This window comes from Staphylococcus auricularis (assembly GCF_001500315.1).
In the GTDB taxonomy this organism is placed as follows: Bacteria; Bacillota; Bacilli; order Staphylococcales; family Staphylococcaceae; genus Staphylococcus; species Staphylococcus auricularis.
In genome coordinates, this window is record NZ_LLER01000010.1 from 1 (window position 1) to 115,343 (window position 115,343).

The 115,343-nt window shown below is 38.0% G+C and carries 116 protein-coding genes, 1 pseudogene and 1 other annotated feature (1 of these 118 running past the window's edge); of the genes and pseudogenes, 93 read left to right on the forward strand and 24 right to left on the reverse strand.

Annotated features, from left to right (window positions below):
* Positions 1-444 precede the first annotated feature (444 nt).
* A complete protein-coding gene (locus tag APS80_RS05780) occupies positions 445-1,242 on the forward strand; it encodes an alpha/beta fold hydrolase (protein WP_059107333.1) in 798 nt (265 codons plus the stop codon).
* Between the two features lie 101 nt (positions 1,243-1,343).
* Here the strand turns inward: APS80_RS05780 and pdxR are convergent, their stop codons facing one another.
* Entirely contained in the window at positions 1,344-2,726 is a 1,383-nt protein-coding gene (pdxR, locus tag APS80_RS05785; protein WP_059107334.1) for a MocR-like pyridoxine biosynthesis transcription factor PdxR, read from the reverse strand.
* Between the two features lie 98 nt (positions 2,727-2,824).
* On the opposite strand from pdxR, the gene pdxS reads away from it, so the two are divergent.
* Both pdxS and pdxT read left to right on the forward strand, forming a co-directional pair.
* Positions 2,825-3,712: a pyridoxal 5'-phosphate synthase lyase subunit PdxS gene (gene pdxS / locus APS80_RS05790; RefSeq protein WP_059107335.1), complete on the forward strand. Its 888-nt coding sequence runs from the start codon at positions 2,825-2,827 to the stop codon at positions 3,710-3,712.
* 1 nt (position 3,713) lies between these two features.
* The gene (gene pdxT / locus APS80_RS05795) at positions 3,714-4,283 is read left to right on the forward strand and encodes a pyridoxal 5'-phosphate synthase glutaminase subunit PdxT (RefSeq protein ID WP_059107336.1); all 570 of its coding nucleotides are present in this window, start codon (positions 3,714-3,716) and stop codon (positions 4,281-4,283) included.
* 147 nt (positions 4,284-4,430) lie between these two features.
* Here the strand turns inward: pdxT and APS80_RS05800 are convergent, their stop codons facing one another.
* Positions 4,431-5,642: a NupC/NupG family nucleoside CNT transporter gene (locus APS80_RS05800; RefSeq protein WP_059107337.1), complete on the reverse strand. Its 1,212-nt coding sequence runs from the start codon at positions 5,640-5,642 to the stop codon at positions 4,431-4,433.
* Between the two features lie 157 nt (positions 5,643-5,799).
* Here APS80_RS05800 and APS80_RS05805 point away from each other — a divergent pair, with 157 nt between their 5' ends.
* The 29 genes from APS80_RS05805 (at position 5,800) to tuf (ending at position 37,213) form a co-directional block, all read left to right on the forward strand.
* Entirely contained in the window at positions 5,800-6,261 is a 462-nt protein-coding gene (locus APS80_RS05805; RefSeq protein ID WP_059107338.1) for a CtsR family transcriptional regulator, read from the forward strand.
* 17 nt (positions 6,262-6,278) lie between these two features.
* A complete protein-coding gene (locus tag APS80_RS05810; RefSeq protein WP_059107339.1) occupies positions 6,279-6,833 on the forward strand; it encodes a UvrB/UvrC motif-containing protein in 555 nt (184 codons plus the stop codon).
* Positions 6,823-7,833, forward strand: a complete 1,011-nt coding sequence (locus APS80_RS05815; RefSeq protein WP_059107340.1) for a protein arginine kinase — start codon at positions 6,823-6,825, stop codon at positions 7,831-7,833. Before APS80_RS05810 ends, APS80_RS05815 begins: the two co-directional genes overlap by 11 nt.
* Positions 7,834-7,844: 11 nt before the next feature.
* Positions 7,845-10,307, forward strand: coding sequence for an ATP-dependent Clp protease ATP-binding subunit (locus APS80_RS05820; protein ID WP_059107341.1), 2,463 nt, complete (start codon positions 7,845-7,847; stop codon positions 10,305-10,307).
* 433 nt (positions 10,308-10,740) lie between these two features.
* A complete protein-coding gene (gene radA / locus APS80_RS05825; protein WP_059107342.1) occupies positions 10,741-12,117 on the forward strand; it encodes a DNA repair protein RadA in 1,377 nt (458 codons plus the stop codon).
* A 228-nt stretch (positions 12,118-12,345) separates the two neighbouring features.
* Complete coding sequence (locus tag APS80_RS05830; protein ID WP_059107343.1) at positions 12,346-13,401, forward strand: PIN/TRAM domain-containing protein; 1,056 nt, start codon at positions 12,346-12,348, stop codon at positions 13,399-13,401.
* Between the two features lie 263 nt (positions 13,402-13,664).
* A complete protein-coding gene (gene gltX / locus APS80_RS05835) occupies positions 13,665-15,119 on the forward strand; it encodes a glutamate--tRNA ligase (RefSeq protein WP_059107344.1) in 1,455 nt (484 codons plus the stop codon).
* Between the two features lie 307 nt (positions 15,120-15,426).
* Positions 15,427-16,077, forward strand: coding sequence for a serine O-acetyltransferase (gene cysE / locus APS80_RS05840; protein ID WP_083498179.1), 651 nt, complete (start codon positions 15,427-15,429; stop codon positions 16,075-16,077).
* Positions 16,061-17,464 carry a cysteine--tRNA ligase gene (gene cysS, locus APS80_RS05845; RefSeq protein ID WP_059107345.1) on the forward strand — a complete coding sequence of 468 codons (1,404 nt, stop codon included), beginning with the start codon at positions 16,061-16,063 and terminating at the stop codon, positions 17,462-17,464. Before cysE ends, cysS begins: the two co-directional genes overlap by 17 nt.
* Positions 17,464-17,850 (forward strand): Mini-ribonuclease 3, encoded by a 387-nt coding sequence (locus APS80_RS05850; RefSeq protein ID WP_059107346.1) that lies wholly within the window; start codon positions 17,464-17,466, stop codon positions 17,848-17,850. Before cysS ends, APS80_RS05850 begins: the two co-directional genes overlap by 1 nt.
* 8 nt (positions 17,851-17,858) lie before the next feature.
* Positions 17,859-18,605: a 23S rRNA (guanosine(2251)-2'-O)-methyltransferase RlmB gene (gene rlmB, locus APS80_RS05855; RefSeq protein ID WP_059107347.1), complete on the forward strand. Its 747-nt coding sequence runs from the start codon at positions 17,859-17,861 to the stop codon at positions 18,603-18,605.
* On the forward strand, positions 18,605-19,132 hold the full coding sequence (locus tag APS80_RS05860; protein ID WP_059107348.1) for an NYN domain-containing protein: 528 nt from the start codon (positions 18,605-18,607) through the stop codon (positions 19,130-19,132). Before rlmB ends, APS80_RS05860 begins: the two co-directional genes overlap by 1 nt.
* A gap of 75 nt (positions 19,133-19,207) precedes the next feature.
* Positions 19,208-19,495 carry a sigma factor gene (locus tag APS80_RS05865; RefSeq protein ID WP_059107349.1) on the forward strand — a complete coding sequence of 96 codons (288 nt, stop codon included), beginning with the start codon at positions 19,208-19,210 and terminating at the stop codon, positions 19,493-19,495.
* 60 nt (positions 19,496-19,555) lie between these two features.
* Positions 19,556-19,792 (forward strand): sigma factor-like helix-turn-helix DNA-binding protein, encoded by a 237-nt coding sequence (locus APS80_RS05870; RefSeq protein ID WP_059107350.1) that lies wholly within the window; start codon positions 19,556-19,558, stop codon positions 19,790-19,792.
* Between the two features lie 100 nt (positions 19,793-19,892).
* Entirely contained in the window at positions 19,893-20,054 is a 162-nt protein-coding gene (gene rpmG, locus APS80_RS10610; RefSeq protein ID WP_083498180.1) for a 50S ribosomal protein L33, read from the forward strand.
* Positions 20,055-20,321: 267 nt separating this feature from the next.
* Positions 20,322-20,501, forward strand: coding sequence for a preprotein translocase subunit SecE (gene secE / locus APS80_RS05875; protein WP_059107351.1), 180 nt, complete (start codon positions 20,322-20,324; stop codon positions 20,499-20,501).
* 14 nt (positions 20,502-20,515) lie between these two features.
* Positions 20,516-21,064, forward strand: a complete 549-nt coding sequence (nusG, locus tag APS80_RS05880; RefSeq protein ID WP_059107352.1) for a transcription termination/antitermination protein NusG — start codon at positions 20,516-20,518, stop codon at positions 21,062-21,064.
* Between the two features lie 171 nt (positions 21,065-21,235).
* Positions 21,236-21,658 carry a 50S ribosomal protein L11 gene (gene rplK, locus APS80_RS05885; protein ID WP_059107353.1) on the forward strand — a complete coding sequence of 141 codons (423 nt, stop codon included), beginning with the start codon at positions 21,236-21,238 and terminating at the stop codon, positions 21,656-21,658.
* A 201-nt stretch (positions 21,659-21,859) separates the two neighbouring features.
* Positions 21,860-22,555 (forward strand): 50S ribosomal protein L1, encoded by a 696-nt coding sequence (gene rplA, locus APS80_RS05890; RefSeq protein WP_059107354.1) that lies wholly within the window; start codon positions 21,860-21,862, stop codon positions 22,553-22,555.
* 87 nt (positions 22,556-22,642) lie between these two features.
* Positions 22,643-22,789, forward strand: a sequence feature (ribosomal protein L10 leader region).
* A 47-nt stretch (positions 22,790-22,836) separates the two neighbouring features.
* Complete coding sequence (rplJ, locus tag APS80_RS05895; RefSeq protein WP_059107355.1) at positions 22,837-23,340, forward strand: 50S ribosomal protein L10; 504 nt, start codon at positions 22,837-22,839, stop codon at positions 23,338-23,340.
* 40 nt (positions 23,341-23,380) lie between these two features.
* Entirely contained in the window at positions 23,381-23,746 is a 366-nt protein-coding gene (gene rplL, locus APS80_RS05900; protein ID WP_059107356.1) for a 50S ribosomal protein L7/L12, read from the forward strand.
* Positions 23,747-23,917: 171 nt separating this feature from the next.
* Positions 23,918-24,526 (forward strand): class I SAM-dependent methyltransferase, encoded by a 609-nt coding sequence (locus APS80_RS05905; RefSeq protein WP_059107357.1) that lies wholly within the window; start codon positions 23,918-23,920, stop codon positions 24,524-24,526.
* A gap of 205 nt (positions 24,527-24,731) precedes the next feature.
* Positions 24,732-28,277: a DNA-directed RNA polymerase subunit beta gene (gene rpoB, locus APS80_RS05910; RefSeq protein ID WP_059107358.1), complete on the forward strand. Its 3,546-nt coding sequence runs from the start codon at positions 24,732-24,734 to the stop codon at positions 28,275-28,277.
* A 174-nt stretch (positions 28,278-28,451) separates the two neighbouring features.
* Positions 28,452-32,048 (forward strand): DNA-directed RNA polymerase subunit beta', encoded by a 3,597-nt coding sequence (gene rpoC / locus APS80_RS05915; RefSeq protein WP_169791258.1) that lies wholly within the window; start codon positions 28,452-28,454, stop codon positions 32,046-32,048.
* Positions 32,049-32,293: 245 nt separating this feature from the next.
* Positions 32,294-32,548: a ribosomal L7Ae/L30e/S12e/Gadd45 family protein gene (locus tag APS80_RS05920; RefSeq protein WP_059107360.1), complete on the forward strand. Its 255-nt coding sequence runs from the start codon at positions 32,294-32,296 to the stop codon at positions 32,546-32,548.
* Positions 32,549-32,643: 95 nt separating this feature from the next.
* Positions 32,644-33,057, forward strand: a complete 414-nt coding sequence (gene rpsL, locus APS80_RS05925; protein ID WP_059107361.1) for a 30S ribosomal protein S12 — start codon at positions 32,644-32,646, stop codon at positions 33,055-33,057.
* Positions 33,058-33,127: 70 nt separating this feature from the next.
* A complete protein-coding gene (rpsG, locus tag APS80_RS05930) occupies positions 33,128-33,598 on the forward strand; it encodes a 30S ribosomal protein S7 (protein ID WP_059107362.1) in 471 nt (156 codons plus the stop codon).
* A 121-nt stretch (positions 33,599-33,719) separates the two neighbouring features.
* The gene (fusA, locus tag APS80_RS05935; protein WP_059107363.1) at positions 33,720-35,810 is read left to right on the forward strand and encodes an elongation factor G; all 2,091 of its coding nucleotides are present in this window, start codon (positions 33,720-33,722) and stop codon (positions 35,808-35,810) included.
* 215 nt (positions 35,811-36,025) lie between these two features.
* The gene (gene tuf / locus APS80_RS05940; protein WP_059107364.1) at positions 36,026-37,213 is read left to right on the forward strand and encodes an elongation factor Tu; all 1,188 of its coding nucleotides are present in this window, start codon (positions 36,026-36,028) and stop codon (positions 37,211-37,213) included.
* Positions 37,214-37,431: 218 nt separating this feature from the next.
* Here tuf and APS80_RS05945 read toward each other — a convergent pair whose 3' ends face one another.
* On the reverse strand, positions 37,432-38,604 hold the full coding sequence (locus APS80_RS05945; RefSeq protein WP_059107365.1) for a M20 family metallopeptidase: 1,173 nt from the start codon (positions 38,602-38,604) through the stop codon (positions 37,432-37,434).
* Positions 38,605-38,787: 183 nt separating this feature from the next.
* Here APS80_RS05945 and APS80_RS05950 point away from each other — a divergent pair, with 183 nt between their 5' ends.
* From APS80_RS05950 to APS80_RS05960, 3 genes are all read left to right on the forward strand, one after another.
* The gene (locus APS80_RS05950) at positions 38,788-39,975 is read left to right on the forward strand and encodes a glycine C-acetyltransferase (RefSeq protein WP_059107366.1); all 1,188 of its coding nucleotides are present in this window, start codon (positions 38,788-38,790) and stop codon (positions 39,973-39,975) included.
* A gap of 383 nt (positions 39,976-40,358) precedes the next feature.
* Complete coding sequence (locus APS80_RS05955; RefSeq protein WP_059107367.1) at positions 40,359-40,865, forward strand: GNAT family N-acetyltransferase; 507 nt, start codon at positions 40,359-40,361, stop codon at positions 40,863-40,865.
* Between the two features lie 220 nt (positions 40,866-41,085).
* The gene (locus APS80_RS05960; protein ID WP_059107368.1) at positions 41,086-42,036 is read left to right on the forward strand and encodes an ornithine cyclodeaminase family protein; all 951 of its coding nucleotides are present in this window, start codon (positions 41,086-41,088) and stop codon (positions 42,034-42,036) included.
* A gap of 78 nt (positions 42,037-42,114) precedes the next feature.
* On the opposite strand, the gene APS80_RS05965 is transcribed toward APS80_RS05960, so the two are convergent.
* The gene (locus APS80_RS05965; protein ID WP_083498181.1) at positions 42,115-42,747 is read right to left on the reverse strand and encodes a YIP1 family protein; all 633 of its coding nucleotides are present in this window, start codon (positions 42,745-42,747) and stop codon (positions 42,115-42,117) included.
* A 70-nt stretch (positions 42,748-42,817) separates the two neighbouring features.
* Entirely contained in the window at positions 42,818-43,756 is a 939-nt protein-coding gene (locus tag APS80_RS05970) for a lactate/malate family dehydrogenase (RefSeq protein WP_059107370.1), read from the reverse strand.
* 373 nt (positions 43,757-44,129) lie between these two features.
* On the opposite strand from APS80_RS05970, the gene APS80_RS05975 reads away from it, so the two are divergent.
* The 6 genes from APS80_RS05975 (at position 44,130) to APS80_RS11110 (ending at position 49,047) form a co-directional block, all read left to right on the forward strand.
* Positions 44,130-45,080, forward strand: a complete 951-nt coding sequence (locus tag APS80_RS05975; protein WP_059107371.1) for an L-lactate dehydrogenase — start codon at positions 44,130-44,132, stop codon at positions 45,078-45,080.
* A gap of 299 nt (positions 45,081-45,379) precedes the next feature.
* On the forward strand, positions 45,380-46,342 hold the full coding sequence (locus tag APS80_RS05980) for an NAD-dependent epimerase/dehydratase family protein (RefSeq protein ID WP_059107372.1): 963 nt from the start codon (positions 45,380-45,382) through the stop codon (positions 46,340-46,342).
* 274 nt (positions 46,343-46,616) lie between these two features.
* Entirely contained in the window at positions 46,617-47,696 is a 1,080-nt protein-coding gene (locus tag APS80_RS05985) for a branched-chain amino acid aminotransferase (RefSeq protein ID WP_059107373.1), read from the forward strand.
* A 223-nt stretch (positions 47,697-47,919) separates the two neighbouring features.
* Positions 47,920-48,618, forward strand: a complete 699-nt coding sequence (locus APS80_RS05990; RefSeq protein ID WP_059107620.1) for an HAD family hydrolase — start codon at positions 47,920-47,922, stop codon at positions 48,616-48,618.
* A gap of 36 nt (positions 48,619-48,654) precedes the next feature.
* Positions 48,655-48,897 (forward strand): hypothetical protein, encoded by a 243-nt coding sequence (locus tag APS80_RS05995; protein WP_059107374.1) that lies wholly within the window; start codon positions 48,655-48,657, stop codon positions 48,895-48,897.
* A gap of 21 nt (positions 48,898-48,918) precedes the next feature.
* Complete coding sequence (locus tag APS80_RS11110) at positions 48,919-49,047, forward strand: hypothetical protein (protein WP_258026020.1); 129 nt, start codon at positions 48,919-48,921, stop codon at positions 49,045-49,047.
* A gap of 128 nt (positions 49,048-49,175) precedes the next feature.
* Here the strand turns inward: APS80_RS11110 and APS80_RS06000 are convergent, their stop codons facing one another.
* Both APS80_RS06000 and APS80_RS06005 read right to left on the reverse strand, forming a co-directional pair.
* Positions 49,176-49,838 carry a deoxynucleoside kinase gene (locus APS80_RS06000; protein WP_059107375.1) on the reverse strand — a complete coding sequence of 221 codons (663 nt, stop codon included), beginning with the start codon at positions 49,836-49,838 and terminating at the stop codon, positions 49,176-49,178.
* Entirely contained in the window at positions 49,831-50,448 is a 618-nt protein-coding gene (locus APS80_RS06005; RefSeq protein ID WP_059107376.1) for a deoxynucleoside kinase, read from the reverse strand. The genes APS80_RS06000 and APS80_RS06005 overlap by 8 nt, the downstream gene beginning before the upstream one ends.
* A gap of 61 nt (positions 50,449-50,509) precedes the next feature.
* Here APS80_RS06005 and tadA point away from each other — a divergent pair, with 61 nt between their 5' ends.
* The 3 genes from tadA to APS80_RS06020 all read left to right on the forward strand — a co-directional run bounded on the left by tadA (position 50,510) and on the right by APS80_RS06020 (position 52,545).
* Positions 50,510-51,001 (forward strand): tRNA adenosine(34) deaminase TadA, encoded by a 492-nt coding sequence (gene tadA / locus APS80_RS06010; protein WP_059107377.1) that lies wholly within the window; start codon positions 50,510-50,512, stop codon positions 50,999-51,001.
* An 87-nt stretch (positions 51,002-51,088) separates the two neighbouring features.
* A complete protein-coding gene (locus tag APS80_RS06015) occupies positions 51,089-51,964 on the forward strand; it encodes a Cof-type HAD-IIB family hydrolase (protein ID WP_059107378.1) in 876 nt (291 codons plus the stop codon).
* Between the two features lie 14 nt (positions 51,965-51,978).
* On the forward strand, positions 51,979-52,545 hold the full coding sequence (locus tag APS80_RS06020; RefSeq protein WP_059107379.1) for an NADPH-dependent FMN reductase: 567 nt from the start codon (positions 51,979-51,981) through the stop codon (positions 52,543-52,545).
* Positions 52,546-52,640: 95 nt separating this feature from the next.
* Here APS80_RS06020 and APS80_RS06025 read toward each other — a convergent pair whose 3' ends face one another.
* From APS80_RS06025 to APS80_RS06045, 5 genes are all read right to left on the reverse strand, one after another.
* Positions 52,641-52,979, reverse strand: a complete 339-nt coding sequence (locus APS80_RS06025) for a transcriptional regulator, SarA/Rot family (protein WP_306417692.1) — start codon at positions 52,977-52,979, stop codon at positions 52,641-52,643.
* Positions 52,980-53,019: 40 nt separating this feature from the next.
* Positions 53,020-53,853 (reverse strand): helix-turn-helix domain-containing protein, encoded by an 834-nt coding sequence (locus APS80_RS06030; protein ID WP_059107381.1) that lies wholly within the window; start codon positions 53,851-53,853, stop codon positions 53,020-53,022.
* Between the two features lie 430 nt (positions 53,854-54,283).
* Entirely contained in the window at positions 54,284-55,165 is an 882-nt protein-coding gene (gene folE2 / locus APS80_RS06035) for a GTP cyclohydrolase FolE2 (RefSeq protein WP_059107382.1), read from the reverse strand.
* A 14-nt stretch (positions 55,166-55,179) separates the two neighbouring features.
* Complete coding sequence (gene bshB2 / locus APS80_RS06040) at positions 55,180-55,845, reverse strand: bacillithiol biosynthesis deacetylase BshB2 (protein ID WP_059107383.1); 666 nt, start codon at positions 55,843-55,845, stop codon at positions 55,180-55,182.
* Between the two features lie 13 nt (positions 55,846-55,858).
* Positions 55,859-56,218: a YojF family protein gene (locus APS80_RS06045; protein ID WP_059107384.1), complete on the reverse strand. Its 360-nt coding sequence runs from the start codon at positions 56,216-56,218 to the stop codon at positions 55,859-55,861.
* Between the two features lie 1,304 nt (positions 56,219-57,522).
* Here APS80_RS06045 and nagB point away from each other — a divergent pair.
* The 9 genes from nagB to APS80_RS06090 all read left to right on the forward strand — a co-directional run bounded on the left by nagB (position 57,523) and on the right by APS80_RS06090 (position 63,817).
* A complete protein-coding gene (gene nagB / locus APS80_RS06050) occupies positions 57,523-58,248 on the forward strand; it encodes a glucosamine-6-phosphate deaminase (RefSeq protein WP_059107385.1) in 726 nt (241 codons plus the stop codon).
* A 163-nt stretch (positions 58,249-58,411) separates the two neighbouring features.
* Entirely contained in the window at positions 58,412-59,044 is a 633-nt protein-coding gene (gene hxlA, locus APS80_RS06055; protein ID WP_059107386.1) for a 3-hexulose-6-phosphate synthase, read from the forward strand.
* Between the two features lies 1 nt (position 59,045).
* Positions 59,046-59,594: a 6-phospho-3-hexuloisomerase gene (gene hxlB / locus APS80_RS06060; protein ID WP_059107387.1), complete on the forward strand. Its 549-nt coding sequence runs from the start codon at positions 59,046-59,048 to the stop codon at positions 59,592-59,594.
* Between the two features lie 192 nt (positions 59,595-59,786).
* Positions 59,787-60,287: an AAA family ATPase gene (locus APS80_RS06065; RefSeq protein WP_059107388.1), complete on the forward strand. Its 501-nt coding sequence runs from the start codon at positions 59,787-59,789 to the stop codon at positions 60,285-60,287.
* A 111-nt stretch (positions 60,288-60,398) separates the two neighbouring features.
* A complete protein-coding gene (locus APS80_RS06070; RefSeq protein ID WP_059107389.1) occupies positions 60,399-60,599 on the forward strand; it encodes a hypothetical protein in 201 nt (66 codons plus the stop codon).
* 391 nt (positions 60,600-60,990) lie between these two features.
* Positions 60,991-62,091, forward strand: a complete 1,101-nt coding sequence (locus APS80_RS06075) for an AMP-binding protein (protein WP_248843158.1) — start codon at positions 60,991-60,993, stop codon at positions 62,089-62,091.
* Positions 62,084-63,223 carry an acetyl-CoA C-acyltransferase gene (locus APS80_RS06080; protein ID WP_059107390.1) on the forward strand — a complete coding sequence of 380 codons (1,140 nt, stop codon included), beginning with the start codon at positions 62,084-62,086 and terminating at the stop codon, positions 63,221-63,223. The genes APS80_RS06075 and APS80_RS06080 overlap by 8 nt, the downstream gene beginning before the upstream one ends.
* On the forward strand, positions 63,195-63,566 hold the full coding sequence (locus tag APS80_RS06085; protein ID WP_059107391.1) for a hypothetical protein: 372 nt from the start codon (positions 63,195-63,197) through the stop codon (positions 63,564-63,566). The genes APS80_RS06080 and APS80_RS06085 overlap by 29 nt, the downstream gene beginning before the upstream one ends.
* Positions 63,566-63,817 carry a hypothetical protein gene (locus tag APS80_RS06090; protein WP_059107392.1) on the forward strand — a complete coding sequence of 84 codons (252 nt, stop codon included), beginning with the start codon at positions 63,566-63,568 and terminating at the stop codon, positions 63,815-63,817. Before APS80_RS06085 ends, APS80_RS06090 begins: the two co-directional genes overlap by 1 nt.
* Positions 63,818-64,483: 666 nt before the next feature.
* Here the strand turns inward: APS80_RS06090 and thiD are convergent.
* A complete protein-coding gene (gene thiD, locus APS80_RS06095) occupies positions 64,484-65,314 on the reverse strand; it encodes a bifunctional hydroxymethylpyrimidine kinase/phosphomethylpyrimidine kinase (protein WP_059107393.1) in 831 nt (276 codons plus the stop codon).
* A gap of 243 nt (positions 65,315-65,557) precedes the next feature.
* Between thiD and APS80_RS06100 the strand changes: the two genes are divergently transcribed.
* The 4 genes from APS80_RS06100 to APS80_RS06115 are packed head-to-tail and all read left to right on the forward strand — an operon-like array spanning position 65,558 to position 68,531.
* On the forward strand, positions 65,558-66,226 hold the full coding sequence (locus APS80_RS06100; protein WP_059107394.1) for a uracil-DNA glycosylase: 669 nt from the start codon (positions 65,558-65,560) through the stop codon (positions 66,224-66,226).
* Positions 66,219-66,593, forward strand: coding sequence for a DUF5327 family protein (locus tag APS80_RS06105; protein ID WP_059107395.1), 375 nt, complete (start codon positions 66,219-66,221; stop codon positions 66,591-66,593). The genes APS80_RS06100 and APS80_RS06105 overlap by 8 nt, the downstream gene beginning before the upstream one ends.
* Before the next feature lie 27 nt (positions 66,594-66,620).
* The gene (locus APS80_RS06110; RefSeq protein WP_059107621.1) at positions 66,621-66,983 is read left to right on the forward strand and encodes a DUF423 domain-containing protein; all 363 of its coding nucleotides are present in this window, start codon (positions 66,621-66,623) and stop codon (positions 66,981-66,983) included.
* A gap of 57 nt (positions 66,984-67,040) precedes the next feature.
* Entirely contained in the window at positions 67,041-68,531 is a 1,491-nt protein-coding gene (locus APS80_RS06115; RefSeq protein WP_059107396.1) for an APC family permease, read from the forward strand.
* Positions 68,532-68,613: 82 nt separating this feature from the next.
* Here APS80_RS06115 and APS80_RS06120 read toward each other — a convergent pair whose 3' ends face one another.
* The 3 genes from APS80_RS06120 to hemQ all read right to left on the reverse strand — a co-directional run bounded on the left by APS80_RS06120 (position 68,614) and on the right by hemQ (position 71,367).
* A complete protein-coding gene (locus APS80_RS06120; RefSeq protein WP_059107397.1) occupies positions 68,614-69,069 on the reverse strand; it encodes a threonine/serine exporter family protein in 456 nt (151 codons plus the stop codon).
* Positions 69,070-69,084: 15 nt separating this feature from the next.
* Complete coding sequence (locus tag APS80_RS06125) at positions 69,085-69,858, reverse strand: threonine/serine exporter family protein (protein WP_059107398.1); 774 nt, start codon at positions 69,856-69,858, stop codon at positions 69,085-69,087.
* A gap of 759 nt (positions 69,859-70,617) precedes the next feature.
* On the reverse strand, positions 70,618-71,367 hold the full coding sequence (gene hemQ / locus APS80_RS06130; RefSeq protein WP_059107399.1) for a hydrogen peroxide-dependent heme synthase: 750 nt from the start codon (positions 71,365-71,367) through the stop codon (positions 70,618-70,620).
* A gap of 166 nt (positions 71,368-71,533) precedes the next feature.
* On the opposite strand from hemQ, the gene pta reads away from it, so the two are divergent.
* The 20 genes and pseudogenes from pta (at position 71,534) to APS80_RS06230 (ending at position 89,162) form a co-directional block, all read left to right on the forward strand.
* Positions 71,534-72,520 carry a phosphate acetyltransferase gene (gene pta / locus APS80_RS06135; RefSeq protein ID WP_059107400.1) on the forward strand — a complete coding sequence of 329 codons (987 nt, stop codon included), beginning with the start codon at positions 71,534-71,536 and terminating at the stop codon, positions 72,518-72,520.
* A complete protein-coding gene (locus tag APS80_RS06140) occupies positions 72,520-73,365 on the forward strand; it encodes a lipoate--protein ligase family protein (RefSeq protein ID WP_059107401.1) in 846 nt (281 codons plus the stop codon). Before pta ends, APS80_RS06140 begins: the two co-directional genes overlap by 1 nt.
* A 546-nt stretch (positions 73,366-73,911) precedes the next feature.
* A complete protein-coding gene (gene mvk, locus APS80_RS06145) occupies positions 73,912-74,832 on the forward strand; it encodes a mevalonate kinase (protein ID WP_059107402.1) in 921 nt (306 codons plus the stop codon).
* Positions 74,833-74,837: 5 nt separating this feature from the next.
* Positions 74,838-75,821, forward strand: coding sequence for a diphosphomevalonate decarboxylase (mvaD, locus tag APS80_RS06150; protein WP_103170782.1), 984 nt, complete (start codon positions 74,838-74,840; stop codon positions 75,819-75,821).
* 12 nt (positions 75,822-75,833) lie between these two features.
* Entirely contained in the window at positions 75,834-76,910 is a 1,077-nt protein-coding gene (locus APS80_RS06155) for a phosphomevalonate kinase (protein ID WP_059107403.1), read from the forward strand.
* 181 nt (positions 76,911-77,091) lie between these two features.
* Positions 77,092-77,430 carry a YuzB family protein gene (locus APS80_RS06160; RefSeq protein WP_059107404.1) on the forward strand — a complete coding sequence of 113 codons (339 nt, stop codon included), beginning with the start codon at positions 77,092-77,094 and terminating at the stop codon, positions 77,428-77,430.
* Between the two features lie 19 nt (positions 77,431-77,449).
* A pseudogene (locus APS80_RS06165) lies at positions 77,450-77,623 on the forward strand (hypothetical protein); the annotation flags it as partial.
* Between the two features lie 201 nt (positions 77,624-77,824).
* Entirely contained in the window at positions 77,825-78,367 is a 543-nt protein-coding gene (locus tag APS80_RS06170; protein WP_059107406.1) for a flavodoxin family protein, read from the forward strand.
* 238 nt (positions 78,368-78,605) lie between these two features.
* A complete protein-coding gene (locus tag APS80_RS06175; RefSeq protein WP_059107407.1) occupies positions 78,606-79,085 on the forward strand; it encodes a GNAT family N-acetyltransferase in 480 nt (159 codons plus the stop codon).
* 30 nt (positions 79,086-79,115) lie between these two features.
* Complete coding sequence (locus APS80_RS06180) at positions 79,116-80,414, forward strand: HD domain-containing protein (protein WP_059107408.1); 1,299 nt, start codon at positions 79,116-79,118, stop codon at positions 80,412-80,414.
* Between the two features lie 26 nt (positions 80,415-80,440).
* Complete coding sequence (locus APS80_RS06185) at positions 80,441-80,950, forward strand: YwhD family protein (RefSeq protein WP_059107409.1); 510 nt, start codon at positions 80,441-80,443, stop codon at positions 80,948-80,950.
* Between the two features lie 160 nt (positions 80,951-81,110).
* On the forward strand, positions 81,111-81,524 hold the full coding sequence (locus APS80_RS06190; protein ID WP_059107410.1) for a YwiB family protein: 414 nt from the start codon (positions 81,111-81,113) through the stop codon (positions 81,522-81,524).
* Entirely contained in the window at positions 81,525-83,186 is a 1,662-nt protein-coding gene (argS, locus tag APS80_RS06195; RefSeq protein WP_059107411.1) for an arginine--tRNA ligase, read from the forward strand.
* 104 nt (positions 83,187-83,290) lie between these two features.
* A complete protein-coding gene (locus APS80_RS06200; protein ID WP_059107412.1) occupies positions 83,291-83,926 on the forward strand; it encodes an endonuclease III domain-containing protein in 636 nt (211 codons plus the stop codon).
* A gap of 94 nt (positions 83,927-84,020) precedes the next feature.
* Complete coding sequence (locus APS80_RS06205) at positions 84,021-84,902, forward strand: ABC transporter substrate-binding protein (RefSeq protein WP_059107413.1); 882 nt, start codon at positions 84,021-84,023, stop codon at positions 84,900-84,902.
* Positions 84,903-85,058: 156 nt separating this feature from the next.
* On the forward strand, positions 85,059-86,006 hold the full coding sequence (locus tag APS80_RS06210; protein WP_059107414.1) for a FecCD family ABC transporter permease: 948 nt from the start codon (positions 85,059-85,061) through the stop codon (positions 86,004-86,006).
* 38 nt (positions 86,007-86,044) lie between these two features.
* Positions 86,045-86,746, forward strand: a complete 702-nt coding sequence (locus APS80_RS06215) for an HAD family hydrolase (protein WP_059107415.1) — start codon at positions 86,045-86,047, stop codon at positions 86,744-86,746.
* Positions 86,743-87,567 (forward strand): alpha/beta fold hydrolase, encoded by an 825-nt coding sequence (locus tag APS80_RS06220; protein WP_180991903.1) that lies wholly within the window; start codon positions 86,743-86,745, stop codon positions 87,565-87,567. The genes APS80_RS06215 and APS80_RS06220 overlap by 4 nt, the downstream gene beginning before the upstream one ends.
* A 174-nt stretch (positions 87,568-87,741) precedes the next feature.
* Complete coding sequence (locus APS80_RS06225; protein WP_059107417.1) at positions 87,742-88,245, forward strand: SA0570 family protein; 504 nt, start codon at positions 87,742-87,744, stop codon at positions 88,243-88,245.
* A 206-nt stretch (positions 88,246-88,451) separates the two neighbouring features.
* Entirely contained in the window at positions 88,452-89,162 is a 711-nt protein-coding gene (locus tag APS80_RS06230) for a hypothetical protein (RefSeq protein WP_059107418.1), read from the forward strand.
* Between the two features lie 157 nt (positions 89,163-89,319).
* On the opposite strand, the gene sarA is transcribed toward APS80_RS06230, so the two are convergent.
* Positions 89,320-89,697, reverse strand: coding sequence for a global transcriptional regulator SarA (sarA, locus tag APS80_RS06235; RefSeq protein ID WP_059107419.1), 378 nt, complete (start codon positions 89,695-89,697; stop codon positions 89,320-89,322).
* A 657-nt stretch (positions 89,698-90,354) separates the two neighbouring features.
* On the opposite strand from sarA, the gene APS80_RS10740 reads away from it, so the two are divergent.
* The 7 genes from APS80_RS10740 to APS80_RS06270 all read left to right on the forward strand — a co-directional run bounded on the left by APS80_RS10740 (position 90,355) and on the right by APS80_RS06270 (position 96,627).
* Entirely contained in the window at positions 90,355-90,534 is a 180-nt protein-coding gene (locus APS80_RS10740; protein WP_059107420.1) for a hypothetical protein, read from the forward strand.
* A 22-nt stretch (positions 90,535-90,556) separates the two neighbouring features.
* Entirely contained in the window at positions 90,557-91,321 is a 765-nt protein-coding gene (locus tag APS80_RS06245) for a bile acid:sodium symporter (RefSeq protein ID WP_059107421.1), read from the forward strand.
* Between the two features lie 176 nt (positions 91,322-91,497).
* Positions 91,498-92,235, forward strand: a complete 738-nt coding sequence (locus tag APS80_RS06250; protein WP_059107422.1) for a MerR family transcriptional regulator — start codon at positions 91,498-91,500, stop codon at positions 92,233-92,235.
* A gap of 200 nt (positions 92,236-92,435) precedes the next feature.
* Entirely contained in the window at positions 92,436-93,113 is a 678-nt protein-coding gene (locus APS80_RS06255) for a GntR family transcriptional regulator (RefSeq protein ID WP_059107423.1), read from the forward strand.
* Between the two features lie 43 nt (positions 93,114-93,156).
* Positions 93,157-94,710: a gluconokinase gene (gene gntK / locus APS80_RS06260; RefSeq protein WP_059107424.1), complete on the forward strand. Its 1,554-nt coding sequence runs from the start codon at positions 93,157-93,159 to the stop codon at positions 94,708-94,710.
* Positions 94,711-94,863: 153 nt separating this feature from the next.
* Positions 94,864-96,222: a gluconate:H+ symporter gene (locus APS80_RS06265; RefSeq protein ID WP_059107425.1), complete on the forward strand. Its 1,359-nt coding sequence runs from the start codon at positions 94,864-94,866 to the stop codon at positions 96,220-96,222.
* A 216-nt stretch (positions 96,223-96,438) separates the two neighbouring features.
* Positions 96,439-96,627 (forward strand): hypothetical protein, encoded by a 189-nt coding sequence (locus tag APS80_RS06270; protein ID WP_059107426.1) that lies wholly within the window; start codon positions 96,439-96,441, stop codon positions 96,625-96,627.
* Positions 96,628-96,863: 236 nt separating this feature from the next.
* Here APS80_RS06270 and APS80_RS06275 read toward each other — a convergent pair whose 3' ends face one another.
* Complete coding sequence (locus tag APS80_RS06275; RefSeq protein ID WP_059107427.1) at positions 96,864-97,139, reverse strand: DUF1413 domain-containing protein; 276 nt, start codon at positions 97,137-97,139, stop codon at positions 96,864-96,866.
* 182 nt (positions 97,140-97,321) lie between these two features.
* On the opposite strand from APS80_RS06275, the gene APS80_RS06280 reads away from it, so the two are divergent.
* Complete coding sequence (locus tag APS80_RS06280) at positions 97,322-98,137, forward strand: hypothetical protein (protein ID WP_059107428.1); 816 nt, start codon at positions 97,322-97,324, stop codon at positions 98,135-98,137.
* A gap of 51 nt (positions 98,138-98,188) precedes the next feature.
* On the opposite strand, the gene APS80_RS06285 is transcribed toward APS80_RS06280, so the two are convergent.
* From APS80_RS06285 to APS80_RS06295, 3 genes are all read right to left on the reverse strand, one after another.
* Complete coding sequence (locus APS80_RS06285) at positions 98,189-100,354, reverse strand: RNA degradosome polyphosphate kinase (RefSeq protein ID WP_059107429.1); 2,166 nt, start codon at positions 100,352-100,354, stop codon at positions 98,189-98,191.
* A gap of 68 nt (positions 100,355-100,422) precedes the next feature.
* Positions 100,423-101,952: an exopolyphosphatase gene (ppx, locus tag APS80_RS06290; protein WP_059107430.1), complete on the reverse strand. Its 1,530-nt coding sequence runs from the start codon at positions 101,950-101,952 to the stop codon at positions 100,423-100,425.
* Between the two features lie 437 nt (positions 101,953-102,389).
* Positions 102,390-103,466, reverse strand: coding sequence for a M42 family metallopeptidase (locus APS80_RS06295; protein ID WP_059107431.1), 1,077 nt, complete (start codon positions 103,464-103,466; stop codon positions 102,390-102,392).
* 263 nt (positions 103,467-103,729) lie between these two features.
* On the opposite strand from APS80_RS06295, the gene APS80_RS06300 reads away from it, so the two are divergent.
* From APS80_RS06300 to APS80_RS06310, 3 genes are all read left to right on the forward strand, one after another.
* Entirely contained in the window at positions 103,730-104,491 is a 762-nt protein-coding gene (locus APS80_RS06300) for a CPBP family intramembrane glutamic endopeptidase (RefSeq protein WP_059107432.1), read from the forward strand.
* A 270-nt stretch (positions 104,492-104,761) separates the two neighbouring features.
* Complete coding sequence (locus APS80_RS06305; RefSeq protein WP_059107433.1) at positions 104,762-106,135, forward strand: MFS transporter; 1,374 nt, start codon at positions 104,762-104,764, stop codon at positions 106,133-106,135.
* Between the two features lie 167 nt (positions 106,136-106,302).
* Positions 106,303-107,496 carry an MFS transporter gene (locus tag APS80_RS06310; RefSeq protein WP_059107434.1) on the forward strand — a complete coding sequence of 398 codons (1,194 nt, stop codon included), beginning with the start codon at positions 106,303-106,305 and terminating at the stop codon, positions 107,494-107,496.
* A gap of 123 nt (positions 107,497-107,619) precedes the next feature.
* On the opposite strand, the gene APS80_RS06315 is transcribed toward APS80_RS06310, so the two are convergent.
* Positions 107,620-108,990, reverse strand: coding sequence for a CitMHS family transporter (locus APS80_RS06315; RefSeq protein ID WP_059107435.1), 1,371 nt, complete (start codon positions 108,988-108,990; stop codon positions 107,620-107,622).
* A 232-nt stretch (positions 108,991-109,222) separates the two neighbouring features.
* Between APS80_RS06315 and APS80_RS06320 the strand changes: the two genes are divergently transcribed.
* The 5 genes from APS80_RS06320 (at position 109,223) to APS80_RS06340 (ending at position 113,618) form a co-directional block, all read left to right on the forward strand.
* Entirely contained in the window at positions 109,223-109,819 is a 597-nt protein-coding gene (locus APS80_RS06320) for a YdeI/OmpD-associated family protein (protein ID WP_083498186.1), read from the forward strand.
* Between the two features lie 350 nt (positions 109,820-110,169).
* Positions 110,170-111,339: a betaine/proline/choline family ABC transporter ATP-binding protein gene (locus APS80_RS06325; protein ID WP_059107437.1), complete on the forward strand. Its 1,170-nt coding sequence runs from the start codon at positions 110,170-110,172 to the stop codon at positions 111,337-111,339.
* Positions 111,336-111,971, forward strand: coding sequence for an ABC transporter permease (locus APS80_RS06330; protein ID WP_059107438.1), 636 nt, complete (start codon positions 111,336-111,338; stop codon positions 111,969-111,971). Before APS80_RS06325 ends, APS80_RS06330 begins: the two co-directional genes overlap by 4 nt.
* A gap of 22 nt (positions 111,972-111,993) precedes the next feature.
* Complete coding sequence (locus tag APS80_RS06335; protein ID WP_059107623.1) at positions 111,994-112,941, forward strand: osmoprotectant ABC transporter substrate-binding protein; 948 nt, start codon at positions 111,994-111,996, stop codon at positions 112,939-112,941.
* A complete protein-coding gene (locus APS80_RS06340; RefSeq protein WP_059107439.1) occupies positions 112,941-113,618 on the forward strand; it encodes an ABC transporter permease in 678 nt (225 codons plus the stop codon). The genes APS80_RS06335 and APS80_RS06340 overlap by 1 nt, the downstream gene beginning before the upstream one ends.
* Positions 113,619-113,665: 47 nt before the next feature.
* Here the strand turns inward: APS80_RS06340 and APS80_RS06345 are convergent, their stop codons facing one another.
* Together APS80_RS06345 and APS80_RS06350 are read right to left on the reverse strand one after the other, a co-directional pair.
* The gene (locus APS80_RS06345) at positions 113,666-114,703 is read right to left on the reverse strand and encodes an acyl-CoA dehydrogenase family protein (protein ID WP_059107440.1); all 1,038 of its coding nucleotides are present in this window, start codon (positions 114,701-114,703) and stop codon (positions 113,666-113,668) included.
* 318 nt (positions 114,704-115,021) lie between these two features.
* On the reverse strand, positions 115,022-115,343 hold the 3' portion of the coding sequence (locus APS80_RS06350) for a DUF4242 domain-containing protein (protein ID WP_059107441.1). It continues 191 nt past the right edge of the window; the window shows 322 of its 513 coding nt (coding positions 192-513); its start codon lies off the right edge, out of view; the stop codon is at positions 115,022-115,024.

Below are 115,343 nucleotides of genomic sequence, written 5' to 3' on the forward strand. Positions count from 1 at the left end.
TTGGCTCAACTAACTATTTCATTGCTAGACGCACTGAAATAGTGGATTTTCGCCTTCAGCTATTTGCCTCAGGAGTCTCAGGTAAAATACTTCTTTTCAATAAAACTTAATATGTAGACGTATAGAGACCTTTTCTTGATACACTGTAAAAGAAGAAATAATCGACTGTATATGGAGATAATAATCTACTTTCAATAAGTTTAAACAATAAATGATATAATAAAAACATAGTGGGATGATTTAACTATTATAGTACTGTAATATGTTATGTGTATAAAAATAGCATTAAAAATGATTTATATTTTGATTTAAAGATTATATTAAATTTATTGATTGTTTTAATAGTAATTATTTTAGGGTGAAAATAGTTCATAGTGGTTAGAGATATTTAAAAAATAATAGCAGCAAACGGTTCATATTGTTGCAAAAGGGGATAACTTTTATATGATAGAAAAAAGTATAAGGTCGACAGAAGGAAGCGTTTATTACTGGACAAATGATATAAATATATCAACAGAGGTTGCTATTGTTTTTTGCCATGGATTAACTGCAGATCATACGCTTTTCGATAAGCAAGTTCAATACTTAGCTCATGAATACAAATTGATAACGTGGGATTTGCCATTACATGGAAAATCGAGGCCCTATCGTAACTTTTCTTTTTCAAATGTAAATAAAGAATTATTAGCTATCTTTAAAAAGGAAAATATAAATAAAATCATATTTGTTGGTCAATCAGAGGGAGGATTTATAGCTCAATCTTTCGCTAATGATTTTAAAGACAAAGTCATAGGTTTTATAGGGATAGGCACTACCCCTCTTGGTAGAGATTATTATAAGAAGTCAGAACTGTTTTGGATTAAACACTTTTCTACTATTGCTAAATGTTATCCTTATAGATGTTATACTAAAACTGCCGCAAATGCTATTACAGTAACAGATGAAGCGAAGAAGAGCATGCTTAATTCACTGAATAAATTGGGGAAAAACGATATGTTACGAGCCGCTCGTGCAGTCTATGAAGAGTTTTTAAAAGTTAGAGATGAAGTACAGTTTGATTGCCCAGTCTTAATTACTTATGGAGAACATGATAAAACGGGATATATAAAGAAATATTGTCATCATTGGTCAAGTCAAACAGGGCATCCAATAAGGGTGATAAGTCATGCCTCTCATAATGCAAACTACGACAACTATAAAGACTTTAATGCAATACTGGTTTCCTTTGTCGAAACGCTATAAGTTATCTATTGCAAACAGTTGTGATTAACAATAAACAATGAAATGAAAACCAAAACAAATTCATAATAAAATCTATATTTGATTTCCACGTTTGAACTTAATCATTTCACCACTAAAGCTTGTATCAATGCTTCGGTATGTGCTTTTAACTCGGAAAAAGGTATGCCTCCAAATCCGAGAATAAATTTCGTTTCTGTTTCTTCCGCATCAAATGATTGAAATGGAATGATTTTGAGACTGAGCGCTTCTGCACGCTGTAGACATTCGTTAAGGGAGCGCCCGTTTGTAACGGTAAGTGTAAAATGCATACCTGTTAATGCTCCACGGATTTGTAGTTGATTTTTATATGGCTTCAAAGCTTCTAAGATAAAAGTGAGTTTAGAACGATAAAGTTTACGCATTTTATTTACATGACGTTCAAAGCCTCCAGATTTCATAAACTCTGCAATGATGTATTGTAAATGGACAGGTACGGTGTTCACTTCTTTATATTGTAATGATTCATAGATGGCTAGTAATCGTTCAGGCAGAATCATGTAAGCGACACGGCAGCTCGGAAACAGTGATTTTGAAAATGTGCTCATGTAAATCACTTTGCCACTTTGATCTAAACTTTGTAATGCAGAGATAGGCTTACCAAAGTATCTGAATTCTGAGTCATAATCATCTTCTATAATATAGCGTTCCTCTGACTGACGTGCCCAGTTAATCAATTGGGTGCGTTTTTTTAAGTTCATTACATAACCGGTTGGAAATTGATGAGATGGGGTTACATAGACGACATCGTGATGGGTTTCATGTAAATGATCCGTACATATACCATCCTCTTCTACCTCTAATTGTTCATATGGAATGTGCTTTTGGTCTAACACTTGTTTAATGGGAGGATAACTAGGATCTTCTATAATGAATTTTGGATGCTTGAGTAAGTCAGTTAGTAAATTAATTAATTGTTTTGTTGAAGAGCCGATAATTACTTGTGAAGTATGACAAGAGACGCCTCTACTATTGAAAACATAACGTGCTATTTGTTGGCGCAAGGTGTTTTCCCCCTTAGGATGACCTTGTAAGAGTAACTGAGATTGTTCAGTTTCAAAAACATCTCGAGCATATTTTCTAAATTGTTTTAAAGGGAAGTATTGAGTATCAATTTCTGAAAGATTGAAGCTATAGCGATAATCTTCATCTTCTTCTGTCGTTTCATTCGTCAAAGATGTATCACGAAATGCTTGAGCAGGTGTCGACTGATTTAATGTGGGCAGCGACTCGATATCAGATACATAGTAGCCTGAACGGAGTTTTGAATAGATATATCCCTCGTCTAATAAGTATTGATATGCGTGTTCAATCGTCGTATTGCTCGTAGATAAATGTTGTTGTAACGCGCGCTTGGATGGAAATTTATCACCTGATTGATATTGTCCTTCAATAATTTGCGCTTTAAGACGTTCATAAAGTTCAAGGTAGAGCGGTTGTTGTTTCATAAATCTGACCCCTTCATTTTTCTAAAATGTGTCCCTTTTTAACTATCAGTTTATCCCTTAAACTGTATTTAATCAATAAATAAAAGGGGTTTTGAAATATGACAAAAGTAACTGGTTCAGAACGTGTTAAAAGAGGCATGGCTGAAATGCAAAAAGGCGGCGTCATCATGGATGTTGTCAACGCTGAACAAGCTAAAATTGCGGAAGAAGCAGGTGCCGTGGCGGTCATGGCACTAGAACGTGTACCATCTGATATTCGCGCTGCAGGTGGCGTGGCACGTATGGCGAATCCTAAAATTGTAGAAGAAGTGATGAATGCAGTATCTATTCCTGTCATGGCGAAAGCTCGTATCGGTCACATCACTGAAGCACGTGTATTAGAAGCAATGGGTGTAGACTACATCGATGAATCAGAAGTGTTAACACCAGCAGATGAAACATTCCACTTATTAAAAGATCAATTTACAGTACCGTTTGTTTGTGGATGTCGTAATTTAGGTGAAGCTGCTCGACGTATTGGTGAAGGCGCTGCGATGTTAAGAACGAAAGGTGAGCCAGGTACAGGTAATATCGTGGAAGCGGTAAGACATATGCGCCAAGTGAATGCAGAGGTGCGTCGTCTTACAGTGATGAGCGATGATGAAATCATGACAGAGGCTAAAAACCTAGGTGCGCCATATCATGTTTTAAAATCAATCAAAGATGAAGGCCGTCTTCCTGTTGTGAACTTTGCGGCAGGTGGGGTTGCGACACCACAAGATGCTGCATTAATGATGGAACTTGGAGCAGATGGTGTGTTTGTGGGTTCAGGTATTTTTAAATCTGATGAACCTGAAAAATTTGCGAAAGCGATCGTACAAGCTACGACACACTATCAAGATTATGAGTTGATCGGTAAATTAGCTAAAGAATTGGGTACAGCAATGAAAGGTTTAGATATCAATCAATTATCTCTAGAAGAACGTATGCAAGAGCGTGGTTGGTAAGATGAAAATAGGCGTTTTAGCACTGCAAGGTGCAGTGAGAGAGCATATCAGACATATCGAACTGAGCGGACATGAAGGGGTTCCTGTTAAAAAAGTGAAACAACTTGATGATATCGATGGACTCATCATTCCAGGTGGCGAATCGACGACACTGAGACGTTTGATGAATTTGTATGGTTTTAAAGAGGCGCTTTCTGATTCAACATTACCGATGTTCGGTACGTGTGCAGGGTTAATTGTATTAGCGAAGGAGATAGTAGGAGAAGCAGGCTATTTATCTAAGCTAAATGTCACTGTTGAGCGTAATTCATTTGGTAGACAAGTGGATAGCTTTGAAGCGGAATTAGATATTAAAGGCATCGCAAGTGATATTGAGGGTGTATTTATTCGTGCACCACATATCACAGAAGCGCATGAAGGGACAACGGTCTTATCGACAGTTGAGGATAAGATTGTTGCAGTAGAACAAGCGCGTTATTTAGGTGTGTCATTCCATCCTGAACTGACCGATGATTATCGCGTGACTCAATATTTTATCGATCACATTGTAGCAAAATATAAAGAAGCTTAATTTACACAATAAAAAAGGCTAGGAGTGAGAAGACTCCTGGCCTTTTCATCTGTAAAAACAGATTAAACTTAATTGAATTAATAAAACATTCCAGAAGGTGGCACATGACATGCCAAACATCGGAAGGTTAATTGTAAAAGCTTTAGATTAAATGAAGATACCTGCAATCGCTGCAGAGATGAATGAAACAAGTGTTGCACCGAATAAGAGTTTGAGACCAAATCGAGCAACCATGTCACCTTTTTCATCATTTAATGATTTGATAGCACCTGAGATAATACCGATTGAACTGAAGTTTGCGAATGAAACTAAGAATACAGATACGACACCTTTTGCGTGTTCGCCGATGTCTTTCACTTTAGTTAAGCTTTCCATTGCGACAAATTCATTAGATAATAGTTTTGTAGCCATAACAGAGCCTGCTTGTACGGCATCTTCCCAAGGAATACCAATAAGGAAGGCAAATGGGGCAAAGACAAAACCGATTAATGTTTGGAAGTCCCAATTGATTGATCCTCCACTAAGGAATGTGAAGATTGCACTCACGATACCATTAAGTAATGCGATGATTGCAATATAACCAATTAACATTGCCCCTACGATAATCGCAACTTTGAATCCATCTAAGATATATTCTCCTAGCATTTCAAAGAAGGATTGTTTTTTAACTTCACTATCTTCAACGATGAGTTTATCATCTTCTTCATCAACTTTATATGGATTGATGATAGAAGCGATGATGAATCCACCGAATAAGTTTAAGACGACTGCTGTTACGACGTAACGTGGTTCTACGAGTGAGAAGTATGCCCCAATGATTGAAGCGGATACCGTTGACATGGCTGAAGCAGTTAATGTATAGAGACGTTGTTTAGATATGTATTTAAGCTCATTTTTCAATGAAATGAATACTTCTGATTGTCCTAAGATTGCTGCAGCTACGGCGTTGTAAGATTCGAGACGACCCATCCCATTAATTTTTGAAATGAGGAAGCCGAGTACGTTGATGATTAATGGTAAAATACGTGTGTATTGTAAAATACCGATTAATGCTGAGATAAAGACGATCGGTAATAAGACATTTAAGAAGAATGGTGGGTTACTTGGATCAATTTTGAAGCCACCGAATACGAAATTCACACCTTCTCCTGCCTTAGTGAGTAAGTAGTTAAATCCGTCTGAAATACCGCCAACAACTGTGATACCGAATTTAGTTTTGAGTAAAATAAACGCGAATACGAGTTGGATGAGTAATAGTAATCCGACATATTGCCAGCGGATTTTCTTGCGATCTGAGCTAAATAAATAAGCTAACGCTAAAAAGACGATAATACCAATGATACTGATAATTATGTGCATGTTTTCCACCCTTTTATTAAAGTTCTTTCCTTTCTATAATACAATAAATTTTTTCAACTAACTATCGATAATTTAAAATTTCCAAACATAATGGTTGAAAAAGGTCAAACTTGGTCATATAATATAGTCAAAGAAGGTCAAAAAGAAGGTGATGATGATGCACAATATGTCCGACATCATAGAACAGTACATTAAGCAATTATTTGAAGATACAGACGATGACGTTGTAGAAATTCAGCGTGCAAATATCGCACAACGTTTTGACTGTGTACCTTCCCAATTGAATTACGTGATTAAAACCAGATTCACCAACGAACATGGTTATGAAATTGAAAGTAAAAGAGGTGGCGGCGGTTATATCCGAATCACTAAAGTTGAAAATAAAGACACAAACGGTTATATTAATCGCCTACTCCAATTAATTGGTCCATCTATTTCTCAACAACAAGCGTACTACATCATAGACGGTTTACTTGAGAAAGACTATATTACAGAACGTGAAGCGAAAATGATTCACGCGATTGTAGATCGAGACACATTGAAATTGGATGTCATGTCACGCGACATTATTCGCGCTAACATTTTGAAGAAATTGCTTCCAGTAATTAACTATTATTAAAGAATGGGTGTTGCTTTATGCTATGTGAAAATTGTCATTTGAACGATGCAGAAGTTAAGGTTGTAGTTAAAGGACATGAAGGTGTCCAAGAAAAATGGTTATGCACAACTTGTGCGAACGGCGGCAACCCTTGGAATGAGAATCAACAAATTCCTTCACAAGATAACATCGAAGAATCGTTTGTTGTGAAACAAATCTTACAACACTTAGCAGCTAAACACGGCTTGAACATTGATAATTTAACAGTTAAAGAAGAAAAACGATGTCCAACATGTCAGATGACATTGAAAGATATCGCTAACGTCGGTAAGTTCGGTTGTGCTGATTGCTATGCAACATTTAAAGATGATATAACTGACATTGTAAAGCGTGTTCAAGGCGGACAATTTCAACACACAGGTAAAACACCTTATTCTTCACATAGAAAACTGGCAATCAAAAAACAAATTGAGGACAAAACAGCGTATTTAAATCAATTAATTGAAATACAAAACTTTGAAGAAGCGGCAGTTGTCAGAGATGAAATCAACGCGCTGAAAGCTGAAAGTGAGGGGAAACAGGATGGCGAATGAACATGACCATACAGACATGAACAGCTGGATGTACGAAGAAACTGAGAGCCCTGTTGTCATTTCTTCGAGAATCAGACTCGCTCGAAACTTACAAAACCATGTACATCCATTAATGTTCCCTTCAGAACAAGCTGGCTTTAGAGTGATCAATGAAGTTCAAGATGCTTTACCTGATCTAAAAGTGCAACGGTTAGATGACTTAGATCAGTTGAGCAAACATCAATTGGTCGCACAGCACTTGATTAGTCCAGAGCTATTACGCCAACCCGCCTCAGCAGTGCTCTTAAATGATGATCATTCTATTAGCGTCATGGTAAATGAAGAAGATCATGTGCGTATTCAAGCAATGAGTCATGATTTAGCGTTATTAAAGCTATTTGAAAAAGCTTCTTCAGTCGATGATCAACTTGACGAAGCGTTAGATATTAGCTTTGATGAAGATCTAGGCTATCTTACAACGTGTCCAACCAACATCGGTACAGGAATGCATGCAGGAGTGATGTTACACTTACCTGGCTTATCGATTATGAAACGCATGAATCGCATCGCACAAACGATCAATCGCTTTGGTTTTACCATTAGAGGCATTTACGGTGAAGGTTCGCAAGTCTTTGGTCATATTTATCAAGTATCGAACCAACTCACATTAGGTAAAACAGAGAGCGAAATCATTGAACGCTTAATTGAAATCGTACAACAAATCATCAATGAAGAGTTACAGTTAAGAGAACGCTTAGCCAGATATAATCACATTGAAACGATCGACCGGGTCTATCGTTCACTCGGTATTTTGCAAAATTGCCGATTGCTTTCGATGGAAGAGGCTTCATATCGATTGAGTGAAGTGAAATTAGGTATTGATCTTGGCTACATTGAATTAGAACATTTTGATTTTAACCAATTAATGGTGCAGATACAGTCACCATTTTTAATAGATGAAACAGATGATAAATCCGTAAGCGAACGCCGGGCAGACGTTTTAAGAGAACAGATAAAATAGGAGGTTACGCTATGCTATTTGGAAGATTGACAGAACGTGCGCAACGCGTATTAGCACATGCGCAAGAAGAAGCAATTCGCCTGAACCATTCTAATATTGGTACTGAGCACTTACTACTCGGTCTCATGAAAGAACCTGAAGGCATTGCTGCAAGAGTATTAGAATCATTCGATATTACTGAAGAAAAAGTAATTGAAGAAGTTGAAAAATTAATCGGCCACGGTCAAGAACAAATGGGCGTGCTACATTATACACCGAGAGCTAAGAAAGTCATTGAACTTTCTATGGATGAAGCACGTAAATTACACCACAACTTTGTGGGTACAGAACACATTTTACTCGGATTAATTAGAGAAAATGAAGGTGTGGCAGCACGCGTCTTCGCAAACTTAGACTTAAACATTACAAAAGCACGGGCACAAGTGGTCAAAGCATTAGGTAGTCCAGAAATGGGCAATAAAAATGCACAAGCAAATAAATCAAATAACACACCAACTTTAGATAGTCTTGCTAGAGACTTAACCGTGATTGCTAAAGATGGTACATTAGATCCTGTCATCGGTAGAGATAAAGAAATTACAAGAGTCATCGAAGTGTTAAGCCGTCGTACTAAAAACAACCCTGTACTCATCGGTGAACCAGGGGTAGGTAAAACAGCAATCGCTGAAGGTTTAGCACAAGCTATCGCAAACAATGAAGTACCTGAAACGCTTAAAGACAAACGCGTGATGTCATTAGATATGGGTACAGTTGTCGCTGGTACTAAATACCGCGGTGAATTTGAAGAACGCTTGAAAAAAGTAATGGATGAAATTCACCAAGCAGGTAACGTCATCTTATTCATCGATGAATTACACACATTAGTCGGTGCAGGTGGCGCAGAAGGTGCGATTGATGCATCTAACATCTTAAAACCTGCACTCGCACGCGGTGAATTACAATGTATTGGTGCCACAACATTAGATGAATATCGTAAAAACATCGAAAAAGATGCAGCGTTAGAACGTCGTTTCCAACCAATCCAAGTCGATGAACCTTCTGTTCAAGATACGATTGAAATCCTTAAAGGTTTACGTGATCGTTATGAAGCACATCACAGACTTAACATTTCTGATGAAGCATTAGAATCAGCTGTAAGACTCAGCAATCGCTACGTTTCAGATCGCTTCTTACCAGATAAAGCCATCGACTTAATTGATGAAGCAGGTTCAAAAGTACGCTTGAGAAGTCATACAACACCACCAAACTTAAAAGAAATCGAACAACAAATTGAACAAGTGAAACACGAAAAAGACGCTGCAGTGCATGCGCAAGAATTCGAAAATGCAGCAAACTTACGTGATAAACAAACCAAACTTGAAAAACAATTTGAAGAAGCCAACAATGATTGGAAAAACACCCAAAACGGTGACAATACGTCATTATCTGAAGAAGATATTGCCGAAGTCATCGCTGGATGGACAGGTATTCCACTCACTAAAATCAACGAAACAGAATCTGAACGTCTATTAAACTTAGAAGATACGTTACATGGTCGCGTAATTGGACAAGAAGATGCAGTTAATTCAATTAGTAAAGCCGTTAGACGTGCACGTGCTGGATTGAAAGATCCTAAACGTCCAATCGGTAGCTTTATCTTCTTAGGACCTACTGGTGTAGGTAAAACAGAACTCGCACGCGCATTAGCTGAATCTATGTTTGGCGAAGAAGATGCGATGATCCGTGTTGACATGAGTGAATTCATGGAAAAACATGCTGTGAGTCGTTTAGTCGGAGCCCCTCCAGGCTACGTAGGTCATGACGATGCAGGTCAATTAACTGAAAAAGTAAGACAAAAACCTTACTCAGTGATTTTATTTGATGAAATTGAAAAAGCACATCCTGATGTCTTTAACATTTTACTTCAAGTTTTAGATGATGGTCGTTTAACTGATACGAAAGGTCGTCAAGTCGACTTCCGTAACACAGTGATTATCATGACTTCTAACGTCGGTGCACAAGAACTTCAAGATCAACGCTTCGCTGGTTTCGGCGGTGCATCTGAAGGTCAAGATTACGAATCCATCCGTAAAACAATGATGAAAGAACTTAAAAATGCATTCCGTCCAGAATTCTTAAACCGTGTGGATGACATCATTGTATTCCACAGACTTTCTAAAGATGAATTGAAAGAAATTGTGACTATGATGGTGAACAAACTTACTGATCGTTTATCAGAACAAAATATTGAAATTAATGTCACTGAAGCGGCGAAAGCTAAAATTGCAGAAGAAGGTTATGATCCTGAGTACGGTGCAAGACCACTTGCAAGAGCCATCCAAAAAAATATCGAAGACAATTTGAGTGAGCTCATCTTAGCAGGTAACCAACTGGAAGGTAAAAATGTAGTTGTAGATCACGATGGTGACGAATTCAAATATGATATCCGAGAAAAAGAAGAATCTCAACAAAAAGAAGAAGCAACTGAATCATAATTCGTGTGATCAACACGTGTAAATCATTGCGTTCAAAGCATGTGGTGCCAATGTCTATCTCAATAACGATAGAGGTTGGCACCTTTTTATTATGTTTTCGTTGTGATACAGTACATACGAACTAAGGATCAGTATCTGTATCACAATAAATCTATTAATTTTGATTGATTTCAACTGAGATATCACGTATGATTTTACAATAATATACGAATTGTATAAGTTACTTATGAGGCCTTTAATAGAAAGGTTCAAACATGAGATACATTGAATTATAAAAGTGATATTTAATTCATGTATCATATTTATGAGGGAGAATGTTCATATTCTATTCAAAAGTAAAGTGACAATCTATGTACGCTCTTGGGTTAAAGTTGTTTTTAATAATTCAGAAGTTTAAAATAGATTTGTTCAAAATGAAAGTGGGGGTGTCCTCTTGGCCAAGAAGAAAGTGATATACGAATGTATGGCCTGTGGCTACCAGTCGCCTAAATGGATGGGAAAATGTCCAAACTGTGGTGCTTGGAACCAAATGGACGAGATTGTAGAGCAAAAAGAAACCAGTCCAAAACATGGTGTACGTAGCCAGACACACAATGCGAAAGTTCAAAAATTAAATGATGTTAAACAAGAACAGACGCCGCGCATTAAAAGTTCATCCGAAGAATTTAACCGTGTGTTGGGCGGCGGAATTGTTAAGGGATCGCTCGTACTCATTGGTGGTGATCCAGGTATTGGGAAATCAACACTGCTCCTTCAAATGTGTGCAGCGTTATCGAAAGCATACTCTGTCCTCTATGTCACAGGGGAAGAATCACTTAACCAAACTAAATTGAGAGCAGAGCGACTTGAAGAAGATTCAAGCGCGCTGAATGTTTTTGCAGAAACAGACTTAGAAGTGATTCACGAAACCGTAAGACAACTCAAACCAGATATGATTGTCGTGGACTCTATTCAAACGATTTATCATCCTGACATTAGCTCCGCGCCTGGTTCTGTTTCCCAAGTCCGTGAAAGTACCCAAAGCTTGATGAATATCGCAAAACAAATGAATATCGCGACATTTATCGTTGGTCACGTGACAAAAGAAGGTCAAATTGCAGGGCCTAGATTATTAGAACACATGGTAGATACCGTGCTATATTTCGAAGGGGACGAACACCATGCGTATCGTATCTTGAGAGCAGTCAAAAACCGGTTTGGTTCTACGAATGAAATGGGTATCTTCGAGATGAAACAGAGTGGTTTGAAAGGCGTTAAAAACCCGTCTGAAATGTTCTTAGAAGAACGTTCTACCAATGTACCAGGCTCGACCATCGTCGCGACGATGGAAGGTACTCGGCCGTTATTAGTTGAAGTACAAGCCCTTGTCACACCAACCACATTTAATAATCCAAGAAGGATGGCGACAGGAATTGATTACAACCGACTCAATTTATTAATGGCCGTACTAGAGAAGAAAGAAAACTACTTATTACAACAACAAGATGCCTACATTAAAGTCGCTGGTGGTGTTAGATTGACTGAACCTGCAGTAGACTTGAGTGTCATTGTATCGACAGCGTCTAGCTTCCAAGATAAACCGGTTAATGGTTTAGATTGTTATGTTGGTGAAGTGGGCTTAACCGGTGAAGTGCGTCGCGTCTCTCGTATAGAACAGCGCGTACAAGAAGCGGCTAAACTCGGCTTTGAACGTATTATTATTCCACAAACCAATATCGGTGGTTGGGAATTCCCTGAAAATATTCAAGTGATTGGCGTATCGAATGTGAGCGAGGCGCTTGCCTGTGCATTTAAACAACGTCAGCACTAAAGGCTTATACCTGTGAACTCGCTACTAACGTGAGACAGGTGAGAAAGAATAAATACTTTAGTTGAATGTTTGAAAAATGATCAGGATGACCAGTGAGTCATTCATTGCCCTTATTTTAAAAATGATTGGACAATCAACCTACCTCAGTAGTCCGTGATAAGGGCATGATGCAATGCATCCATAGTTATAAGTATAGAGAGAACAACTTATTAGAAAGGGGGCAAGCATGTGAAGATCGCCAAGTTTGTAGTGGTATTATGCTACGTCGTATTAGGTGCGAGCCTCGGCGTATATTTAATACCGACATTTATTAACGATGTAGGTCTAGGAGAATTCGATTTATTCCATAACAGTTATTTTAATGCGGTCATCGGTATACTGTTATTTTTCTTAATCTTTGGTTGGTTTATCAACCGATTATCTGGCGCATTGAAAGAAATGGAACAAGTCATTATGAGACGTAGTGCGATAGAAATCTTATTTGCGACCGTTGGATTAATCATCGGTTTACTGATTTCTGTGATGATTTCATTTATTTTCCAACTCATCGGAAATACTGTACTGAATCATTTTGTACCCGTCATTATAACGATTTTACTCGGTTATTTAGGTTTTCAACTCGGCTTGAGAAAGCGTGACGAAATGTTACTGTTTCTTCCGGAAAAAATTGCAAGAACGGTTTCAATCAGCTCACGAAATGCGGTGCCTAAATTGATAGATACGAGTGCGATTATCGACGGGCGAATCGTCGATGTGATCAAATGTGGTTTTATTGATGGTGAAATCCTCATTCCACAAGGTGTGATTAATGAATTACAAGTCGTGGCAGATGCGAACGATAGTGTGAAACGTGAGAAAGGGCAGCGTGGCTTAGACATATTAAACGAATTATATGATTCCGACCATCCGACCCGCATTATTGCACCTACCAAATCACATAGTGACATTGATGGGATGTTAATTAAATTAGCGAAACACTACCGAGGACATATCATTACGACGGATTTTAATTTAAATAAAGTGTGTCACGTCCAAGGGATTCAAGTATTGAATGTTAACGATTTATCAGAAGCCATCAAGCCCATGGTACACCAAGGTGATCAATTTGAACTGCTGTTAACGAAGGCAGGTAAAGAAGATGGCCAAGCGGTAGGTTATCTCGATGATGGTACGATGATCGTGGTAGACAATGCGAAACGCTATATTGGCAGTCATGTTAATCTTGAAGTAGTGAGCCTATTACAAACCTCTTCAGGGCGTATTATTTTCGCTAAGTTAATCTAACATATGAACAAGATAGACCGTTTATGTGCCGGTGGAATTTAAGCACAACGGTTATCAAGACGCATGTGAAAATGCTACAATGAGTACGTTAATGTCTCGTGATTCAATCTTAGATTCATGCGTGATATTGTCAGCATGATCTTTAAAGTATTAGGACAGTCATAGATTGATGCAGAGATAGCAATTAAATTTAAAATTTTACGAGAAAACGCACGAAGATATCATTAAAAACGTGTAGATTCTAAAAAACAGGAGTGAACGTAATGAGTGATCGCGTGAGAGTAAGATATGCACCAAGCCCAACTGGCTATTTGCATATTGGGAATGCACGAACAGCATTATTCAACTATTTATTTGCAAAACATTATGACGGAGATTTCGTCGTACGTATCGAGGACACAGATACAAACCGTAACTTAGAAGATGGGGAATCTTCTCAATTTGATAACTTGAAATGGTTAGGCATGGATTGGGACGAATCTGTAGATAAAGATAAAGGTTATGGCCCTTATCGCCAATCTGAACGTGCTGATATTTACAACCCAATTATTCAACAACTATTGGATGAAGATAAAGCGTATAAATGCTATATGACTGAAGAAGAATTAGAAGAAGAACGTGAAGCACAAAAAGCACGTGGAGAAATGCCACGTTACGGTGGTCAACATGCACACTTAACTGAAGAACAACGTCAACAGTTCGAAGCAGAAGGCCGCAAACCTGCGATTCGCTTCAGAGTGCCTAAAGACGTCACATATACGTTTGACGATATGGTTAAAGGTGAAATTTCATTTGATTCAAATAATATCGGAGACTGGGTCATCGTGAAGAAAAACGGCATCCCAACTTACAATTTCGCGGTTGCAATCGACGATCATTACATGGAAATCACTGATGTCATCCGTGGTGATGACCACGTTTCTAATACACCTAAACAATTAATGATCTATGAAGCGATGGGCTGGGAACCACCACGTTTTGGTCATATGTCACTCATTGTGAATGAAGAACACAAAAAACTAAGTAAACGTGATGCACAAATCTTACAATTCATTGAAGATTACCGCGACCTAGGTTACCTCCCTGAAGCATTATTCAACTTTATCGCATTATTAGGTTGGTCTCCTGAAGGTGAAGATGAAATCTTCTCTAAAGAAGAATTTATTAAAATCTTTGATGAAAAACGCTTATCTAAATCACCAGCATTCTTCGATAAACGTAAACTTGAATGGGTTAACAACCAATACATGAAACAAAAAGATACAGAAACGGTATTCCAACTCGCTTTACCACACATGATTAAAGCGAACTTACTCCCTGAAAATCCGTCAGAAGAAGACTTGGATTGGGGTCGTAAACTTGTTGCGTTATATCAAAAAGAAATGAGTTATGCTGGAGAAATCGTACCGCTTTCTGAATTATTCTTCCGTGATGAACAAACACTTGGGGAAGAAGAACAAGAAGTACTTAATGGTGAACAAGTACCTGAACTTATGTCACATCTTTACGGCAAATTAGAAAGTTTAGAACCGTTTGAAGCGGCTGATATTAAAAAAACAATCAAAGAAGTACAAAAAGAAACTGGTATTAAAGGGAAACAACTCTTCATGCCAATTCGTGTAGCTGTCACAGGCCAAATGCATGGACCTGAATTACCAAATACGATGGAAGTATTAGGTAAAGACAAAGTGCTCACACGCTTAAAACAATACGTGTAAAATAACACGATAAAACGCTTGAAATTTATTATAGATGGCCCTATGATAAAAGTGAAGTCCATAAAGGATTAGTAAGTATATGGATGTGTACAGAGAGTATGCGGTTGCTGGAAGCATATCACTGACATTTACCGAATGCGCCTTTATGTAGTTGAGTTAAATATCGTAAATGAGCGTACGCATACAACCTATTTTTGATACGAATGGGATATCAAACTGATAGAGTTGCGTAAATATCAAGAGTGGAACCGTGCAAAGCACCTCTAACCTAGGTTAGAGGTGCTTTTTTACTAGGAGGGGGATAGCCTTGTTTAAGGTAATTAAACGAATTAAAGATGATGTGAATATGGTTTTCGAGCAAGATCCGGCTGCGCGTACAACATTTGAAGTGATTACGTCTTACGCAGGTTTGCACGCGGTTTGGAGTCATTTAATCGCACACTGGTTTTTTAAGAAAAAGAAATTTGTCACTGCAAGATTGATTTCACAGATTTCACGCTTTTTTACAGGTATTGAAATTCATCCTGGTGCGCAAATAGGTAGACGCCTATTTATCGACCATGGCATGGGGGTCATTATCGGTGAAACATGTACGATCGGCGATAACGTTACTATCTACCAAGGTGTGACACTTGGTGGTACGGGTAAAGAAAAGGGGAAACGCCATCCAGACATTGGTGATAATGTGCTCATTTCAGCAGGCGCAAAAGTACTAGGCAATATTAAAGTGAATTCTAACGTTAATATCGGCGCAAATTCAGTGGTATTGCGTTCAGTACCGAGTTATTCAACAGTTGTCGGTATACCTGGACATATTGTTAAACAAGATGGTCGACGCATCGGTAAATCATTTGACCATCGCAATTTACCAGATCCAATCTACGAACAATTAAAACAACTCGAAAGACAATTGGAGAAAACAAGAAATGGAGAGATTCAAGATGATTACATTATATAACACCCTCACACGACAGAAAGAAGCATTTAAACCGATTGAACCAGGTAAGGTTAAAATGTATGTCTGTGGGCCTACGGTATACAACTACATTCATATCGGTAACGCGAGACCAGCGATCAACTATGATGTAGTCAGAAGATACTTCGAATACCGTGGTTATGAAGTAGAATATGTCTCTAACTTCACGGACGTAGATGATAAATTGATCAATCGTTCTAAAGAGTTAAATGAACCTGTTCCCGATATTGCGGATCGTTATATTGAAGCATTTTATGAGGACGTCGGTGCACTCAATGTGAAGAAAGCGACATCTAATCCGAGAGTCATGGATCATATGGATCACATTATTCAATTCATTAAAGACTTAGTCGATGAAGGTTACGCATATGAAAGCGGCGGCGACGTTTACTTCAGAACACGTCAATTTAAAGATTACGGTAAATTAAGTCAGCAATCGATCGATGACCTTAAAGTAGGTGCTCGAATCGAGTCTGGTGAACACAAAGAAGATGCGCTTGATTTTACACTATGGAAAAAAGCGAAACCAGATGAAATCAGTTGGGAAAGTCCGTTTGGTCGTGGGCGTCCAGGATGGCATATCGAGTGCTCAGTGATGGCCTATCACGAATTAGGTCCAACGATTGATATTCACGCGGGTGGTAGCGACCTTCAATTTCCACACCATGAAAATGAAATCGCACAGTCTGAAGCCCATAACCACGCACAATTTGCGAATTACTGGATGCACAATGGCTTCATCAATATCGATAATGAAAAAATGAGTAAATCGCTAGGTAACTTCGTCCTTGTACACGATATTATTAAAGAAGTAGATCCAGACGTCTTACGTTTCTTTATGATTAGCGTGCACTATCGCAGCCCAATCAACTACAATTTAGAACTTGTAGATGCGGCGAAAAGTGGTTTAGAACGTATTAGAAATAGTTATAAAGCACTCGAAGAACGCGCAGCCATTGCAACAAGTATTGAGGATCAAGATGGTTATATTGATGAAATCAATGACATCCTCACACGTTTTGAAACCGTGATGGATGACGATTTCAACACAGCGAATGCCATCACAGCATGGTATGATTTAGCTAAGTTAGCGAATAAATACTTGTTAGAACAAACGACTTCTACGAAAGTGATTGAACGCTTTATTGAAGTGAACCAAATATTCAGCGACGTGTTAGGTGTACCGCTCATAGGTAAAGAACAAGATGTGTTGTTAGACGAAGAGGTTGAAGCATTGATTGAAGAACGTAACGAAGCGAGAAAAAATAAAGATTATGCGCGCGCAGATGAAATCCGTGATCAATTGAAAGCACAAGATATTATTTTAGAAGATACGCCTCAAGGTGTGCGCTTTAAACGAGGCAAATAATGAATATCAAATTGCTCAATCCATTAACGTTAGCTTATATGGGCGATGCAGTACTAGATCAGCATGTTCGTGAATACATCGTATTGAAACTGCAAAGCAAACCTCATCGTTTACATGAAGTAGCGAAACGATATGTCTCTGCTAAAAGCCAATCACAAACACTCGACTTACTCATGTCAGAGGACTGGTTCACAGATGAAGAGATTGATATTGTTCGTCGTGGTCGCAATGCAAAAAGTTATACAAAAGCGAAAAACACAGATATTCAAACCTATCGAAAAAGTTCTGGTCTGGAAGCGATTCTAGGTTTTCTTTATTTAGATCATCGACGTGACCGATTAGCAGAGCTCCTAGATGCTATTATAGAAATTGTAAATGAAAGGTAGTGATCATAATGGATGAAGTCGTGATTGTCGGTCGACATGCAGTAAAGGAAGCTATCACGACCGGCCATACAATTAATAAAATTTTGATTCAGGACGGCGTCAAAAAGCAACGACTGAATGAAATTTTAAAAAAAGCAAAATCAGAAAAAATCATTGTTCAATCAGTACCGAAATCTAAATTGGATCAACTCTCTGATTCACCACACCAAGGGGTAGCAGCATACATTTCTCCTTACGAATATGCGGACTTAGACGCATTTCTTGAATCACAAGCAGAACAAGATGGCTTGTCTACGATTATCTTGCTCGATGGGTTAGAAGATCCACACAACTTAGGGTCTATTCTTAGAACAGCTGATGCAAGTGGCGTAGATGGTGTCATTATCCCTAAACGACGTTCTGTGGCACTCACACAGACAGTGGCTAAAGCGTCAACAGGTGCGATTCAACACGTACCAGTGATGCGTGTGACGAATTTAGCGCAGACGATTGAGACACTGAAAGATCATGGTTATTGGGTCGTTGGAACTGAAGCGGAAAATGCGACCGATTATCGTGAGATGGATGCAGAGATGCCACTAGTTATCGTAATCGGTAGTGAAGGCCAAGGTATGAGCCGACTTGTGAAAGATAAATGCGACTTTTATATTAAAATTCCGATGGTGGGCCATGTAAACAGCTTAAACGCTTCTGTAGCCGCAAGCTTAATGATGTATGAAGTATATCGCAAACGCCATCAGCTTGGTGATCAATAATGAAGGATCGTTATTTGATTATCGATGGCTACAATATGATTGGCCATTCACCAGAGTTGAGCAAACTTGCCAAAGAGAATTTAGAAGAAGCGAGAGAACAATTATTAACTGAAATTGCGAACTATAATGCGGCAGTGATTGATGAAGTAGTGTGCGTCTTTGATGCCTATGATCAATCGAGTACCGAACATGAGCAAATGTATCACGGCGTTAAAACGGTATTCACTAAAGAAAAGGAAACAGCTGACAGTTATATCGAACGCTTAGTTTATGATCTATATGATAAACACACACGTCATATTACCGTAGTGACCAGTGATATGAGTGAACAACACGCGATCTTTGGTGCGGGTGCATACCGTTTATCGTCACGAGAAATGTGGCGGGATATGAAAGAGAATGAACGCTCTGTATCTAAAGCGATGAAAGGTTTTGATGAACAGAAACCACGCACACGTATCCCGTTATCTAGTGACATTCTTCATGAATTTGAAAAAATAAGACGTGGCAATCAGAAGAACGACTAAAAGTGTGGTATTGATTTTTAACAACTAATCTCCGTATGATGTCCCTACTTTTAATGTACTGAAAGGGAGACATCTATGGCACAATCTTTAGAACATACTTCGGATACAAAAACGGTCTCTACAGCTTCGCGTAATGCACTATTGGATCAGATTCTCCCCATTGTTGAACCTATGATTAAGCAGCGGCTGAATCACTATGTGATCAATGCGAATGATCGTGAGGATGTGTATCAAGATATCATGTTGAAGATGATTAAAATGGCAGATCATTTTCAATTAGATCAATCAACGCCACTCGAGCATTATGTAAATAAAATGATTAAATCAGTGAAGTGTGACTATGTGAGAAGAAAGGTTGCATAGCAAAAAAGGCAGCAACTTCTCATCAATGAGTATATTGTAGATTATCGCACAAGATGCACGATGAAACCGTTAGAACGTCAACTTGAATTACAAGAATTACAACAGTTATTTTCACACTTAGGCGCTTTAAGTCAGATTGAACGCAATGTTGTTGAATGTTTGCTTAACGATTATAAGCCGAGGGAAATTGCAGCCCAGACCGCACTCAGTGATAAGACCGTTTATAATGCAATCCAGCGCAGCAAATTGAAACTCCAAAAATCAATGAAAAACTATATCTCAGAACGAGATGCTTAACCGGTCATCAAGTGCATGAATAAGCGTAAGAAAAGGATGTGCACCGGGTAGGCCGTTTGACAAGCAAGGTATTTTTTATGTATAGTATACTGGTATTAAAATGAGTAAGGTGAGAAATGTGAAAAAAGTACCACTTAATTGTGAAATATGCGGTAATCGTAACTATCACGTACCTAAAAGACAAAATGCAACAGAGAGATTAACGCTAAAGAAATTTTGTCCGAGATGCAATACTCATACGCTACATAAAGAATCTAAATAGAAACTGAGTAGTGAGCCTCAATCTATCTTTAATGATATAGAATCACGATGAAGCAGGTGCTTGGTTAGCAACTTTAAAGCTTGAGTTGACTAGGTTCTAGTATTCTCATCTTCTAGCTACTTAGAGACTGAGCTTGTTCTTAATATGTAGCCCATTTCATTTAGATTGATTTCAATACATTTGTGCGTCAAATGTTTCACAGTAGAATGTAGTGTTGCTAATTCATGGCGAAGCGAGATTATTGTTATAAAGATGGAGGTCGTAATTATGGCTAAAAAAGAAAATTTCTTTAAAGGCGTTAAGTCTGAAATGGAGAAAACAAGTTGGCCAACGAAGGAAGAGTTATTTAAATACACAGTTATTGTTGTATCTACTGTAATCTTCTTCTTAGTATTCTTCTATGCTATCGATTTAGGCATTGATGGAATTATTCAATTATTTAAATAGTGAGGAGTGACGACATGTCTGGAGAAGTTGGCGAAAAGCGCTGGTACGCAGTGCACACTTATTCTGGTTATGAGAATAAAGTGAAAAAGAATTTGGAAAAACGTGTTGAGTCTATGAACATGACTGAAGAAATCTTTAGAGTAGTAATACCTGAAGAAGAAGAAACGCAAGTCAAAGATGGCAAAGCGAAAACTTTAACTAAGAAAACATTCCCAGGCTATGTCTTAGTTGAATTGGTTATGACTGACCAGTCATGGTATGTCGTGAGAAATACACCCGGCGTAACAGGATTTGTTGGTTCAGCTGGTGCAGGTTCAAAACCGAACCCATTATTACCAGAGGAAGCACGCTTTATCTTGAAACAAATGGGCATGAAAGAAAAAACGATCGATGTTGAAATCGAAGTCGGTGATCAAGTCCGCATCAAAGCAGGTCCATTTATGAATCAAGTGGGCGAAGTGCAAGAAGTTGAAGCGGAAAAATTCAAACTCACAGTGCTCGTTGACATGTTCGGTCGTGAAACACCAGTCGAAGTTGAATTTGACCAAGTTGAAAAACTTTAATTGCAACAGTGATTAAAAAATCAAAAATCACCTGTTGCTTTTTAGTGAATTAAAATGTTATAATACTGTGGTCGCGCTTAATGAGGCGCTCCATTTCGTCACGAAATGTTTAGAGTGGGAGGGCAAAACTCAGTCCTGTGACCACATCACGATATCAAGGAGGTGCACATCGTGGCTAAAAAAGTAGAAAAAGTAGTTAAATTACAAATCCCTGCAGGTAAAGCAAACCCAGCACCACCAGTTGGTCCAGCATTAGGTCAAGCAGGTGTTAACATCATGGCTTTCTGTAAGGAATTCAACGCACGTACGCAAGAGGATGCAGGTTTAATCATCCCAGTAGAAATCAGTGTATTTGAAGACCGTTCATTTACATTCGAAACTAAAACTCCACCTGCTCCAGTACTACTTAAAAAAGCAGCTGGCATTGAAAAAGGTTCAGGTGAACCTAACAAAAACAAAGTTGCTAGTGTAACAAAAGATCAAGTACGTGAAATTGCTAACACTAAAATGAAAGACTTAAACGCAGCTGACGAAGAAGCAGCTATGCGTATTGTCGAAGGTACAGCCCGCAGCATGGGTATTACTGTTGAATAATTAAAATTTGAAAATGAAATCAGATATACGATTAACAAGCAGATGACAGAAGTGACAAACAGGATGGATAGATCGGTTGTCAAAGTGTAAGGAACGCATAACAACGTATATAACTTACTCACTCTGTTATCTGCTTCTAACTTGTGAAGGCAAGTAACGTGGGAGGAAATTCCGCTAAAACCACTAAAGGAGGAACATGAAATGGCTAAAAGAAGTAAAAAGTTTCAAGAAGTTGCTGCTAAAGTAGATCGTCAAAAACATTACAGCGTCGAAGAAGCAATTGAATTAGCTAAAGAAACAAACATTGCAAATTTCGATGCTTCTGTTGAAGTTGCTTTCCGTTTAGGTATCGATACACGTAAAAACGATCAACAAATTCGTGGCGCTGTAGTATTACCAAACGGTACAGGTAAATCTCAACGCGTATTAGTATTCGCTAAAGGTGATAAAGCATCAGAAGCTGAAGCAGCTGGTGCTGACTACGTAGGTGAATCTGAATATGTATCTAAAATCCAACAAGGTTGGTTCGACTTCGACGTTGTTGTTGCAACACCAGACATGATGGGCGAAGTTGGTAAATTAGGTCGCGTATTAGGACCTAAAGGTTTAATGCCAAACCCTAAAACTGGCACAGTAACAATGGACGTTACAAAAGCGATCGAAGAAATCAAAGCAGGTAAAGTCGAATACCGTGCTGAAAAAGCTGGTATTGTACATGCTTCTATCGGTAAAGCTTCATTCGATACTGATAAATTAGTAGAAAACTTCAGAGCTTTACAAGATGTATTAACTAAAGCAAAACCTTCTGCAGCGAAAGGTACTTACTTCAAATCAGCGACCGTTACAACTACAATGGGTCCTGGTATCAAAGTTGATACTTCAAGCTTTAAATTATAATAATAACTGACAACAAATGACAGGCTAAAAGAATTTACTTTTAGCCTGTAAGCTTTATTGACATATGTAATCAAAACAGTTATATTAATTATTGTGATTATTTTACCTAAGACAGTAGGAGTTAGAAATAACTTAAAAGCTTAGATCCTACCGAGGCTAAAATTGACTTGAACGTGATTAAAAATGTTTCAAGCACTTTTTGCCGTGGGTAGAAAGTGCTTTTTTTAATGGGCAGAACGCTCATGATAAAAGCACCAAAAATTTTAAATGGAGGTGTCTAAATGTCTGCAATCATTGAAGCTAAAAAACAACATATTGACGAAATTGCTGAACAACTTAAAAATTCAGTTTCAACAGTTATTGTTGACTACCGTGGTTTAACAGTAGAAGAAGTGACTGAATTACGTTCACAATTGCGTGAAGCTGGCGTAGAATACAAAGTTTACAAAAACACAATGGTACGTCGCGCAGCTGAAAAAGCAGGAATCGAAGGCATTGAAGAATTCTTAGTAGGACCTACTGCCATCGCTACTTCAACAGACGACGTTGTAGCACCAGCGAAAGTTATCGCAGGTTTTGCTAAAGAACACGAAGCTTTAGAAGTTAAAACAGGCGTTATGGACGGCGAAGTTATTTCAGCTGAACAAGTTAACACAGTTGGATCTTTACCATCACACGACGGTCTTGTATCAATGCTACTTTCAGTATTACAAGCTCCAGTCCGCAACTTCGCTTATGCAGTTAAAGCAGTTGGAGAACAAAGAGATGAAGAAAGCGCTGAATAATCGCGCATAAAAATTTAAATTAAATTGGAGGAAAACAATAATGGCTAATCAAGAACAAATCATTGAAGCAATTAAAGAAATGTCAGTATTAGAATTAAACGACTTAGTTAAAGCAATTGAAGAAGAATTTGGTGTAACTGCAGCAGCTCCAGTAGCAGCAGGTGCAGCAGGCGGCGGAGATGCTGCTGAAGAAAAATCTGAATTTGATGTTGAATTAACTTCAGCTGGATCTTCTAAAATCAAAGTTGTTAAAGCAGTTAAAGAAGCAACTGGCTTAGGCTTGAAAGATGCTAAAGAATTAGTAGATAACGCTCCTAAAGTTGTTAAAGAAGGCTTACCTAAAGAAGAAGCTGAACAACTTAAAGAACAATTAGAAGAAGCTGGCGCAACTATCGAATTAAAATAATGCGAGCAGCATAACTTATTAAATATAATTTTATAAGTTAGGTTAATGCCCACATTGGCCTATGATTCTTTGAGAAGTGAAAACCCCGTTATTCAGATAACGGGGTTTTGTGTTGTTCTTCAACTATCGCAGTAACAGCTATCTAAGTATAATGTGAAATGAGGTAGGGTCATGAGTCATTATTATGATGAACAACCTGATGTAGCAAGTGATATACAAACATTTGATTATCACTATGATGATCAATCCATTACATTACAAACAGACGCAGGCGTATTTTCAAAAGGCAAAATCGACTTCGGCTCTGACTTATTAGTGCGGACATTTTTAAAGCAAAATCCACCGGGCCCAGTTAAAACGATTGCCGACGTAGGTTGCGGTTATGGCCCCATCGGTTTAATGATTGCTAAAATGGAACCACATAATCATGTCGATATGCTAGACGTGAATTTACGTGCATTAAAATTAGCACGCCACAACGCAAAATCAAATCGTATCGACAATGTATCAATCATTGAAAGTGATGGTTTCGACCAAGTTGACGATCAACAATATGACTATGTGCTTACGAATCCGCCAATTCGTGCCGGTAAAGAGACCGTGCATCGCATCTTTGAGGAAGCACATCACCATTTGAAACAAAATGGAGTACTTTACGTCGTGATACAGAAAAAACAAGGTATGCCTTCAGCAAAAGAAAAAATGCGCGCGTTATTTGATAATGTAGAAGTATTAGAGAAGAGCAAAGGCTATTATATATTGAGAAGCTCAAAAGGTTGATTTAGCAGACCTATTCTGATATAGTAATAGAATGTAAAAAATTATGTTCAATAAGTGTGTACTTTTACGTATAAAATAACATTGTATATCGATCGTAGATGAAATAGAAAATGGTGTCATCAGAAATGTTGCCGTTTTCTTTTTGTCTTAAGGTATATGTTATAATGCGTGAGATAATCACACAATTTTTGAGGGGTGAATCTGTTTGGCAGGTCAATTTGTCCAATATGGAAGATATCGTAAACGTAGAAACTACGCGAGAATTTCAGAAGTACTTGAATTACCAAATCTTATCGAAATTCAAACTAAATCTTATGACTGGTTCTTAAAAGAAGGTTTACTAGAAATGTTCAGAGACATTTCACCAATTGAAGATTTCACTGGTAACCTATCTTTAGAATTTGTGGACTACAAACTTGGGGAACCTAAATATGATTTAGAAGAATCTAAAAACCGTGATGCAACTTATGCTGCACCTCTTCGCGTTAAAGTACGTCTTATTATTAAAGAGACTGGTGAAGTAAAAGAACAAGAAGTATTCATGGGTGACTTCCCATTAATGACAGATACAGGTACATTTGTGATTAATGGTGCAGAACGTGTTATCGTTTCTCAATTAGTACGTTCTCCATCCGTTTACTTCAATGAAAAATTAGACAAAAACGGACGTACCAATTATGACGCAACAATCATCCCTAACCGTGGTGCTTGGTTAGAGTATGAAACAGATGCGAAAGACGTAGCATACGTACGCATTGACAGAACTAGAAAATTACCATTAACCGTATTACTACGTGCACTTGGTTTCTCTTCAGATCAAGAAATCATTGATCTTATTGGAGATAACGAAATCTTACGTAATACGCTTGAAAAAGATGGTACTGAAAATACAGAACAAGCGCTATTAGACATTTACGAACGTTTACGTCCGGGCGAACCTCCTACTTTAGATAACGCTAAAAGTCTATTATATTCACGTTTCTTCGATCCAAAACGTTATGACTTAGCAAGTGTAGGTCGTTATAAAGCAAACAAAAAACTACATTTAAAACACCGCCTATTCAATCAAAAATTAGCAGAACCGATTGTTAATTCAGAAACTGGCGAAATCGTTGCTGAAGAAGGTACAGTCTTAGATCGTCGTAAAGTCGACGAAATCATGGATGTACTTGAAACAAACGCAAACAGTGAAGTGTTTGAATTAGAAGGCAGCATCATTGATGAACCAGTCGAAATTCAATCTATTAAAGTTTACGTTTCAAATGATGAAGAAGGACGCACAACAACAGTAATCGGTAATGCTTTCCCTGATTCAGAAGTGAAATGTATTACTGCGGCAGACATCATTGCTTCAATGTCTTACTTCTTCAACTTATATAGTGGTATTGGATTTACAGATGACATCGACCACTTAGGTAACCGTCGTCTACGTTCAGTAGGTGAATTGTTACAAAACCAATTCCGTATCGGATTATCTAGAATGGAACGTGTGGTTAGAGAAAGAATGTCTATCCAAGACACTGATTCAATTACACCACAACAATTAATCAACATTCGTCCAGTGATTGCATCTATCAAAGAATTCTTTGGTAGCTCTCAATTATCTCAATTCATGGACCAAGCCAACCCATTAGCTGAGTTGACTCACAAACGTCGTCTATCAGCTCTCGGACCTGGTGGTTTAACACGTGAACGTGCTCAAATGGAAGTACGTGACGTCCACTACTCTCACTATGGTCGTATGTGTCCAATCGAAACACCAGAGGGTCCAAACATCGGTTTGATCAACTCACTTTCAAGTTATGCGAGAGTTAATGAATTTGGTTTCATTGAAACACCATATCGTAAAGTAAACATTGAAACGAATGCAGTGACAGATCAAATTGATTACCTTACAGCAGATGAAGAAGACAGTTACGTCGTAGCCCAAGCAAACTCAAGATTAGACGAAGAAGGTCGTTTCTTAGACGATGAAGTTGTTTGTCGTTTCCGTGGTAATAACACAGTGATGAACAAAGAAAAAATGGACTACATGGACGTATCACCTAAACAAGTTGTTTCAGCTGCGACAGCATGTATCCCATTCTTAGAAAACGACGACTCTAACCGTGCGTTAATGGGTGCGAACATGCAACGTCAAGCAGTTCCATTGATGAACCCTGAATCACCATTCGTAGGTACAGGTATGGAACACGTAGCAGCACGTGACTCAGGTGCAGCTGTCATCGCTAAACAAAGAGGCCGTGTTGAACACGTTGAATCTAACGAAATCTTAGTGCGTAGTCTTATCGAAGAAGATGGACAAGAGTACGAAGGTGAATTAAATCGTTATCCATTAGCTAAATTCAAACGTTCAAACACAGGTACTTGCTATAACCAACGTCCAATCGTTAAACCAAACGACATCGTAGACAAAGGTGAAATCTTAGCGGATGGACCTTCTATGGATCTTGGTGAAATGGCATTAGGTCGTAACGTTGTCGTTGGATTTATGACTTGGGACGGTTATAACTACGAGGACGCTGTTATCATGAGCGAACGTCTGGTTAAAGATGACGTTTATACTTCAATTCACATCGAAGAATATGAATCTGAAGCACGTGATACAAAACTCGGACCTGAAGAAATCACTCGTGATATTCCTAACGTTTCTGAAAATGCACTTAAAAACTTAGATGATCGCGGTATCGTATATGTCGGTGCTGAAGTTAAAGATGGTGACATCTTAGTAGGTAAAGTAACGCCTAAAGGTGTGACTGAACTTACTGCAGAAGAACGCTTACTTCACGCAATCTTTGGTGAAAAAGCACGTGAAGTTCGTGACACTTCATTACGTGTACCACACGGTGCAGGCGGTATCGTGCTAGACGTTAAAGTCTTCAATCGTGAAGAAGGCGATGATACATTATCTCCAGGTGTTAACCAACTCGTACGTGTTTACATCGTTCAAAAACGTAAAATCCACGTCGGAGATAAAATGTGTGGTCGTCACGGTAATAAAGGGGTTATCTCTAAACTCGTTCCAGAAGAAGATATGCCTTACTTACCAGACGGACGTCCAATCGATATCATGTTAAACCCACTCGGTGTGCCTTCACGTATGAACATCGGACAAGTGTTAGAATTACATCTAGGTATGGCTGCTAAAAACTTAGGTATCCATGTTGCATCACCAGTATTTGATGGTGCCAATGACGAAGACGTATGGTCAACAATTGAAGAAGCTGGTATGGCTCGAGACGGTAAAACTGTCTTATACGATGGCCGTACAGGTGAACCATTTGATAACCGTATTTCTGTTGGTGTCATGTACATGCTTAAACTTGCACACATGGTTGATGATAAACTTCACGCGCGTTCAACTGGTCCTTACTCACTCGTTACACAACAACCACTTGGTGGTAAAGCACAATTCGGTGGTCAACGTTTCGGTGAGATGGAGGTATGGGCATTAGAAGCATATGGTGCTGCTTATACACTTCAAGAAATCTTGACTTATAAATCAGATGATACAGTTGGTCGTGTTAAAACATATGAATCTATTGTTAAAGGCGAAAACATTAGTAAACCTAGTGTGCCTGAATCATTCCGTGTCTTAATGAAAGAATTACAAAGCCTTGGCTTAGACGTTAAGATCATCGATGAAGATAACAATGAAATTGATATGCATGACAATGATGATGAAGATATCACAGAGCGCAAAGTTGACTTACAACAAAAAGATGCGCCTGAATCACAAAGAGAAGTTTAGTAATTAGATGAATTCGCGTCATTTCAGATCAGTGAATGAAGCCATGAAGCATTGTGCTTCTTGCTTCTTCACTTCAATCTGATGTGTATAGATCAAACGAAATCAATCAATTTGCACAGCTAATCTAAATTGAAGGAGGTAGGCTCCTTGATTGATGTAAATAATTTCCATTATATGAAAATAGGACTTGCTTCACCTGAAAAAATCCGTTCATGGTCATTCGGTGAGGTTAAAAAACCAGAAACAATTAACTATCGTACTTTGAAACCAGAAAAAGATGGTCTATTCTGTGAAAGAATTTTCGGACCTACAAAAGACTGGGAATGTAGTTGCGGTAAATACAAACGTGTACGATACAAAGGTATGGTTTGTGACAGATGTGGTGTAGAAGTAACGAAATCTAAAGTACGTCGTGAAAGAATGGGACACATTGAACTTGCAGCTCCTGTTTCTCACATTTGGTACTTTAAAGGTATTCCAAGTCGTATGGGTCTTTTACTTGATATGTCACCAAGAGCACTTGAAGAAGTAATCTACTTTGCTTCATATGTTGTTATTGATCCAGGCCCAACTGGCTTAGAGAAAAAATCATTACTTTCTGAAGCAGAATTCAGAGAATACTATGATAAATATCCAGGTCAATTCAACGCTAAAATGGGTGCGGAAGGTATTAAAGCACTCTTAGAAGAAATTGATTTAGATGAAGAATTGAAAGCTTTACGTGATGAATTAGAATCTGCAACTGGTCAAAGATTGACTCGTGCAATCAAACGTTTAGAAGTTGTAGAATCATTCCGTAATTCAGGTAACAACCCTGCATGGATGATCTTAGATGTACTTCCAATCATCCCACCAGAAATCCGTCCAATGGTACAACTTGATGGTGGACGTTTTGCAACAAGTGACTTAAACGACTTATACCGTCGTGTTATCAATCGTAACAATCGTTTGAAACGTTTATTAGACTTAGGTGCACCTGACATCATCGTCCAAAACGAAAAACGTATGTTACAAGAAGCAGTGGATGCATTGATTGATAATGGTCGTCGTGGCCGTCCAGTTACTGGTCCAGGTAACAGACCACTTAAATCACTTTCACACATGCTTAAAGGTAAACAAGGTCGTTTCCGTCAAAACTTATTAGGTAAACGTGTTGACTATTCAGGTCGTTCCGTAATCGCAGTCGGACCAAGCTTGAAAATGTATCAATGTGGTTTACCGAAAGAAATGGCACTTGAATTATTCAAACCATTCGTTATGAAAGAACTTGTGCAACGTGAAATCGCAACAAACATTAAAAATGCGAAAAGTAAAATTGAACGCATGGATGACGAAGTATGGGATATCTTAGAAGATGTTATTAAAGAACACCCTGTGCTCTTAAACCGTGCGCCAACATTACACAGATTAGGTATCCAAGCATTTGAACCTACACTTGTTGAAGGTCGTGCCATCCGTCTTCACCCATTAGCAACAACTGCTTACAACGCAGACTTTGACGGTGACCAAATGGCCGTTCACGTACCATTATCTAAAGAAGCACAAGCAGAAGCACGTATGTTAATGCTTGCAGCTCAAAACATCTTGAACCCTAAAGATGGTAAACCAGTCGTTACACCATCTCAAGATATGGTATTAGGTAACTATTACATTACATTAGAACGTGAGGATGCATTGAATACAGGTGCATTGTTCAAAGATACAAACGAAGTGTTGAAAGCTTATGCGAACGGTTATGTTCACTTACACACTCGTATCGGTGTTCACGCACGTTCATTCAATAATCCAACGTTCACAGAAGATCAAAACAATAAAATCTTAACAACTTCTGTTGGTAAAGTGATCTTCAACCAAATCATTCCAGATTCATTTGCTTATATCAATGAACCTTCAAAAGCAAACTTAGAAGATAGAACACCTGATAAATACTTCGTAGATCCTAAAGATTTAGGTGAAGGCGGTCTTAAAGCATACTTCGATAGTGTGCCAACGACTGATCCATTCAACAAAGGATTCTTAGGAGATATCATCGCAGAAGTCTTCAATCGCTTCAGCATCACTGATACTTCAATGATGCTTGACCGCATGAAAGACTTAGGATTCAAGTTCTCTTCTAAAGCAGGTATTACAGTTGGTGTATCTGATATCGTTGTACTTCCAGATAAACAACGTATCCTTGATGAATCTGAACAATCTGTTGAAAAAGTTACTAAACAATTTAACCGTGGTTTAATCACTGAAGATGAACGTTACAATGCAGTTGTTGATATTTGGACAAATGCAAAAGACCAAATTCAAGATAAATTGATGAAATCACTTGAAAAAACAAACCCAATCTTCATGATGAGTGACTCTGGTGCCCGTGGTAACGCATCTAACTTCACTCAATTAGCTGGTATGCGTGGTCTGATGGCCGCACCATCTGGTAAAATCATCGAATTGCCAATCACATCTTCATTCCGTGAAGGTTTAACCGTGTTAGAATACTTCATTTCAACTCACGGTGCACGTAAAGGTCTTGCCGATACAGCCCTTAAAACAGCTGACTCAGGTTACCTTACTCGTCGTCTTGTTGACGTGGCACAAGATGTTATCGTTCGTGAAGAAGATTGTGGTACAGACAGAGGCTTGCTCGTTTCTGACATTAAAGAAGGTACAGAAATGATCGAACCATTCGAAGAACGTATCGAAGGACGTTACTCTAAAGAAACTGTACGTCATCCAGAAACAGATGAAGTATTAGTTGAACCAGATCAATTAATCACTCCTGAAATTGCAAAACGTATCGTGGATGCAGGTATCGAAGAATTATACATCCGCTCAGCATTTACATGTAACACACGTCACGGTGTATGTGAAAAATGTTACGGTAAAAACCTTGCAACAGGAGAAAAAGTTGAAGTCGGTGAAGCAGTTGGTACCATCGCCGCTCAATCCATCGGTGAACCTGGTACACAGCTTACAATGCGTACCTTCCACACTGGTGGGGTAGCAGGTAGCGATATCACTCAAGGTTTACCTCGTATCCAAGAAATCTTCGAAGCACGTAATCCGAAAGGTCAAGCAGTCATCACTGAAATCGAAGGTGTCGTTGAAGACATCAAAGTTGCGAAAGATCGTCAACAAGAAATCGTAATTAAAGGTGCAAATGAAACGAAATCATATCTTGCATCAGGTACAGCACGTATCGTTGTAGAAGTCGGCCAAAGTGTTGCACGCGGTCAAGTGCTTACTGAAGGTTCAATCGAGCCTAAAAACTATTTATCAGTAGCTGGATTAACCGCAACAGAAAGCTACTTGCTTAAAGAAGTTCAAAAAGTATACCGTATGCAAGGTGTTGAAATCGACGATAAACACGTTGAGGTTATGGTAAGACAAATGTTACGTAAAGTACGTATCATTGAATCTGGTGATACTAAACTATTACCTGGTTCACTTGTTGATATCCATCACTTCACAGATGCAAACCGTGATGCATTTAAAGAACGTAAACGCCCAGCAACTGCTAAACCAGTATTGCTCGGTATTACTAAGGCATCACTTGAAACAGAAAGCTTCTTATCAGCAGCATCATTCCAAGAAACAACACGTGTACTTACTGATGCAGCCATCAAAGGTAAACGTGATAACTTACTTGGTCTTAAAGAAAATGTTATCATCGGTAAACTTATTCCAGCTGGTACAGGTATGCGTCGATACAGCGATGTGGAATATGATAAAGATGCTTCTGATGTACAACAAGTTGAAGAAGTAGAAGTTACAGAACCATAAAATTGATATTTACAACAATGTGAATTAAGCTTTGCAAATTGAATGAGAGGATGGTCGTGCCATCACTGATCAGTATAGATGTTGTCTTTCTGATTAAGAGGATTCAAGGTGCGCCACCATCCTCTTATTATCTTTTTATAAAAAAGTGTCATGATGGGCAGATAACTTAAAAATTAAGTTGACGCTTCATGTATAAAATGTTATTATTGTTAAGGTTGATGTAAGCAGACTTTGGAGGATATCAAATGTCTAATGAAAAAGTTGCCAGCTTTAACAAACAACATTATGTTGTTGGTCTAAAACAAACAATCAAAGCTTTAGATTTAGATCAAGTCACATCATTGATTATTGCACAAGATGTTGAGGTATTTTTATTATCTCGCGTGTTATGTAAGATCAATAACAAAAATATACCTATCACTTTATACGAAAGTAAACACGCTTTAGGAAAAGCTGTAGGTATCAACGTTAATGCTGCAATCGTAGCGTTAATCAAATGAAATTAGTGAGTGTAAGCTTACTAAATTTTATTTAACCTAAAAATGAACCACCTGGATGTGTGGGATTAAAAAATCAAGAGAGGAGGACATATTTCATGCCAACTATAAACCAATTAGTTCGTAACCCAAGAAAAAGCAAATCAAAAAAATCTGATTCACCAGCTTTAAACAGAGGTTTCAATAGTAAGAAAAAACAATTCACTACACTTAACTCTCCACAAAAACGTGGTGTTTGTACTCGTGTAGGAACTATGACACCTAAAAAACCTAACTCTGCGTTACGTAAATACGCACGTGTGCGTTTATCAAACAACATCGAAGTGAACGCATACATCCCTGGTATCGGACACAACTTACAAGAACACAGTGTTGTACTTGTACGTGGTGGACGTGTAAAAGACTTACCTGGTGTGCGTTACCATATTGTACGTGGTGCACTTGATACTTCAGGTGTTGATGGACGTATGCAAAGCCGTTCATTATACGGAACTAAAAAACCTAAAAAATAACATTAAGATTGCGTAAATTTTAATGACGAAATAACAAGAAATATTATAATAGGAAGGGAGGACTTATATTATGCCTCGTAAAGGATCAGTACCTAAAAGAGACGTATTACCAGATCCAATTCATAATTCAAAATTAGTTACAAGATTAATTAATAAAATTATGTTAGATGGTAAACGCGGAACAGCTCAAAAAATTCTATATTCTGCATTCGATTTAGTACAAGAACGTAGTGGTCGTGATGCATTAGAAGTGTTTGAAGAAGCAATTGATAATATCATGCCTGTATTAGAAGTTAAAGCACGTCGTGTAGGTGGCTCTAACTACCAAGTACCAGTAGAAGTTCGTCCAGAACGTCGTACTACTTTAGGTTTACGTTGGTTAGTAAACTATGCACGTCTTCGTGGTGAAAAAACAATGGAAGATCGTTTAGCTAACGAAATTCTTGATGCTGCTAACAACACTGGTGGCGCTGTTAAAAAACGTGAAGACGTTCATAAAATGGCAGAAGCAAACAAAGCATTCGCACACTATCGTTGGTAAGGTAGAATATAATTCCCTGAGCATGTTCCATCATATGGGTCACTATATATGGAGGTATGCTTAGGGCATCGCCATATTTATAGTATTTATTCGCAGTAATTGCTGGAAGGAGAAAAAATACATGGCTAGAGATTTTAGTTTGAAAAAAACCCGTAATATCGGTATCATGGCGCATATTGACGCTGGTAAAACAACTACAACTGAACGTATTTTGTATTATACTGGCCGTATCCACAAAATTGGTGAAACACACGAAGGTGCTTCACAAATGGACTGGATGGAACAAGAACAAGACCGTGGTATCACAATTACATCTGCTGCAACAACTGCACAGTGGAATGATCACCGTGTAAACATTATCGACACTCCAGGGCACGTAGACTTCACAGTTGAAGTTGAACGTTCTTTACGTGTACTTGATGGTGCTGTTACAGTATTAGATGCTCAATCAGGTGTAGAACCTCAAACAGAAACAGTTTGGAGACAGGCTACAACTTATGGTGTACCTCGTATTGTGTTTGTAAACAAAATGGATAAATTAGGTGCAAATTTCGATTATTCATTAAGCACATTACATGATCGTTTACAAGCAAATGCGCAAGCAATTCAATTACCAATCGGTGCCGAAGACGAATTCAACGCAATCATTGATTTAGTAGAAATGAAATGCTACCAATACAATGATGACTTAGGTACTGACATTGAAGAAATTGAAATTCCAGATGATTACAAAGATAAAGCTGAAGAAGCACGTGTAACACTTATCGAAGCTGTTGCAGAAACAAATGAAGATCTAATGGAAAAATATCTTGATGACCAAGAAATTTCAGTAGATGAATTAAAAGATGCTATCCGTCAAGCTACTACTGACGTAGAATTCTACCCAGTACTTTGCGGTACAGCATTCAAAAACAAAGGTGTTCAATTAATGCTAGATGCTGTCATTGACTACCTACCATCTCCATTAGATGTTAAACCAATCATCGGTCACCGTACTGATGATCCTGACGAAGAAGTAGTCGCTAAAGCGGATGACGATGCAGAATTCGCTGCATTAGCATTCAAAGTTATGAGTGACCCTTACGTTGGTAAATTAACATTCTTCCGTGTGTACTCAGGTACATTATCTTCAGGTTCATACGTTAAAAACTCTACAAAAGACAAACGTGAACGTGTAGGTCGTTTACTTCAAATGCATGCGAACCACCGTGAAGAACTTAACACAGTTTACGCAGGTGATATCGCAGCTGCCGTAGGTCTTAAAGATACTGGTACTGGTGACACATTATGTGGTGAGAAAAATGACATTATCTTAGAGACAATGGAATTCCCAGAGCCAGTTATCCACTTATCAGTTGAACCTAAATCTAAAGCTGACCAAGATAAAATGACTCAAGCTTTAGTTAAACTACAAGAAGAAGACCCAACATTCCACGCACACACAGACGATGAAACAGGACAAGTTATCATCGGTGGTATGGGTGAACTTCACTTAGATATTCTTGTAGACCGTATGAAAAAAGAATTTAACGTTGAATGTAATGTTGGTGCTCCAATGGTTTCATATCGTGAAACATTCAAAACATCAGCACAAGTTCAAGGTAAATTCGCTCGTCAATCAGGTGGTCGTGGTCAATATGGTGACGTACAAATCGAATTCACACCTAACGAAACAGGTGGCGGTTTCGAATTCGAAAACGCTATCGTCGGTGGTGTAGTACCACGTGAATATGTACCATCTGTTGAACAAGGTCTTAAAGATGCCATGGAAAATGGTGTACTAGCTGGTTATCCATTAATCGATGTTAAAGCTAAACTATTTGATGGTTCATACCACGATGTCGATTCATCTGAAATGGCCTTCAAAATTGCTGCATCATTAGCACTTAAAGAAGCTGCTAAAAAATGTGATCCAGTTATCTTAGAACCAATGATGAAAGTTACAATTGAAATGCCTGAAGAGTACTTAGGTGACATCATGGGTGACGTTACTTCACGTCGTGGCCGTGTAGACGGTATGGAACCACGTGGTAACGCGCAAGTTGTTAATGCTTATGTACCACTTTCAGAAATGTTTGGTTATGCAACATCATTACGTTCTAACACTCAAGGTCGCGGTACTTACACAATGTACTTTGACCACTATGAAGAAGTACCTAAATCAATCTCTGAAGAAATCATTAAGAAAAACACTGGTAACAAAGCTGAATAATAATACTTGTATTGTAAGGTGAGAGCCGGTACAATACAGTTTGAGCATATTCACTGTATACCACATGTTTATATTGATTTTTGAAAGTAAATGATTTATAAAGTAATTGTGTATGCTTTTAACATAAGCATTGAAATTGTCTTCTCATGATGGTGAGAAACTATCATGAGAGATAATTGCAAATAAATTTTTGAATGAATAGGAGAGATTTTATAATGGCTAAAGAAAAATTTGATCGTTCAAAAGAACATGCCAATATTGGTACAATCGGTCACGTTGACCATGGTAAAACAACATTAACAGCTGCTATCGCAACTGTATTAGCAAAAAATGGTGACACTGTAGCTCAATCATACGACATGATTGATAACGCTCCAGAAGAAAAAGAACGTGGTATTACAATCAATACTGCTCACATCGAATATCAAACTGACAAACGTCACTATGCACACGTTGACTGCCCAGGACACGCTGACTATGTTAAAAACATGATCACTGGTGCTGCTCAAATGGACGGTGCGATCTTAGTTGTATCTGCAGCTGATGGTCCAATGCCACAAACTCGTGAACACATCTTATTATCACGTAACGTTGGTGTACCAGCATTAGTTGTATTCTTAAACAAAGTTGACCAAGTTGACGACGAAGAATTATTAGAATTAGTAGAAATGGAAGTTCGTGACTTATTAAGCGAATACGACTACCCAGGTGACGATGTACCTGTAATCTCTGGTTCTGCGTTGAAAGCATTAGAAGGCGACAAAGAATACGAACAAAAAATCTTAGACTTAATGCAACAAGTTGACGATTACATTCCAACTCCAGAACGTGACTCTGATAAACCATTCATGATGCCAGTTGAAGACGTATTCTCAATCACTGGTCGTGGTACTGTTGCAACAGGCCGTGTTGAACGTGGTCAAATCAAAGTCGGTGAAGAAGTTGAAATCATCGGTATGAAAGACGGTTCACAAAAAACAACAGTTACTGGTGTAGAAATGTTCCGTAAATTATTAGACTACGCTGAAGCTGGTGACAACATCGGTGCTTTATTACGTGGTATTTCACGTGAAGAAGTACAACGTGGTCAAGTTTTAGCTGCTCCTGGTTCAATTACACCACACACTAAATTCACTGCAGAAGTTTACGTATTATCTAAAGATGAAGGTGGACGTCACACTCCATTCTTCTCTAACTACCGTCCACAATTCTATTTCCGTACTACTGACGTAACAGGTGTTGTTACTTTACCAGAAGGTACAGAAATGGTAATGCCTGGCGATAACGTTAAAATGGAAGTTGAATTAATTTCTCCAATCGCTATCGAAGACGGTACTCGTTTCTCAATTCGTGAAGGTGGACGTACTGTAGGATCAGGCGTTGTAACTGAAATCGAAGAATAATTAAAACAAACAAACGTTGATTAATATATATCTACGTTAAGAGCCTCTTTAAAAGAGAGGCTCTATTTTAATAAAATATGATTGTTGATACAGAAAAACGCACGCTTATTTAACTTATTGTGAGTCACTTAAGGGTGCGTTTTTTTCATATTATGTACAACTAAAAAAGTGTTTCACCTTATAGATGAAACACCCACCTTACATCATTGCGCCAACACTTAACGTGCAATGACACCTTCAAGCTCTAATATTTTCATAAATTCACTGACTGCGTATTTAAATGAAGATTCATCTACATCGAATTGGGGACTATGGTGCGGATATGTGGTACCTTTTTGTTCATTACCACAACCTGTTAGGAAGAACGCCCCAGGTAATACTTTTTGATAGTGTGAGAAATCTTCACCGATCATCATGAGCTCTGACTCGCTGAAGCGTAAGTTCATGTCGTTCGCAGCTTGTTTGACGACTTCATAAGATTTCCCGTGATTATGTACGGGGAGATAGCCACGGATATAATCTAAGTCATATGTGATGTCATTAGCGACAGCTAGGCCTTCTAGTAACTTTTCTATCCGTTCAATAATATGTGATTGCACTTCTGTATCAAATGTACGTACTGTACCGCGACAAAACGCACTATTTGGAATCACGTTATCGGCATTACCTGCTTGAATCATACCGAATGTAATGACAGCTTGTTTTACTGGGTCTATTGTTCGAGAGACAATCTTTTGTGCACTCATGATAAATTCTGCCATGACTACAACTGGATCAATCGTTTCATGTGGTTTCGCACCATGACCGCCTTTTCCGTGGATGGTAATATTAAATTCATCTGGTGAAGCCATCATTGCGCCGGGTTTTGAATTAATCGTACCGGTTGGATAACCGGACCACAGATGGTTACCATAAATGCGATCGACGTGACGTAAACAGCCTGTATCTATAATTTCTTGTGCACCGCCAGGCATGACTTCTTCACCGTATTGAAATACAAGTACAACATTACCTTTCAGATACTCTCGATGTGCGTCGATGATTTCAGCTACGGTTAAGAGGATCGCTGTATGACCATCGTGACCACAGGCATGCATGCCCCCTTTATTTTGTGACTGGAAAGGTAAGCCAGTCTCCTCTACAATAGGTAGCGCATCAAAGTCTGCTCGTAATGCGATAGTCGGGCCCTCACCAGAGCCTTCGAACGTTGCGATAATGCCATTACGTGCGATAGGTGCTTGCACCTCGCAATTGAGTTTCGATAGTTGATCGATGATATAAGCTGCTGTTTGATGCTCTTCAAAAGAGAGTTCAGGATGTTGGTGTAAGTATCTGCGTATTTGAATTGTTTTTTGTTCTTTTTCCTTGGCGAGTTGAAACCAATCAAACACTGTAAAAGCCCTTCTTTCAACATAATTTAATTTATTATAACACTTTAAACAATGAAGCAATAGACGATCTATGCTTAAAAATAATTTGAAAGCGCTTAATATTTTAAAAGATATTTGCTTCCCCTGGTTATGAAAATAGGTTATGATTGAGAAAAGACAAATCCAAACAAAGGGGAGAGCAAAGTGGTACAAACACTGGACCATTTCTTAACTGAAAATATAAATGCGTTAAAAGAGAATGGCTTGTATAGTGAAATCGATACGATTGAAGGTGCAAATGGACCTGAAATCACTATTGACGGGAAATCATATGTCAACTTATCATCAAACAATTATCTAGGACTTGCGACAAATGAAGCATTAAAACAAGCGGCGAAAGATGCGATTGATACTCATGGGGTCGGCGCGGGTGCTGTTCGCTCTATTAATGGTACATTGGATTTACATGATGAGCTAGAATCGATCTTAGCTGAGTTTAAAGGTACCGAAGCAGCGATTGCGTATCAATCTGGTTTTAACTGTAATATGGCGGCAATTTCAGCTGTGATGAATAAAAACGATGCGATCTTATCAGATGAATTAAATCATGCTTCAATCATTGATGGTTGTCGCTTATCTAAAGCGAAAATTATTCGCGTGAACCATTCAGATATGGATGATTTACGTCAAAAAGCGAAAGAAGCGGTGGAATCAGGACAATACAATAAAGTCATGTATATCACTGATGGTGTCTTCAGCATGGACGGAGACGTAGCGAAATTACCTGAAATCGTAGAAATTGCTGAAGAATATGGCCTGATTACTTACGTAGATGATGCCCACGGTTCTGGTGTGATGGGCAAAGGTGCGGGTACAGTGAAACACTTTGGTTTACAAGACAAGATCGATTTCCAAATCGGTACATTATCTAAAGCAATTGGTGTCGTTGGTGGATATGTGGCAGGGACGCGTCAACTCATTGATTGGCTTAAATCACAGTCACGTCCTTTCTTATTCTCTACGTCTTTAGCACCTGGAGATACGAAAGCTATTACAGTTGCGGTAACGAAATTAATGGAATCAACCTCACTCCATGATAAATTATGGGATAATGCACAGTATTTAAAAGAAGGACTGTATCAACTCGGCTTTGATATCGGCGTCTCAGAAACACCGATTACGCCTGTGATTATCGGAGACGAGAAAGATACCCAAGCTTTTAGTAAACGACTGAAAGAAGAAGGCGTCTATGTTAAATCCATTGTCTTTCCAACGGTGCCACGCGGTACAGGACGTGTGCGTAATATGCCTACAGCGGCCCACACGCAAGAGATGTTAGACCGTGCACTAGCTGCCTATGAAAAAGTAGGCAAAGAATTAGGTATTATCTAAACATGGTGTTAAATTATATATAAAGTAAAAGTCTAAAGATAGAAACTTACTTTCACGATATGCATGTGGAATGAAGACTTGATATCTTTAGGCTTTTTTATATGCAGAAAACAACTCAAAAACAGGATCACGTCATTAAATATTAAGCGGAAATTTAGGTTTATATTGAGATAACAAGCTTTTACGATATTAAGGTCTTTACAAGTCATGTGTCTTTACACTTTTTATGTAACAGACCATAAAAAATTTTAAATTTTTTTGTGTAAAGTGATTTAAAAATAAGTATAAATCTACTATGATAAGGGAGTATTAAAAAAACGTCTTGTTTATAGGGTCATTTTAGAGAGGTATTTGAAGTAGAAATGAAAGGATGGTGCACTCCCATGGTTGAATTTAGAGAACTTACTATGGCAGATGAGTCACTCTATTGTGATTATGTCAAAGAATGGATAGATAAAAACGAAGTCATAGCTCCAGAAATAACAAATATTACAAACTATCAAAGTTTTGAAGATCTTGTGCATCAGCTTGCAGATAATAAATCACATGACGAAACGGTTGATAATACAACTTTATTCTTAATTGATGATAAACAAATTATTGGGGCAGCAAACATTCGTCATGAATTAACGAACTCATTGAAAACAGAAGGCGGCCATGTTGAAATCGGCGTACGCAATCGTCTTCGAGGCAAAGGATATAAACAAAAAATATTGAAAAAAGCCTTAGACTACTTATCACGCATTGATGTTAAAGAAGCACTCCTCACATGTGATGCAGATAATGAAGACACCATTGAAATGATTAAGAAAAATGGTGGCGAAGAGATAGAAGATGCTAAAACTGAAGAAGGTAAAGTAGTTAAACGCTTTTTAATAGAAATTGCATAAAAGGATGTTGTGATGTTCGTGCACATCGATATAAAAACAAACGATACGAGGTAACACATTGTTTTAAACACTAGGAGAAACCTGATTTGAGGGCAATGTCTGTTACCTCGTATTTTTATGTTAAATGAAAGATTTCGAAATCTTTGAGGGGAATTTTACAATCAAAACGGCTAGCTGTGTTATACTCGAGTAAATTCAACAAAGGGCGAGGAGGACGCATATGCATATCGATACAGCCCAGCAACAGAGCTTAGTCAATATGAAAGAAGTAATTCATGAAGTAGCTGAAGCATTACAAGCGTATTCAGAGGGACAGACGCAAAATCCAATCCGATATGCTTTAGATTTTAATCAGGAGAATCGTTACTTGGTCATGCCAGCACTATCAGACACGTTACAGGTTGCCGGGGTTAAAGTAGTCTCTGTCGTGCCGCATAATACGAAACAAGGGAAACCTGCCATCAATGGGACTGTCATTTTAACGGATTATGAGACAGGTGAGACGTTAGCGACACTAGATGCTGCGTATTTAACAAAAATACGTACAGGTGCGATATCCGGAGTAGCAACGAAATATTTTGCGAAACAGGACGCGACGACGCTTTCAGTGATCGGTACTGGGGCCGAAGCAGAAGGGCTGATTGAAGCGGTTCTCGCAGTGAGACCGATTAAACGACTGTTATTGTTTAATCGGACTTATGAAAAAGCTAAGTGGTTTGCACAAAATATAGAAAAACAACATCCCGAACTTGAGGTCACAGTCTTTAATGATGTGAATGACGTATTAGAAGATACAGATATTATAGTGACAGCGACCAACGCCTCTGATCCAGTTTTTGAGGGTGCACTAAAGCCGGGTGTACATCTCAATGCAGTAGGTTCATTTAAACCTGAGATGCAAGAATTACCGACTACATTAATAAGTGAAGCGGATAAAGTCATTGTAGAAGCTAAAGACGCGGCATTAGCAGAGACGGGTGATTTGCTCAAACCTATTCAACAAGGTGTGTTCTCAGCAGAAGCGTTGCATGGTGAACTCGGTTGTGTGGTCAGCGGCGCATTACCAGGAAGAGAGATAGAACAAGAAGTAACTGTATTTAAGTCAGTCGGTTTGGCAATCGTTGATATTGTGGTTGCTAACTACATTTACAATAAATTGATAGATCAATAATTGATAGTAAAAACCAAGCATCATAAAAAACGCTCAATGCTCGAGAAATACGTGCATTGAGCGTTTTAATATTTGTGATTAAGCAAATAATTGCATTAAGCCTCCAATTAAGCTAAAGCCCATAGCTAGGATGGCATAAACAATCGCTAAAATGATGGATGCTTTACCAGATAAGCGACTCGTCGCATATAATACAATAAATACAACATAGGTATTAACGAGATTAACTAAATTAACTGAAGCCAGTGACTGATTTCCTTTATCGAAGATGTTCAGACTGCCGATGTTGTAATCTAACAGATCAATGCCTGCGATAAATTGAATAAGGCTTACGATTAAAGTGACGATTAATGTGATCATTTTAAAGCTACATGCTGCTGAAAAGATACTACTTGCTTTTGTTTCAGATTTAACAATTTTTGTAATGATCAAAATCACGACAAAGGTTAATAATAAAGAAAAAAGCGCACCTAATGGTGACATATAAATTACAATGTTTTTTTGCATTTCTAACATTGAATCATCAAGGCTTGCACTTGTCCCTACGAGTTCTTCTGATTCTTTAGCTTGTCTTGCAAAGTCAGTATTGTTCCCATTAATAAAGCCAATTACTAGAGATACTACAATAATTAAAAGAAATTTAACTAACCACTTCGGGCGCTCTCTGAGTTGATCAAAATGGTCATACAATGGCAATTTAGAATGTTCCACGATGTGCCTCCTCTATATCTTTTTCTTTAATATATCACATCTAGATTGCAATTACCATTTTATATATAAATTATTTTAATTGGCCAGTTTTTATTGCTTGTTGTATATAACTGATTGCTTCGTTGACTGCGCTTTGCTCAGTTTCACTCAACTCAATTGGGAAACGATACTCGATACCTTCACGTGTTACGAGGGTAGGTAAACTCATGGCACACGCATCTGTACCATAATCTCCATCTAGTAAAGCAGTCACTGGTAAAATCGTACGTTCATCGAGCACAATGTGGCGTGTGAGCGCGACTGCTGCTTTAGAAATGGCCGTATTCGTCCAACCTTTTTGTTGTAGCACATCAAATGCGACTTTATCGATTTGTGCTGTTATAGACGCTTGATCAATGGGCTCACATTTCATGAGTGATTCAAATTCTTTGATTGGCATCCCAAAGATTGTGACTTTGCTCCAAACTGGGACCGCATTTTTCCCATGTTCACCAATGACAAAGGCATGTACACTTTTAGGATCGATACCATAATGATTGGCAATCAACGTTTTAAAACGCGCACTTTCCAATAATGTGCCTGTGCCCATGATTTGATGTTTCGGATAATTCACTGTAGTAGAAGCAATATAGGTCATCGCATCTACAGGGTTAGAGATGAAGATAATCACTGCTTCTTGCGTGGCACGCGCTATACGTTGCATGAGGTCAGCCATCAGTTTACCATTTTCTTCAGCGAGTAATACGCGATCGGGCATCATCGCATTCATCGGTGTACTTGCCGTTACGATAATCACAGCAGCATCACTTAAATCATGATAATCTCCTGCGCTTATTTTGACGTGATTGCTGTCATCAAACCCTTGAGCGTGTTGATGGTCTAGAACTTCTCCTCGTGCAAGTTTCTCGTTAGTATCAATCACAACAATTTCAGAAAATAAATTTTGATATTGAATGTCTGTCAGAATTTGACTCCCTACTTTTCCAATACCAATCAGACCTAATTTCATATGCGGACCCTCTTTCTTTGAACAATATATACTTTAAAATTTATCAGATTTTTCAGTTTAAATAAATGATTTTTGACGATGCTATAAATTTTTCTATAGATATTGTGATAAAATTCACAAATGTGTCAAACTATTGAGACGTCTTTTAGAGTTTAATTACATCATAAGTATCTATAATCATAAAAAGTCACTTTTGGATGCCTATTTATGAATTAAAGTAATAGCTTCAATTCTAACTATGTATTTTATTGATAGGTTTATTTATCATAAAATGAGAGTTGAAAGAGATACATCGGTATGAATGATTCTCACGTAACGGTGTATGAATCAAAGCGGATTAGCAAGCCTAAATAGAAAGAATGAGGTGAATACAATGAGTGAACATGCAAATAAAGTCGTATTAATCGGGGATGGCGCTGTCGGTTCAAGCTACGCATTTTCTGTCGTAGTCCAAGGTGTGGCTGATGAACTGGTCATCATTGATTTAGCGAAAGACAAAACGGTGGCAGATGCGAAAGATTTAAATCATGGTGCACCGTACGGCATGTCATCCATTCATGTGAAAGCGGGAGACTATGTCGATTGCCATGATGCAGATATCGTCGTGTTGACTGCAGGCGCAGCGCAAAAACAAGGTGAAACGCGTTTACAATTAGTCGAACGCAATACGAAGATCATTAAAGGCATTGTTTCAGATGTGATGGCAAGTGGGTTTGACGGTATCTTTATCGTCGCATCTAACCCTGTCGACATACTTACGCGAGTGACTCAAACAGTTTCAGGGCTTCCTGCTTCACGCGTGATTGGCTCAGGTACAATCTTAGATACTGCTCGCTTTAAATATGCGTTAGGTCAAGAATTTGGTGTCGCACCTTCGAGCGTTGAAGCCATGATTATGGGTGAACATGGTGACTCAGAACTCGCAGTTTGGTCTCAAGCTACCATTGCGGGATTACCGATAGAAAAATTACTTGAAAATGATTCAAAACGCACGCATTTAAAACAAAAACTATTTGAAGAAACGCGAGATGCAGCGTACGAAATTATTAAAGTAAAAGGCTCTACTAGCTATGGTATAGCGATGGGACTGTTAGAAATTACCAAAGCGATTCTTTATAATCAAAATAAAGTTTTAATGGTCTCCAGCAAATTAAACGGTGCGTTTGGACATGATGATGTATATATTGGCGTGCCTACAGTCGTAAATCGTCAAGGTGCAGCAAAAGTGATTGAAACGCCATTAGCTGAAGCAGAACAAACGCAGTTCGATCATTCCGTACAAGTATTACAAGACACATTTAAAGATATTAAAGCATTAGTGTGAATATGTTGAATTTCACTCAAACAATCTCCTTGAGCAGGGCTACGGTCCTGCTCTTTTTTTATGCAAAATAACAGAAAATAAATCATTTCATCTGAGACCTACATCAAGCTTATAGTTCTTCCATTAAAAGAGCATAATTAGTCATTACTAAAAGTCATCAAAGTCAATAAAAACAGATACAAAATGTTCTTTCTATATATACAAGAAAGCGCTTTTATATTATAATACCTATGAAAATAAACATATTGTTTACACGGGAAATACAATGAATGTATAAGTAGGACAAGGGAGAGATAAACATGAAACGAATCATGATTACAGGGGCATTAGGTCAAATTGGAACGGAACTTGTGATTAAATGTAGAGAGATTTATGGAAATGATAATGTGCTTGCGACAGATATACGGGAACCTGAAGCAGGTACAGACGTAGCTGATGGACCTTTTGAAGTGTTAGATGTGACGAATAAAGATCAAATGGAAACATTAGTAGAACAATTTAAACCTGATACTTTCATGCATATGGCAGCACTTTTATCTGCAACGGCAGAAAAAGATCCGATGTTTGCTTGGGAATTAAATATGGGTGGCTTACTGAACGCATTAGAAATTGCGAGAGCATACGACTTACAGTTCTTTACGCCTAGTTCTATCGGCGCATTCGGACCTTCTACACCGAAAGTGAGCACACCTCAAGTAACGATACAACGCCCGACTTCCATGTATGGTATTAATAAAGTCGCAGGAGAATTATTGTGCCAATATTATTTTGAACATTTTGGCGTAGATACACGTAGTGTGCGCTTCCCAGGACTTATTTCATACGTTAAAGAACCCGGTGGCGGTACGACAGACTATGCATGCGAAATTTATTTTGAAGCGGTTAAAAATGGTACATATACAAGCTATATCGCCAAAGATACATTTATGGATATGATGTATATGGATGATGCGATTAATGCGATTATTAAATTAATGGAAGCAGACGGTGCGAAATTAGTACATCGTAATGCATATAACCTCAGCGGTATGAGTGTAGAACCTGAAATGATTAAACAATCTATTCAAGAACACTATCCTGATTTTACCATCGAATATGATGTCGATCCCGACAGACAAGCGATTGCTGACAGTTGGCCAAATAATATCGATACTAGCTGTGCGAGTGCCGAATGGGAATTTGAACCGCAGTATGATTTAGCACGTATGACACGCACAATGTTACAGGGTATTGCAGAACAACAAAATCAATCAACAAAATGAGTAGACCACACGTAGCACCCCTATAGAAATGAACGACAGTCACATGAAAATAAAACAGCTCTGATTTTTTCCTTCGCTTTCTGATCAAACGTACAGAATCATTTGAAAGATGATAGAATATAAGCGTATGCTAAGAAGGTGAATGCGGTGGCTCATAGTAATCCAGATCTCAAAATGATTACTGTTTAAATTTTCCGAAAATTATTGAACCACCCCATTGAGATTGCTATAATGAAAAGTAATACATTCATATAGAACTGAGGAGTAATTCGTCTTGGCTGAAAATGTAAAATTTGTAGAACGTGAACAACTCAAAGAAAAACCGGATCCATCTGATTTAGGCTTCGGGCAATATTTCACTGATTATATGTTGAGTTATGAATATGATAGTGAACAAGGCTGGCATGATTTAAAAATCGTCCCTTATGGACCTATTGAAATGTCTCCAGCTTCTCAAGGTATCCACTATGGTCAATCTGTCTTCGAAGGATTGAAAGCGTATAAACATAATGGAGAGGTTGTATTATTCCGACCTGATCAAAACTTCAAACGTATTAACGATTCATTAGAACGCTTAGAAATGCCTAAAATTGATGAAGACGTATTGCTCGATGGTTTAAAACAACTCATCGATAAAGAACGTGACTGGGTTCCAGAAGGCGAAGGACAATCTTTATACATTCGTCCATTTGTCTTCGCGACTGAAGGTGTCTTAGGTGTACGTGCCTCTAATACGTATCAATTATTAATTATTTTATCTCCATCAGGTTCTTACTATGGTGGTGATTCACTGAAACCAACAAAAATCTATGTCGAAGATGAATATGTCCGTGCCGTTCGTGGCGGTGTAGGTTACGCGAAAGTTGCTGGTAACTATGCAGCAAGCTTATTAGCTCAAACAAATGCAAACCAACTCGGTTATGACCAAGTTCTTTGGCTAGACGGTGTTGAACGTAAATACGTAGAAGAAGTAGGAAGCATGAACATCTTCTTCGTTGAAAATGGTAAACTCGTCACACCAAAATTAAACGGCAGTATCTTACCAGGTATTACACGCAAATCAATCATTGCACTTGCGAAAGAACTCGGTTATGAAGTAGAAGAACGCCGTATTTCTATCGACGAGTTAGTAGAAGCACATCAACGCGGTGAGTTAACTGAAGTCTTTGGTTCAGGTACAGCTGCCGTGATCTCTCCTGTCGGTGTCTTGAGATATAATGGTGAAGATTATGTCATCAACAACAATGAAACAGGTGAAATCACACAAGAATTGTATGATAAATACATCGGTATTCAAAGCGGCGAATTAGATGATCCACAAGGCTGGAGAGTTGTCGTTCCGCATTATGAATAATGTAAGCAATGAGTAAAATAAGACAGGTTTACTATTGAATCAACTGTGTATTCAATAACATACGCCTGACCACAGCAATAGAGCAGAAATACGGAGCTCAGGTAATGACCTAAGTTCTGTGTTTCTGCTTATTTTACATGTTAGACTCAAACGCATAGAGGCATGCTAAAATAAAAAGTAATCAATTCAAGCAAAATCTAAAAAGTAAGGTGTGAGCGATGTGATACAATGGGTACTTTTTGATAAAGATGGGACATTGATCGAATTTGACCAAAGTTGGATGAAGATAGGGCTCCAACTCGTGGATGACTTTATCGATGCCTATCTTGAAGCAATCAGAGATCCTGAAGCGGTTTACCACGCTTTTGGTGTGAAAGATGGCGAGATTCAACCAGGTTCCATTTTAGCCTCAGGGGCGTTGAAAGAGATGATGGTCACTTTCAACCAGCAAGTAGCAGAAGATGTGACGCCATGGGTAGAAGCACGTAGTCAGACGTTGGTGGATGAGCGTGTACCGGAAAATAAATGGGTTGAAGGCATGAAAAATACTTTAGATACACTTAAAAAACAGGGTTACAAGCTGGCGATTGTTACGAGTGATTCCAAAAAAGGCGTCGATCAATTTCTCGATCATACGGGCACGGCATCTTACTTTGATGTAGTTATCTCTACCGAAGCGAATGCCGTAGAAAAACCGGATCCAGCAGTGCTCGAGCCATTATTTAATTATGACGATGTGAAGCCTGAAACCGTCGTTATCGTTGGAGATACTCCGAATGATATTCAAACAGGAATCAACGCACAGTTAGGTATGACGGTTGGCGTGTTAACGGGTGTGGGTTCTAGCGAAGATCTCAATCATGCAGATCATGTGATTGAGACGGCAAATGAACTCGTGTCACTATTAAATACCGAAGCATAATAAGCATAAGTAAATTTATTAGGAGAAGGTGTAAAGATGATTGAGGGCACGTATGCAGTCTACCGTGGTTTAACATGTAAAGTCATTGCACATACAGGGAATGAAGTCGAAGTGGTCACTGATGTGTCAGCGGACATCGCGGAACAACTCGGTTTTGAACCGAGTGAGGTACAACATGAACCTCAAGTCATGTATCACAAATGGATTCCACTCGATGATATCGATGGACTATATGAATTGAAACAAGAAGCACGATATCAAGGCACCGTATTTGATTAATTTTATGACAATGAGACGCCAATGATTGGTACAGAAGAAGCGGATAAGGCAACAGCGTTTGGATTAACCGCTATACGTTCAAATTATTATAGTAAAGCAGTGAACGAGGAAGAAATAGAGAAGATCATTTTCCATCATGATTTAAAATGACTCGATGACATACGTAAGCCCAGTTAAGTTAACGGGTTAAGCGTCTTGATATAAAGAAAGGCTGGGGTGACTATGATTGATCACTCCAGCCTTCATTTGGATTTACGATATATTAAATTTAAATGGGATTAACGTGGATCTGTTTGACGTGCTGTTTCAATCACATGTTTAATCTTTTCAATGACATGATCGAGTGAATCCGGTTGTTTATAGAGATCATATTCATTGATATTAACACGTACGACAGGGCATGCATTAAAATCGCTGATCCATTGATTATATCGGTCGAATAATTTCTTCCAATATTCAGGGTCGGTATCGATTTCCATTTGGCGACCACGTGCTTTGATGCGTTCGATGACTTCCTCGTAGTCACATTCTAAGAATACGAGTACATCTGGTTTTGGAAAGTACGGGGTCATGACCATAGCGTCAAAGAGATTCGCATACGTTTCGTAATCTTCTTTTGTCATCGTACCTTGCTCTTCATGCATTTTTGCGAAGATATCTACGTCTTCATAAATAGAGCGGTCTTGGACAAAGCCACCGCCGTATTCAAACATTCTTTTTTGTTCTTTAAAGCGTTCTGCTAGAAAATAAATTTGTAAATGGAAGCTCCAACGTTCGAAATCCGCATAAAATTTATCCAAATAAGGATTATGGTCTACGTTTTCGAATGATGTTCTAAAATTAAGTCGTTCAGCAAGTGCTTGTGTGAGTGAAGACTTACCGACACCGACTGTCCCTGCAATGGTAATTACCGCATCTTGTGGAATACCATAGTTATTCATCTTGTGTACCTCCAATCATGGGATCTACTAAATTGAGTATCATTTGATAATCTTCTGAGTTACCTACGAAATCGAGATTTGTTGTATCGATACGAATGACGTTCGCACCTTCTGATTTCAACTCGTTATAATATCGATTGTAAGCGCGTTGTAGTTGTAGTAAATAATCGTCTTCGATTTGGTGTTCGAAGCTACGATTACGTTGAGCAATGCGTTGTTGTAGCACAGAAAGATCTGCATCTAAAAAGATTATCATATTTGGCATTTCTAAGTCTTCAGTTAGGATGTCATAAATACGTGAAAACTTACTATATTCGTCTGTCGTTAGGGTGTTATGTGCAAAAATTTTATTTTTATAGATATGGTAATCGCTAACGATGTCTGTCGTCACGTGTTGAAGATCTTGGAATTGTTTATAGCGATTGCATAAGAAGAACATTTCGGTCTGAAAACTCCACTTCGAAATATCATCGTAAAAGTCTGATAAAAAGGGGTTTTCATCCACAATTTCATTTTCTTCATGAAAGCCATAGGTCTGGCTCAATTTGTGGGCTAACGATGTTTTACCAACGCCAATGGGCCCTTCAATTGCGATAAATGTTTTTTTCATATTCATTGCTCCAATGTTAAAATAGACATAATGTATTTTACCATATGTGAGGTGAAGACACATGACAAGTGATGCGTTTTATATGGAAAAAGCCATCGCCGAAGCGCACAAAGCAGAGCGGATAGGCGAAGTACCAATCGGTGCCGTAATTGTGAAAGAAAACGTAATTATTGCTCGAGCTCATAATTTAAGAGAATATCTGCAAGATCCAACTGCACACGCCGAACATATTGCGATTCAACGTGCTGCAGAGGCTGTAGGGAGCTGGCGACTGGAAGATTGTACGTTATATGTCACACTAGAACCTTGCCCTATGTGTGCAGGTGCCATTGTGATGAGCCGCATTCCGAGAGTGGTTTTTGGAGCTAGAGATCCCAAAGGGGGTTGTGCGGGAAGCATTATCGACTTACTTCAACAGCCGAAGTTTAATCACCGTGCGGAAGTGACTGAAGGTGTGCTCGAAACAGAATGCGCACAGTTGTTAACACAGTTTTTCAAAAAGATTAGAGAACGGAAGAAAAACCGTCGATCAGCGGAGAGTACAGGACGTTAAATATTTGTTAAAATAAGCTTGTGTTACGAAATTTTGACTGTGGAAGTAATACAACTTGCTTTAAAAAAGTGTGAAATGAGGGATCTTATGATTAAGTTAATCGCATCAGATATGGATGGGACGTTGCTTAATGCATCACATGAAATATCTGAAGAAAATATAGCTGCAATTCAACATGCGCAATCACTTGGCATTACAGTGGTCATCGCGACGGGACGTGCATTCTATGAAGCGAATGAACCCGTGGAAAAAGCTGGACTCAAAATGCCTTACATATGTCTCAACGGGGCAGAAGTTCGGGATGAAACGCACAATATTTTAAATACATCACATTTAAACGATGCGTTAATCAATAAAATTACGCAAGCGTTAAATGAAGAGGATATTTATTATCAAGTCTATACCAACTTAGGTATTTACACTGAAGATCCGCAACGAGATTTAGATATCTATATCGATATCGCAGAACAAGGCGGACAAGAAGCGGATGTCGAAAAGATTAAAGCGGGTATACAAGGACGTATCGATAATGGTTCGCTTAAAGTAGTAGATAATTACGATGACATTGGCAATGTACCAGGGGAAATTGTGATGAAAATCCTAGCGTTCGACGGCGATTTAGAAAAAATTGAACGTGTCAGTGCCAAGTTAGCACAATCACCTAATTTAGCGATTTCCTCATCTTCACGCGGTAATATCGAAATTACGCATTCAGATGCACAAAAAGGGAACGCTTTAGAGATGATTGCAGATCAACTCAATATTGATATGAAAGATGTGTTAGCAGTTGGAGATAATTTAAACGATCTATCCATGTTATCACGTGTTGGCTACCCTGTCGCAATGCAAAATGCGATTGATGAATTGAAAGAGATCGCCATTCACATCACTGATACGAATGAACAAAGTGGTGTAGGAAAAGCCATTGAACACTTTATTAAAGCAGAGAACATAAATTCATAAGAGGTGAAAGGATAATGAAAGGACTCATTATTGTTGGGAGTGCGAAAGTAGATTCACATACCAAAGGTTTAGCACGTTACTTGCAAGGACGTTTTAAAGATCATGAAATGGAAGCGGAAATCTTTGATTTAGCAGATCGTCCGATTCATCAATTAGATGTTTCAGGTGCATCAGAACCACCTGAAACGTATCAACAAAATTTAACAGATTTACGTGAAAAAGCAAGAGAAGCTGATTTCTTTGTACTCGGTACACCTAACTATCACGGCTCTTTTTCAGGTATCTTAAAAAATGCGTTAGACCACTTAACGATGGATGATTTTAAAATGAAACCCGTTGGCTTAGTCGGTAACAGTGGGGGTATCGTGAGTGCAGAACCACTTTCTCATCTCCGTTTAATCGTTCGTACATTGTTAGGTATTGCAGTACCAACTCAAATCGCGACACACGACAGTGACTTCGAACAATTAGACGACGGTTCTTATTATTTAAATAATGACGAGTTCCAATTAAGAGCTAAATTATTTGTAGACCAAATCGTGTCATTCGCACAAAATAGTCCATATGAACATTTGAAATAATTGAGCAGAAATATAAGAGACAGTTAGCTTGAAAGGTTGATATAGCTTATCTAAAATGGCTATTCTATCCCTCATCGCTAACTGTCTTTTTTGTCTTATTCTGCTAATGCAACATCTTTAACTATCTGTTCATATTGTTCTAGTGCACGACCAATCTCTTGTAAATCAATGTCATAAAGGTAGATTCGACGTTCGTCATCGTTGTCTCTTTGTTTTTTGAAAAAACCTAAACTGATTAAGTTATTTAACTGCGCTGAAATTGGTGTATTTTTATTTTGTAATAAATTTTTCAAGTCGATCACATCGATTTTGACTTGATTTAACTGTTTAATTTTATTAAGTAAAATAATCTCCATAATAGATAAACTTAAATTTTGCTTCACTATCTTCTTGATTAAATTTCTTTTTTCTTCATAAACTATAATATTCATCATTCATCACCACTATAAAATTTTTTAACATTATATTTGAGTGTTAGCTTTTCTCATTCATAAGAGACATATGTTGCAATCTCTGTAACAGTGCTTGATCTATATACAGAGTCTGTTGTGCTCGCATTAGATGTGTTGTAAGAAATGTACGAGGTGAACAATGTATCACGTCTTCAAAGTGCTTCGAAAAAGCTTTCTCAGACGTGTAATGGTATTGTCGCCACAGTTGTTTTAACGGTTTACCGTCAAATAAATCAAATACTGCTCGGTGAATTTTAGTCGTTTTAAGATATGATTTTAATGAAACATGCATCACATCACTAAATTGTCGGGACAAATAGCTATTATTAACATAGAATTGACGTGCGATCATTTGGCATGTTGTAATATGTTCAGCGTCGCGGTTTATGTAGTGAATGACATCTTGGATGAGTGTAGAAGCATACGTTAATGCTGTGAGTTCTCCCATTCGCACAGCATGAATATGTCTACATAATATTTGAATCGTTGTATGAATGTGCTTAATGTCCGATTGATTTAATGCGAAAATGCTGTGAAGAAAAGCTTGTTTCAAAGATACAGTAGATTTTGTATTTTCAGATAACGATGGCGTAGCGAAACAATATTTATAATATATTATTTGATTAAACGATAAGCATAACAACTGACAAGCATGAGATAATAATTGAATTTGGTCATACTCAAATACAGCAAGCACTTCACCTGCTTTGAGATTGACCATTTTATTATTTTTCATTATTGTACAGTTTCCAGATACGACAAAATAGACATATACATGATAGGGCGCTTTTAATACATGAAGTGCGTCGGTCGCATGATATGACTTTAAGTCGAAACCGATGACGTTATCTCTCATACTCAAAACGTTCCTTTTAAAAATCCATAGTCATTTGTTCTTAATTTAAAATGAATAAAGCTTACTATCAAATAATAATTAATTGTATAGAAAGCATTGTAATATATAATGCGCAGGATGAATATGTCATTTATTTACTAAAACAAGTTAAAAATTTAAAATTTTAAATCTTAATAAATACAGGGCTACAGTTTTTTTAATAATCTATTAAAAAATGTGATAAGACTCAATTTGGACGTATTTCCTGTCGTAAACTTTATAGTTTTAAGCAATCGATGTCGATTCATGTATTCATTTTAAATATCAAAAGGGTAACTACCTGTTGTATAAAAAAATAAAACGATAAAACATAAAAATAAGCTACCGAAAGGGTGATTAAACCATCTTTCGATAGCTTGAAATAGTCTGATTAATTGATTAAATGGAGTGTTCAAGGTTTTCTATATTTTAATTTTGCAAATGCATCATGTTGGTGAATAGATTCTTCATTACGACACTCGATGTCGAAACTGTCTAACCAATCAAATTCTACTAAATCTGCAGCGATTAAACGAATTAAGTCTTCAACGAAACGTGGATTTTCATAGGCGCGTTCAGTCACGCTTTTTTCATCCGGACGTTTCAAAATAGGGTATAAGATTGAGCTTGCATTCGCTTCCATCGCATCTAAGATTAATTCTTTATAGTTCTCGTCGAGGTCGACATCTTTGTTGAGGTAAGTTTTTACAGTGACAATACCACGTTGGTTATGTGCAGAGTATTCACTTATTTCTTTAGAACAAGGACATAAAGTAGTGACGGCTGCTTGTATCGTTAATTCTTTACGTGTCGTTGTTTCGCCTTCGATGGCTAAGCCATATGTGACATCAGCATGTCCTAATGCTTTAATATTTGTTTTAGGACTATAGCGATCATAGAACCACGTACCTGATACATCAACACCTGCCGCATTTTGGTTCATTCGTTCTTGTAAACTGCGTAAGACTTGGTATAAAGAATCAAATTCGAGTTTGATTCCGTTATCATAATGTTTCTCAACACTTTCTAAAATACGACTCATGTTAATCCCTTTTTCGTCTTGATTCAAACTTGTTGAGAAACTAAAGTCTCCTGCTGTTTGAAAACCATCAATCAATACAGGATATGTTAAATTTTTTATACCGACTTCTTCAATTTCGAACAAATAATTTTTATGTGTGCCTTGAAGATCTGCCATTTTATCTTTTGTCGTTGGTTTTGTGCCTTCGATTGGGTCAACAGAACCGAAATGTTTCCATCTGCCTTCCCGTGTAGATAAATCATATTCAGTCATGCTATTGCCTCCACTTAAGATTCAAAGTTATAAGTCCAATAAGGTTCTACTTCTAAAAAGCTTTGCGCCTGGCCAGAAATTTCTGGTGATCCCAACTGTGCTAAAAAGGAACCTGTTTGGGATGCGTGCGCTTTAAACGTGCGTAATTTAACCTCTTTATAATCACTGATCTCGTTTACAATATCTGGATCTCCTAATTTTTCAGGAGCATCATTACTAAAGGCGACAAGTTGTAATCGCGGACGTTCTTCAGCTGGCATACGTCCGACTGTACGAACTACAGCCTCAGCTGTTGCCTCATGATCTGGATGCACAGCGAATTTCGGATAGAAAGAAATAATGAGTGAAGGGTTAAGTTCATCAATGAGCGACTTAACCATGTCATCCATCTTGTCATGGGGTTCAAATTCTACTGTCTTATCACGGAGTCCCATCTTACGTAAATCGGTAATTCCCATTTCTTTACAAGCTGCTTCTAATTCTTTCTCACGTACATCAGGTAACGACTCACGTGTCGCAATCGGAGGATCACCTAAATTACGAGCCATTTGACCTAATGTTAAGCAAGCATAAGTGACCGGTACACCTTGGTCAATATAATGTGCAATCGTCCCAGCTGAAGAAAATGTCTCATCATCCGGATGCGGAAAAATAACTAACACATGTCTTTCATCATTCATCTTTGTGTCCTCCTTACGCTCTGAACGGTTTCGTGCTCAACTCTAACGTGGCAGCCAACTGTCCCTCATAATTAAATCCAGCCAATAAAAACTCATTTGCTTCATTGACCTCGTAATGCGTTAAACCTTGGACATACACCCAACCTTGATCCGCAAGTTTCAAACCAACTCTAAATGGATCTTTCTCGCCACCTTTAAGCTGAGCATGTTCAATGGTTACTTCGATGTTTCTTAAAAAAGTACTCGCATTAAATACACGTTCATCAAAATGGCTCGCATATGCGCCATTTGTAGTCTCTACGTGTAAGTACACTTTTTGATTTTCGTATGATGTCAATAATTCTTGTACTTGGGTTGGTTGTATTGGTTCCAATTTTTTTCCTCCTAAATAACGGCCTTATGATAAACGCTCGCATTCAGTGTCGACTTACTGTCTCATTGTGCATTTACGGTTAGTAAACTTACGGCTTCGACAGCTTCGTCTTCTAGACTGGCAAGCGTTATCATTAAGGCAGTCAGTGCGTGATACTAACCTTGTGACAAGCGTTTACATCCGTTGTCGATTTGTCGCCTCATTGCGCATTTACGGGTAGTAAACTTGCTGCTTCGGTGTCCTGCATCTCCTAGGCTGACAAACGCTTTCACTAAGGTAGTAGGTGTTATCGTGTTAAAACTTGTGGGTCACGTTCGCATCCGTTGTCGTCTTTTCGCTTCATTGCGCATTTACGGGTAGTAAACTTGCTGCTTCAGCTCAAACGCCTCCTAGGCTGATAAACGCGATCACAGCGGTAACACGATTAAGCTAAAACCACTCGGATTCTGCGTCGAATTGCTGTCTCATTGTGCATCTACTTCCAGTAAATGAACATTTGAGATAACCTCATTTACCTTACATGTACGAATTGCGTAAGTACAGCCATGCTGCGGTTAAACAAACGTTTCATGATCTTATATTAGATTACGCACATATTTGTGCCTTGCTGTAACGTTACGTTGATTCATTGTGAATTGGGTTAAGCGTTTTCACTAAAATATTAATATACCATATTTTGATGCTTAATTCATGTTGCATTCAAGAAAATATTAAATTCGTTTCTGTTTATTTAATTAAAATAAGTAATTATCTAAGCTTGAAGTCATATGAATAATCGTTTTAAAAAATACAACGAGAGAGAAGTACATACGTTTTGATGCATCATGAGGTGAATATCATACATCATATTTTAAAATGAAATATTTCAGCTTCCCAATTCATGTTTATAGGGTTGTTAATAAAAATAACTATTCCTTTATTTTACTAAAAACGTCACAAAAAATGTATATCTATGCTCAATATAGAGATAAATTATAAAAGATTTACCTACGTTATGAAGTGAATAATAAAAAAGTGAATTTTATTATACTCACTTCCCAAATAAAGGAACAGCTCAGTGTTTATTTAAATTATACCAGTAACCATGATAGATGAATAACGCTTCGGGTTGAGTCGCGTTGGAAGACAAGTGAAATAGAATTTAACGAAGACTTCATGTGCTTGTTAACAAAAATTAAATATTGCGGATTATAGTAGAGCATGTAGACATTAGGGAGCACTTATCACATGTGTTAAGATAAAATTGTTTCTAGCGTAAAGAATGAATGAGGCCAGCACAGTGTAGCCTTAAGGAGGAGATCATGATGAAGATTACAAATTTAGGTACAGCAGCACGTGCCTCTTTCTATGTTGCTTGTGAATTATATAAAGAGATGCTTGTGCAACCATCTGCTAAACTAGGCCTAGCTACAGGCGGTACGATGGAACAAGTGTATAGTGAATTAGTTAATTTACTTGTAAAAAATGACTTAGACGTTTCTAATATAGAAACATTTAATTTAGATGAATATATCGGTTTATCTGCCGAACATAAAGAAAGTTATCACTATTATATGCAGCATCATTTATTTAGTCAGTATCCACATTTTGATCAATCCAAACTGCACATCCCTGATGGTAAAGCAACTGATTTAGATCAAGAAGTGATTGATTATGAACAACGCATTCAACAACAAGGGCCGATAGATATTCAGTTATTAGGTATCGGAGAAAATGGTCATATCGGATTTAATGAGCCAGGTACAGACATGCATAGTCAAACACATGTGGTTGATTTAACTGAAAGTACAATTAAAGCGAACAGCTATTATTTTGATAATGAATCAGAAGTTCCAAGACAAGCCATCTCTATGGGAATTTCTACGATTTTAAAAGCGAAACGCATCATCTTACTCGCATTTGGAGAACGGAAACGTGAAGCTATCACACAACTTTTAGATGGTAAAGTAGACACGGCGGTGCCAGCAACGATATTAAATGCGCATCCTAATGTTGAAATTTACGTTGATGACGATGCAGCACCACAATAAAATGCCTTATTTTAGAAACTGAGTCAACAGGTCCTTCGTGTTTAAATCTATTTGAGAAGGGTAAAAATTTATTGTTACGTGCTTAAGCTGATTTGTATTAAGCTTAAGTGGCTTTTGATAAGATGATTTATAACGAAAATTCGAAACGAAGGGAAGATATATTTTGGAATTACAATTAGCTATTGATTTATTAAATAAAGAAGAAGCAGCAGAATTAGCAAATAAAGTGAAAGATTATGTAGATATTGTTGAAATTGGTACTCCAATCGTAATCAATGAAGGTTTACCAGCAGTTCAACACTTAAACGACAACATTGATGGCGTAAAAGTTTTAGCTGACCTTAAAATCATGGACGCAGCTGATTACGAAGTAAGCCAAGCCGTTAAATTTGGTGCAGATGTTGTTACAATCCTTGGTGTTGCTGAAGATGCTTCAATCAAAGCTGCCGTTGAAGAAGCACATAAAAACGGTAAAGAATTATTAGTAGATATGATCGCTGTTCAAGACTTAGAAACTCGTGCTAAAGAATTAGACGAAATGGGTGCTGACTACATCGCAGTACACACTGGTTATGACTTACAAGCACAAGGTGTTTCTCCATTAGATAGCTTGAAAACAGTTAAATCAGTAATCAAAAATTCTAAAGTAGCAGTAGCTGGTGGTATTAAACCAGATACAATCGAAGAAGTAGCTGCTGAAAACCCTGATCTAGTTATTGTTGGTGGCGGTATCGCAAACGCTGATGATCCAGTAGAAGCTGCTAAACAATGTAAAGCTGCAGTCGAAGGTAAATAAGATGGCAGAACAAGCGAATTATCGTTTAATCTTAGATGAACTTGATAACACACTTTCCCAAGTTTCAGATGAAGCAGCACATGCATTTTTAGCTAAGGTTGAAAATGCGAAAAACATTTTTGTAGCTGGTAAAGGTCGTTCAGGATTTGTTGCGAACGGCTTTGCGATGCGATTAAACCAACTTGGTAAATCAGCACATGTCATCGGTGAATCCACAACACCTTCTATTGCAGAAGGCGATTTATTCATCGTCATTTCAGGTTCAGGCTCAACTGAACACTTACGTTTATTAGCTGAAAAAGCGAAAAAACTGAACGCTGAAGTTGCATTATTAACAACAAAACCTGATTCAGCTATCGGGGAATATGCAGACAGTGCGATTGAATTACCTGCAGGTACAAAACACGATGCAGAAGGTTCAGATCAACCATTAGGTAGTTTATTTGAACAATCTGCACAAATCTTCTTAGATAGCATGGTCATTGATCTCATGAAATTATTAGATATCGATGAAACAGCTATGCAAAACAACCATGCTAATCTAGAATAATAAACACACACTCAAATTGAATTGATTGTTTCTTTCCTCCGCTTATCATGACGTCTTCCGTTATGATAGGTGGAGGTTTTGTTATGGAGAAAAATAGGAGAGTGGTGTCATCTGTTCCGCCTCTATCATGTTTGAAGTGACTATAAAAGGATATTTTAATAAAACACAAACATACGATGAGGAGTGAATAGAATGAGCGTTGTCATTTTGATTAGGGGTAATTCAGGTAGTGGAAAAACAACGGTTGCGAAGGAAATACATCATCTTCTAGCTCCCGTCTCTTTATACATATCTCAAGATGTCGTAAGAAGAGAAATGCTTAAAGTCAAAGATCTGCCTAATAATTTGGCGATTGGATTAATAGCACAAATACTGGATTATGGGATGAGGCACTGTGATTTTGTCATTCTCGAAGGTATTTTATCTGAAAATAAGTACGGTGAGATGCTAAGAAATACTTTGAAACAAGCGGATAAGGTTTTTGCTTATTACTATGATTTAAGTTTTGAGGAAACTTTGAGAAGACATGAAACAAAAGAAAACACAGATTTTGGAGAAAAAGAAATGCGTTCTTGGTTTACACCTCATGATACTATCGGTTTAGAAAACGAAAGAATAGTAGATGATGAAATGACACAAGAGGATATGATTCAACTTGTCATGAAAGATTTGAAACTGTATAAAGCGAATTAAGTTAATTATAATATTAAATGTTGCAACTATTTCAATCAGGGATAGTTGCTTTATTTTTAGGACTTCATTCTTAGAAAAAAATCAAAATATATAAGAAAGGAGAGCTAAATTATGAGCAAGACAACCATGTGGTCGGCTATCATTATCATTATATTACTTTTAGATTCCATCATCCTCGGACGTAGTGGTATTTCTGATACATTTTTAGCCATACATAATATCCTTTCATTGTTAATACTCGTATGCCTTTATTTTATTAACGGAAAGGATAAAGACAAAAATAAACAGGATAAGCATAAAAAAACGAAATGACTCATTGAAAGGCTAAATATAGAGTTATAGCGTAGTTACAAATTTAAAATATACCACTCAAGAATAATAAATGTTACTATGAATTCAAATAAGTTTACATTTTCGAGTGGGTGAAGAGATGGCATTGATGAAACGCTTGCGCAGATTTGCTGAATTACAACCGAATCAAATCGCATTACAATTTGATAAACATAGCTTAACGTATAGCGAGTTAGCGCAATATATTGACGCCTATTGCGATAGATTATCACAGATTCCAAAGCACCAATTCGTCGCAGTTGGTTTTCAACAACCGATGGAGACCCTATTGTATTACCTTGCTTTGCGGGAAAAGGAATGTATTCCATGCGTGTTTGATCCCTCATGGCCGTCTTCGTAGATTAACGAGTTATTGCGGTATGACGGCATTCCTTTCTATATTGATGCTACGCACGACATTCACAGTTACACACCTACAACCTCACCCTTAAAATTGATATCAGAGGATTTGCTTCATGTCGGTTTTACCTCTGGCACTACAGGTTTGCCTAAAGGTTATTATCGAAGTGAAATGGCGTGGATTCGGTCTTATGAACAAAATGAACAATTGTTTAACCAAGAAATCACGATGATTGTTGCCCCAGGTCCGTTGGCGCATTCTTTATCGCTGTATGCCTGTATTTATGCATTGTATACTGGACGTACGTTTTTAGGCCAAGCACATTTTGAACCACAAGCCTTGATACATATGATGAATGAATCAAAACAAAGCGCAGCATTATTTGCAGTACCTACGATGTTGCATGACTGTGTTTATCAATGTCCTCAATCAACAAAATATCTCAAATCAGTTTTAAGCTCAGGAGATAAATTGTCTGAGCAGTTAAGACGTAAACTTACTGAAGCATTTCCAGCAGCTCAATTGATAGAATTTTTCGGGTCCTCTGAAGCCAGTTTCATCAGTTATAACCGCGATAATGAAGCACCTGCAGACTCTGTAGGTCGTTGCTTTCCAAATGTGGCAATTCAATTAGCAAACAAAGATGACCAAGGTATTGGGAGCCTCTTCGTCAAAAGCAATATGACATTTAGTGGTTATGTAGGTGAGGAAAAACGTCCAAACGACTGGATTGAAATCGGTGATTACGCGTCGCTTGATACAGACGTTTATTTATACTTACATGGCAGGGCAAACGACACGATGATTATTGGCGGTAAAAACGTGTATCCGGTAGAAATTGAACGCGTGATTTCTCAATACCCAGCGATTGAAGAAGTACTTGTCATCAGTGAAACACACCCTCGTTTTGGAGAAGTTGCCGTTGCGCTTTATACAGGAAAAGAGACAGTATCGTATGCTGAAATGCGTACTTATTTAGCGTCGCGTCTTTCGCGTTATCAAGTTCCTTCAAAATGGAAAAGGGTCAACCAGATGCGCTATACACCGAGTGGTAAGATTGCGAGAGGTCAGATGAAACGTGCATATGAGGAAGGGAGATTAATCTATGAATGAACCTGTGATTGTTGCGGCTAAACGGACTGCTTTTGGGAAGTATGGCGGCACACTTCGACACCTGGAGCCAGAGCAGTTAATGAAACCATTATTTCAGTATTATAGTGACCTTGATTCCAATGTTATGCAAGATATAGATGAAGTCGTGCTAGGTAACGTAATCGGTAATGGCGGGAATATTGCGCGAAAGGCATTGTTAGAAGCAGGTCTAAACGAGCGTATTCCTGGTATAACGCTTGATCAACAATGTGGCTCTGGTTTAGCAGCCATCCAATACGCATGTCGCATGATTCAAGCAGGTGCAGGAAAGATATATCTCGCAGGCGGTGTTGAAAGCAGTAGTCGTGCACCATGGAAGATTAAACGACCACAATATGTGTATGAGACGCAGTTACCGCAATTTTATGACCGTGCGTCATTTGCGCCAGAGGGCCAAGATCCTTCGATGATTGAAGCGGCTGAAAATGTAGCACAACAATTTAATATTAGCCGAGCTATGCAAGATCAATATACACTGCAAAGTTATGAAAGAACTCAGCGTAATGCCGTAACATCTATTTCCCAGGAAATCTTATCATTAACAGTAAAAGGGCAAAGCTTTTTTCGAGATGAGAGCGTGAAATCTCAAGTGAATGAACGGTTTTTAAGTCGCTTAAAGCCACTTATTTCGGGTGGAACTGTGACAGCAGGTAATAGCTGTATGAAAAATGACGGAGCTGTACTGCTTTTAGTTATGGAAAAAGAAACCGCAATACGTCTGGGCTATACGCAAGGTCTACAATTTATGGATAGTGTGACGACAGGCGTATCACCTGAAACTTTAGGCATAGGACCTATACCTGCTGTAAAAACAATATTGGAAAGACAATCACTGGATATCGCTGACATCCATTGTGTAGAACTAAATGAAGAATTTGCTTCTAAAGTATTAGCTTGTCAGCAACAATTAGGAATAACTGATGAACAATTAAATCGTTGGGGTGGTGCGCTTGCAACAGGTCACCCCTATGGTGCAAGTGGTGCAGCCATAGTCACACGGTTGTTTTATATGGATGAATCTGAGTATTCAATCGCAACGATGGGAATCGGAGGTGGAATGGGTGATGCCGTATTATTTAAACGATGGCGTTGAGAAGATACATGTGTCTTTTGATGTCGATTTTGTTAAACAATACTGTGCGATGTTGCAACTGGAATACAGTGAAACGAATGTGCCACCACTTTGTTGTGCTAAGTTATGGCCGAAATTTCAGTTATTTCAATCGTTTGTAGGTCAAACGATTACGTTGAAAAGTACTGAACTACAGCAATGTGAATCACTACATACCAATAAGGATTGCTTAGCGACTTTACAATGTATTGAAGTACGACGCATTCGTTCTTTTCGGAAATATACATTTCAGTTACATATAACAGACGAACTAAAGGAGGTGTTAACCATCACACAAACATTTGTCGAAAGTGTGGGTGAGTGATGAAAATAACAAAAACAGAGGTTGAAAAATACTTAGCATTAGTGGAGGATTTGAACCCGTTACATGGTACCGTAGTCCCTGGACAGTACGTGGTACAACGCGTGATGACACAGTGTGGACTCACTTGGCACCACTATACTCAGCCCATTTATTTTAATGATGAGTTGGAGTACGATGTGATTCAAGATGCTACATTAAAATTAAGAAATCAAGACGATCAGATCAAATTAGTAATTCGAAGATTGTCATAAAAAAAGCGAATGACGATACGAAGTATCGCCATTCGCTCTAGGTTTTATAAGGGGTTTGTAATAATGGGACAACACGATGATGCGCAGTGCTTCGAGTTGCTCTCCAAGCAAACAAAGGGGACAGTCTTTGGCTCATCATCGTGTATGTTAGGTTTATCGGTTTTACTAGTGACGTACTGTTCAATGATATAAAGGGACAGGTTATACCATCGAACAGCTGATGTCTAAGACGACATATTTTCAGGAGTAATATACTGTCTTATTCAAAATCTGGAGTGCTTACACATCGGGATTTTACCAATGTTGATAAGCAGATTCATGCTCAATGAAGATGAATGTGATTGATTTTAGCGTCATCGTATCCTTTCAGGTAGAGAGAATGGTGTAGCTCACACATCATAAAGATGTGTGAAAGATTACTGAAAGTCGATACAATCACGCAATCTATAACAAGCTCAAATTCATATCATCGATCTTGCTGTAGGATGTTTATTGCTTCTCTCTACACTACATATCTTACATCCTTTCCATATGATTGACATGAGTCTATGGTATCAACTTTCTCTAGGACTATCGTTGTAGATGGTTTTGAGCCCTCTTTTTCTACGTAAAAAACGGTTGATGAGCGTACTCATCAACCGCTAAGATCGTTCATTTCATGAATGATTAAACTTCTTCTGTAGTCACATCGATGTGTTCGATACGGTTATGTGCACCGTGATCCACAGGTCCAACGAATTCATTCATTTTCCAACCGTTTTTAATCGCTGAAGCAACAAATGCTTTCGCAGCGATAACGGCATCTTTTGGAGATTTACCATTTGCTAAATAAGCTGTTGTTGCAGCTGCAAAGGTACAACCTGCACCGTGATTATAGCTTTGTTGGAACATATCAGTTGTTAATTGGGTGAATGTTTCACCATCGTAATATAAATCATAAGATTGTTCTTGATCTAACGCTTTACCGCCTTTAATAATGACGTGTTGCGCACCTTGATCATGAATGATTTCTGCTGCACGTTTCATGTCATCGATAGATTTAAGTGTACCTAGACCTGAAAGTTGACCAGCTTCAAATAAGTTAGGTGTTACAATTGTTGTTTTAGGTAATAAATATTTGATCATCGCGTCTGTATTACCTGGGTTGAGCACTTCATCTTCACCTTTACATACCATGACAGGATCTACAACGAAATAATCGGCACCTGATTCAGTGAATGCTTCACCTGCACGTTGGATCATTTCTTCAGTACCAAGCATACCTGTTTTCACAGCATCTGGACCGATAGAAATCGCAGTTTTAAGTTGTTTTTCAAATACGTCGAACGGAATCGGTGTCACATCGTGTGACCATGTTTCAGTATCCATAGTGACGATTGAAGTTAACGCCACCATACCGTAACTGTCTAATTCTTGGAATGTTTTTAAGTCAGCTTGCATACCTGCACCTGCACTTGTATCAGAACCGGCAATGGTTAAAATCTTTTTAAGTGCCATAAATCAGTTCACTCCTTAAAATCTTTATTGCTTATATCATACCACGTTTAGCAACAGTTCAAAAAGTCGTGCCTATCACCGTATAAAGCGCTTTTATCAAGTCAAATAGCGCAAGTCTGAGTCTTTCAGTTTAAAATATAAATTCGGTCAATATAGAGATGTTGAATTCAAAAAGATGTCGCAATAACAAACGTATCTCTGCGCACGATGGTTATGTTAAGATATGAAATGAGGTGAAGAAACATGGAATGGTCGGACGTTTTTCATGATATAACAACGAAGCATGATTTCCAGGAAATGCATGATTTTTTAGAAAAAGAATATACGACACAAATCGTTTATCCTGAACGAAAAAATATATATCAAGCCTTTGATTTAACACCTTTTAATGACATCAAAGTCGTCATCTTAGGACAGGATCCGTATCACGGTCCTAATCAAGCCCATGGTTTAGCATTCTCGGTGCAACCGAATGCGAAATTCCCGCCATCTTTACGTAATATGTATAAAGAGTTAGAAGATGATCTGGGATGTAAAAGACAGTCACCACATTTACAAGACTGGGCTAGAGAAGGTGTGTTATTACTGAATACAGTATTGACCGTACGCCAAGGTGAAGCCCATTCACACCGTGGCATTGGTTGGGAAACATTTACGGATGAAATCATCGCCACAGTTTCTAGAGAATTGGAGCACGTGGTCTTCATTTTATGGGGAAAACCAGCGCAACAAAAAATGAAATTGATCGATACATCTAAACACTATATTATTAAGTCACCACATCCAAGTCCATTATCGGCAAATCGAGGTTTCTTCGGCTCTAAGCCATATTCACAAGCCAATGATTATTTAACTGCGAATGGGATTTCTCCCATCAACTGGTGTGAAGGAGTGAATCCACACGATGAATAAAGATAAAATGATTCAATTGATTGAACAAGAACTCGTCCAAGCTGATGAAGCAACATCATCTGTTGATTTTGAAAAGCACATGTATGCGATTCATGCGTTAACATCGCTATATACAGAAGGTGCTGCAACTCACGAAGATACGCTGTCAAATACTCAAAAATCATCGACGTTTTCAACTCAAAGCCAAGCCTCATCTACTTCTCAATCTTCTGCTAAAAATCAAGTGACTGCAGCAGAAATCAAAGCGATGGGCGGTGAGGTGCCTGCTTCGATGAAACAAAGCGCGGATCATACGAGCAGTTTACCTTCAAATCAAATGATCACAGATGATGAGATTGGTAACGGCGATTCAATTTTCGATTTTTAATGTAGGTGAAAGAAGGGAAGCAATATGATGAAAGTCTTTATTATATTAGGTGCATTGAATGCGTTAATGTCTGTCGGTACAGGTGCATTTGGTGCACATGGATTAGAAGGTAAGCTCTCTGAAAAATATATGTCAGTTTGGGAAAAAGCCACAACCTATCAAATGTATCACGGCCTTGGCTTGATCTTGATTGGTATTATTAGTGGTGTGACTTCCATTAACGTGAACTGGGCAGGATGGCTCATGTTCTTAGGCATTGTTTTCTTCAGTGGTTCACTTTACGTCTTAGCACTGACACAAGTTCGCGTACTCGGCGCTATTACGCCTATCGGAGGCATTTGTTTTATTTTAGGCTGGTTATTATTAGTGATTGCATCTTTTAAATTATAAATAGATTAAAACATTCACCTTCTGGGTATTACAATACTCACGAGGTGAATTTATTTTATGGCTAAAAATAAGGAAACAATAGATAGGGGAGATCTGCAAGCGAATCTGTCCGAAAAGTTTGTATGGGCGATAGCTTACGGCTCTTGTATCGGTTGGGGTTCATTTATTCAGCCGGGTGACTGGATCGCACAATCAGGACCCATCGCATCCATTATCGGGATTACACTAGGCGCCTTATTAATGATTATCATCGGTGTCAGTTATGGTGCACTCATCGAACGTTTCCCAGTTTCTGGTGGGGCATTCGCATTTAGTTATCTTGGATTTGGACGATATGTGAGCTTCTTTTCTTCTTGGTTTTTAACATTTGGTTATATTTGTGTCGCAGCGTTAAATGCAACCGCGTTTAGCTTGTTGATTAAGTTCTTAATGCCAGACGTCATTGAAGTAGGTAAGTTGTATACCATAGCAGGATGGGACGTCTACATTACTGAAATCGTCATTGCTTCCGTATTATTATTAATATTTATGTACATAGGTATTAGAGGGACCAATGTGTCTGGTGCCTTACAGTATTACTTCTGTATCGCATTAATTGTGACCGTAGCGCTATTATTCCTTAGCTCGTTTTTCGGCAATAATTTTTCATTAGAGAACTTAGAACCACTCAAAAATGAGAAAAAAGGTTGGTTTGTCTCTATCATCATGATCCTTGCGATCGCACCATGGGCATATGTTGGGTTTGATAATATTCCACAAACTGCTGAGGAATTTAATTTCTCACCTAAGAAAACGTTCAAACTCATCGTATACAGTCTGTTAGCAGCAGCACTCACTTATGTAGTCATGTTGCTTTATACAGGATGGTTAAGCTCATCTAATACCAACGTGAATGGTCAACTCTGGTTAACGGGTTCTGTGACAAAAGAAGCATTTGGCTTTATCGGTCTCGGAATTCTGTCCATCGCGATCATCATGGGTATCTTTACTGGACTGAATGGCTTCATCATGAGTTCAAGTCGACTTCTCTTCTCAATGGGTCGTTCAGGCATTGTACCGAAAGTCTTTAGTAAAACACATCCAAAATATAAAACACCATATGTAGCGATCATTTTCTTAGTATCGCTCACATTGATTGCACCTTGGTTAGGACGTACAGCACTTACATGGATTGTCGATATGTCATCTACAGGGGTTTCAATCGCATACTTCGTCACTTGTCTAGCAGCGATGAAATTGTTTAGTTATGACAAAGCAAGTGCGACGTACAGTCCCGTTTATAAAACGTTTGGTATCTTAGGCGCAATCGTATCATTTATCTTTTTACTCTTATTACTCATACCATTCTCACCAGCCGGTCTATCGTTACCGTCTTACATCGCGCTCGGTGGATGGTTACTACTTGGACTCATCATCTTCGGTTTCCGCTATACGAAAATTAAAGCTATCGATGAGGATCAACTCAGTCGCTTAATTTTAAACCGTAGTGAACAAGAAACAGAAGCAATGATTCACGATGACAAAGCAAATCAGTCTAACGATAAATAAAATGATAAACATATTAAAAGCTACCCATATGATTCCGTTCATATGGGTAGCTATTTCATGGTTATATTTTTAAAACAGCTGGTTATCGTGCGTGTTTGCGACGTCGGTTCATGCTGAGAATATATAATTTTGCGAGTTGGTCGGCAAATAATAGACCAAGAGCAATGGCACCCGCAACGAGTGCTACTTCTAACATCGTGTTGATGGCTTCACCGAATTCTAATAGGACTAAGTTTTTCGTCGCATCAAAAGCGAGGCCTCCAGGGACGAGTGGAATGATACCAGGAATCATAAATAGAATGACGGGTTCTTTTTTAGTCCGTGCCATCACGTGACTGATAGCACCAAGTGTGAGACTGCCAAAGAAACTCGCGTAAATACTGTGGAAGCCTAAACCATTGTAGAGAATGATATAGACCATCCATCCGCATGCCCCTACGAAGCCGGACGCAAAATAGAGGCGTTTCGGCCCATCAAACAGCACGCCAAAGAACATGGACACGATATAACTACATATAAAATTGAGTATCCAAAACATAGATGTGCCTCCTTTTCAGACGATGAGTAGGACAGTACCTACACCTGCACCAATGCCAAATGAGGTCACGAGTGCCTCTAATGATTTCGTAGTAAACATGAGCATATGTCCAGCGAATAAGTCTTGGACTGCATTAGTAATTAACATCCCTGGGACGATCGGCATGACCGACGCGATGATAATCGCAGATAGTGAGCCATCCGGGAAAAGGGAGTGTCCGAGAATTGCGATTAAACCTATGATGAGTGAACCAATAAATTCTGGGATGAAGCCCGCCTGTAATTTGCGACTCAACAATTCTACAACGATGTATCCTACAGCACCTGCAATTAGAGTAGTGAAGATATCAATCAGATGACCTTCTTGTAGGTAGAGGAAGCTGATTGATATGATGGCAGCCGCAAAAAATTTTGAAACCAAATCGTGCTGCAAACTCCGTGAATTGAGGATGCGATCGAGTTTATCGTACGCTTCCTTTAACGTGATCTCTCCATTAGCTAAATCTCTACTGACGCTATTTGTACGCGAAATACGTAGTAAATTGGTCTCTCGTTTGTTAATCCGGAATATTCTTGGATTCGTGTCATTATGGAGCATAAAGTTAATCATTGTATTCGTTACGAAACTTTGACTTTCACTGTAACCTAAGTTATTAGCAATACGGGTCATCGTGTCTTCTACACGCGAACCTTCAGCACCCGATTCTAGCAGTATACGGCCAGCTAACACGACGACATCTTTAATGAGCCGTTCTTCATTCGTTTCTTGAGTATATTGATGTGTTGTCATATGATCACCGAATTGTTTAGTTTAGTTAAAATATATCGTTAAGACCGAATGACGCTTTACCATCGCTTTGATGTAAATCTTAAATGCACATCACTCTGTCACTGTATACTTTATCTTGTCTATTGATTATACCCTAAAATACGTTGATTATGAAGGGAGATAAAATGTTTATCCAATTTACGAATTATTTATATGTTCTTAACAATTTATACAATTAGAGGTAACAAATGTACATTTTTAAGTTGAAATGGTAATTAATATTACATTATATTAGAATTTTGCGTTAAAACTTTCACATTAGAGGGGTCAAAGACGTTTCAATTATTTTAAAATGGTTAAAGTAATAATGTTAACTGTTTTAGATATATTGAGTAGCGACAATATATTACATAAACAGTTAATCAGTTAGCGTTTAGTAGTGAATAAGTTCTCCCAAGGCAAATGCACTACAAAAAGTCGAGGCCGGGACAATCGCGTTTGTGGAGTTGTTCAGAACCGAAAGATGAGGGGGAATTGATCGTTCAATTTCTTCGCATTGTCTCGGTCCTTAGCAAACTTCTGCTTTTGAGATACCGTTGATTGGTTAACTTAAGTATTAACGATCGTTTGTCCCCTCCCCTTGACTGCTAATATATTCGATAATGATTAATTTGATATAACGTCTTTACATATGTATGTAAGGATAAAAATAGGGACTCAGAGTAACGTAACCATCACTTTGAGTCCCTTATTTATATATGGATCAATATCTCTAAGCAATTATTCAGCAAAGAATTGATCTAAATCATCTGTTTTTAAGATTGTGCCGACATAGAAGCTACCGAATTCACCGTAGCGTGCTGTTGTTTCATCAAAGCGCATATCGTAGACGATTTTTTTGAATTGAAGCGGATCATCTGCGAAGAGTGTCACACCCCATTCGAAATCATCTAAACCGACAGAACTTGTAATGAATTGTTTGATTTTACCAGCGTATTGACGACCGATTTTACCATGTTCGTACATCAATTTTTGACGATCTTCAAGTGGTAACATGTACCAGTTATATGTTTCATTACGACGTTTATCCATAGGGTAGAAACAAATGTAGTCAGACTGAGGTAATTCTGGATAAAGACGTGGTTTAATACGTGGGTTTTCATAAGGGTCTTCATCTGATTTACCGGCAAGATAGTTGCCGAGTTCGATGACAGATACAAATGAATACGTTGGGATTAAGAAATCCATAATACGTAATTTATTCAATTCGTTTTCGATTTCGTTTAATTGTTTCATTTCTGGGCGAAGGACCCATAAGAGAATATCTGCTTTTTGGCCTGTAATATTATATAAAGCATGGTCACCAGTGTTATTTTCACGAGCTGACGCATGTTTAGTTAAAAAGGACTGTAATGATTCGATCATTGATTGTCTTTCATCTTCTGGGATGAGGCGTAAACTAGCCCAATCTACTGTGTAAAATAAGTGTAAACTATACCATCCTTCAAGTGTTTCAGGTGCTTGTGGCATATAACTCACTCCTTTTTAAAATTTCATTTCATGAAAAGTTTATCATAAGCAGAAGCCTTAAACACCTGTAAGCAACTTACAAATTAGTGACATGGAATTTTATAATAAAAAGGCGTATAATAAAACTGTAAAAATACTATATAACAACAATTTTGAGGAGGCTACTATGGCTTTATTAGATGTGTTAGAAGAAAAACTTTCAGGGAAACAAGTGAGAATCGTATTACCAGAAGGTGAAGATGAACGTATTTTAACAGCTGCTACGCAATTACAAGCAACTGATTATGTGACACCTGTATTATTAGGTAATGCAGATGAAGTTAAAGCGACAGCTGAAGAAAAAGGATTAGATATTTCTGACATCGAATTCATCGATCCTTCAACAAGTGAATACAAAGAAGAATTAGTCAATGCATTTGTTGAACGTCGTAAAGGTAAAGCAACTGAAGAACAAGCTCAAGAAATGTTAAAAGATGTAAACTACTTCGGTACAATGCTTGTTTACACTGGTAAAGCAGATGGCTTAGTGAGTGGTGCCGTACACTCAACAGGGGACACTGTACGCCCAGCTTTACAAATCATCAAAACAAAAGAAGGTGTCGCTAAAACATCTGGTATCTTCTTTATGATTAAAGACGATAAACAATATATTTTCGGTGACTGTGCGATCAACCCAGTATTAGAAGCACAAGACTTAGCTGAAATTGCAGTTGAAAGTGCGAAATCAGCACAATCATTCGGTATGACACCACGTGTCGCAATGTTAAGCTTCTCAACTAAAGGTTCTGCCAAATCTGATGATGTCGAAAAAGTAGCGAACGCGACACAATTAGCTCAAGAAAAAATCCAAGAACAACAATTAGAAGACGTCGTTGTCGATGGCGAATTCCAATTTGACGCAGCGATCGTGCCTGAAGTGGGAGCGAAAAAAGCGCCAGATGCTCAAATTCAAGGTGACGCAAATGTCTTTGTCTTCCCAAGTCTTGAAGCAGGTAACATCGGATACAAAATTGCACAACGCTTAGGCGGCTATGACGCAATTGGCCCTGTCTTACAAGGATTAAACTCTCCAGTGAATGACCTATCACGCGGCTGCTCAACAGAAGACGTATATAACTTATCAATCATCACAGCTGCGCAAACATTATCATAATGGACTTAACGAGTAAATATTTTAACGGGGTAGATTGGCGTTATGTAGATCACTCATCAGGTCTAGAGCCAATGCAATCCTTTGCTTTTGATGACACCTTTTCTGAAAGCGTAGGGAAGGAGTTATCTAGCAACGTCGTTAGAACTTGGATTCATCAACATACGGTGATACTCGGTATGCATGATGCACGCCTTCCTTTCTTGAGCGATGGCATTCGTTATCTGACTGATGAACAAGGGTACAATGCGATCGTGCGTAATTCCGGTGGACTCGGGGTTGTACTAGATCAAGGGGTGTTGAATATCTCTTTAATCTTCAAAGGGATGAACGAAATCACCATTGATGAAGCATTTACCGTAATGTATTTGTTAGTCGCTAAAATGTTTGAAGATGAAGATGTAGACATCGACACATACGAAGTTGAACACTCTTACTGTCCAGGCAAGTTTGACTTAAGTATTAACGGACGGAAATTTGCTGGTATTTCGCAAAGAAGAGTGAGAGGCGGCATCGCTGTTCAAGTTTATTTATGTGTAGAAGGCTCTGGTGAAACACGTGCTGAAATGATGAAAAACTTTTATGATAGGGCACTCCAAGGTGTAGAAACTAAGTTCCAATACCCTTCTATTGTGCCTGAAGACATGGCTTCATTAGAAACATTACTTGGACACCAGATTACCGTGCAAGATGTCATGTTCCGCTTATTATATGCCATTAAAGATATGGGCGGACGTCTCAATATGGAACCTGTAACAGATGTGGAATTGAAAAATTATGAGCGCTACTATGATAAGATGGTAGAACGTAATACGAAAATCAATGCACAAATGAATGAAGACAAATAACTTAAAATTAAATGATTGAATGAAAGAGGTCGGGACAAAACGTTACGAACATATGTCATCGAGCTATGAAGCACGAGATGAAGCACATAGACGCTGCCTTAAGGGAACGTCTTTTCATAGCTAAACGGTACGAAGAAGTATCCGATGATATGTACTTCAATGCGATTGTCCCAACCCCTTTTTGTTTTGAGTATAAAGGGAGATTTGTAATATTTTCATTAATGGTTTTGAATCTACGGGTTTAAAGTTATATAATAGTAAGGACTTAGTTATAATTAGTAGCAGGTATTAATTTTGTGGTTTATCATAAAAATATGAACAAAATGTGACTTAAGACGGATGAGCATCGGCGTTTTTTGTGAGATAATCAAGCCTCATTTATTGATTGTCTTTTACCATAACAAGACATGGTATGATGCAGAACATTCATCACATGTGAGACCACGTACCAAGCGCATTTGACAGTCATAAGCGAAAATGAGTTTGGGTCGCTTTAACAGATAATGGAAAGAGAAATTCAAAGAAGGTATTAAAGGTGATTGGAATATGACACAACATGGTTACGGGGAAGCAAACGGGAAGGTGATTTTGATAGGAGAACACGCGGTCACATTTGGTGAACCAGCGATCGCAATTCCTTTTACAACGGGGAAAATTTGTATTTCTATCGATGCACTTCACCCGAATGAACAATCGTATGTGAAGAGTGCTGTCTTCACAGGTATATTAGATGAGGCACCAGAGCATATTCATGCGGTTGTGACACGTTTTATTGAAAAATACGACATCTCTACGCCAATACAAGTAACGATTGATTCTAACTTGCCCCCGTCTCGCGGTTTAGGTTCAAGTGCTGCGATGGCGGTCGCTTTTGTCCGTGCAAGTTATGACTATCTTGATCAACCTTTACCTGATGCACTGCTACTTGAAGAGGCGAATTGGGCTGAACGCATTGCACATGGCAAACCAAGTGGGATTGATACACAAACTATTGTATCTAATAAACCCGTATTGTTTGAGCAAGGCAAAGTGACAACACTCAAACCTCTCGCACTAGATGGTTATATGGTAGTTATTGATACAGGTGTCAGAGGTTCAACAAAACAAGCTGTAGAAGACGTGCATACCTTATGTGAGGATGATGCTTATCTACAACATATCAGAGCGTTAGGTGAACTTGTAGTTCAAGCGAGAGATGCAATTCAAGAACATGATTTTGCTAAATTAGCAGAGGTATTTAATCAAGGTCAAGGACACTTGAAGACGTTAACCGTCAGTCATGAAATGATTGAAATCATATTAAAAGCGAGCCGTGAACAAGGTGCGATTGCGGGTAAATTAACTGGTGGCGGCCGCGGTGGCAGTATGATTGTGTTAGCGCCGTCTATGAATGTTGCTGAACAAATCTCAGAAAGTGCCAAAGAACTCGGTGCCCATCATATATGGATTGAACAATTAGGAGGTTAGAAAACGTGGTAATGAGCGGGAAAGCGCGTGCGCATACAAATATTGCAATTATAAAATATTGGGGTAAGGCGGATGATACTTACATCATCCCGATGAATAACAGTATTTCAGTGGCTTTAGATCGTTTTTATACAGAAACAGAAGTCACATTCGATGAAAGTTATGACAAGGACACTTTAGTATTGAACGGTGAGCCAGTGAACGAAAAGGAATTGAAAAAGATCAGCCGATTCATGGATGTGGTCAGAGATTATAGTCAACAACCCTTGTATGCACACATTGAAAGTGAAAATTTTGTCCCTACAGCAGCAGGATTAGCCTCCTCTGCCAGTGCCTATGCTGCACTTGCTGCTGCCTGTAATCATGCGCTTTCACTCAACTTATCAGATAAAGATTTATCACGTTTAGCACGTCGTGGTTCTGGGTCAGCCTCACGCAGTGTGTTTGGCGGCTTTGTAGAATGGGAAAAAGGACACGACGACAAGACATCATTCAGCCATCCTATCGAATCAGATCACTGGGAAGATGAGCTATCTATGATTATTGTTGTAATCAACGATAAAGCAAAAAGTGTGTCCAGTCGTTCAGGGATGGCGTTGACACGTGAGACATCTCGTTTTTATCAATATTGGTTGGATCTTATTGAAGCGGATATCGCAGAAGCGAAATTAGCGATTAGTGACAAAGATTTTCAACGTTTAGGTGAAGTCATTGAAGCAAATGGCTTACGTATGCATGCCACTAATTTGGGTGCTCAACCTCCGTTCACATATTTAGCACCAGAAAGTTATCAGGCGATGGCGATCGTCCATCATTGTAGAACACTTGGTTATCCTTGTTACTTTACCATGGATGCAGGCGCAAATGTTAAGATACTTGTGCAGAAAGCACACCAACAAGCTGTGGTGTCTGAATTAGCAAAAACATTTAAAGACGAACAAATTATCATAAGTGATATTACACGTTCAGGGATTGAAATTATTGGATAAGGAAGAGATAAAATGATTCATGTAAAAGCACCAGGGAAACTTTATATCGCAGGGGAATATGCGGTGACAGAACCTGGCTACAAGTCAGTATTGATTGCAGTAGATCGTTTTGTTACAGCGACAATTGAGGACTCGGATGGCGACCACGGTACCATTCATTCTAAAACGTTACACCATGAACCGATTGTATTTGAACGTAGCGAAGATCATCTCGTCGTTTCAGATGTTCACGCAGCGAATCAATTGAAATACGTCATTACAGCGATTGAAGTTTTTGAGCAATACATAAGAAGTAATCACATGGCATTAAAGCACTTTAATTTGACGATTGATAGTAATTTAGCCGATGATTCGGGTCAAAAATATGGCTTGGGATCAAGTGCGGCAGTGCTCGTATCAGTCATCAAAGCACTTAACGAGTATTACGAAACGGATTTATCGAATCTCTATATTTATAAATTAGCAGTGATCGCAAACTTAAAATTACAAAGTTTAAGTTCTTGTGGTGATATTGCGGTAAGTGTGTATACTGGATGGCTCGCATATAGTACCTTTGATCACGAATGGGTGATGCAACAGATTGAAGATACTTCTGTTAATGAAGTGCTGAAAAAGAACTGGCCTGGATTACATATCGAACCACTCCAAGCACCTGAAAACATGGAAGTCCTCATCGGATGGACAGGATCTCCAGCTTCATCCCACCATTTAGTGAGTGAGGTGAAACGATTAAAATCAGATCCCACTTTTTACGGCGGCTTTTTAGAACAGTCTCATGCCTGTGTTGAACAACTGATTCACGCCTTTAAAACGAATCACATTAAAGGTGTCCAAAAAATGATTCGTCAAAACAGAAAAGTCATCCAACAAATGGATCGTGAAGCGACGGTAGATATTGAAACCCCTCAGCTTAAAACGCTTTGTGATGTCGCAGAAAAATACCATGGCGCAGCTAAAACTTCTGGTGCAGGCGGTGGCGACTGCGGTATTACCATTATTAAAAGTGACGACAATAAAGCACAGATTTATGAAGAGTGGCGCAAAAACAACGTCAAACCACTCGAATTTAATGTTTATCATGGTCAATAATGCAATCTTTTATCTCGTATTTATCTTGTACTCGATACGCTATATAGTGGTCGAGTCTTTTTTATGGTATGACAATTTGATTTCAATTTAGCGAAAATGCTTGAAAAAGTTGTGGAAGAGCGTAAAATGTTTATCGTTATTTTAAGAGAACAAAGATAAAAAGAAAGGTAAGGTGTCTACTGTGCATAATAAATTTCAAATATGTGATGACTGTCAAGCAGTGAATTGTAAGTCGTTACAACGTAGATTAACGAAATTAGATCCAGATGCAACCATTGAAGTAGGATGTCAGTCTTACTGTGGTCCTGGACGCCGTAAGACATTTGCCTTTGTCAATAACCGTCCACTGGCTGCGTTATCAGAAGATGAACTGATGGAAAAAGTAGAAAAACAACTCCAAAAACCACGGGATCCAGAGGAAGAAGAACGATTGAGAAAACGTAATGAAGAACGAAAACGCCGCAAAGAAGAACAAGATCGCAAACTAAAAGAAAAACTTGCGCAACGTAAAGGTAAATAAACTTGCGCGGTGTAACGAGATCAACCATGACGAAATTTTATATTTAATAGATGATAATATTCCAGAAGATAGAGACATAGATACGTTTACGAAAAATAAAATGATCATTGGTTTTGCTAATAATTATTTTCCTGAACTGCAATTATTAGCTGATAATATAAAATCTGATATGGCGCAATCAATGAGTGATTAACTCATTTTAAGGCTGAGACAAGAACAAATTGTCCCAGTCTCTTTTGTTTTTAAAATGAGTTTTTCATCACAACCGAACCTCAATTTTAAGGCATTTTCGCACCATAAACGAACCCCTGATTTTTGAGTCACTCAAAACATAGATGAGTAAATTGTCACATAATAGGGAATGACACAACAAAAAGGGGAAAGGTGATGTGAAGTGATAACAGTACTTTATGGTGGCAGTCGTCCAGACGGCAATACAGTTCAATTAACACAAAAAGCATTAGAAGGACATGACTATAATTGGATTGATTTAACCGAGTATCATTTTAATCCTGTCAGAGATTATAGACATAATGACAAAGAAATTCATGATTATACTGAGGATTATAAACCTGTGTTAGATCAAATGTTAGCTAGCGACGTCGTGATATTTGCTTCACCTATTTATTGGTACAGCATTTCTGCATCGCTCAAAGCTTTTATAGATTTATGGTCAGAAACGATGTTAGATCCTGAATATGAAGATTTTAAAGAACGCATGGGACGTATCGAATTTAGATTAATATTAGTAGGCGGAGATTGTCCGAAAGTGAAAGGTAACCCTTGCATTAAACAAATGCAGTATACATTAGCTTATATAGGTGGAGAATTAACACATTATATTATAGGGACAGCAGAACGTCCTGGCGACATCATGCAAGATAGTTATGCGTTAGAACGTGCAGAAGAATGGCGCCAAGTCTTACCACAATCATAATGACATTCACTTTATTCAAAAGGTTTTTCGACGCTTTTCTCTCCAGCTGTGTGATAAAATAATTATAACTTATTCATTTTTTATCAAAACAATGGAAGTATTTTGAATCGCATAAAGTAGCTATAGTATAATAAAAGATATCTCATTCGCGCACTGTGCACAAGCATCATATTCATAGTGTTGCATCTTTATTAAGGGTATGCGAAACAATAAATCAAATAATTGAAGGGTGAACAATATGCATGAAGTAAGAAAAGCGACACCAAGAGATGTTATTGGGATCAGAGATGTAGCAACAAAAGCTTGGTACAACACATATTTAAATATTTACGCTGCTAAAACAGTCAATGAATTTTTAGCTGCTTCATACGATGAACAACAGTTGTATAAACGTTTAGATGAACAACTCTTTTTAGTCGTGGAAGATGATGAAGACATTATTGGCTTTGCTAATTTCATCAATGGTAAGGAACTCTTTTTAGCTGCACATTATGTCAAACCGAACTATCAATATCATGGCTATGGTAAGGCACTGCTCAGTGAAGGCTTGTCTTATTTTAAAGGTCAATACGATGCAGTCTATCTTGAAGTCAATCACCAAAACGACGCAGCAGTGCGATTCTACCAACATCAAGGCTTTGAACTCGTTCGTACATACGAACATGTATTGTATGGCGAATCACTCCAATTAGCATTATTACGAAAACCATTAAATTAACGCAGTTTAAATGAGAGAAGGAGGCTAATCGTGACGCAGATAGACTATGCTACAACAAAATTAAAAGAAGAAAAAGTATTTAAAGATCCAATTCATCGTTACATACACGTTGAAGACCAAGTTATATGGGACCTGATTAAAACGAAAGAATTTCAACGGTTAAGACGTATCAAACAACTCGGTACGTTGTATTTAGCATTTCACACCGCAGAGCATAGTCGCTTTGGTCATTCATTAGGTGTGTACGAAATTGTGCGTCGTATGATTGATGAATCTTTTAATGGGCGACCAGCATGGAACAATGACGATCGTCCACTTGCCTTATGTGCTGCGTTACTTCACGATTTAGGTCACGGGCCTTTCTCTCATAGCTTTGAAAATATATTTAATACAGATCACGAAGCTTTCACCCAAGCGATCATTACAGGTGATACGGAAGTGAATGAAGTGCTACAACGGGTGGCACCGGACTTTCCACAACAGGTCGCTGATGTAATTAATAAGACTCATGACAATAAATTAGTCATATCTATGATATCTTCACAAATCGATGCTGATCGAATGGATTATTTACAACGGGATGCTTACTTTACAGGTGTGAGCTATGGTCAGTTTGACATGGAACGTATATTGAGACTGATGCGCCCTTCAGAAAATGAAGTTCTAATTAAAGATAGTGGGATGCACGCGGTAGAGAGCTTTATTATGAGTCGCTATCAAATGTATTGGCAAATCTATTTCCACCCTGTGAGCCGCGGGGGTGAAGTGTTATTAAGCAATTGCTTACATCGCGCAAAGCAACTTTATTTAGAAGGCTATGAATTCAAACGTTATCCAACTGATTTTGTTCCGTTTTTTGAAGAGGATATATCGATTGAACAATACATAGAGCTAGATGAATCTGTCGTGTTATTTTACTTAAAAGAATGGATTCATGAAGACGATGGCATTCTCAGTGATTTATCGCAACGATTTATCAATCGTGACTTGTTTAAATATCTACCGTTCGATGGTTCAATTATAACGATTTCAGAGCTCACAGATTTATTTGTTCAAGCAGGCATTGATCCAAATTATTATTTCGTAAGTGAATCTTTCTCAGATTTACCGTATGACTACGATCGACCTGGCTCTAACCGTCAGCCGATTCACTTGTTGAGACGAAACGGCTCTATTCGAGAAATTAGTAGTCAGTCGCTCGTGATTTCTAGTATTACGGGTATTAATCGCCAAGACTATAAACTGTATTATCCTAAAGAATTGATTGCAGACATTGAAGATGATCAAATTAGAAATGCAATCGTTGGGATACTTAACGAATTGAATTAACTTTTTACAGAGGAGAGGTGTATCAAGTGGCAGAGAATAAAGGCTTTAAATTTAATATTATAAAAAATGATCCGCTCGACGGACATAAAGGGACAAATATCGGCTCAATTAGTTTAGATAATGTGGCACCTGTCTTTATCGATATTTTAAATGAAGACGTCTTTGTTGATATCGGTGGCATGCATGCACGCTCTGAAGTGGAAAAGGGTGTGAAATGGATTACCGATAAAGAAGCGGTTGAAGGTGAAGAAGCGAAACCGTACTGGTTGTGTTGGGTGACGACAGAACGTGGTGAACAAGGCCCATACTATGCTGGACTCACTGCATGTTACTTGCTCGTGAATAAAAGTATTCGACGTGGATATAAAAGCATGCCTGAACACGTTAATATGATGGATAAATCGATGAAACATCGTTTTATCATTGACCACATTGGTGAAGACAACAAAGCATTATTAAAAGATTTCTTGAAAAATCACAGCCCAGAGATGTGGGAGAATTCAAGTGATGAATTGCATCAGCTTTTTGAATCGTAAAATTTGAGTATAAGAAACAATTACACCTTAAATATTTTAAATTAGGAGCTGAGATGAACGAGGCCGTTACAGACCTTAATCACTAGATACCTACTGTGATGCGTTAAAGAAATATGGTATAATAAAATGTATTATTTTAAAAGATAAGGGTGTATTTGACTTGGAAAATAATGTCCAGCTTCAAATTAAGCAAACGGTAAAGCAATTTGATGATAAACAGAAGTTTATGAACCGTACGGAAGGTGTATGGCAACAACGCGAGGCTGAATTCATTCGATATCAAGAACAAGTCGAAGAAGCACATGTGAATGTCACTGTGAAGATTGAATCAAGTGGAGTGAAAATTATCCGCAAAGGTGACATCAATATGAAATTACATTTTGTAGAAGGCGAAGATACGGTGACGTTATACGAATTAAGTGGTGCGAAGATTCCGTTGACCGTGCGCACACGTTCTATTAAACACTTTGTCGAAGCGGATGGCGGTAAACTGAAAGTCCACTATGATTTGTTACAAGCAGAGGAAAAGATGGGGACCTATCAATATGAAATAAATTATAAGGAGATTGAGTAGATGAATATAATAGATCAAGTCAAAGAAACGCTAGTTGAAGAAATTAAAGCGAGCATCCAACAAGCTCAATTGGCTGAAGATATTCCAGAAATTAAAATAGAGACTCCTAAAGATAGCAGTCATGGTGATTTTTCTACCAATATTGCGATGGTGCTTACTAAAATAGCGAAACGTAATCCGCGTGAAATTGCGCAAGCGATTGTAGACCACCTTGAGGCGTCTAAAGCACACGTGAAACAAGTGGATATTGCTGGACCAGGATTTATTAACTTTTATTTAGATAATAGTTACCTCACAGATATCATTCCAGAAGCGATAGAAAAAGGTGATCAATTCGGCCGTGTCGCTGAACGTAATGGTCAAAAAATCTTGCTTGAATACGTATCAGCGAACCCTACAGGTGATTTACATATCGGTCATGCGCGTAACGCTGCTGTTGGTGATACATTAGCAAATGTGCTCGATGCTGCAGGATATGATGTCACACGAGAATACTACGTCAACGATGCAGGGAACCAAATTACGAAACTTGCGCATTCTATTGAAGCACGTTACTTTGAAGCGCTCGGTGATAGTAGTCATCCAATGCCTGAAGATGGTTATCACGGTAAAGATATCATCGCCATTGGTAAAGACTTAGCCGAACGTCAACCAGAACTTCGCGAGTTACCGGATGAGGAACGTCTAAAAACATTTAGACAACTTGGCGTAGATTATGAAATGGAGAAATTGAAAAAAGATTTAGCCGACTTCAACACACATTTTGATAATTGGTTTAGTGAAACATCTCTCTATGAAAATGGTGATATTGATGCAGCACTGAACAAGATGAGAGACCATGGATATATCTACGAGGCGGACGGTGCAACATGGCTACGTACGACTGATTTTGACGACGATAAAGACCGTGTACTCATCAAAAAAGATGGTACTTATACGTATTTCTTACCAGATATTGCATACCATTATGACAAAATTCAACGCGGTAACGATATCTTAATCAATCTATTTGGTGCCGACCATCACGGTTATATTAATCGTATTAAAGCATCCGTTCAAACATTTGGTGTGGATAGTGATCGCCTTGAAATTCAAATCATGCAGCTCGTGCGTCTTATGAAAAACGGTGAAGAAGTGAAAATGAGTAAACGTACAGGTAACGCGATTACGTTACGCGAAATTATGGATGAAGTAGGTAGAGATGCTGCACGTTATTTCTTAACTATGCGTAGTGCGGACACACACTTCGACTTCGATCTTGAACTGGCTAAACAACAATCTCAAGATAACCCGTTATACTATGCACAATATGCACACGCACGTATCTGCTCTATTTTAAAACAAGCTGAAGAAAAAGGTGTCGCTTACGATAAAGACGCTGATTTCTCACTGATTCAAAATGATAAAGCCATCGAATTGTTGAAAAAAGTAGCTGAATTCGAACCGACGATTGAAAGTGCTGCAAAACACCGTGCACCACATCGCATCACGAATTACATTCAAGATTTAGCAGCGCATTTCCACAGATTCTACAACGCTGAAAAAGTCATCACTGATGATGAGGCTAAAACAAAAGCGCTCATTGGACTGATTGAAGCGGTTAGAATCACATTGCATAACGCATTAAATATGGTAGGGGTTACAGCTCCAGAATCTATGTAAATCATGAATTATAATTATAATGAGCAACGGTGCTAATCTAGCGATCGTTGCTCATTTTATATGGATAGAAATTCACTAAAAATATAATGAAAGGGAAGCAAACGATGTTATCGACTGAAGCATTATATCAAACCTTAAAACAACATATGGGGCCTCAAGGGTGGTGGCCTGCATCTACGAAAATAGAAGTGATATTAGGTGCTATTTTAGTTCAAAATACGAATTGGCGTAATGCCGAACTTGCACTGAACGCATTGAAAGATGAGACAGATTTAGATCCAGATGCGATATGTAAGTTAGATGAAGCACAATTACAGCAGTTAGTAAGATCGAGCGGTTTCTATAAGAATAAAGCGAAAAGTATCCATACCGTTTTAACATGGCTCCAGTCCTACCGTTATGACTATAAAGCAATATCTGAAGCATATGGTGAGTCACTCCGCAACGCGCTACTTCAATTGAGAGGCGTGGGTGATGAAACTGCGGATGTGTTACTTGTTTACATTTTCGATCGTGTTGAATTCATACCAGATAGTTACACGCGTCGCATTTTCGCTAAGCTCGGCTACCCGGACACTGAAAGCTATAAAAAATTTAAGAAATATATCACACTGCCAGAAGATTTCACTGCACAAGATGCCAATGAATTTCATGCATTGTTAGATAATTTTGGTAAAAATTATTTCAATGGAAATGACACAGAACGATATACATTTTTAGATCCATATTTTGAAAAATAAGGCGCACTTATAACCTGGGAAATACTTTAAGGAGATGGCGCAACAGGGGCGGTTTTTGGTATGATAAAGTAAATAACGTTAGAGGAGAAGATATATGAAACACAAAATTTTATATGTATTAATCGCATGTATCTTAGTACTTTCAGCATGTGGTGGTAATGATTCTAATGAACAATCAAAATCTGAGTCATCATCTTCGGATGCATCCTATCACCGTATTATTTCATTGATGCCAAGCAATACTGAAATTTTATACGAGTTAGGATTAAAGGATGACATCATCGGCGTTTCTACTGTAGATGACTATCCAAAAGACGTCAAAAATAAAGATCAATTTGATGCGATGGAATTAAATAAAGAGGCATTGCTTAAAGCGAAGCCGGATCTTATTTTAGCGCATGAATCGCAAAAATCGACAGCTGGTGAAACGTTGAAATCAGTTGAAGATAGTGGCGTGAAAGTCGTTTACATCAAAGATGCACAATCGATTGACGAAATGTATCAAACATTTAATCAAGTGGGAAAAGTAACGGGTAAAGAGAAAGAATCGAAAGCTTTAGTTGAGGAAACCAAATCAAATATTAATAAAGTGATTGATTCAGTTCCGGAAAATGATCAGGGACAATCGGTATTTATGGAAGTTTCATCAGAACCCGAAATCTACACATCAGGAAAAGGGACATTCTTCGATGATATGTTAAAACAACTCAAAGCTGAAAATAGTTTCAGCAATTTAGATAGTTGGCAAAAAGTTTCGAAAGAAGACATCATCCGTAAGGACCCGGATGTATTAGTTTCGACAAGTGGGATGTCGCAAAAAGAATACAAAGACGTCATCGATAAACGCGGTGGTTTTGATCAAATTAAAGCAGTCAAAAATGATCACATAGAAGCAGTGAATGGTGATCAAATCTCACGCCCAGGTCCACGTATTGATGATGGTCTAAAAGCATTGAGAGATGCCATCTATGATTGAGTGCAAGCTAATATAAATTAGCTTCATCCTCGTTAAATTTTATAGGGACGAAGCAAGAGACGAAACAAGGTTGGGACACACGTTTAGCACGTATACATAAACGAGAAAGGTCTCAACCTTGTATTTTTAGTTAATCAGGAGAAAGTGAGTAAAGGTATGAGAGTTAAAATCATTGGCCTATGGATCGTTGTGTTAAGTCTCATTGTGATTTTAAGTTTATTTTGGAATATTGGTGATATGAGTGAGCCGTTAAATCAATCCATTTTATATCAAGTACGCATACCTAAGGTAGCACTTGCTCTACTCGCTGGCATTGGATTGACGATAGCTGGACAATTATTTCAGACATTGCTAAACAATCCATTGGCTGATAGTTTCACTTTGGGACTCGCCAGTGGTGCAACATTTGGATCTGGTCTAGCGACGGTGCTCGGGTTGAGCTTTGTGTTGATACCATTAAGCTCTATCGCATTTAGTTTAATCACACTTGCCCTTGTCTTAATGCTCACCACGATGATGTCGAGAGGTTATCCAAGCAAGACATTAATCCTTGCGGGGATTATGATTGGTGCGCTATTCAACGCATTTTTATATGTGTTAATCGTGTTTAATCAAACACGCATGAACCGCATCGTTAACTACATGTTTGGTGGCTTTGAGGCCGCAGAATATAATAAAGTGATTTATATTGCCCTTGTTTTAAGTGGTTGTCTGTTGCTTTTAGCCTTGATGATACATAAAATTAAGATATTACAATTAGGTGATTTATCTGCACAAGCGTTAGGTCTCAATGTCAAACGTTTGAGCTATATCGTTTTAATTATTGCGTCTGTCATGACTGCAGTGATTGTAGGCTATGTGGGGATTATTGGCTTTATCGGTATGGTTGTGCCACAATTAATAAGAAGGTACTATCGTCAGAGTAAATTGGGCGAACAAATGATATTAAATGGGCTCATCGGTGGTTCTATCATGGTGCTAGCTGATTGGTTAGGCAGTACGGTGATTTATCCAATTCAAGTTCCAGCAAGTATTATTTTAGCCTTATTAGGCATCCCAGTATTGTTCTATATTATGGTGACACAATCAAAAACATATGATTAAAATCAACCTGATTCGGCTAAATAAGAAGAGGTAAGAAAATGGAATTATCACATATTAAAGCAATTGTATTTGATTTAGAAGGGACTTTGTTAGATCGGAAGAAATCGAGAGATAAATTTATCGAAGAACAGTTTGAACGATTTCACGATTATTTCATCCGTGTCCAATTAGCTGACTTCAAAAAGAAATTTATTGAATTAGATGATGACGAAGATCACGACAAACCTGAAATGTACAAAGCCATCATCAAGCATTTTCACGTAGATCGTTTGAGCTGGAAAGATTTATTTAACGATTTTGAAATGCACTTTTACCGTTATGTCTTTCCGTACTATGATACGTTATATACACTAGATCAGTTGAATGCGAATGACTATTTAACTGGAGTCATAGCGAATGGAAAGTCTAAGATCAAACAGTATCGCTTACATGCATTAGGCATTGAGCATATGATCAAATATCTCACTACTTCGGAAATGGTAGGCTTTAGAAAGCCACATCCCAAGATCTTTGAAGATATGTTAGATCAGTTGGGTACTGCGCCCGAGGAAACAATGTATGTGGGTGATGATGCACTTAATGATGTGGCACCTGCACGTGCGATGGGCATGGTCAGTGTCTGGCATAAGCACGAAGATGCAGAAGTTGCGCCATTAGCCAATGAAGTCGATTATACGATTTCGACATTAGAAGAATTAACACATATTTTACCTATGAGTGAGAAAGGAGAAACGCAATAGCTATGGAATTATTTAAGACACAAGACGGAACAGTATTGAATTACCAAACAATTGGTGAGGGCGATGCAATTGTCATGATTCATACGGCTTTAGAAAACTACACCGTATTTCATGAAATCGCACCAGTGTTTGCAGAATCTTATCAAGTTGTACTCATTGATTTAAGAGGTCATGGCTACTCTGATAGACCGCATAATATCTCTTTCAAAGATTATGCTTCTGATATCAAAGAGTTATTAGACCATCTCTATATTGATCGCTGTGCCTTATTAGGGCATGAAATGGGTGCCTCTATTGCGGTTGAATTTGCGGCGACTTATCCAGATATCGTAGATGCGATGACACTCGTAAACCCTACGACATTAGAAGATATGTCTACTTCTGAAAGACTCTATCGCAAATATGCATATAAAATTCGTAATTGGGCCATCGATGATCAATTGAAGTTCTTAAATAAAATGCTTTATTATTCTAAACGTAAAGCGAAAAAATTCCTTAAACATGTAGAAGAAACGAATACGATTGCTACACGTGCAGAATTACTCGCTGTGCGAAACTCATTTAACAACAATCACATTACGACTTATCTCGATAAAGTCGTTGCGCCTACGTTAATCATTGTGGGTGAACATGGAGAACGTACGACAGTATTAGAAGCAAAAGAACTCAATGACTACATGACGCATGCAGAGACGAAATTTGATGTCTTCAATGAGTCTGGATTATATCCATTTGCAGAAGAAAAAGATCACTTCAATAAAGTTGTGGGTGACTTTTTCCGCGAAACATATCAAACAGCTGAAAAAGCTAGTCAACATTAAAAATTGTAATAAAATATGTGTTGAGTAAAATGCCGTGGTTAAGGGGCTGAAAGAACGGCAGAGTAAACAGTCTTATAAAATATTGTAATCTTCTTGTAACATCACTGTTAATTTAGTAACAAATATAGTACAATGGGGTTAATCATTTGAAGCACGTAAAAGGAGAGAGTGTTTATGAAAAAAGTCGTTGCAGCAGTTTTAGTCACTGGACTTGCGTTTACAGGTTTAAGTGCCCCTAGTGCCATGGCGGCTTCTGGAAATACTATGCAAAGCGTCAAGCAACTTCAACAAGACGATGATACGCTAGAAGGTGTGACGTTAGGGCAATCTATTGAATCCGTGTTAAAAGGGCAAGATAAATCTGCTTATTCATTTAGACCAGATGGCAAAGAACATTACTATGAATTTGAAAAAGACAACGGTACATTATTAGTGACTGCCAATGGTAAGAAAGATCACGGTAAGGTGACACATATCTCAATGAGCTATAAATCAAATGGGCCTACGTATAAAGCGGTTAAAAAAGCAGTGAGTGATAATGCAGTTTACCGCGAACATTACAATAGCGTCAGTGGTAACTTTGGCTATATTGAAGATAACAATGTAAGCTATCAATTCGGCTCAGATTCACCTGATGATACACGTATTAAATTATATCGTATAGATATTGAAAAATAGTAGTTGAGAATCCACATCTCACTCAAGTCGGTAAGTATAAATTCATATACTTATCGGCTCTTTTCTTGATATGATAGAGAGGTATATAAGAATCATGTCATGAATGAAAGTAGAAAATAAGGTGAGTGCATAGATTGGAACTCATCTTAAGGTAATAGATGGTAAGCATGACCATAAGCACAGAAGGGAGTGAGCATATATAATCTATGAGAGCGAACGATAAAGTATTAATCGAAAATATTAATGATTATTTCACTCATAAAGGTTTATCACCTAACTTGATTGATGATATTAAAGTGAAATTGAAAAAAGATTTTACAAAATCTGAAGCAGAAGATAAAGATTATATCGAATATCGACGAAAATCTCCAGCAGAGATCATCCTTACAATTCAACGTAATCTCTTTTCACTTCAGTTAAATCCAATTCTATTTTTCATTTTAAACTTTATACTCATCTCATATCTCTATGATAAACAATATGTGCCATTCCAAGCAGCTTCTGGTTTAACGATCTTTTATTGCTTGGTTATCTTGCCAATTTCGATTCTGATTTATTACCGGATTAATAAAAAGAATTACTTGTACAGTAACAAGTTCGAAATGATCCTAGGATTATGTATTGCGGCAATGTCAATCATATTAGTAGTGATTCATGCATTGAATGTTAACTTTGACATCGTCATGGTAACCATGTACGCACACCAATTCGTATTTGTCGTAGGTATTATATTTAGTATTGGCGGTATTTATTTAAGAAAATTAGAGTTCACCGGTATTGGTTTATTATTATGCCAAAAAACGATTGATGCGATCATTACCGATTCAAATATTGCGCAAGTGGCTTCTATTGTAATTTGGATTTTATTACTCATCGTCATTATTTATTACACAATCCGAATATCTGCACGAAACTAGTTTTTCGTAGAAATTTTAATAGCCCTACATATCGCGAAAAATAGGTTTTATGAACTTCATATAGACACAAAAAGAACCACCTACTCATCGGCTGAGAATGAGTAGGTGGTTTTGACATGATATAATAATATAATATTAAGACTGGAAAAAAATAATGTTACCCAACTTCGCCTTGATCATTGGCTTGTTTGATACGTTGGTCTACGCGAGAAAGTAGTTCGTTGATTTTACTTCTTTGCGTATCGTTCACTAAAATGAGTACTGTTCTTTCATCGTGTTCGTTACGTTTTTTATCAAAATAATCTTCTTGAGATAAGTTTTTGACTGCTTTTACTACTTGAGGTTGTTTGTAGTTAAGATGATTGATAATATCTTTTAAGTAGTATGTTTCGCTTTCGTGTTCACTGATGTAAGTTAACACAGCAAATTCTTCAAAACTTACAGAAAATTCTTTTTTGATAATACCTTTCAACTGATCTGCGTAAGTTACCATTGCCAATAATTCAAAACAATCATTAATTTTGCTTATAGCCATCCTGATTCCTCCTAATATAATAGCCCTCAAAAGTGTATACAACTAGCGTATTGTATACATAGATGTCTTAATGAAATAACAGTTCAATAAATCTACCTCAAGATTGACCTAGATTATAATTACACTGTATATATTAAAACAACTTTTATTTAGTTTATTATAACTAAATAAAAAAAGCAAGTAAAAAATTTACTAAAAAGAAATACAGTATAAATAGTATCAATCTTATGATTTTAAATCTACGTATTTGCCCGTATAAAGACAGTACTGCTATATATAGTTTGAAAGATATGACCAACTACTTTTATTCTATCACTATTTGTTCGATTTTAATATTTAATAAATCGATTAAATATAGATTTTTTTCTAAAGAATCCCAAGAACTAATATTTATTAATTTTTTAAGCCGCTCATACATTATAATGACGGAAAAATAAGTTGTTAGAGGTAGCAAGTTTGTATAAGTATATATAAATATACAAAAATAAATTTTGTGTCTCATAACATTCATAGTCGTCATTGTAATCACTATTATCATAAATATTTTAAATAGGGTGATGAATCAACATTACAAAACATATTGTCGTTACGCTAAGGTGGATTTGAACGAAATGTGTTAAAGTCAAGATATATTGAATACACAAGGTGAGACAGGAAATGAATAATATAAAGGAAAAGATTGAAATATATCAAGCATACATCTATTTTGGAGCCGTCATCGTAGCGATGATTTTTGGTTTACTTTTGCCTGACATCGCAAAACATTTTTCTTCTTTTACCATGGGTTTATTATTTTTACTCATGTTAGTCATGTTTTTACAACTTCCCTTTTTTTAAGTTAAAAGATCAGTTGAATCATATGTCGTTTATCGGTGCATTATTGGTAAGTCAGTTTATCGTAATCCCTTTATTTGTATTTGCGCTCATTCATGTCTTACATATCAACGATTTGCCCATTTTAATTGGTTTGTATCTCGTCCTCTTATGTCCATGTATAGATTATGTCATTGTTTTTACGCACTTAGGTAAAGGGAATGCGACAATGATGTTGATGAGTACACCTTTATTATTCATCTTACAAATGGTGTTATTACCGCTTTATTTTATGATGTTCTTGCCAACAGATGCGATGCGAGTCATCGATTTCTATCCTTTTATACATACGTTTGTGCTTATTATTTTAGTGACTGTCATTCTAGCCGTAGTATTGCAGTTTTTAGGTCGGCGATCTCACCAAGTGAATTCACTCGTCGGACATTCAGATTGGTTTCCAGTTCCTTTAATGGCTTTGATATTATTTACGATCATCAGTGCCCACATACATTATATCGCTCAACATTTACACATCGTTGCGATCGTTGTGCTGGTGTATTTGATATTTGTCATTATCGTTCCGTTTATAGCCAATCTCATCGGCCGTCTGTTTAGATTAGCGCCAGTGATGCGACGGACGCTCATCTTTAGCAGTAGTACACGAAATGCATTAGTTGTGTTGCCTTTAGCATTCGCATTGCCAGGAGAATGGCGCATCATTGCGAGTACCGTCATTGTGACTCAAATTTGTGTAGAACTGATTGCTGAACTTGTTTATATTAAAGTCATACCCAAATTACTCTATAAATAAGTGCGTTTCACTAAATATTTAAATAAATTTAAAAAGGATACGTTCAAATGGTACCATCCTCGTTATGAAAGGTTAGACACACCGCAGTCTTCTCTAAATAATTTTTAAAAAATTTGGTAGAACGCGTTGCATGTGACGTAACGTGATACTTTATCGTAAACGACGAGGTGATGAAAATGAGTACATATACGACGGGTGAATTAGCTAAATTATGTGGCGTCAGTGTGCGTACCGTTCAATATTATGATCAAAAAGGATTGATTCATTCAACGCAGAAGGGCGAGTCGAAACACAGATCTTTTAACGATACAGCGCGCAAGCAACTTGAACAAATTCTCGTGTTGAAGTCACTTTCTTTTTCACTAAAAGATATTCAAGTTATTTTAACAGAGGAGGACGACACGGATATTTTAAAATCAACATTGAAACGACAGCGACAAGAAATTGAGTCAACGGTAAGCGAACAACAAAATAAGTTGGCGCGTATCAAATGGATGGAAGGTACTATATCGAATGAACCCCAATATGCTTTAAAGGCTCTACCACAATTACATCATTTCTCACAAACCCGTGGAAAATTGAAACATGTTTACCAAAAAGTGGGTTATATCTTAATTGTAATAGGCTTAGTCGAATGCGCAGGGTTGATTGCAAGTCTCTTTTTTAAAAAGTGGTGGGTGATGGTTCTAGTTATTCTTGCATTAATTCCTGTTGCATATTTGCTGACACGGTACATTTATAAACGTGTCGCTTACATCTGTCCTAAAACGAATCAGGTTTTCAAACCATCATTTTGGGCTTATACAATAGCGTCGCATACACCTAGAACGAGAAAATTAAAGTCTCCCTTTACTCATGAGAAGACATATTGTTTAGAAGTTTATGATGATACAACTGAAGATAACAAGCATTAAGAAGTGTGAGGCAGTGTTTTCCTAAAATGGAAATGCTGTCTCACATTTTTTATGGTCCGAAGTGATAAGGGGTTCCAGGAAATGTAAGCGCTTGCTTTAAATTGGTTTTCGGTTTAGAATACTTGTATACAAGTTGAACAACATATTTTAACCAACTTTAACAAGGCTGGTAATTGAAATAAGAGTGAGGAGGCTCCTCGATGGATTTAAATTATCCCGAGCAATGGTTAGCGCAAGCATCGAAAGGGGAAGGGGTTGCTGCAGATTTAAGGTTAAAAATCGTTGCGGGCTTAATTGGATCAGGTGAAAATCTGACTGAAAACCAAATTGCTGAACGTTATAATGTCAGTCGTTCTCCAGTGCGGGATGCATTTAAATTACTGCAACAAGATAAGCTTGTACGACTTGAAAGAATGGGCGCAACAGTGTTGTCATTTAACGACAAGGAAAAGAAAGAATTCTATGATTTACGTATTATGTTAGAGTCTTTCGCATTTACGAGATTGCAACAAGTCGACCGTAAAGCAGTGGTAAGTGAGATGCAAAAGCAGTTAGCGATGATGAAAGTAGCCGTTCAGTTTGACGATGCAGAAACATTTACAGAACACGACATTCGCTTTCACGAAGCATTAATTATCGCTTCAGACCATACGTACTTAATGATTTTCTGGAATTATTTAAAACCAATCATGGAAGCACTCGTATTAATTTCAATGCGCAAACGGATGGAACAACAACCACAAGATTTTGAACGTATTCATAATAATCACCAAGCATACATTACAGCAGTTGCAGAAAATGATGCATCACAGTTAAAACAAGCATTCCATCGTAACTTCGATGATGTGGGACAAGATGTAGAACGATTTTGGTTATAAAGTTAAAAGGAAAGCACAGTAAGTTATAGGAGGTAGATCGAAGATGAAATATATGATTGGCGTAGATATCGGTACAACGAGTACGAAAGCCGTGTTATACGACAATAAGGGACAATATGTAACGAAGCATAGTATTGAGTACCCACTTCACACGCCAAATGTAGATGTATCAGAAGAGAACCCTGACGAAATTTTTGATGCGGTATTGATGACAGTCAAACATGTCATTCGTGCACAGTCGCTACACCCCGAAGATATTAAGTTCATCGCATTCAGTGCACAAATGCATAGTTTAATCGTATTAGATAGCAATCATAATCGTTTAACAGAAAGTATCACATGGGCAGATAATCGCGCAAGTCAATATGCACAAAAAATCAATGATGAACATGACGGGCAAGCGATTTATGCGCGTACAGGGACTCCGATTCACCCGATGACTCCATTATCAAAGATCTTTTGGTTAAAACATGAACAACCCGATACTTACGCACAAGCTGCAACGTATACAGATATAAAATCTTATATTTTAGCACAGTTGTTTGAACGACAAATGATGGATTATTCTATGGCATCTGCGACAGGACTCTTTAATTTGGAACAACTTGATTGGGATAAAGATGTGCTTCATTTATTAGGTATCACAAAGGAACAGCTACCTGAACTTGTACCGACGACCCATGTTTTAACAGGTATGAAACATCGCTATGCCGCTTTAATGGGTGTTGATGTGAATACACCGATCGTGATTGGTGCAAGTGATGGTGTGTTGGCAAACTTAGGTGTTAATGCGTTTCATCAAGGGGAAGTCGCAGTGACTATCGGCACATCTGGTGCAATACGGACAGTAATCGATGAACCTCGTACGGATAAGAAAGGCCGTATCTTTTGTTATATCTTAACAGAAGATCATTATGTCATCGGTGGACCTGTCAATAATGGTGGCGTGATTTTACGCTGGTTGAGAGATGAAATACTAGCGAGCGAAGTTGAAACTGCCAGTCGACTAGGTGTAGATCCATATGACGTGCTCACACAGATCGCTAAACGTGTTGCGCCAGGCTCTGATGGTTTAATCTTTTTGCCTTATTTTTCTGGAGAGCGTGCCCCGTTATGGAACCCAGATGCACGAGGAACTTATTTTGGACTCACGTTAGCGCATAAAAAAGAACATATGATTCGTGCAGCGTTAGAAGGTGTGCTTTACAACTTATATACAGTTTATCTCGCATTAGTGGAAGTGATGGATGAAGTACCATCTGAAATTAAAGCGACAGGTGGGTTTGCGAAAAGTGAAATGTGGCGTCAGATGATGGCAGATATTTTTGATACGCAATTAACCGTACCAGAGAGCTATGAAAGCTCATGTTTAGGCGCTTGTATCCTCGGTATGAAAGCGCTCGGTGATATTGAAGATTTCTCTGTCGTAGAAGACATGGTAGGGAGTACGTACCAGCATCAACCTGATCCTGAAATGGTCGATCGTTACCAACAACTCGTGACCATCTTCATTAATCTCAGTCGTTCTCTGAGTGATCCATTTTCACAAATCACAGCGTTTCAGCGCGAGCACATGAATGATGATGCATCACATTAATCGTTAGTTATTTCTATCATCGAGATGACCTTATCACCATCTTTGTGAATCGCATCTCGAGCGCACATGGAATGTTGAAACTGTCACAGTGAATGAGCGATACCAATATACATGACGATGTTTTTATTTATTAAGTTAAGGGAGTGTTGGATGATGTTTGAAACGATTTGGCCACTCGCGAGCGTCGTAATTGGCGTTCTGTTATTACTCGTACTAATTATCTTTTGCAAATTAAATACTTTTATTGCGCTTATCGTGACCTCCGTTGTTACAGCGATTATTTTAGGTATGCCACTCGACCAAATCATTGATACGGTCGAAGAAGGGATGGGGAGTACCCTTGGCCACATTGCGTTAATCTTTGGACTAGGTGCCATTCTTGGTAAATTGCTGTCAGATGGAGGCGGCGCGACGCGTATTGCAGATACGTTGATTGATAAGTTTGGCTTAAAACATGTGCAATGGGCAATGATTGTTGCGGCGTTTATCGTCGGCATTGCGCTATTTTTTGAAGTCGGACTCGTGCTGTTAATTCCTCTCGTTTTCACTATTGCTAAACGCGCAAACGTCTCTCAATTGAAACTCGGTTTACCTATGGTTGTTGCATTGTCAGTCACACATGGCTTTTTACCGCCGCATCCTGGCCCGGTTGTCATCGCTAAGGAATTGGAAGCAAATTTAGGACAAGTCTTAATGTTTGGGATTATTATCGCAATTCCAGTGACAATCATTGCTGGCCCGATGTTTAATAAAGTAGCTGAAAAATTAACACCAACTGCTTATAACCGAGAAGGCGATATTTCAGCGATCGGTGCACAAAAAGAATTTACTCAAGACGAAATGCCTAGCTTTGGCTTAAGTATCTTAACGGCAATCTTGCCTGTCATCTTAATGTTATTTTCTACGATTGTAGAGTTGATTACTGGGCACGATGAAGCGACCAACGTCTTTGAAGCTGCCGTGTACTTTATCGGTTCAGCTGGGACTGCCATGTTGATTGCCGTACTGTTTGCACTCTTTTCTATGGGACTTCAACAAGGTAGAAAGCTCAATGACATCATGGATTCTGTATCAAATGCCATTTATCCAATAGGTATGATGTTACTCATCATCGGTGGTGGCGGTACCTTCAAACAAGTACTTATCGATGGGGGTGTCGGTGATACAATCTCTACGTTATTCGAAGGTAGTCACATGTCACCGATTTTACTCGCTTGGATGGTCGCTGCGGTCTTACGTATTGCGTTAGGTTCAGCTACGATTGCAGCCATTTCATCTACAGGGATTGTGCTTCCGTTACTACAAGCCTCAGACGTTAATGTGGCACTCGTTGTGCTCGCAATTGGCGCAGGTAGTATTATCTTATCTCACGTTAACGATGCGGGGTTCTGGATGTTCAAAGAATACTTCGGCTTAACAGTGAAGGAAACCTTCCTCACATGGTCCTTACTTGAAACGATTATTTCTGTCTCAGGTATCATATTTATTTTATTCCTCAGCTTATTTGTATAATTAAATCATCGAAGGATTGAAGCGGTTTTATCTAAAGGTAAAGCTGCTTCTTTTTTTGTTCATTTTTCGTAAAATAAAGGGCTTCAGAAAGGGTCGAAATGAATCGTGACTTTTTTGTGAAATATATCACAAAACCCTTTAAAGTTCGAACTAAGCGTTGTAATATAAAAGATGTAATGGATCGCATCATTAAAGCTGATAACAGGAGTGATTATGATGAGAGAAATTATAGAAGCAGTTATTTTCTCTGATGAGAGTAGCTATGAGATTCACAGTCACACAGGCGTGAACCAAGGTGTGATTAATGACCTCAAAGATGGTTACCGAAGCATTGATTATATATGTTATATAGATGCAGAACGAATTTATCATTATGGACTCCAAAAAATGCCCGTTAAGAGTTAAACATAATGCCATCTTAAACAAACTATTTTCAGAAAGAAGAAATGACTTCCTTTCATGATGTTGAAACGCCCTATATAATGATTTATTGTTTAGTCAGAAAGCCTGCATACTTCTGCCTCGTGGTATGTGGGCTTTAGTATGTTTGAGAGACCTTATTTTAATATAGACAAAAAGCTACCCAAGTTGCTACGTGACAACTTAGGGTAGCTTTATTGTTGTTTCGATGTTGATGATGATTAGATGACATATTGTTTAAAGTTCTTTTTCACTTCGTTATAAGAATAAAGTGTGTTGAAGATACGGAAGCGAATTTTATCTTTACTTTCAGCGGGAATCCGAATTTGACTACTTTTGTCTACGTAGCTACGAAATGCGCGTTCTAAATCTTTTTGTTCTTTCATTGAGATGCTTAACCATTCGTCTTCAGAATATAATTCGTCAAAATGAAAATCAAAACTAGTTCTTGCTTTTTGTTGTCGTAAAGCTTCTACACGTTGTTCAAAATCTTTCATGTATTCATCCCTCCATGCCTAAAAATGTCCGTTAGTTTGAATAGTTCTATTTTATCGTATTTAGCGTAATTATGCGATATGTGCGTGTCTATTTTCTGAAATGTCTAAATGATATACGTAAGATGCTATAATGAGACGGGAAAACGATACGAATAAGGTTGCAAAAAGGAGGGAGACAAGTCATGCATATATTAATGATTGGTGGTGCTTGTAAAATAGGGGAACTGTTAATATACGCGTTAGAAGGACGTCATCATAACGTCTGTGTGAGCCATGCATCACAAACCGACGTATTACATACTAACTATGACACGCTATGTACTTTTGATACAATCATCTATCTCGTGAATGATGATGCGTTACCTCTAGGGACCTTACAAGGGAAAAAACGTGATATCCATCGTCTCCAACTTACACTTATTGCCCAAATCGCTCATGAGTCATCTCAAAAAGTAGTATGTGTCCACCACGGGAGTGATCTTGAACAAGACTTTCAAAACACTGATCTCCGTATGTATCGTGTGGCGAAATCTATGTTGAAGACAAATGGAAAGTCTCAACTTTTTCAACATCCTAAAAAGGTGCACTCGATTCAGCATTTGAATGCGCCAGTGGAAATGAATGGATTTCACATGTTGAAGCGATATTTTCATTATCTATCACGAGTGACGTTAGGACTAGTGGATGTCTCGATGGATGAGACTAGCGTCACGCTTCGTTTGAAAGGGTTTAATGTGGATTTAATTCGCATGCACATAGAACGTAAGCAAACCTTTCAACAAGTGCTGACGATCTCAGGAGGAATATTAGTGAGTCAATCATGCGCAGGGAGAGCGACGTTTCGTTTTTATAGGGTTGTTGGACAACCCTCCGCTTATACGGCGTTGATCGACTTTGAACCCCAGCTACCTTGGTGGTTGTACCGCTTCACGCAATTCCCATTGCACAGCATCGTCATGTGGGGATTCAAATATGATTTGAAATTTTTCCGTACATAAAAAAAGCCACCTTAACCCATCGAGTTAAGGTGGCTAAAGATTTACGACTCATTATTTTCTAAATGAATTTTTGAGTCTCGCAAACCAACTGTTGCTATTGCGGGATTGAACGGGTGTACCCGCGGGTTGTGTAGCTTCTTTTTTTAATTTTTGGCCATATTCAATTGCTGATTCCATGAGGTAATTTTGAGAACTTACAGGTTCTAAATCATTATCGACATAGTGATAATTACCTGAAGAATCTTGATAACGACCTTTTTGATTATCTGATAATTGAAGGTTTAAGTAATCTAACAAGCGAGATGCAATCGTTTGATCTTCAACAGGGAATAAGATTTCCACACGTTTAATCATATTACGTGTCATCGCATCTGCAGAAGATAAGTAAATGCGTTCGTTACCGTTATTGTGGAAGTAGTAAATACGTGAGTGTTCTAAGAAACGTCCAACCACACTAACGACTTCAATATTTTCACTGACACCAGGAATACCTGGTTTCAAGCAACAAATACCACGAATGACCATTTGAACTTTTACGCCTGCTTGAGATGCTTCAAATAATTTCAAGATAATATCTTTATCTGTAAGTGAGTTCATTTTCATGATGATTTTACCGTTACCGTATTTTTTCTGTGCTTCAATTTCATCATCAATGTGTGAGATGAACACATCACGGATATCAAACGGTGCAACAATCAATTTGTTGTACTCAGGTTTTACAGAATAACCGCTGAGATAATTGAAGAAGTTGATCGCATCTTCAGCGATTTCTTTGTTTGTAGTAATGAGACCCATGTCAGTGTACAGTTTCGCCGTTTTATCGTTGTAGTTACCTGTACCTAAGTGAACAAATGATACGAGTTGATTTGATACACGTTTGACAACGAGTGCGATTTTACTGTGTGTTTTTAGGTGTGTCATACCATAGATCACGTGACATCCAGCATCTTCTAACATACGTGCCCAGTGAACGTTGTTTTCTTCATCAAAGCGGGCTTTCAATTCTACAAGTACTGTGACTTGTTTACCTTTTTCAGCTGCTTCTTTTAAGCTATTGATGATCGGTGAATCTTTACTTACACGATATAACGTTTGTTTAATCGCAATTGTATTTGGATCATCTGCTGCTTCACGGATGAAGTCAACAATCGGTTCGAATGATTCGTATGGATGGTGGAAGAAAATATCACGTTGTAATGATAAATCATAGACATCATGATTACCTAAAGAACGTGGAACTTGTGGTGTATATTTTTCATAAGTCAGATGATTTAATTTATGTGATAGATGATCTACTAAATCAGAAAGCATTGTTAAATCGAGTGGGCCATCTAAGAAGTAGACATCTTTTTCATCAACTTCAAGTTGATTAGCAATCCATGCGATATCGTCGTATTCTGCAGTACGGCCGTCTACTTCTAAACGCACGGCTGAACCACTTTTACGTTCTTTTAAGAAACGTTCGATTTCGATAAGTAAATCTTCTGCCCCGTCTTCATGAATCGTTAAGTCGGCGTTTCTTGTAATACGGAACGTGAATGTATTCAATACTTCGAAACCAGCGAATAAGTAGTTGATGAAATGTGTAATGACATCTTCAACCATAACAATGTACTGTTTATCGCCTTCATTTAATGCTAAAAAGCGTGGGATTAATGAAGGGATTTGTACAATGGCTGAATTAATCGCATCTTCAGTGTCGATATCAACAAAGACATTGAGGCTTTTATTATTTAATTTTGGAAACGGATGATAAGCATCGATACCCAGTGGTGTCAAAGTAGGAAGGATGCTTAATTTGAAGTCTGATTCTAACTGTTCAAGTAATGACTCAGGTAAATCTTCGGGTCTTACAATATCAACTTGGTGTTCGTGTAGTTCGTCAACTAACTCGTTGTAGCGTTCATATTGTAAGTCGACATATTTAGTGTTTTTCTCTTTGATTTTGTCTAGTTGTTCTTGTGGTGTGAGTTGCGCTTTGTTTTCAGGTTTGTCAAATCCTAATTTCACTTGGTCTTTTAACCCAGCTACACGTACCATAAAGAACTCATCTAAGTTTGAGCTGAATATGGAGATAAAATTAAGTTGTTCCAATAATGGATTCGTTTTATCACTTGCTTCTTGTAGCACACGTAAATTAAAGTCCAACCAGCTCAATTCACGGTTGTTGTAATATTCCGGATTGTTTAAATCCATATCTCCCAATTGATTTTGCATATAGCTTCCAACACCTCGTTCATAGTCTAAATTACATGCTACTCTATAGCTAACATATCATAAAAATATTAAGAATTTGTAAAAACGATGGACAGCTTGCCTTTCAACCATTTTTCTATATGTTTCTTCTGTCTATGTGCTTGGTATTTTTCAGCAATCGGTTCGCCTTGGTAGTAAACATACAACGTATAATCTTTATCGTCTGTTTCTTCTAACTTCACTTTGTTGACCGCATTAGTATGCGAAGTGTTTAGTGCATTGGCAAATTTAATGAAACCACCTAATGCTTGTAGATGTTCTAAATCTTTGGAGCTGAGCCACTTTGTTTCATGGCTGTAAAACTTGAGTAGAGATTTATTTTTAAAACTTGCGAGTAGTGCTAATTTCACCCGATCATGATGTTTGAACCCATCGATCATGGAGTTAGCAATAAGGTAGTATGTATGGGGTGAGCTAGAGTCTGAGTCTATAAAACTACCTAAGTAATACAGATATGCAGCTTCTTCAAAGAGTTGTTGTTCATCATTGCTGATTTCTAACTTACTAAAGTTTAGGACTTGGGATAGGATAGATTGGGCTAGTTTCATACGTTGATACGCATTAGCTTCCTCTACACCATATTCATTGGCTAAATGACGTAACGCATCACGTCTAATTTCAGACTTATCGAATTCGTTTGGATAACGTTCGTTAATGATTTTCATGATGTAGCCTTCGCGTAATCCCTTGCGTGAAAAAGTGAATTGTTTCGCGTCGATTTGTTTGTAGAGCGTTTTGAACACGCTAACAGCTGGTAAGATAATATCGACACGATCTCGGCTTAAGCCATCTAAATCTTTTAAATCATCGCGGGAGCTCTTTTTGATTAAGTTAAAGACTTCGTGAATGCTTTCTTCTGTCATCGTGTAGTTATGTACGCCCCCGATTGGATAATCATGTGCAGATTGATGAATGCGAGCGACGTTACGCGCAGAGCCACCAATACCAACTAGAGCGACTTCTTGGTCATCCAACCAATCGAGTTGTTTGAATTGTTTAGCTAAGTATTTCTCCATATCTTTAATGGCTGACTTATCGTTGTGGTCCTTTCCGTCAAAGAATTTGCGGTTTAATGTTACGACACCGAAAGGAAAACTATGAGATTCCTTTAATTCTTTATCTTCGAATAATGTCACTTCAGTCGAGCCACCGCCGATATCGACAGAAATCCCGTTGTCGATGCCAGTGGTATGAGCAATCGCATAAAAGCCATAAAAAGCTTCTTCACTTTCAGATATAATATGAATGGAAATATCTAGTTGTTTTTTGATGTATTTTACGATGTCTTTGCGGTTGGTAGACTGACGAATGGCTGCAGTGGCGATAGGGTGGAGTTGTTCGACTTCAAATTGCTTTGCGACATATTTGAAGCTATGTAATGTTTCTTTTAAAACCTGAATACCGTCATCTGTCATGGCTAAATCGTCATCTAAGTATTGGCTTAATCTTGCGGGTGTCTTGATGTTTAATATTTCATTCAAACCTGTATCATGATCAAATTCGAAAATAACAAGTCTGATCGTATTTGAGCCAATGTCTATTAATCCTAAGCGTTCCATTAAATTGAACCTCCTAAATCATCTGAGGAATAAGTGATTTCCTACTACTTTTATTTTACATGATTACGCGCGATTTGACATGTATGATTGCAAGAAAATTCAATAACTTTGTCACACTTTTTATGTCGGGGTTGAAAATTGGGGATTATGTTTTAATAAAGGGGCTGTTGAAGCGGAGAAGTAAGATAAAAAAGAGCAGGACAGAAATAATTCATTTCATGTCCCGCTCCTGCAAGGATTGATTCGACAAAACTTGAAGAACACTTTTGCGCATCGCTCCGATCTGCTCAATTCCTAACCGCTAAGTGTCGCTTACATAGACGGCATTCCGAATGCAAGATTCTCGGCAAAAAACGCATGATTCGACAAAACTCAAAATCAGTTTTGCTCATCATTTGTTTTTGCTCAAATCTTAACCGCATTCTCCATGCTTTTTTTTACCAAATTATTTTTTCTACAACCTCGTCATTGAGTGATTTCACGAATTCTGTAACGAGTTCTACTGAACGTTTATAGTCTTCGGTATGGATGACTGAAACATTAGAATGCATGTATCGTAAAGCAATACCTAAAGATAAGGTAGGGATACCTTCGTTTGCTACGTGTATGCTACCGGCATCTGTTCCACCGCCTATAGTTGAATCCCATTGAACAGGGATGTTATGTGCTTTGGCAACTTTTTTAATTTGTTTAATTAAACCCGTATGACCAATGTTAGAGGAGTCCATAATAATTCCAACTGGACCATCTCCAAGTTTGGTGTCGCTTAATTGTCCAGATAAACCTGGCGTGTCATATGAAATTGCAACGTCTATCGCAAGTGCTAAGTCTGGTTTTACAGTTTGAGCAGCAACTTTCGCACCACGTAGGCCTACTTCTTCTTGAACGTCTGCACCAGAATAGAGGTTGATATCAATGGATTCATCTTTAAGATTATTTAAGACATCTACAGCAAGTGCACAACCATACCGGTTATCAAATGCTTTTGATGTGATGTATTGATCGTTCGCTAATGTTTCAAATTCACTATACGGTGTCACCATGTTGCCGACTTCAATGCCAAGTGCTTCAACTTCTGCTTTATCTTTTGCGCCGATATCGATAAACATTTCTTTAATATCTACCGTTTGATTACGTTCTTTTTGAGAAAGCACATGAGGTGGTTTTGAACCGATAATACCTCTGATTTTTTTACCGTCTTCAGTTGTGATGGTCACTTTTTGAGATAGCATTACTTGGCTCCACCAGCCACCTGCTGTAGTAAAGCGAATAAAGCCATTTTTATCAATGTAAGTAATGATAAAGCCAACTTCATCTAAGTGACCTGTAACCATAAGTGATCTTGACCCGTTTGTGGCATTTCTTTTACCATAGATGCCACCTAATTGATCTTCAACGATTTCATCACTGACAGGTGACAAGTAATCATGCATTAATGCTTTGACATAATGTTCATGTCCAGCAATGCCATCAGTTTGAGATAATGATTTCAATAAATCAATTGAATTTGTCACGTAAAGAACCTCCTCATTTGTTATATAAGTGACATTTTAGCATTAAAAATGTTGGTAGTTATGAAATTTGCTTCTTTTAACCTCTATTTTTATAGAAAAGTCAAAAAACTTTTAGTATGAGTACATTAAATTCAGGCAAGAAGAAATATTGTGGTATACATAAATAAAACATATACTTAAACCAGCATAACTAACGATGTAACATAGATAATCGCGCTAAATCGTGTTATATTGTTATTACATTTTTGAAAGGGAGTTGTCGCATGCCAAATAACGAGACACATAATCATGAGTCAGATAATCAACAACTTAGTGCTTGGCAACAGCAATCAATGATGAAGCGTGATTTCTGGTTGTGGCCTATTTATTTGATCATACCATTTGTGGTCATTTTTATTTTGTTTATCGCCAATTTAATCCTCTATCCAGGGGGATTATTCAGCGAGAACACTGTTACAGTAGTGGGTGGACTCACAGCAAATATACTTATCTTATTATCATTTTATTTAATGCATACACAGCATCATTTGATGCAAGTGACGAAACAACGATTTAAGGAAGTTAAACCCTATATTTTAATGATTGTACTCACGTTTGTGGTCGTTTTGACGCTTGAAAACATTTACGAATGGTTAGTGCAATTTTTACCTGAATCGTTAAGTTATGAAGAAACAGAGAACCAACAATTAATTCTTGAGATGTTTCAAAATAATTGGCTCTTACCTATTCTGTTTTTAGATATCGTCATCGTTACACCTATGATGGAAGAATTACTCTTTAGACATATCATCATTCACGAACTCGGTAAACGAATTACATATGTGATTGCAGGCATTTTATCAGTCGTAATATTCGCAGGGGCGCATTGTTTAGGGGCTAGTTCTCCATTTGAAATTGGAACGTATTTGATTATGTCGTTGGGAATGGTATTTGTCTACTTTAAATCAGGCAAAAATATCGCAGCATCATTTACTTTCCATGCACTCAATAACTGTATTTCATTTATTTCGATTCTATTGTTTTAAGATAAGAAGCATGTGTGCATGCGACGTTATTTAGAAATTCGTTTGTGTTTGTTCAGACATCTATTCAGCTAGAAAACGACATCTTAATTCAAACCAGCTACTCCCATAGTGAAGGTAAGCACAAACCCTTATTTAACAGGGGTGAAGTTGCTTCAATAACCTGCATATTTTTATGTAAATCTATATAGTGATTCACATCAAAACGTGCTAAAATGTTATTTAATTGATAACGGTTATCAATTAAAATTCTCACTAAAGGAGTCTTACATTATGGATAAAGGACATAAAAGATATGACGGTAAACTCGTCTTAGCCGTCTGTCTCGCAGTGTTGACGTATTGGCTTTTTGCGCAGTCGTTCGTCAATATTGGTGGAAGTGTTCAACAGACATTTAATATATCAGATTCAACGTTAAACTTAGCCATCAGTCTCGTATCATTTACGACTGGATTATTGATGGTTCTAGCGGGAGATGTGGCGGATCGCATCGGTAATTTGAAATTAGTCATCATAGGGTTACTACTCAATATTATCGGTTGTATTTTATTAATCGTGACGCCTTTAACCGCATTTTTATTGATTGGACGTGTGTTCCAAGGGCTCTCTGCAGCCATTTTATTACCTGCAACAGTCGGTCTATTGTCTACACAATTTGAAGAAGAAAACTTAAGAAAAGCGTTAAGCTATCTCATGATTGTGACAGTAGGGGGTGTAGGTTTCGCTTCTGTTGTAGGGGGCGCCATCTCAGTTTTCTTAAACTGGCAAGCTAACTTTATCATTTCTATTATCATTTCAGTGATTGCCCTTGTCATTTTAAGTCGAGTGAAAGAAAACAAAGTCACTGTAGAAACACGAAAATTTGACTATTTCGGTATGGTCGTATTTGCGATTTTTATTATGAGTATTAATGTGCTCTTAACTGAAGGCCTTCAATTTGGTTTACTTAGTATCTTAACACTATCATTACTAGTGATTGCCATCCTTTCATTCGTCGTACTTTACTTTTTTGAACGTAAATTACGTCACCCATTTATCGATTTCAGTATTCTTAAAAATAGAGCATTTATGGGTTCAACGTTGAATAACTTTATTGTTAACACAGGTATAGGGACAACCGTGGTGTTCAACATGTACGCACAACAAGCATTTGGCATGAGTGAAGTTCAAACAGGTTTAGTGACTGTGCCGTATGTCATCATGGCGATTGTGATGGTACGTATCGGTGAAAAAGCAATCAATATTTATGGTGGTAAAAATATGTTAATCGCAGGACCGCTTTTCCCAGCGATTGGTGTGGTACTCATCAGTATGACATTCTTACCGCAACCGATTTATATCGCCGTCGTCACAATTGGTTTCGTCATCTGTGCGATTGGTACAGGTCTTGTCGCGACACCAGGACTTACGATTGCAATCTTTAACATGCCGCAAGAAAAAGTCAGTTTCGCAACAGGCTTATATAAAATGGGGGCAACGTTAGGCGGCGCATTTGGTTTAGCGCTCGTTCCTACGCTATATACAATCTTCCAAAACTTCTTCACAATGAGTGCAGCCGCATCAGGTGCGTTTTGGTTTGGTGTCATCTTGATGTTAATCGGTGTACTTTCAGCTTATGTGATTATACCTAAACATATTAAAGCTTAATGCGTAGAAGATAGATTTTATTGAGTCGTTTGATCCTTTAAAGGGTCAACGGCTCATTCTTTTTATAAAAATAAGGTTGTATTAATTGGATAAAGTGTTTTATTATTTTAAGAATAAACAGTTGTTTTATAATAGGGTTACTAGAGAAACATAAAGGAGTGAAACGTATGACAGTGATGAGAACAATCACTTTCATCTTGAGTGTCTTTATCGTCGGCATGGTAGAGATGATGGTTGCAGGAATCATGAATTTAATGAGTGCCGATTTACATATATCTGAAGCAGTGATTGGTCAATTGATCACGATTTATGCGATTACGTTTGCGATTTCGGGACCGATTTTAGTTAAATTAACGGAGCGTTATTCACCGAGATATGTATTACTTTATACATTATTAGTGTTCGCGATTGGTAATTTAATCATCGCGGTGGCGCCTAACTTCACCATATTAGTGATAGGTCGGATTTTATCTTCTGCTGCCGCTTCACTCATCGTCGTTAAAACATTGGCATTAACGACACTACTCACAACCCCACAAAATAGAGGGAAAATGCTCGGCATTGTCTATTCAGGTTTTAGCGGGGCAAATGTACTAGGTGTTCCAATTGGTACGATTATTGGAGACTTCATCGGTTGGCGTTTCACCTTCGTATTTATTGTCAGTGTGAGTGTGTTAGCAGGGCTCCTCATGCTTATCCATCTTCCTTCAGTGAGAGAATTAAATACATATCAAGCCGCTGCGCAACCTGTAACAAATGACAGTGAAAAAGCAGAGGCGCCTTCACGCATCTTGCGTCCTGCTGAGGTGACAAAATATATTATCATTACGTTCTTATTATTGGTTGCCAATTCCATCACATTTATTTATATCAATCCACTGATGTTAAATAGCGGTCATAGTTTAGCATTTGTCTCAGTCGCATTGTTAATTAATGGTGTAGCTGGTGTCATTGGTACATCCATGGGTGGTTTCTTATCGGATCGATTTACAAGTAAAAGATGGTTACTCGTTGCGGTTACTTGTTTCATGATTTCAGTTGGTATTTTAAACTGGTTCCTTTCACTTAGTGTGACATTGCTCATCATTATCTTTATTTGGAACTTGATGCAGTGGAGTACAAATCCAGCAGTCCAAAGTGGTCTCATTGAACACGTAGAAGGGGACACGAGCCAAGTGATGAGTTGGAACATGTCTAGTTTAAATGCGGGCATTGGTGTTGGAGGCATGATAGGTGGTCTTGTCGTCTCTCATTTAAATGTCTTTACGACGACTTATTTTAGTGCAGGTATTGCATTATTAGCGTTATTACTTGTGATCAGCTTGAAAAATGTCCGTCATTATCAAGCGACAACAAAATAATAAAGACAGCACATGCGATGAATGGATTGATTTTAAAGCAAAAAATAAAAAAGAGGTTAAAGCGATGTGACGTGAATAAAGTATGAATGACTTGATTACGTGACATCGCTTTTTTATACAATACTAGATTGTGACGACGCCGATGAGTACTGCAATGAATAGGAGTACAATGGCAAAGCCCCAGATCCAGAAAAAGGCATATTTAATGTAAGTGCCCATGTTGGCTTCTGCTAAACCGACTGCAAGCCATAATGCGGGGGAAAATGGACTCACGAAGGTACCGACAATATTACCGATAATCATAGCGTAGGCGGTCGATACGCTAGGAATACCAAACTGACTGGCCGTTTGTTCAACGACGGGGAGTAATGCAAAGTAATAGGCATCGGTACTAGTTAATAAATCTAAAGGTACACCGAAAATCCCGACGATGATATGAATATAGGGTCCTACAGCATCTGGAATAATTTTAATAAAATTCACCGCAATCGCTTTAAGCATGCCTGTTTCGTTCAACACACCGAGGAACATCCCAGCAGCGATGATGACCGCTGCCATCATTAAAGCATTAGGCGCATGTGCTTTTAAACGATTCCTTTGTTCATCTACATCACCGAAATTAATAATTAGCGCAAGTGCTACACCAATCATAAAGGCGAACTCGGGTGGTGCGATATCAAGCAACATGACTGCGATGATGGTGATAGTGAGAATCGCATTCATCCACAAAATACTTGGATGTTGTTTAGCACGACCACGCACTGGAAAGTTAATATCTTGATCGTGTTCGTATTGTGCAATCATACGGTTAATGTTCAAGTTTTCTAAGTTGGTCACTTCACCAGCTTGTACGGCTTTACGGATGCGTTGTTGTTCTCTAAATCCTAGGAATGTGGCAAAGACTAAGATGAGTACAAAGCCGATGAGTTGAACGGGTAAAATGCCATACCACAGCTGATTGACATTATCTGCTTTGATAACTGAAGCGGTTCTTGCCATCGGGCCACCCCATGGTATCATGTTCATCAATGCTGCGCTTAATCCAAGAATCAGCAGTAATAAGTAACGATTCATGTTGAGTGCTTTATATAACGGAAGCAAGGCTGGAATTGACAGTAAAAACGTCGTTGCGCCGGCACCATCAAGTTGCGCAAACATTCCGACCAATGCTGTCACGATACTGACCACAACAACATTTCCTCTCGTTAAAATGATTAATCGCTTAATTAAAGGTTTAAATAAACCACTATCTGACATGATGCCAAAGAAGATAATAGCGAAAATGAACATGAGCACGACATTAATGACCCGCTCGAGTCCACTGTTAAAAAAGCTTACTAAATCACCAATATGATAACCGAGTAACAATGCACCCATACTTGGAATCAAGATCATACCAACGATTGGACTAATGCGTTTAGCGATCAATAACCCAACGATAGAGCCAATGATGAGAATGCCAATGATAGTTAACCATAATGTGTCGTTTTGCATCTACAGGCCTCCTAGTTGAAAATCAAAGGATGTAATATTTATCTGAATTTTTTGAAATAATCATACCATAATTCAGTTGGATAAATAGAAAAGTTATATAAGTATTTCTAATAGAGAATGATAACCATTATTAATTACATAATCATATTATAATATATTTACTGGAAGTCATAAATAATAAAAATATGAAATGTGATATAATTGCCTAAAATATACGGTGAAGAGAGGTCGCATTGTGGAACAACAATTGAATGAAGAAGTCAATGAATATATTGCGCAGCTGAAAAAGTGGCAAGATGAAATTGTATTGTTGCGTAATATTGTAAACGGCAATGAGTTAACAGAAACATTTAAGTGGAAACATCCTTGTTATACATACAATGGGAAAAACGTGGTCATTATCCAAGAGTTTAAACACTATGTTGCACTATTATTCGAAAAAGGTGTATTGATGAAAGATCGTTATGAATCATTAATACAACAGACGAAAAATGTACAAGCAGCACGTCAATTACGTTTTGAAAGTTTGGCCGAAATTGAACAGCGTAAAGCAGAGATTGAATGGTATATCGGTGAGGCAATACGCGTAGAAGCATCTGGTGAAAAGGTACCAATGAAACGAACAGAAGACTTTGATATGCCCATAGAGTTACAACGAGAGCTCGTTGCTCGACCCGAACTGAAAACTGCTTTCGAACAACTTACGCCAGGCAGACAACGCCAATATATTTTACACGTTGGTCAAGCTAAACGAGAAAGCACAAGACAACAGCGTGTAGAAAAATATATTCCTCATATATTAGATGGAAAAGGCATGCATGATAAATAACACTACATACATCAGAAACTCAAAAGTCAGCGCACATACGCGCACTAACTTTTGAGTTTTTTATTTTGTTATATTCACAAAAAAGCTTATGTCGCTTTACCGAGTCAAATATGTTCAAAAAATTATTTGAATATACTTTCTAAGAATTAAAGTCATACTTTATTACATTTTAATTTAGTATACATTTGACTTTATCGCTGAATAGTTCAAAATAGATAGAAGAGGTTACGGCACCCATGGGACAGATAACTGTGCCTTAAATAAACCTATCGATCTACCTTGTAAGCGGTATCGCACCGCTCCCCAATGCAAGGTGAATTTTAAAATGTTGAATAGAAAGGATTTGAGACATGTTAAGTATAAAGAATTTATCCAAAGTGTATGCAGGGGGTAAAAAAGCAGTCGACAATATTTCAATCGACATTGAAAATGGCTCGTTTGTCGCTTTTATTGGGACGAGTGGCAGCGGGAAAACGACGGCTTTAAGAATGATTAATCGTATGATTGAAGCGACTGAGGGACAAATTACGATGGATGGTAAAGATGTGCGTAACATGAATCCGGTTGCGTTACGCAGAAGTATCGGTTATGTCATCCAACAAATCGGATTAATGCCACATATGACCATTAAGGAAAATATTGTGTTAGTACCTAAATTATTGAAATGGTCTCAGGAAAAGAAAGATAAAAAAGCTAAAGAGCTAATTAAATTGGTTGATTTACCTGAGTCTTATTTGGATCGTTATCCATCTCAACTTTCTGGTGGACAACAACAACGTATTGGTGTTGTACGTGCCTTAGCGGCAGAACAAGATGTCATTTTAATGGACGAACCATTTGGGGCACTCGATCCAATCACACGTGATACATTACAAGACCTTGTGAAATCATTACAACAACAATTAGGGAAAACAGTTATTTTTGTCACACATGATATGGATGAAGCAATCAAACTCGCGGATAAAATTTGTATTATGTCTGAAGGGAAAATTATACAGTATGATACACCTGATAATATTTTAAGAGCGCCAGCGAACGATTTCGTGCGTGAATTTATCGGTCAAAATCGTTTGATTCAAGACCGTCCAAATATCCGTACAGTTGAAGATGCGATGATCAAACCAGTAACTGTTGAAGCAGATCAAAGTTTAAACGATGCAGTAAGCATTATGCGTGAACGCCGCGTGGATACCATCTTTGTCATCGATCAACAACAACGTTTACTCGGTTATCTTGACATTGAAGATATCAACCAAGGTTTACGCGCGAATAAAGAACTGATTGATACAATGCAACGTGATATTTACACCGTCAATGTGACTAGTAAACTGCAAGATTCTATGCGTACCATTTTAAAACGAAATGTGCGTAACGTACCCGTTGTAGATGAAGACGGAAAAACATTACTCGGACTCATTACACGTTCTAACCTTGTAGATATTGTTTACGACAGTATTTGGGGTGAAGATGCATCAACGACGGAAGAGACGCAACAAGCATCAGGAGTTGAGCAAACATGATTCAATTCTTATCTGAAAATGCAGGACAGTTATTTGAGAAAATGCTTGAGCACTTTTATATATCAGTCATTGCACTGATTATCGCTGTTGTGGTCTCAGTGCCGATTGGTATTATGTTATCGAAATTGAAGCGTACATCTAGCATCGTGCTCACGATTGCAGGTGTACTCCAAACGATTCCAACACTCGCAGTGCTTGCAGTGATGATTCCAATCTTTGGTGTAGGTAAAACACCTGCCATTATTGCACTTTTCATTTACGTCTTATTACCTATGTTGAATAATACAGTGTTAGGTGTCCAAAATATCGATCGTAACGTGAAAGATGCAGCAATCAGTATGGGGATGACACGCTTTCAACTGATGAAAGATATCGAATTACCACTAGCGTTACCAATGATTTTAAGCGGGATTCGCTTATCTTCCGTTTACGTTATCAGTTGGGCTACACTTGCGAGTTATGTCGGTGCAGGAGGTTTAGGAGACTTCGTATTCAACGGGTTAAACCTTTATAACCCATACATGATTGTGAGTGCAGCTGTGTTAGTTACATTACTTGCGCTCATCGTAGACTTCTTACTTTCACTAGTTGAAAAATGGATTATACCTAAAGGACTTAAAGTATCTAGATAATAGGGAGGACAAGAAAATGAACATGAAGCAACCAAAAAAATTATTCATTGTACTTGCTGTATGTCTGACTTTGTTATCTGGATGTAGCTTACCTGGTTTAGGTGGCGGTCAAGGTAATTCAGATGATGATGTTAGAATTACAGCACTTGGAACGAGTGAGTCACAAGTTATTTCACACATGTTGAGATTATTAATCGAACATGATACAGACGGAGAAATCAAACCGACATTAATCAATAACTTAGGTTCAAGTACGATTCAACACAATGCGTTAGTGAATGGAGACGCAAACTTATCCGGGGCACGTTATACAGGGACAGATTTAACAGGTGCACTGAAAGAAGATCCAATCAAGGATCCGGAAAAAGCAATGAAAGCGACACAAGAAGGGTTCCAAAAACAATACGATCAAAAATTCTTTGATTCATATGGTTTTGACAATACGTACGCCTTTCTCGTAACTAAAGAAACTGCTGAAAAATATGATTTAGAAACAGTGTCTGATTTAGCGGACCATAGTGATGAATTAGCTTTAGGTGCAGATAGCTCTTGGTTAAAACGTGAAGGCGATGGTTATCCTTCATTTAAAAAAACGTATGGCATTGAATTTGATGATATCAGTTCTATGCAAATTGGACTCGTATATGATGCCTTGCATTCAGGTAACTTAGATGTTGCGGTCGGGTACTCTACCGATGGTCGTATTGCATCGTATGATTTGAAAGTTTTAAAAGATGAAAAACACTTCTTCCCGCCTTATGATGCGAGTGCAGTCGCAACGAATGATTTGTTAAAAGCACATCCAGAATTAGAACCCATCATCGATAAATTAACAGATCAAATTTCTACTGAAGAAATGCAACAGTTGAATTACAAAGTAGATGGTGAAGGTAAAGAACCAGCCATTGTAGCGGAAGACTTTTTGAAAAAACATCATTACTTTGATGATAAGAAAGGGGATAACAACTAATGGACGGTAATTTATTACAACAGCTCGCAGATTACTATGCTGTGAACTTTGGATATCTTTGGGATTTATTTATCAAGCACTTACTGATGTCCGTTTACGGCGTGTTATTTGGAGCTATCGTAGGTATTCCAGTCGGTATCCTCATCGCACGATATGCAAAACTCTCTTCAGTCATCATTACAATCGCAAATATTATTCAAACCGTACCTGTCATCGCTATGTTAGCAATGCTCATGTTAGTCATGGGTCTCGGTACGAACACCGTTGTCCTCACTGTATTCTTATATGCCTTGTTACCTATTATTAAAAACACATATACAGGTATCGTTGGTGTAGATGAGAATATTAAAGATGCAGGTAAAGGAATGGGCATGACACGTAATCAAGTGCTACGCATGATTGAATTGCCACTTTCACTCTCAGTCATATTAGGTGGTATTCGAATTGCGCTTGTCGTAGCTATTGGTGTTGTTGCCGTAGGTTCATTTATCGGTGCACCTACACTCGGTGATATTGTAATCAGAGGTACGAATGCGACAGATGGTACGACATTTATCTTAGCAGGGGCGATTCCAATTGCTTTAATCGCGGTATTGATTGATCTTGGATTAAGAGGACTTGAAAAACTGTTAGATCCAGTTAAGCGGACAAAATCACTTAAAGAAGAAACCATCTAATTATAAAAATAACCCACTGGCATTGATGTCAGTGGGTGTTTTTTGTGTTAATGGACAAGTTCAGTTTCAAGTTTACTTAAGTGGCGCAAGGTTGGTGTTAATGCCGCAAAGAAAAAGCCTTCTTTAAGCTTACGTGCTTGTGGGGCAGTTGGGGCATATGCGCGTGAACCGCCATTGACCATAGAGGCTTGATTGACTTCTAATAACAAGTAACCTGCTGCTTTTTTCAATTGAATGAGTTCCAATAAATAGTCATCTAACGTATCTGCATGGTCTGTGATAATTTCATAGTAACGTTGATGAAGTGTTTGATACTGTTCTTCAAATCCATTAATGTCATACGATAAATCATTTTGCGCATTTGAATGAGGTACAATCAGGTCTAAAGAAGAACGGATGGAACCGAGTGCGATTGGAATTTGTAATGCGATAAACGTAGGGCGAATCTTAGCTGCAAACGCTTTACCTTCCGTACTGATGATTTGAGATGAATCGATGTGCACGTTGTCAAATGTCACACTATACGTGCCTGAACCATTCACGCCTAAAAAGTTGTCTTTAATCGCAAGTGAAATACCGGGTTGGTTCGCTTGGGCGATGAACATGACAAGTTCAGGTGATTCAGAATCTTGATCAGTTGATTGAGAAATTGCGCCGAAGTAATGATCATCATCTAAGTTACTTACTGCAGGTAAAACCCCGTTCACAATCAGATCATCACCTTGTTTGGTATGTGTTAAATTCAGTTTTTCTAAATCACTAAAAGATTTCATCGGATTTGATAGACCGGTCGCGCCCATAATTTCTCCAGATAGAAGCTGTTGTTGCAATGTTTGGTTGAAGCGGGGTTGATCCGCGTTTCTTAAATATGTAGAAAATGCGAGTTGGCACCATAAGCAAAATCCGGTCGTTAAGCAAGATTGACCAACGCGTTCAACGACTTGTGCATTTTGCTTCAAATCCGTTTCAGAAATATAGTGTTGTTTAAATAATTCAGATATGAAAGATTTTGGATAATAACTACCTTCATCAATGTCGACTAAATATGGATCTAGTTGTTCTTGTATGAGTGTTTCTAATGACATGGGGTTCCCTCCCTCTTTGTTTTGTCTCACAACGTTTGTGACAGTCACCATAGAGAATGTAACTGTTTGAACGCCGAGAAGTAAGAAAATGGGGCTATGATGATTAAAGTTGTGCATTATTATTAGTAAACTAAGAATTAAAATAATGAAAAAGGACGGTAGATGAACCCTAACCTCAAATATATGCAAAAGTCTATTGTGGTCATGAAATGAGATTAAGGTATTATCGTCCTTTCTATATCCGATGAACATTTATACACATGATGATTTACGAACTATAAACGTTCCTCGAAAGATCACGCAGTTTTAAAAGGGTGATTAAATTTTTTCGATGTCGTCAATTGGAGTGTCGACCGCTTTACGTGCACGGCGAACAGCATCTTCATCCGGTGCGTCATACAGGCAGATACATTTAGACATGTCTTCACAAACGTAAGTACGTTGGAATTGAACTTCTGGCACTTCTTCATAATGTACAGAATTTTTCTTCTTACGTGCTAAGTATTGATCCATTGTAATACCTTCTGGGATATTCCATGTTACGAGGTAATCGATGTTGACGTCACCTTGTTTCACTTCGTCTAAAGTTTTACCAACAAGACGAACTTCTTTCGTTAAATTAATAGAAATATCTGCATAT

Coding starts and splice junctions, on each gene's coding strand:
- gntK (WP_059107424.1), top strand. CDS start 93,157: ATGAAATATATGATTGGCGTAGATATCGGTACAACGAGTACGAAAGCC.
- sarA (WP_059107419.1), bottom strand. CDS start 89,697: ATGGCTATAAGCAAAATTAATGATTGTTTTGAATTATTGGCAATGGTA.
- gltX (WP_059107344.1), top strand. CDS start 13,665: ATGAGTGATCGCGTGAGAGTAAGATATGCACCAAGCCCAACTGGCTAT.
- bshB2 (WP_059107383.1), bottom strand. CDS start 55,845: ATGAATGATGAAAGACATGTGTTAGTTATTTTTCCGCATCCGGATGAT.
- APS80_RS06090 (WP_059107392.1), top strand. CDS start 63,566: ATGAAAATAACAAAAACAGAGGTTGAAAAATACTTAGCATTAGTGGAG.
- APS80_RS06065 (WP_059107388.1), top strand. CDS start 59,787: ATGAGCGTTGTCATTTTGATTAGGGGTAATTCAGGTAGTGGAAAAACA.
- pta (WP_059107400.1), top strand. CDS start 71,534: ATGGCTTTATTAGATGTGTTAGAAGAAAAACTTTCAGGGAAACAAGTG.
- cysS (WP_059107345.1), top strand. CDS start 16,061: ATGATTACATTATATAACACCCTCACACGACAGAAAGAAGCATTTAAA.
- APS80_RS06070 (WP_059107389.1), top strand. CDS start 60,399: ATGAGCAAGACAACCATGTGGTCGGCTATCATTATCATTATATTACTT.
- rplL (WP_059107356.1), top strand. CDS start 23,381: ATGGCTAATCAAGAACAAATCATTGAAGCAATTAAAGAAATGTCAGTA.
- APS80_RS05820 (WP_059107341.1), top strand. CDS start 7,845: ATGCTATTTGGAAGATTGACAGAACGTGCGCAACGCGTATTAGCACAT.
- APS80_RS05995 (WP_059107374.1), top strand. CDS start 48,655: ATGATTGAGGGCACGTATGCAGTCTACCGTGGTTTAACATGTAAAGTC.
- APS80_RS06265 (WP_059107425.1), top strand. CDS start 94,864: ATGTTTGAAACGATTTGGCCACTCGCGAGCGTCGTAATTGGCGTTCTG.
- pdxT (WP_059107336.1), top strand. CDS start 3,714: ATGAAAATAGGCGTTTTAGCACTGCAAGGTGCAGTGAGAGAGCATATC.
- APS80_RS06230 (WP_059107418.1), top strand. CDS start 88,452: ATGAGAGCGAACGATAAAGTATTAATCGAAAATATTAATGATTATTTC.
- nagB (WP_059107385.1), top strand. CDS start 57,523: ATGAAGATTACAAATTTAGGTACAGCAGCACGTGCCTCTTTCTATGTT.
- APS80_RS05920 (WP_059107360.1), top strand. CDS start 32,294: ATGTCTAATGAAAAAGTTGCCAGCTTTAACAAACAACATTATGTTGTT.
- APS80_RS06005 (WP_059107376.1), bottom strand. CDS start 50,448: ATGAAAAAAACATTTATCGCAATTGAAGGGCCCATTGGCGTTGGTAAA.
- hxlB (WP_059107387.1), top strand. CDS start 59,046: ATGGCAGAACAAGCGAATTATCGTTTAATCTTAGATGAACTTGATAAC.
- APS80_RS06210 (WP_059107414.1), top strand. CDS start 85,059: ATGAGAGTTAAAATCATTGGCCTATGGATCGTTGTGTTAAGTCTCATT.
- APS80_RS06175 (WP_059107407.1), top strand. CDS start 78,606: ATGCATGAAGTAAGAAAAGCGACACCAAGAGATGTTATTGGGATCAGA.
- APS80_RS06215 (WP_059107415.1), top strand. CDS start 86,045: ATGGAATTATCACATATTAAAGCAATTGTATTTGATTTAGAAGGGACT.
- APS80_RS06325 (WP_059107437.1), top strand. CDS start 110,170: ATGTTAAGTATAAAGAATTTATCCAAAGTGTATGCAGGGGGTAAAAAA.
- APS80_RS05905 (WP_059107357.1), top strand. CDS start 23,918: ATGAGTCATTATTATGATGAACAACCTGATGTAGCAAGTGATATACAA.
- APS80_RS06125 (WP_059107398.1), bottom strand. CDS start 69,858: ATGACAACACATCAATATACTCAAGAAACGAATGAAGAACGGCTCATT.
- APS80_RS05970 (WP_059107370.1), bottom strand. CDS start 43,756: ATGAAATTAGGTCTGATTGGTATTGGAAAAGTAGGGAGTCAAATTCTG.
- rpsL (WP_059107361.1), top strand. CDS start 32,644: ATGCCAACTATAAACCAATTAGTTCGTAACCCAAGAAAAAGCAAATCA.
- APS80_RS05850 (WP_059107346.1), top strand. CDS start 17,464: ATGAATATCAAATTGCTCAATCCATTAACGTTAGCTTATATGGGCGAT.
- APS80_RS06120 (WP_059107397.1), bottom strand. CDS start 69,069: ATGTTTTGGATACTCAATTTTATATGTAGTTATATCGTGTCCATGTTC.
- APS80_RS06275 (WP_059107427.1), bottom strand. CDS start 97,139: ATGAAAGATTTTGAACAACGTGTAGAAGCTTTACGACAACAAAAAGCA.
- APS80_RS06310 (WP_059107434.1), top strand. CDS start 106,303: ATGACAGTGATGAGAACAATCACTTTCATCTTGAGTGTCTTTATCGTC.
- APS80_RS05980 (WP_059107372.1), top strand. CDS start 45,380: ATGAAACGAATCATGATTACAGGGGCATTAGGTCAAATTGGAACGGAA.
- APS80_RS06330 (WP_059107438.1), top strand. CDS start 111,336: ATGATTCAATTCTTATCTGAAAATGCAGGACAGTTATTTGAGAAAATG.
- secE (WP_059107351.1), top strand. CDS start 20,322: ATGGCTAAAAAAGAAAATTTCTTTAAAGGCGTTAAGTCTGAAATGGAG.
- pdxR (WP_059107334.1), bottom strand. CDS start 2,726: ATGAAACAACAACCGCTCTACCTTGAACTTTATGAACGTCTTAAAGCG.
- APS80_RS06335 (WP_059107623.1), top strand. CDS start 111,994: ATGAAGCAACCAAAAAAATTATTCATTGTACTTGCTGTATGTCTGACT.
- argS (WP_059107411.1), top strand. CDS start 81,525: ATGAATATAATAGATCAAGTCAAAGAAACGCTAGTTGAAGAAATTAAA.
- APS80_RS05805 (WP_059107338.1), top strand. CDS start 5,800: ATGCACAATATGTCCGACATCATAGAACAGTACATTAAGCAATTATTT.
- rplJ (WP_059107355.1), top strand. CDS start 22,837: ATGTCTGCAATCATTGAAGCTAAAAAACAACATATTGACGAAATTGCT.
- APS80_RS10740 (WP_059107420.1), top strand. CDS start 90,355: ATGAATAATATAAAGGAAAAGATTGAAATATATCAAGCATACATCTAT.
- APS80_RS06105 (WP_059107395.1), top strand. CDS start 66,219: ATGAATAAAGATAAAATGATTCAATTGATTGAACAAGAACTCGTCCAA.
- ppx (WP_059107430.1), bottom strand. CDS start 101,952: ATGGAACGCTTAGGATTAATAGACATTGGCTCAAATACGATCAGACTT.
- APS80_RS06000 (WP_059107375.1), bottom strand. CDS start 49,838: ATGAATAACTATGGTATTCCACAAGATGCGGTAATTACCATTGCAGGG.
- APS80_RS06270 (WP_059107426.1), top strand. CDS start 96,439: ATGAGAGAAATTATAGAAGCAGTTATTTTCTCTGATGAGAGTAGCTAT.
- rpsG (WP_059107362.1), top strand. CDS start 33,128: ATGCCTCGTAAAGGATCAGTACCTAAAAGAGACGTATTACCAGATCCA.
- APS80_RS05860 (WP_059107348.1), top strand. CDS start 18,605: ATGAAGGATCGTTATTTGATTATCGATGGCTACAATATGATTGGCCAT.
- APS80_RS06340 (WP_059107439.1), top strand. CDS start 112,941: ATGGACGGTAATTTATTACAACAGCTCGCAGATTACTATGCTGTGAAC.
- APS80_RS06345 (WP_059107440.1), bottom strand. CDS start 114,703: ATGTCATTAGAAACACTCATACAAGAACAACTAGATCCATATTTAGTC.
- nusG (WP_059107352.1), top strand. CDS start 20,516: ATGTCTGGAGAAGTTGGCGAAAAGCGCTGGTACGCAGTGCACACTTAT.
- rlmB (WP_059107347.1), top strand. CDS start 17,859: ATGGATGAAGTCGTGATTGTCGGTCGACATGCAGTAAAGGAAGCTATC.
- APS80_RS06115 (WP_059107396.1), top strand. CDS start 67,041: ATGGCTAAAAATAAGGAAACAATAGATAGGGGAGATCTGCAAGCGAAT.
- APS80_RS06255 (WP_059107423.1), top strand. CDS start 92,436: ATGGATTTAAATTATCCCGAGCAATGGTTAGCGCAAGCATCGAAAGGG.
- APS80_RS05810 (WP_059107339.1), top strand. CDS start 6,279: ATGCTATGTGAAAATTGTCATTTGAACGATGCAGAAGTTAAGGTTGTA.
- APS80_RS06225 (WP_059107417.1), top strand. CDS start 87,742: ATGAAAAAAGTCGTTGCAGCAGTTTTAGTCACTGGACTTGCGTTTACA.
- APS80_RS06025 (WP_306417692.1), bottom strand. CDS start 52,979: ATGATGAATATTATAGTTTATGAAGAAAAAAGAAATTTAATCAAGAAG.
- thiD (WP_059107393.1), bottom strand. CDS start 65,314: ATGGCACTTAAAAAGATTTTAACCATTGCCGGTTCTGATACAAGTGCA.
- folE2 (WP_059107382.1), bottom strand. CDS start 55,165: ATGACTGAATATGATTTATCTACACGGGAAGGCAGATGGAAACATTTC.
- APS80_RS05955 (WP_059107367.1), top strand. CDS start 40,359: ATGGTTGAATTTAGAGAACTTACTATGGCAGATGAGTCACTCTATTGT.
- APS80_RS06280 (WP_059107428.1), top strand. CDS start 97,322: ATGCATATATTAATGATTGGTGGTGCTTGTAAAATAGGGGAACTGTTA.
- APS80_RS05960 (WP_059107368.1), top strand. CDS start 41,086: ATGCATATCGATACAGCCCAGCAACAGAGCTTAGTCAATATGAAAGAA.
- rpmG (WP_083498180.1), top strand. CDS start 19,893: ATGAGTAAGGTGAGAAATGTGAAAAAAGTACCACTTAATTGTGAAATA.
- APS80_RS05800 (WP_059107337.1), bottom strand. CDS start 5,642: ATGCACATAATTATCAGTATCATTGGTATTATCGTCTTTTTAGCGTTA.
- rpoC (WP_169791258.1), top strand. CDS start 28,452: ATGAAAATAGGACTTGCTTCACCTGAAAAAATCCGTTCATGGTCATTC.
- APS80_RS06315 (WP_059107435.1), bottom strand. CDS start 108,990: ATGCAAAACGACACATTATGGTTAACTATCATTGGCATTCTCATCATT.
- APS80_RS06285 (WP_059107429.1), bottom strand. CDS start 100,354: ATGCAAAATCAATTGGGAGATATGGATTTAAACAATCCGGAATATTAC.
- APS80_RS05870 (WP_059107350.1), top strand. CDS start 19,556: ATGAAACCGTTAGAACGTCAACTTGAATTACAAGAATTACAACAGTTA.
- APS80_RS11110 (WP_258026020.1), top strand. CDS start 48,919: ATGATTGGTACAGAAGAAGCGGATAAGGCAACAGCGTTTGGATTAACC.
- APS80_RS06080 (WP_059107390.1), top strand. CDS start 62,084: ATGAATGAACCTGTGATTGTTGCGGCTAAACGGACTGCTTTTGGGAAG.
- APS80_RS06030 (WP_059107381.1), bottom strand. CDS start 53,853: ATGAGAGATAACGTCATCGGTTTCGACTTAAAGTCATATCATGCGACC.
- APS80_RS05815 (WP_059107340.1), top strand. CDS start 6,823: ATGGCGAATGAACATGACCATACAGACATGAACAGCTGGATGTACGAA.
- APS80_RS06245 (WP_059107421.1), top strand. CDS start 90,557: ATGTCGTTTATCGGTGCATTATTGGTAAGTCAGTTTATCGTAATCCCT.
- tadA (WP_059107377.1), top strand. CDS start 50,510: ATGACAAGTGATGCGTTTTATATGGAAAAAGCCATCGCCGAAGCGCAC.
- APS80_RS06085 (WP_059107391.1), top strand. CDS start 63,195: ATGCCGTATTATTTAAACGATGGCGTTGAGAAGATACATGTGTCTTTT.
- APS80_RS06205 (WP_059107413.1), top strand. CDS start 84,021: ATGAAACACAAAATTTTATATGTATTAATCGCATGTATCTTAGTACTT.
- APS80_RS06250 (WP_059107422.1), top strand. CDS start 91,498: ATGAGTACATATACGACGGGTGAATTAGCTAAATTATGTGGCGTCAGT.
- APS80_RS06140 (WP_059107401.1), top strand. CDS start 72,520: ATGGACTTAACGAGTAAATATTTTAACGGGGTAGATTGGCGTTATGTA.
- APS80_RS06155 (WP_059107403.1), top strand. CDS start 75,834: ATGATTCATGTAAAAGCACCAGGGAAACTTTATATCGCAGGGGAATAT.
- fusA (WP_059107363.1), top strand. CDS start 33,720: ATGGCTAGAGATTTTAGTTTGAAAAAAACCCGTAATATCGGTATCATG.
- hemQ (WP_059107399.1), bottom strand. CDS start 71,367: ATGCCACAAGCACCTGAAACACTTGAAGGATGGTATAGTTTACACTTA.
- APS80_RS06110 (WP_059107621.1), top strand. CDS start 66,621: ATGAAAGTCTTTATTATATTAGGTGCATTGAATGCGTTAATGTCTGTC.
- APS80_RS06300 (WP_059107432.1), top strand. CDS start 103,730: ATGCCAAATAACGAGACACATAATCATGAGTCAGATAATCAACAACTT.
- APS80_RS06305 (WP_059107433.1), top strand. CDS start 104,762: ATGGATAAAGGACATAAAAGATATGACGGTAAACTCGTCTTAGCCGTC.
- APS80_RS05780 (WP_059107333.1), top strand. CDS start 445: ATGATAGAAAAAAGTATAAGGTCGACAGAAGGAAGCGTTTATTACTGG.
- rplA (WP_059107354.1), top strand. CDS start 21,860: ATGGCTAAAAGAAGTAAAAAGTTTCAAGAAGTTGCTGCTAAAGTAGAT.
- APS80_RS06100 (WP_059107394.1), top strand. CDS start 65,558: ATGGAATGGTCGGACGTTTTTCATGATATAACAACGAAGCATGATTTC.
- mvk (WP_059107402.1), top strand. CDS start 73,912: ATGACACAACATGGTTACGGGGAAGCAAACGGGAAGGTGATTTTGATA.
- APS80_RS06200 (WP_059107412.1), top strand. CDS start 83,291: ATGTTATCGACTGAAGCATTATATCAAACCTTAAAACAACATATGGGG.
- APS80_RS05865 (WP_059107349.1), top strand. CDS start 19,208: ATGGCACAATCTTTAGAACATACTTCGGATACAAAAACGGTCTCTACA.
- APS80_RS06015 (WP_059107378.1), top strand. CDS start 51,089: ATGATTAAGTTAATCGCATCAGATATGGATGGGACGTTGCTTAATGCA.
- pdxS (WP_059107335.1), top strand. CDS start 2,825: ATGACAAAAGTAACTGGTTCAGAACGTGTTAAAAGAGGCATGGCTGAA.
- APS80_RS06020 (WP_059107379.1), top strand. CDS start 51,979: ATGAAAGGACTCATTATTGTTGGGAGTGCGAAAGTAGATTCACATACC.
- APS80_RS05975 (WP_059107371.1), top strand. CDS start 44,130: ATGAGTGAACATGCAAATAAAGTCGTATTAATCGGGGATGGCGCTGTC.
- tuf (WP_059107364.1), top strand. CDS start 36,026: ATGGCTAAAGAAAAATTTGATCGTTCAAAAGAACATGCCAATATTGGT.